Here is a 112,023-nt window from a genome sequence, read left to right as displayed (position 1 = left end):
CGAGCCGGAGGAGCGCTCGCGGAGGGCGGCGGAGAAGGACAGGATCTCGGGCATGGCTTCAGTGTAAGGGCAGCCTAACCTTGGGCGGAAGCCCGAACCGCGCGGGACGACTCAGTCGTGCGGACGCGGTTCGATGCCCAGGCGCGCGCAGGCCGCGTCGTACAGGGCCACGACCTCGCGGCGCACCTCCCGGCGCTCGGTGATCGGACCGCCGGGCCACGGGACACGGAGCTCCGACGTCGAGCCACCGCGGGAGATCTCCCAGACCCCGACCTGCCCGTCGAAGCCGGTCATCACCGCCCCGTCGATCGCCTCCGCGGACGGTTCGGCGAAGGCACGGGCGATGAGGAGGTTGTCGTCCGTGTGGTCGCCGTTCATGTGGCGGAGGACGGCGGCGATCACGTCGGCATCGAAATCATGGGGCACAGGGACACCCTACGACGCCACGCGGGGCCGACTTTCAGCATCCGCGTTCTAGACTCAGGGGACACGTCTTCGGGGGTTCCCACACATGCAGCTTCTCTCGTCGCGCCGGTGGCGCGCCGCAGCGGCCACGGCGGCCGTTCTCGGTCTCGTCCTCACCGGATGCTCCTCCGAGGGCTCCTTCAGCTATACGCCACCCGCGCAGGTCGACGCCACGCTTCCCGACGACACGGTCGCGGCGCTGCAGGGCGCGGTCGACAACGCGCTCGCGGCCTCCGGGGCCAGCGGGGCGATCGTCGGGGTCTGGGTGCCGTGGAGCGGCACCTGGGTCGCCGCCACGGGCACGCAGGACAAGGCGGACGGCGGCGAGCTCTCCACCGACATGTCGTTCCGCATCGCCGACATCACCCGGTTGATGACCTGCGACGTCCTCTACGCGCTCGCCGACGAGGGCACCGTGGAGCTCGACGCGAAGGTGCCGGAGTACGTCTCGGGCGTCGCCGACATGGCCGATGTCACTCTCCTCGATCTGTGCAACGGAACCAGTGGCGCCGGTTCGTCCGAGGCGACGGTCAAGAGCGCGTGGCTGAACACGCCGGAGCGGGTCTGGGCGCCCCTCGAGCTCGCGGGTTACGGTCTCGGCCGCGCGCGCGTCGCTCCGCAGACCACGTTCCGCGACTCCGACGCCGGATACCTTCTCCTCGGCCTCGCGTTGGAGCGCGCCTCGGGGATGAGCGCGCGCGAACTGATCGCCGAGTACGTCACCGAGCCGCTGGAGCTCGCCGACACCTCGCTGCCGTCGCCCGCTGCGGCACCGCCGTCGGAGGGGGCGTCGCTCAGCGGACACTACATGGGAGCCGTCGAGGGCGGTTTCACCTGCGCCGCGCCCGTCGACATCACGACGATGTCCTCCAGCACCGGCTTCACCGATTCGGGTGTGGTGTCGACGATCACCGACCTCGGGCGGTACATGCAGGCCGAGGCCAAGCAGGTGCTGCGCACGAAGGACGAGCCGGACCGCTTCGCGTCGCCGCTCCCCGCGTATGACAAGGCACCATCGTGGTACCAGGCGACCGGTGGCGCCTACATCGTCGGCTCCATGATCGGTCAGCACGGCTGGACTCCCGGCTACGCGACGGCGGCGTACTCCGACCCGACGACCGGCTTCACGGTGGCCGTGGTGCTGAACGACTCCACGGGCGGTGCGCGCTTCGCCCAGCAGCTCTCCTGGGAGCTCGCGGCGATCGCCTCCAAGGCACCCGCGGCGGCCGGGGAGACGGCTCCGGAGTTCGGTCTCCCCTATACGGCCGAGCAGTATCACACGGCCATCGCGAACGCCGCGCTCGCGTGCGTCCCTCCGGCCGGCTGAGCGCGTCTTCGACGAGCAGGAGGTCCGCATGGCGATCGTCGACAACGCCGTCTACGTCGATGGCGTGCGCACCGAGAACCCGCAGAGCCTGAACGACACGTTCGAGCGGATCCGCGAACGACGGGGCATGGGGTGGATCGGTCTGTATCGGCCGAGCCCCGAGGAGATCCGCGCCGTGGCTGACGAGTTCGGCATCCACGAGCTGGTTGTGGAGGACGCGCTCTCCGGGCACCAGCGCGCCAAGCTGGAGCGGTACGGCGACGTGCTGTTCATGGTCCTCCGCCCCGCCCGCTATCTCGACGAGCGCGAGGAGGTCGAGTTCGGCGAGGTGCACGTGCTGGTAGGACCCGACTTCGTCGTGACGATCCGTCATGCGGAGTCGCCGGACCTCGGCCGCGTGCGTCGCCGGCTCGAAGCCGATCCCGCTCTGCTCGCCCACGGCCCTGAGGCGGTGCTCTACGCGATCCTCGACGAGGTCGTCGACGAGTACTCCCCGGTCCTCGCCGGACTCGAGAACGACATCGACGAGATCGAGGGTCAGCTCTTCGAGGAGGACGCGGACGCGACCCAGCGGATCTACGACCTCGGTCGCGAGGTGATCGACTTCCAGCGGGCGACGCAGCCGCTGACCGGCATGCTCGAGGCGCTACTCCGCGGATCGGAGAAGTACCGCGTGAGCGAGGAGCTCCAGCGGTACCTGCGGGACGTCCTCGACCACACCCTGCGCGTGAGCGACAAGGCGACGACCTTCCGCTCCGTCCTCGACAACGCCCTCACGGTCGAGTCGACCATCGTCGCGCGACGCCAGAACGACGAGATGCGACGGATGACGGAACTCAGCATCCGCCAGAACGATGAGGTGAAGAAGATCTCCGGCTGGGCGGCGATCCTCTTCGCTCCGACGCTCGTCGGCACCGTCTACGGCATGAACTTCGACCACATGCCGGAGCTGCACTGGGCACTCGGGTACCCCATGGCGGTGCTGCTCATGGTGGCGATGGGCGTCGGGCTCTACGCGGCGTTCAAGCGCAAGGGCTGGCTGTAGCGCCCGACGACACCGGATCAGTCCTCGCCGTCGGCCTCCGGCATGCCAGGACCGGGGCCCGGGCGCACCTCCGCGTCATCCCGGATGTCGATGCGCGTGTTGCCGTCGTGCTCTGAGACGTCCACGCGCGGCGCGGCGTCGGCCTCCGTGGCATCGGGAGCGGAGGTCAGCTGGTCGTGACGGTTCTCCTCGAACGTCTCGTCAGCGGTGTTGTCAGGCGTGCTCATGGCTCTCCTTCGTGTCGGCGGTCTTCGATCGATTGCGGGTCCATCGGGCGACAGCGTAGAGCACCCCGCCGACGGCGAGGAGGATGGCGCCGAACAGCCACACCTGCGGACGCTGCTGGGTGAGCAGCAGGATGCAGGACGCGATGCCCAGCACCGGGACGAACGTCCACACGCGGAAGTGGTCGTGCTCGACCTTGTCGCGGCGCAGGACCAGCACCGAGATGTTCACGCTCAGGAAGACGACGAGCAGCAGCAGCACGACGGTCTCGGCGAGGGTCGCGAGGTCTCCGACCAGCGTGAGGCCCATCGCCACGAGCGTCGTGGTCAGGATCGCGACCCACGGGGTCTTCCGCTTCGGCAGGACGCGCCCGAGCACCGACGGCAGGAGGTTCTGCTCCGCCATGCCGTAGGTGAGGCGGCTGACCATGATCATCGTGAGCAGCGCACCGTTGGCGACCGCGATGAGGGCGATGAGGCTGAACAGCCAGGACGGGACGCTGACCCCGGTGGCCTCGACGACCGCGAGCAGCGGACCGCTGGACTCCTGCAGCTCGGACGCCGGCAGGGCGACGGCGCTGGCGATGCCGACGAGCACGTACACGACGCCCGCGGTGAGGAGTGCTCCGAACAGCGCGCGGGGATAGGTCCGCCGCGGGTCCTTGACCTCTTCGATCATGTTGGCGGAGGTCTCGAAGCCGACGAAGGAGTAGTACGCGATCACCGCGCCGGAGAGCACCGCCAGCGCGACGTTCGCCCCCTCCGGCACCTGCGTCGCCCGGGACAGGTCGCCGCCCCCGCCGCCGACGAACACCGCCACGACGACGATCACGATGACGAGGCCGCTGAGCTCGATCGCCGTCATCACGAGGTTCGCGCCCATCGACTCGCGGATGCCGCGGGCGTTGAGCAGGCCGACGATCGCGAGGAAGACGATCGCGACCGGGATGGTCGGCAGGTCGATGAAGGTGCTGAGGTAGTCGCCGGCGAAGGCGATGGCGAGACCGGCCGCGCTGGTCACACCCGCCGCGAGCATGCTGAAGCCGACGAGGAAGGAGACCAGCGGGCTGTGGAACGCGCGCTCGGCGAAGACCGCGGCGCCGCCGGCGCGCGGATACTTGGTGACGAGTTCCGCATACGAGCCGGCGGTGAGCATGGCGAGAAGGAGGGCGAGGACGAGCGGTGCCCAGAGCAGACCGCCCACGTCCTCCGACAGCACGCCCATGAGCGCATAGATCCCCGCGCCCAGGACGTCACCGAGGATGAACGCGAACAGGAGGGGGCCGGTGATGGCGCGGCGCAGCCGGGTGGGTGTCTCGGCGCGCGGCTCGGTCTGGGCGGTCATCCTTGCACGGTACGGCCCGGAAGCCGGTGGGGCGACGGGCTTGACAGTCCCGCCGCCAATGAGCCAGCACAGGACGACCGCGCGCTATCCTCAGTGCCGCAAGGCGGGTCGTCGCCCGGACGGTTCCGGGGAGACGGGGGGCCGCCTGCGATCCCACAGAAGGACACTCTCATGATCGGTACACCTCGTAAGGCGCTCGCAGAAGCGATCGCCACGTTCCTCTTCGTCCTCGCCATCATCGCCGCGGTGAACAGCGGAAGCCCGCTCACCCCGCTCGCGATCGGCTTCACGTTGATGGTGCTCGTGTACTCCACGGGCCACATCTCCGGCGCCCACCTCAACCCGGCGGTCTCGCTGGGCGTGTTCCTGCGCGGCGGGCTCAGCGTCGCCGACTTCGTCTCTTACCTCGTCGCGCAGTTCGCCGGCGGGGCGCTCGCCGCTCTCCTGGCTCTCGCCGTCTGGCCGGCGGGGGAGAAGGCGATGGTCATCGAGGTCGGCCCGGCGTTCCTCGTCGAGGCGCTGTTCACCCTGATCCTCGTCTGGGTCGTGCTGAACTCCGCCACCTCGAAGGACACCGCGGGCAACTCGTTCTACGGGCTCGCGATCGGTGCGACCGTCTTCGTCGGTGCGGCGACGGTCGGCTCCATCTCGGGTGGCGGGTTCAACCCGGCGGTGGCGCTCGGCCTCTCGGTCAGCGGGCACTTCGCGTGGAGCTCCCTCTGGCTCTACATCGTGGCTCCTGCGGCCGGTGCGATCATCGCGGCGCTGCTGTTCCGGGTGCTCAACGCCGACGACGCGCGGAAGATCGCTGCGGACGCCGAGTAGACACGATCGACCGGAGCGCCGCATCCTTCCGGGGTGCGGCGCTCCGTCGTCTCGTCACGGGCGGCGCCGACCCCGCCGGCGCAGCGCGGCCGACGCGACGGCGACGATCGTGCCGACGAGGACGCCGATGATCGTCTCCAGGACGCGATCGGTCAAAAGGTCGGCGACCGGTGTGGGTGCGGCCAGGTGCACCATCAGGAGGGCCAGCGGGGTGACGAACACCATCGCGATGCCGTAGTTGCGGCCGATGAACAGCTCGGCCGTCCCCTGCAGGACCACGACGACGGCGATCACGGCGAGAGGCGGCATGTCGAGAGCGAGGATCCCGGCGGCCACCAGCACGCCGAGCAGCGTGCCGACGAGGCGCTGGATGCCGCGGATCACGCGGGCGTTGAGCTGCGCGCCGCTGACCGCCGCCACCGCGCCGACCGCCGCCCAGTACCAGTGAGTGCCGCCGAGGAGCAGGCCCACGACTCCGGCACCGACGATCGCGACGGCGACCGAGGCGGCCATCTCGGCGGCGACCGGGCCCACGGACGGGCGCCGTCGCGGCGGCGCCTCCGCCGTGCTCCGGGTGACCACGGCGACGAGGGCGGTGAGCGCGAGGCCGAAGAGCACGCTCGCCCCGCCGACGAGCAGGACCGCGCCGAAGGAGGCGCCGGTGGCGGGGATGGTCGCGCAGGCCCCGGTCGCGAAGACCGTGAACAGCGGACCGGGCGGGTGCCACTGCAGGACGTAGGCGAGGAGCGTCACGGCCGCCGCGACCAGTGCGACGACGAGGATGCTCAGCACGGCGGGGGCGGCGAGGACCGACAGCGCCGTGCCGATCAGCATCGCGCCGAGCAGCACGCCTCCGGCACTCGCCTGCATGCGGATCCGGTCGCGGAAGACGTCGTGCCGGCCGTAGAGCGCGGCGAAGGCGCCGAAGCTCGCGTAGATGCTGAGGTCGAGCCGGCCGACGGCCCACAGCACGAGCAGCGGGACGGCGACACTGACCGCGGCGCGCAGGGCGACCCGGTGATCCCCGCGGTGCGGGCCGACGCGCAGGACCCCCGTCCACACCCGTCCCTGCGATTCCGTCACCGATCAAGCCTACGTCCGTCGCCCGGCACCGATGTGCGAGGGTGGAGGAGATGACCACTCCGTCTCCGCCGCGCCGCACCCTCCTCGTCGGCTTCGGGAAACTCGGCGCCCGGCTCGCCCCGCTGCTCCTCGGGGACGGAGGCGCCGTCGTGGCACTCCGCCGCAGTGACGGACCCGTGCCGGACGGTGTGCAGGCGCTCACCGCCGACCTCGCCGTCCCGCTCACGGGTCCGCTGCCCGAGGTCGACGCGATGGTGGTGACGCTGCCACCCGGGCCGGACGTGTCGTCGTACCGCACGGCGCTCTCGCACCTCGCGGCGGCGTTGCCGTCCCCGCCCGCGCGGACGCTCTTCGTCTCGTCGACCGGGGTGTTCGACGGCGCCGGTGGCGCCGAGCCGGTGACCGAGCGGGTCGAGCCGGTGCCCACCACGGATCGCGGCCGCGGTCTGCGCGACGGAGAGCGCGCGGCCGTCGAGCTCTTCGACGCCGTGGTCATGCGACCCGCCGGCATCTACGGTCCCGGGCGCGAGTTCCTGCTCCGGAAGGTCCGGGAAGGGGCTCCGTTGGCCCACCGTCGCCGCACGAACCGGATCCACGAGACCGACCTGGTGCGCGCTCTCGACCTGCTGCTGCGGATGCCGGAGCCCCCGGCGCTCGTGCACGCCGTCGACCGGGCGCCCGCTCCTCTGGGAGACGTCATGACCTTCCTCGCCGACCGCCTCGGTCTGCCGGTACCGCCCGACGACGGCAGTGCGCCGAGCGGCTTCGTCTACGACGGCACGCTCTTGCGTTCGGTTCTCGGGGACCTCGCGTACCCGACGTACGAGGACGGGTACGCGGAGATGATCGACCGGAGCTGAGGCATTCCGGGCGTCCGTCGTCCGGCGTACCGTGGGCGCATGACGAATGCGCAGACGGCTGTCGAGGTCGTCGACTGGCGGCGGCGGGTGTTCGCCCTGTACGAAGCGGTGCGGCGGGCCGACTCCCCGGAGGAGGCGCACGAGCTGTGGCGCATCGAACGGGACGAGCTTCTGCTGCGGCACCCGGCGACGCCCCTCCTTCCGGAGGACAGGGCACCGTTCGAGGGACTCCCGATAGCGCCGTACGACTCCGCCTGGCGGTTCGAGCTTCCGATCCTCGACACCGAACCGGCATCCTTCGAGTTCGCGACCGGGACCGACGGCGTCGTGCCGTTCGAGCGCGTCGGCGTCGTGGAGATCACTGACGCCGGATCGCTCGACGTGTGGCGGCTCGCCTCCTACGGCGGCGGGCTGTTCGTGCCGGTGCGCGATGCCTCCGCCGGGCAGAGCGGGGGGACGTACGGCGGCGGGCGCTACCTCATCGACACGATCAAGGGTGCCGACCTCGGGGCCGACCCACGCCGCGGCACGATCGTGCTCGACTTCAATTTCGCGTACAACCCGTCGTGCGCCTACGACCCGGCGTGGGCGTGCCCGCTAGCGCCACCCGGCAACGTGCTGACGGTGCCGATTCCGGTCGGAGAGCTCCGATGAGGCCGCTGCGGTACGCGATCAACGTGACGCTCGACGGCTGCTGCCATCACGAGGCGGGGCTCCCGCCGGATGAGGAGTCGATGCGCTTCTGGACCGCGGAGCTGGAGCGCGCCGACGCTCTGCTCTACGGACGGGTGACGTACGACATGATGCGGGCCGCGTGGCGGCGTCCGGAATCCGGGGTCTGGCCGGACTGGATGGAGGAGTGGGAGACGCCCTTCGCCGAGGTCATCGATGGCATGCCGAAGCACGTGGTCTCGGCGACGCTCGATGCCGTCGACTGGAACGCGGACCTCGTGCGCGGCGATCTCTCGGAGGCGGTGCGGCAGCTGAAGGATGAGCCGGGGGCGGGCCTGTCGGTCGGTGGAGTGACCCTGCCCGCGAAACTCGCGGACCTCGGGTTGATCGACGAGTACGTGTTCGTGGTGCATCCGGTCGTCGCGGGGCACGGCCCTCGGCTGCTCGACGGCGTGCACGAGCGTCTTCGGCTCGAACTCGTGGAGCGGCGGGAGTTCCGCTCCGGTGCCGTCATGCAGCGGTATCGTCCGGTGGCCTGAGCGGGTGCACCGGTCTCTACCGTGATCACCTCGCGTCAGCGACGCGTCCTGAGGTCGGTCGCCCCGGCCACCAGATGCGGTCACCGACGAGCGCGAAGAGCGCCGGGACGATCACGGTCCTGACCACCAGGGTGTCGACGATCACGCCCACGCCGACGATCAGCCCGAGCTGCCCGAGGGTCACCAGCGGCAGGACGCCGAGCGCCGCGAAAACGGCGGCGAGGACGACGCCGGCGCTCGCGATCACGCTGCCGGTGTGTGCGACGGCTTCGACCATGCCCACCCGAGTGCCCCGCAGCGCCGCTTCGGTCCGCGCACGGTGGACGAGGAAGATCGTGTAGTCGATGCCGAGGGCGACCAGGAACAGGAAGGCCAGCAGCGGCACCGGGAGATCGAGCGCGTGCTGTCCGAACAGCACGCGACTGAGCCAGGCCCCGGCACCGATGGCGGCCACGGCGCTCGCCACATTGACGGCGAGGAGCAGCAGCGGGGCGACCAGCGACCGCAGCAGGAACACGAGCACCAGGAAGCTCGCCGCCAGGACCAGGGGCACCACGACGCCGAGATCCGCGAGGTTCCCGGCACGGGCGTCGAGATCCGTCGCCACCGCACCGCCGACGACCGCCCCGGCCCCCGGCACAGCGTGCACGGCATCGCGGAGTCCGGTGATCTGGGCGAGGCTCTCCTCGGTGCTGGGCGCATACTCGCTGGTCACCAGGATCTTCGTGAGCCTCTCATCATCCGTCCTCCCGACAGGAGTGGCGCGGACGACGCCGTCGACCTCCCTCGCCGCCGTGAGCACGGGATCCGCCTCGCCGCTGTCCGTGACGATGAGGATCGGCTGCGCCTCTCCTGCCGGGAAGTGGTTCGAGAGCACCTCGAGACCCGTCGCGGACTCGGACGGGACCCGGAACTTGTCGACCTGGTCGAGCCCGACGGTCGTCCCGACGAGGCCGACCGTCATCACGGCCAGCAGGGCCGCACCCCCGAGGAGGCTCACGACCGGCCGGCTCACGACGCGCGTCGCGATCGTCCGCCACACGCCGCCGCGCCGTGCGGCAGCTCCGGGACGAGGGACGAACGGCCAGAACACGTTCCGTCCGCACACCGCCAGCAGGGGAGGCAGCAGGAAGAGGACGGACGCCAGGGCGACCAGCAGGCCGATCGCGGAGGAGACGCCGAGCCCGTGCGTGCCGGGGATCACCGCGAGGACGAGCGTCAAGAGTGCGAGGACGACGGTGAGGTTCGAGGCGAGGATCGCTGGAGCGGTCCGCCGCCACGCGGTGCTGAGCGCGCGGCGATGGCTCGCGGTGGTGGCGAGCTCTTCCCGGTACCTCGAGATCAGGAGGAGGGCGTAGTTGGTCCCGGCGCCGAAGACGAGCACGCTGATGATCCCGGCGTCGAACTGCAGGTCCCACGCGGAACCGGCAGCCGCGGTCAGGCGGCCGGCGAGTCCGTCGGCCAGGCCGACGGCGGCGAGCGGCAGCAGCCACAGCACCGGTGACCGGTACGTGACGATGAGGAGTACCGCGACGATCAGGATGGTCACGAGCAGCAGGGTGAAGTCGGCCCCTTCGAAGGAGGCGGCGATATCGGCGCCGAACGCCGGGCCCCCGGTCACGAGCAGGTTCATCCCATCCGGGGCGTGCTCGTCGACGTCGGCGCGGAGCGCCGAGATCACGGCGGCGGTGTCGGTGCTCGTCTGACCGACCGCGATCGGCGTCACCAGAACTGCGGCCTTCTCGTCCTCGCTCACGAGAGGCCCGGTCGGATCCGCGTCCGCGTGCGTGCCGAGCACCGGGAGGAGACTGTCGAGGGCGTCGACGTCCTGTGCCGAGAGCGTCGCGCCGTCGTTGCGCGACGCGACCACGATCACGGACTCGCGATCCGCGTTGGGGAACTCGGCCAGCAGGGCGCTCGCTCGCGCCGACTCCGATCCCGCGGGGGCCTGCTCGTTGCCGGCCGGGGCCTTCGCCGACCCGAACAGGCCGAAGAGAGCCGTCATGATCAGGAGGACCACGCCGAGCATGATCCATGCGCCGCCACGGGAGGTCATCCACTCGGGAAAGCGCCGAAGAGCGCGAGAATGTGCCATACCTGTCACTCCACCAGGAGCGTCGTGCGGCGACATCGTCAAGACGATGGAGGGAAGTCTCCCTCTTTCGATGGATGCCGGCCGGTCAGCGAGGGGGACGCCGAACCGGTCGCGTCGAGGCGAGGATCAGAGATGTGGAGGGGCTGACGGGAATCGAACCCGCGCTGTCTGCTTGGGAAGCAGAAGTTCTACCATTGAACTACAGCCCCGTACCCGCCCGAGAGCAGGTGGAGCAAGCCTACCTGTCGCAGGCCGGATGGCCAAAGCGCGGGTCGCTCGTGACTAGGCTTGTGCCGTGCTTCTCAGCGATCGCGATATCAGAGCAGAACTCGCCTCCGGCCGCGTCGGCCTGGAACCGCATGCGCCGGAGATGATCCAGCCGTCGAGCATCGATGTGCGGCTGGACCGCTACTTCCGCCTGTTCGACAACCACAAGTACCCGTTCATCGATCCCTCGGTCGATCAGCCCGAGCTCACACGGCTGATCGAGGTCGACCCGGACGAGCCCTTCATCCTGCACCCCGGCGAGTTCGCGCTGGGGGCCACGTTCGAGCAGGTCACCCTGCCGGACGACATCGCCGCCCGGCTGGAGGGCAAGTCCTCTCTCGGCCGCCTCGGGCTCATCACCCACTCGACCGCCGGTTTCATCGACCCGGGTTTCTCCGGGCATGTGACCCTGGAGCTCGCGAACGTGGCTACGCTGCCGATCAAGCTGTGGCCCGGCATGAAGATCGGCCAGCTCTGCTTCTTCCGGCTCACCTCGCCGGCGGAGAACCCGTACGGCTCCGGCCCCTACGGCAACCGCTACCAGGGCCAGCGAGGACCGACGGCGTCCCGCTCCTTCCAGAACTTCCACCGCACGGACGTGGGTGTGACCGACATCGGAGCCGTCGGAGGCTGACATGAGCGACGCGAGCGGGACCACCCCCGACGAGCCTGGGGCGCCGTACGAGGCAGTGCCGCCGGACGCGGCGGGACCGGAGATCGCTCCCGCCGATGCGGTGATCCCGTCCGCCGATGACGTGATCCCGCCCCCGCCACCGGAGACGCCGATTCCGGAGGGACTGCTGGCGGCGCCGGACGCCGCAGGAGATGTGCTTCCGGCCCCGACCCGTCGCTCGGAACGATCCCGTCCGACGCCCGCGATCCTCCAGGGTGAGCAGCCCGCGGCGGCCGCCGACGACTGGGCGCAGCGATCGATCGCGCCGGAGGTCGCCGACACCGGGAGCTACCGGGTGCTCGCCGTCGCGGTCTTCGTCGTGCTGTTCCTGCTGCTCGCGGCGGCCGTGGTGATGCTCGTGGTGCTGATCACCACTGTCGGGCTGCCGTTCGCGGCGGCCGGCCCGGACGCGGGCTTCCTGCCGATCCGGGTGTAGCGCTGCGGAGGGCGGCGGCCCGGTCTGCCGGTGCGGCGTCGGTGGCTGCCCGTCCCGTCGCGGTGCCGAGCGCATCGACGGCGTCGAGCCCTCCGGTCACGAGGGCGACCACCGCATCGAGGGTCGGGTCCGCCGACAGCACTTTCGTATGGCCGAGACCCACGGTGCGGACGAGGCGGGAGCGGCTGCGGTGGGCGGCGTGCAGCCTGAGGGTGTCCTGGTCGGTCATCCGGCGGTCGCCCCGATCGTGCACGAGGAGCAGCGCGGTGTCGGCGGGCAGAGGATCCGCGGCCGCGTCGTATCGCTCGGCGGCGGAGGCGGAATCGAGGCCGAGTCGGCGGTGGAAGCGGGTGCGGAGCCGTTCCGTGGTGGCGGGGTCGAGGCGGAGGTCGTGCGCGAACTGGGCGAGGAAAGCCTCGGGAGCCGCGGCACCGGCGACGACGGCGACGGCGGGGACCGGGCCGGACGTCCGGGCGACGGTCAGTGCCGCGAGACCCCCGAAGGAGTGGCCGATGAGGGCGGAGAAGGGGCCGTGGGTGTGTTCCAGCTCCTGCGCGGCCTCGACCCAGTCGCGGATGTCGGTCCTCCGCCCGCCGGAGGAGCCGTGGGCCGGAGCGTCGAAGGCGACGACCCGGAGCCCCTCGGCGACGAGCTCCCGCACGAGTGGCGCGAACTGCGAGGCGCGGCCACGCCAGCCGTGCAGAAGCAGCACGGTGCGCGGACCCCCGCCCCACGTGTAGGTCGTGACGGGGATGTCGCGCACGAGGATGCTCCCGCGGCGGGCGGCCTCATGGGTCGCGGCGTCGACGGCACGCACGGCCATCCGCGGGCGGGTGGAGAAGAACAGCCGGTATGCGAGGTCGCCGGCGAGGCGGGGAGTGACACGTCCCACAGCGGGGAGGGTGCGGACGAGGAGGGTGGACGCGGACGGCATGGGGCTCCTTCACCGAACTATACGAACGATCATCCGTATAGTAGGCGAACGATCGTTCGTATACTAGAGGTGTGACGGACACGGTGATGCAGGATGGCCGGCGGGCGCGGGGCGACGCCTCCCGCCGCATCGTGCTGGAGAGTGCGACCGACCTCGCCTCCGTCGAGGGGTTGGACGGCGTGACGATCGGGCGCCTCGCCGCGGCCTCGGGGTCGAGCAAGAGCAGCATCGCGACGCTGTTCCAGAGCAAGGAGGGCCTGCAGCTCGCGACGGTCGCCGCCGCTCGGGACATCTTCGTCGCGCGGATCATCGAGCCTGCCCGCGCCCAGCCGAGAGGAGCGCATCGCCTGGCCGCGCTCCTCCACAACGCCTTGGTCTACTCGAAGGACCGCGTCTTCACGGGCGGCTGCTTCTTCGCGGCGACTGCGGCGGACGTCGACTCCAAGCCCGGCCCCGTGAGCGATGCCGTGCAGGCAGCCCTCGTCGACTGGTACGGGTACCTCGAGGCCCAGCTGCGGTTCGCCGCGGCGGAGGGCGAGGTCGACGCGGCCGACGTCGAGGTCCTGGCCTTCGAGCTCGTCGCCCTCAATGAGCAGGCCAACGCGCGGTCGCTCCTCCTGCGGAGCGACAAGCCGTACGGGCTCGCGGCGGCCGCCATGCGCGCGCGCCTCCGTGACGCCGGTACCCCCGACACCGCCCTCGCTCTCCTCGCCCTCTAGCCCCATCCCGCGGCCGGGGCCCCGTCCCCCTGCGGGATCACGAACGCCCCGCAATCCCGCTTCGAAGGCCCGCTTCTGATCCCGTCCGACGGCCGGGTCTGCCCCCTTCGCGTGCGGGATGAGAATCGGGCCCCGAGATCCGTCGGAAGGGGCGTTTCTGATCCCGCCCGACGGCCGGACCGTCCGCTCTTTGGCTCGCAGGATGGGAATCGGGCCCCGAGATCCACCGGAAGGGGCGCTTCTGATCTCGTTCGGAGAGTGGGTGCTCGCGTCGCCGAGGTGTGGGATCGAGAATGTGCCCCGGAACGGCTTGGGAGGCGCGACTCTGATCCCGTCTCGGCTCAGGGCGCTTCGCCCGCGTCTCCGCCTCGGGGCGCACTGGGGTGCGGGTGGGGGATTGGGAAAGTGCCACGGGGGCGCCCGAAGGTGCGGAAGTGATCCCGGTTACGGTTTCGCGAAGCGCAAAGCGCCTCACCCGGGAGTCGGGTGAGGCGCTTGGAGGGGGACGGTCAGGCGGCGTGGCCGTGGCGGAATCCGGCGTCGAAGCCGCGCTCGAATGCGCGCGCCGCCATCCGCTGCGCCCGATGGCCGTGGCCGTGGCCGTGGCCGTGGCCGCGATGCGCGTGGCCGTGATCACGGTGTGCGTGACCGTCGTGGTGACCGCGTCCGCGGTACCCGCCGTCCTCGTCGCCATCGTGTCCGGCACCGAAGCCGCGCCGGGGCTCGAAGTCCCCGGGGCCGAAGCCGTGTCCGGGTCCGAAGCCGTGCCCGTGCCCGTGCCGGCGGCCGAAGCCGTGCCGGGGGCCGAAGCCGAACCCGGGGCGCCGCTTCCGGGGGAGAGGAGTCTCCTCGTCCCAGTCGAAGGCGCGAGCGATCTTCTCGAGTGCAGCGAGGGTCGTCGCCATCTCCTCGTCGGAGACGGCGCCGGCGACCTTCGCGCGGATGCTGTCGACGGCGGCGCCGAGACGTTCCTTCGCCGCGCGGCCTTCCTCGGTGAGTGTCCACCCGTCGCCGTCCGCTTCGACCCAGCCGCGGTCGACGAGGTCGTGCAGCTTGTGCGGGTTCAGCGGGCGGCGCGAGGGCGCCGAGCCGTCGACGACGTTCAGCAACCGCCAGTCGCGACGGGTCGCGCCCTCCGCGGCGAAGGCGGTGGCGAATTCCTGGGCCATCAGGCGATCCACGGCCTTGAGCCAGTAGCCGAACGGACGGGAGCTGTTGTCAGAGGTGTTGTCTGTCGTGGTGTTCATGGTGATCCTTCATGGTCTGTGGTGCACCGATGACGGATGTCATCCGACATATCAATGTCAGTGTGCATGTGCATGCAGTGTGACATGGATGGGAGACGCATGTCAAGCTGCATGTAAAATCGGGGCATGGCCACCGATCCGATCGATCCCGCGTCCCCCGACGCCGCCGAAGCGATCGCGCAGGCGCTTTCCCGACTGCGCGGACGCCGCCCCGGACCCGGCGGTCGCGAGCACGGCGGGCCGCACGGTGCACACGGTCACGGCCCTCACGGCGACCCGCACGAGCACTTCGCTCACCATCGTGGTCACCCGGGGATGCCGCCCTGGATGGCCGACGGCGGCCGCCTCGGCGGACCGGCCCGTCTCCGCATGCTCGAGGCGCTCGCCGCCGCGCCGGAGCCCCTGAGCGTGAGCGCGCTCGGGCAGGCGATCGGCGTGGATCAGCCGCGGGCGTCCCGGCTCGTGCAGCAGGGCGTGCAGGCCGGGCACGTGCGGCGCGAGGCCGATCCGGACGACGCCCGCCGCACCCGCATCGCGTTGACCGAGGAGGGCCGGCGGCTCGCCCGCGGGATGCGGGGGGAACGCCGCGAGATGCTCGGCCGCGCGCTGGAGTCCTTCACCGAGGAGGAGCGCACCGAGCTCGCGCGGCTGCTCACCAAGCTCGCCGACAACTGGAGCGCCTGACCGGCCTCACACCCGGGCGAAATCCAGCGAGGTCTCGTCGTCCACCGAGAGCGACAGCACGACGGTCTCGACAGCATCGTGGGCCTCGATCCGCCGCTCCACCTCCCGCAGCCGCCGGGCCACGTCGTGCTCGCGCGCATCGCCCGCGAGGTCGACCTCGGCGACGAGGAACAGCCGATTCGGCCCCACGTACTCGATGTGCAGGTAGGTGACCCGCTCGATCTCGTCCATGCCGAGGAGGGCCGTGCCCACCCGCGAGCGCAGTGCGGGGGACACCGACGTGCCCACGAGGAACGCGATGTTCCGCCCGATCAGGATCACGGCGACGACGCCGAGCAGGATCCCGACGAGGATCGACCCGATCGCATCCCACGCGGCGACGCCGGTGAGCTGGTGCAGGAGGATCGATCCGCCCGCCAGCACGAGGCCGATGAGGGCGGCGGAGTCCTCGAAGAACACCGCCCGGAGCGTGGTGTCGCTCGTCTCGAGCACGAAGTCCCACGTGGAGGACCCGCGTTCCTTGGCCAGCCGACGGGAGCGGACCATCGCCTGCGTGAACGACGCCCCCTCCAGCACGAAGGCGATGCCCAGCACGACATAGGCGACGACCGGGCTCTCCACGGGGCCGGTGTCGGACAGCTCCTGGATCCCGTGCATGATCGACACGATCGAGCCGGCGGTGAAGATGCCGAACGCGGCGATGAGAGACCAGACGAACGCGTTGCGGCCGTAGCCGAGCGGATGCCGGGCGTCCTTGGTCTTCGCGCCGCGCCGGTCGGCGATGAGCAGGAAGATCTCGTTCCCCGCGTCGGCCCAGGAGTGCGCGGCCTCCGCGACCATCGACGCGGACGAGGTGATGACGGCGGCGACCGTCTTCGCGATCGCGACGAGGATGTTGGCGAGGAAGGCGAGGACGACGGTCACCGGGTCAGGCTACTCCCGCCGGCCCCGCTCTTTCGCCGGGCACAGCTTCGGAGCCCCGCCGCGACTCGCCGCCGTCAGGGCCCGACGGCCGGCGTGTCGGCTCCGAGATCCGAAGTCGTGCACGGAGCGGACTCAGCGCGGTGCCTTCACGGGCAGCAGGAGGAGGAACCCGATGATGAGGACGATGACGATGCCGAGGATGCCGTAGGCGGTCTGACTCGTGGCGACGATCAGCACGGTCCAGGCGGCCGAGGCCATCCAGCTCGCCGCCCTGCCCGTCGTGGCGTAGAGGCCGAAGATCTCGCCTTCCCGTCCGGCCGGTGTGACGCGGGCGAGGAAGGACCGTGCCGCTGCCTGCGCCGGTCCCACGAAGGCGCAGAGCACGAGGCCGCCGATCCAGAACACGAGGGACCCGGCGTCGCGCAGCAGGAACACCGCGAGTCCGGCGACGATCATCGACCCGATCGAGCCGAGGATGATCCGCTTGGGGCCGAGGCGGTCGTCGAGGCGTCCGGCGATGATGGTCGAGACACCGGCGACGAGGTTCGCGGCGATGCCGAAGACGATGATGTCCTGGGTGCCGAACCGGAACACCGCGGTGCCGATGATGGCGCCGAACGCGAAGACGCCGCCGAGACCGTCGCGGAACACGGCGCTGGCGAGCAGGTACCAGAACGTCGACCGGGTCTGCGGGTCGCGGTAGAGGCCGATCACGTCCTGCACGAGCACGGCGTACGAACGGAAGAACCCGACCTTGCGCTCCGGCCGCCCGAGGGACGGCTCCGGCACGTTGAGGAAGATCGGGATGCTGAAGACGATCGCCCAGACGGCGCATCCCACCGCGATGAGCCGGTACGCGAGGCCGTTGTCGGTGGACATCCCGAACCAGTCGAGGGTGTCCAGCAGGACGACGATGACGAGGGCGATGATGCCGCCGAGGTAGCCGAAGCCCCAGCCGAGTCCGGAGATGCGGCCGACGTTCTTCGGGTTCGCGATGCCGATGAGCATGGCGTTGGAGTTCACCGCGGCGATCTCGCCGAACACGGAGCCGGCGGAGATCAGCGCGACGCCGAGCCAGAACAGGGCCGGCTGCGGCTCCACGAACCACAGCCCCAGCATGCAGAGGATGAGGGCGCCGGTGCCGATGCCCAGCCAGAGCTTCTGTCGTCCGGCCGCATCGGCGCGCTGACCGAGGACGGGGGCGAGCAGGAGGATGCCGAGGGCGGCGATCGTCGAACCCAGTCCGAGACCGGAGGCGAGGTCGGCCTCCGCGGCGACGCGGACCGGGTCGCTCGGGTCGAGGGCGGCGACCTCCGGCGGCAGGAATGAGGCGCTGACGAGGTACAGCGCGGTGAAGACGAACGTGAGGATGACGGTGTTGAACGGCTGCGTCGCCCAATCCCACAGCGCCCAGGAGTACACCTGTTTGCGGGGTGCGGGGGTGTCTCCGCGCAGCTCGAGTCCGACGACGGCAACGGCGCCGCTGTTCGCTGTCGCCACGGGCTCGGGGGCGCCCGCGGCGGGATCGGGTGAGGTCATGCTCGAAGTCTGGCCGCGGACGGTGAACGGCCGGTGACGGCGCGCCGTCACCGGCCCCGAGCGCGAGGCGGGGTCAGAGGGCGGGACCGCGACGGATCCGCACGGGTCCGCGGGCGTCGGCGATCCGGACCGGTTCGCCCTTCTGCGTGACGACCACGACGTCGCGGGAGGCGAGGTCCGCCGCGACACGGCGGACGTCGGGCATCCGGTCGCGCCATGCCTCGCCGCCGACCGCGCGGGCGACGTCGCTCGGGCAGATCGACGAGTCGGTGCGCTTCCTGGTGAGGGCGCGCATCGTCGCGGCGATCCGCTCCTCCGCCTGGGCTGCGGAGGGCTCCTCCCACCACGGCGCCCCCCGCTCGCCGAGCGCGGTCTTCGCATCCCGCACGCGACCGCGGGCGTCGGGCTCCGCGTTCTTGACCGCGCGCCGCGCGGCCATCAGCTCGTCCACGAGCTCCTGTCGCAGGTTCTCGGGGATCGACGGATCGGTGGCGCGCCACCGCCGGCCGTTCACGACGATGTGATGCCCGTCCGCCGTGCGCTCCGGTCCGGCCCCGTCGACGCTTCCGGTCTCCTCATCCGCCATGCCGCCATCCTCCGCCGTGCCCTCCCCCTTCCCCATCCCCTTGACGCCCCACCCCCCACCGCCCCCACCGCCCCCCGCGCCTCGTTCCGGCTCACTAACGCTCCGAAAACCCGCCCCCCAGGTCCGGAATCCATCCCCCGCCGAGGACCTCTCCCGACCGGAGTGCGAAAACGTGCCGCGAGCGCGACGGGGAGGAACGCGTTCGATCCCGGGACGGGCGGGACCGGACGGAGCGAGACGTGTGAGGACGGGGACCGGGACGGGGCGGGATGGAAAGGGACGGGAGGAGCTCAGTCCGTCCGGAGGGGGCGGAGGGTGCGGGCGTAGTCCTCCTTGAGCACCGCGAGGTGCAGCCACGCCTCGATCCGGGTCACGCCGGGGAGGGCGCGCAGCCGCTCGAGACTTGCGTACAGGGCTCCGGCTGAGGGCTCCACGAGGGTCGCGACGGCATCGAACCGCCCGAGGGTCCGCGCCGCGAAGTCGACGCCGCGCCCCCGCCGCAGTTCGTCGATCACGGCCTCGTCGTCGTCTCCGAGCGTCATGCCCACGCCCATCGAGAGCTGTCGATGCGCGAGCCCGCGGGCCTCCACGGCGCTGATCTTGATGACCCCGGCGTCGATGAGGCGCTGCACCCGGGTGGCGACAGCGCTGGGGGAGAGCCGCACCTGCTCGCCGAGCGCGCGGAAGCTCATCCGTCCGTCGGTCTGCAGGAGTTCGATGAGAGCCTCGTCGATCCCGTCGAGCGTCACCCCGCCGTGGTACTCCGAGACGAAGAACCCCTTGATCACGGTCGAGTAGATGATGGTGTTGATGTCGAGCACCCCGGCGCTCCCGCGGATGCGCGCGAGCAGGTCGTGGAGCTCCGACATCGACCCCACCCGCACCTCCGTGACGATGTCGTGCGCGCCGCCGACCGCCGACACCAGGACGGTCTCGGACATGTCGCGCAGGTGCTCGGCGACCACCTCGACGGCGCCGTCGGTCCGGATCGACACGTGTGCGAGGACGTGCTGGCCGAGGAACACCGGGTCGACGGCCGCGACCACTCGCACCGTGCGGTCGCCGAGCAGGGTGCGCAGGCGTGCCGCCACGATGGCGCGGGACTGGCCGACGCGCTCGGCGAGGGAGAGGATGCTGGCGCGGCCGTCTTCCTGCAGTGCCCGGATGAGTTCCGCGTCGAAGTCCATGTCCGATCCGATTCCGTCGATTTCCCCGCAGTGCACGGTGGTCCGTGCAGAACCTCAGCGTAGAGCGCGTTGAGGCAGAGAGGAAGGCCCGCTGTGCGCGGTACTGTCGACAGACCTCCAGTGAATGACGCGTACGGCTGGAGTTCTGCCCTTGCTCACGGTGCTCCACGTCCGTAGCATCCTTCGCTATCCGACACCATCCGCGAAGGAGCGGGTCCATGACCACTACCCCCACCCCCCGAAGCGGCGTACACAGCCGCGCACGCCGCGCCGGCATCGCCGCCTTCGTCGGCACCACCATCGAGTGGTACGACTTCTACGTCTACGCCACGGCCGCCGCCCTCGTCTTCGGCCCGCTGTTCTTCCCGAGCGACGACCCCCTGGCCGAGACCGCCGCGGCCTTCGCGACGTTCGCGGTCGCCTTCCTCGTCCGCCCCCTCGGCGGCATCGTCTTCGGGCACATCGGCGACAAGCTCGGCCGGCGTGTCTCGCTCGTCATCACGCTGCTGCTGATGGGCGCGGCGACCGTCCTCGTCGGCTGCCTCCCGACGTACGAGAACATCGGCATCCTCGCGCCCATCCTCCTCATCCTGCTCCGCGCCATCCAGGGCCTCGCGGTCGGCGGCGAATGGGGCGGCGCGGTGCTCATGAGCGTCGAGCACGCTCCCGAGAAGTCGAAGACCTTCTACGGCGGCTTCACCCAGCTCGGCAACCCGGCCGGTGCCCTCCTCGCCTCCGGCATCTTCGCGATCATGGCCCGCGGCGGCGACACGTTCATCATCGACGGCGGCTGGCGCATCCCGTTCCTGCTGTCCATCGTGCTGATCGCCGTCGGCCTCTGGGTCCGGTATCGCGTCGAGGAGTCGCCGGTCTTCGAGGAGAAGATCGAGGGTCGCAAGCAGTCCATGCCGCTGGCCTTCGCCCTCCGTGTCAACTGGAAGCCGATCCTCCTCGGCATCGGCATCCTGCCCATCTCCACCGGCGGCTACTACCTGGCCACCACCTTCGCCACCGCCTACGCGACCGGCGAGCCCATCGCGATCAGCGAGCAGGTCATCCTCGACGCGATGACCCTGGCCTCGTTCGTGGAGTTCGTGGTGACGCTGCCGGTCGCCTGGCTCGGCGACAAGTGGGGCCGCAAGAACGTCATGTACATCGGTCTCATCACCTCCGTGCTGACCTTCGCCCCCTTCCTGCTGCTGATGCCCGGACGCGTGGAGCCGTTGATTTTCCTCTTCGCCTCGCTGGTGCGCATCGCGATGAGCGCGACCTACGCGCCGATCGCGGCGATCCTCGCGCAGATGTTCCGTCCGCAGGCCCGCTACACGTCGATCGCGCTGGCCTACGGTGTCGGCGCTGCGATCTGGGCCGGGTTCTCGCCCTGGTTCGCCACCCAGCTCATCGCCTGGACCGGGAGCGTCTGGTCGGTCATCGCGATGTTCGTGGGCATGGCGGTCATCGCGGGGATCTGCACGCGCCTCGCGCCGCAGCACTCCGACGAGGCTCCGGTCACGGCCTCGTTCACCGCCCGAACCGACACCACGGCGAACCGCCTGCCCTGACCGGCCCCTTCCCCGTACGACACCACCGCGAACAGGCTCCCCATGAGAAAGCTCACTCCCTTCGACCGCTCGGCCCAGGCCGCTCCCGCCCTCATCACCGCGCGGGCGATCCACACGGCGGACGCCTCCGACACAACGGCGACCGCGATGCTGACCGACCGGGGGCGCATCGTCGCCCTCGGCACGGCGGCGGAGTGCGAGGACGTGGCGGCGCGGGCGGGCCTCACCCCGGAGCGCGTCGACCTGGGGGAGGCGGTCGTCGTGCCCGGCTTCGTGGACGCACACGCGCATCCGCTGATGTTCGGGCAGATGATGACGTGGGTGGACTGCGGCCCCGAGAAGGCGGGGAGCATCCCGGAGATCGTGGCCCTGCTGAAGGCCGCGGCCGCCGACCTCCCCGCCGGACGCCCGGTGCGCGGCTACGGCTACGAGCAGCGCAACCTCGCCGAGAAGCGGCACCCCACCCGCTTCGAGCTCGACGAGGTGGCCGCCGACCGCGAGGTGTACCTCATGAACGCCTCCGGTCACGGCGGCGTGGTGAACTCGTACACGCTCGACCTCAACGGCGTCGACCGGGACACCCCGAACCCGGACGGCGGCGAGTTCTTCCGCGACGCCGATGGTGAGCTGACGGGTGAACTCTCGGATGCGGCGTGCAACATCCTCACCGGCGTGCACGGGGTGAAGATCGGCCATCACGGCCCGAACTTCCACCTCGCGGACGAGCCGGAGGAGCACCTGCGGCAGCTCGACGCGGCGACGCAGCGGTTCCTCGCGGGCGGCGTCACCTCGATCGGCGACTGCCAGGTCACGCGGCGCGAGTTCGACATGTACCTGCGGCTGGCCGAGGCCGGGCGGCTCGAGCTTCGGGTGTCGATGTATCTGCTGTCGCACCTGCTCGACGAGGCGCTGGAGATGGGGCTGGTCGGGCAGTTCGGCAACGCGCACCTGAGCTTCGCCGGCATCAAGTTCTACGCCGACGGCACCCTCGGCGGCTGGACCGCGTACTTCCCGGACGGCTACGTCGGCGACCCCTGCCGCACCGGCCAGCTCTACCACGAGCCCGCCGACTACGCGGAGCTCATCCGCAAGGCGCATGCGGCCGGGCTGCAGACCGCGACGCACGCCCAGTCGCCCACCGCGATCGAGATGGTCGTGTCGGCGGTCGAGGCGGCCCTTGCGGAGCGTCCGGACGCCGACGCCCGGCACCGCATCGAGCACTGCGGCCTGCCCACGCCCGCACAGATCGAGCGGATGGCGGTCGCCGGCATCCGTCCCGTCAACCAGACCCAGCACTACTTCAACTGGGGCGAGGGTGTGGAGGAGGCCATCGGCACCCCCGGCGAGCGCTTCAACCCCCTCGGGGAGTTCGAGCGCGCCGGCGTGCCCATGACGATCTCCTCGGATGCCCCGGTCGCCGAGCCCATCCCCCTGGAGGCGATCCAGACCGCGGTCACCCGGGTCACTCGTCGCGGACACCAGCTCGGCCCGGACGACCTGCGCATCTCCGCGATCGCGGCGCTCCGAGCGCACACGATCGAGGGCGCGGAGTCGATCGGACGGGAGGACGACCTCGGCTCGCTGGAGCCGGGCAAGTACGCCGACTTCGCGGTGCTCTCGGGCGACCCGCTCGCGGTGCCTGCCGAGGAGATCGCGGCGATCGAGGTCCGTGAGACCTGGGTCGACGGCGTCCGTCGTCACGCGATGTGAGGATGACACGATGAGCACCGACATCAGCGGAGACGACCGGTACGCCGACACCGCGGGCCGCGCGGTCCTGGAGACCATCCGCGGCTACGGGGTCACTGCGATCTTCGGCATCCCCGGCACGCACAACCTGGAGTTCTACCGCCCCCTCGCCGACCTCGGCATCCGCGCCGTGACGAACCGCCATGAGCAGGGATCGGGGTACGGCGCCGACGGCTGGTCCCAGCAGACCGGCCTTCCCGGTGTGGTGATCACCACCTCCGGTCCCGGCCTGCAGAACGCGATGAGCGCCATCGGCACCGCGTTCTGCGAGTCGCGACCACTCATCGTCCTGTCCCCGGGCGTGCCGCTCGGGGCGGAGTTCGCCGACGTCGGCACGTTGCACGAGACGAAGGACGCCACGGCCATGGTCGGTGCGATCGCCGAGTGGTCGCGGCGGGTGTCGTCCGCGGCGGAGGCGGTGCAGGCCGTGCACGACGCGTTCCACCTCTTCCGCACCGGCCGCCCCCGACCCGTGCACATCGAGATCCCGCTCGACGTGCTGGAGGGGACCGCCGAGGTGCCCGCGGAGGACCGGAGGCCGCGGTCGATGCCCGACCGCATCTCCGGAGACCCGATCGCGCTCGCGGAGGCCGCCCGACTGCTGTCCGCCGCCCGCACCCCGGTGATCGTCGCCGGAGGGGGCGCGGTGGACGCCGCGCACCAGATCGTCGCGGTGGCCGAGCGGCTCGGCGCCCCCGTGCTCACGACCCTGAACGGCAAGGCCGTGCTCGACGAGCGGCATCCGCTGTCGCTCGGATCGAACCTGCGTCTGGCCGCCGCCCGCGCCGTGGCCGAGGACGCCGACGTGCTCCTCGTGATCGGCTCGAAGCTGGGCGAGGCGGAGCTCTGGGCACCGCGGCTCGAGGCGCGCGGTGCGGTGATCCGCATCGACATCTCCCCGGGGCAGCGCGACAAGAACCTCGCGGCGACCGTCGGCCTCACGGGAGACGCGGCCGCGGTGACCGACGCCCTTCTCCCGTTGCTGCCAGACGCCACGCACCCCGCTCGGGACCTCACGGTCGAGCGGGCCGCGATCGCGGCCGAGTCGCGGGAGACCGCGCCGGACACCGTCGCGCTCGCCGAGGTCATCGCCGACGCCCTCCCCGCCGACGCGATCATCGCGGGCGACTCCTCCCAGATCGTCTATCTGGCGCTCGGCAGCGTGCTGCGGCAGGAGCATCCGCATTCCCTCCTCTACACGCCGACCTACGCCACGCTCGGCTACGGCCTCCCCGCCGCGATCGGTGCGGCGGTCGCGCAGACGGAGCGCCCCGTCGTCACCGTCATCGGCGACGGCGCCCTGATGTTCTGCGTGAACGAGCTCGCCACCGCCGTCGAGCAGCGCCTCGACGTCACGGTGGTCTGTGTGGACAACGGCGGGTACGCCGAGATCCGGCAGAACGAGCTCGACCGCGGCATGACCCCGGTGGGCGTCGACCTCGTGCAGCCGGACTGGGCCGCCCTGGCCACCGCGCTCGGGGCGACCGGGCGACGGGTGGCATCGCGCGCCGACATCGCCCCGAGCATCCGCGCAGCCATCGCCGACGGCGGGGTGCAGCTCGTGCACATCCCGCAGCACGCCCTCTGAGACCCACCTCCCGACGAACAGGAACGAGAAATGACCGACAACATCGGCCCCGTCGACGCCTCCGTGAACCCGCGGTACTCCGGCATCGCCACCTTCGCCCGCCTGCCCCGCATCGAGGACGTGCCGCGCGCCGACATCGCCGTGGTCGGCATCCCGTTCGACTCCGGCGTGAGCTATCGTCCCGGCACCCGTTTCGGCCCGTCCCACGTGCGGGAGTCGTCCCGGCTGCTGCGGCCCTACAACCCCGCGCAGGACGTATCGCCGTTCCAGCTCGCCCAGGTGGTGGATGCGGGGGACATCCCGGTGAATCCCTTCGACCTCACCGAGGCCGTGACCGAGGTCGAGCGCGCGGCGCTGGCGCTCGGCGAGCAGGTGCAGCGCATCGTCACGATCGGCGGCGACCACACCGTGGCCCTCCCCCTGCTGCGCGCGGTGGCCGCGAAGCACGGTCCCGTCGCCGTCCTCCACTTCGACGCCCACCTGGACACGTGGGACACCTACTTCGGCGCCCCCATCACGCACGGCACCCCCTTCCGCCGCGCGAGCGAGGAGGGACTGATCGACCTCACCGCGAGCTGCCACGTCGGCACCCGCGGACCCCTGTACTCGAAGCAGGACCTCGAGGACGACGAGCGCCTCGGCTTCTCCATCGTCTCCAGCGAGTACATCGAGGAACACGGGGTGGAGGCCGCGATCGACCGCATCCTCACCCGCATCGGCGACAAGCCGCTGTACGTCTCGATCGACATCGACGTGCTCGATCCCGCGCACGCGCCCGGCACGGGGACCCCCGAGGCCGGTGGGCTCACGAGCCGCGAGCTGCTGCGCATCCTCCGTGCCCTGCGCGAGCGGGACATCGTCGGCGCGGACGTCGTGGAGGTGTCGCCCGCGTACGATCACGCCCAGATGACCGGGATCGCCGCGAGCCATGTCGTCTACGAGCTGGTGACCCTTCTGGCGGCCCGCCTCGCCTCCTGACCGCAGGGGTCAGAAGAGGGTCCCGAGGAGGTCAGCGAACAGGGCCTCGGCGTCGCACTGCACCCGCCGCCGCGTGAACCAGTCGCACACGTTGACGCAGTCGCGGTGCAGCAGGTCGAGGCCCTGCGGATTCGCGATCACGTCGACGATCTGCGGCAGGTCGATAACCCGCACGCACCCCTCGTGCACGAGGAGGTTGTAGGCGGAGAGGTCGCCGTGCGCGAAGCCCGCGGTGGCGAAGACCCGCATGAGCTCGACCACCTGCGCGAAGTACTCCTGCAGTTCGGCGTTCGACCCGCGCACTTGCGCGAGCCGGGGTGCCGCGATGCCCCGGTCGTCGCCGAGGAACTCCATGAGCACCTCGGTGCCGCTGACCTGCACGGGATAGGGGACCGGGGCGCCGCGCTCCCACATCCGGCACAGGGCCTCGAACTCCGCGAGCGACCACTGGGCTGCGGCGACCTCCCGTCCGTGGGCGGTCTTCTTGGCGAGGGCGCGGGTGTCGCGGGTGTTCCGCGTGCTGCGCCCCTCGGTGTAGACCGCGGAGCGCTGGAAGCTCCGGTTCTCGATGCCGCGGTAGCGCTTGGCAGCGAGGAGCGTGCGCTGCGCGGGGTCGTCGGGCACGGCGCGCTCCAGCAGGAACACGTCGGCCTCCTTGCCGGTCTTCAGGATGCCGAGCTCGGTGTCCAGGGCGCCGGCGGAGGTCACGACCCACGCGGGGCGCGGTTCCGGCCCGCGCTCGGTGGGGGTGGATGACGGCCAGGTCGTCCAGCGCTGGTTGGCGCCGGGCTCGACCTCGGCGAAGGAGAGGGCGGTCTCGAGGGAATCGAAGGAGGTGGCGTCGAAGGACGCGGCTTCCGAGGAAGCGGGGGATTCGGTCACGGTGTGGCTCCGGGAAGGGAGGCCACGCGGCGATCAGGAGCGGGTGGCCTCGAAGGGAAGGTGGTCGGCGAAAGGCGCGACGACGACAGCGTTCATCTCATCGCCTCCTTCGCTCGGGCTTCCCGGGCGCTTCCCGGTGCGTCGTCGAGCCTAGGGGGTCCGATCGGAGGTTGTCCAGGGCCGGACGATCGGTCGGATGCGGCGGACGACCGGTCGGGCGCGGCCCCGTTCCCGTTGCGAGTCTGGAAGCATGACCACGACCGCCCCCGTCCCGACCCTGCCGACGACCCGCGCCGATCGCATCCGCTACGGAGGCCTCATCGCCCTCATGGTGATGGGGTTCCTGCTGGTGACCGCCGAGTTCCTCCCCAACGGGGTGCTCACCGAGATGGCGGACGGCCTCGGGGTGACCCCCGGGCAGGCCGGGCAGACCGTCACCGTCACGGCTCTCGTCGGACTCTTCGTCGCCCCGACCGTCGGCCTCGTGTTCCCCCGTCTGGACCGCCGATCGCTGCTGGTGTGGATGGCGCTCGCCGCGGCCGTGTCGAACCTCATCGTCGCGATCGCGCCGAACCTCGTCGTCGTGCTGCTGGCACGCTTCCTGCTGGGAGCGGCGATCAGCGCCTACTGGACGATGTCGATCACGGTCGCCGCGCGGCTCGCGGGGCCCGAGCATCTCGGTCGCGGGGTGATGTTCACCTCAGCCGGGGTCTCCCTCGCCACGGTCGCCGGTGTGCCGCTGGGGGTCATGCTGAGCGAGGTCGTCGACTGGCGTGCCGTGTTCGCGATCGCGGGAGTGCTGATGGTGGTGCTCGCCGTCGCGTTGCGGTGGGCGCTGCCGACCGTTCCGGCCGAGCGCGCGTCGAGCCTCCGTCTGCTCGTCGACACGGTACGGCGGCCCGGCATCGGCCTCGGCATGGTCGGACACGTCCTCGTCGTGCTCGGCCACTTCCTCGCCTACACCTACGTCCGCCTCGCGCTGGAGCGCATCCCGGACGTGGACGCCTCGACGATCGTCGTGCTGCTGGCGCTGTTCGGTGTCGGAGGCCTTCTCGGTAACCTCTCCATCGGCCTCGTGATCGACCGCTCCTTCGCCTTCTTCGCGGTGTTCGCGCCGCTGGTGATCTCGGCCGCCGTGCTGTCGATGGTGCTCTTCTCCGGATCGATCATCGGGATCGGCGCGGTCGTGCTCCTCTGGGGGTTCTTCTTCTCGTCGTGGCTGATCGTCGTGAACACCTGGGTGGGCCACCGCATGCCGGACCGCCTGGAGGCCGGGGGGAGCCTCGTGGTCGTCGGGTTCCAGGGCGCGATCACGCTCGCGGCCGGCGTCGGTGGGCTCCTCGTCGACACCCTGAGCGTCGAGCTCGTCTACACGATCGGCGCGGTCTCGCTCCTCGCCGGCGCCGTGCTGTTCGGCCTCTCCAACCGCCGCAGCTCCCGCTCCTGACCCCTGCTCCTGACCCCTGGTTGCCCGGGCACAACTTCGGAGCCGGCCGCCGACACGCCGTCGCCTCGGGCTTCGGAGCCGGCGTGTCGCCCCGGGTCTCCGAAGTTGTGCCCGCCCCGAGGCTGGGGCGAGGTCGTGGGATCAGGCAGATCAGGCAGGCACGAGGGAGTGCGAGCCGCGCCAGGAGGACGGGGTCATGCCCGTGCGGCGACGGAACGCGCGGCTGAACCCCTCGTCCGAGGCGTAGCCGAGCTCGCGCGAGACGTTCGACACGGATTGCCCGGCCTGGAGCATCCGCTTCGCGGCGTCGATGCGCACCTCGGTGACGTAGTCGGCGGGGGAGCGGCCGACGGCGAGACGGAACCGCTCCGCGAAGGCCGACCGTGACATGGCGCCGACAGCGGCCAGGCGTTCGACGGTCCAGTCCCGGCCCGGCTGCTCGTGGATGGCGTCCACGACGCGGTCGAGGAAGGGGTCCTTCGACAGCGAGGGCCATCCGGCGGGCGCACAGCCGTTGGCCGCCCAGGCGCGGATCACCGAGAGCAGCACGGTGGTCGCCATCATCCGGCAGATCAGCGGGTCGCCCTGGCGCACGGGGCACGCGGCCGCGTCGACGATCCCCATGTTCTCGGCGAGGGCGGCGGCGGCCGGCTCCAGCGCGTCGAACCCGGTCACCGTGAGGAAGGGCGGCAGGAGTGCCGGGAGGGGAGACGCGGTGTCCGCGAGCTCGATGTCGACGGCGAGGAGTGCAGTCTCGACGGCGGCCTCCAGTGCGAAGGTGTCGCCGCGGAGCAGCAGGAAGGCATCGCCGGTGACGAGGCGGTCTCGGCGGCCGGGCTCCTCGAGTGTGAGCTGCTGCGACGAGCGGTCCACGTCGAGATGGCAGCCCGTTCCGAGCGGCGGATGCCCGTGCACGGCGCCGTCGGCGATGTAGACGAGGGTGATCCGGCCGGGGGTCAGCGGCAGCAGTCCCCCGCGGCCCAGCTGCACCCGACGGGCGATCCCCACGCGCAGGTCCACCGTGCCGAGCACAGAGGACAGCGCATCCGCATCCACCGTCACCATGCCTTCGGCAACGTCGCCTGCTGTCCCCCTATTCCCCTTCGAGTCGCTCACCTTGCTCCATTCCGGCGGCGGATGGGGCAAAGTGGGCGATTCGAAGCGGGATACGCTGGAGGGGTACCCCACCCGAGGAGTTCCGTGTTCCGCACCCCTGGCCGCCTGTACCGTGTCCTCGCGATCGCGGAGGCGATCACCTGGACCATCCTCATCGCCGCGATCATCGCCCGCGCCGTCGGAGCCCCCGGAGTCGTGGTGACGGTCGGCGGCGGCATCCACGGGGTCGTGTTCCTCGCCTATGCCGCGACCGCCGTCCTCGTCGCGCTCAACCAGCGGTGGCACCCGGGGGTCGGGGTGCTCGCGGTCGTCAGCGCCGTCGTCCCGTACGCGACCATCCCGATGGAGATCTGGCTGCACCGCACCGGTCGTCTCCGGGGTGACTGGCGTCTCGACGCGTCCGACGACCCGCGTGACCACCGCTGGTACGACCGCCTGATGCGCTGGTTCCTGCGTCGCCCCTGGGTGCTCGCGGTGCTGCTCGTCGTGGGAATCGTCGCGCTGTACGTGATCCTCCTGCTGGTCGGCCCGCCCGGGGGCAAGTGACCCCGATCCCGAACGGCGCGACGCCCGAAGGATGTGGCGCCCTAAGGGATCGGCGTCGATGCCGTCGCGCCGGGAACGCCGGCGGCGTCGAGAGCGGTGCGCAACGCGGAGACTCCCGTGTAGTGGTGCGTGGTCATGCCGAGCGTCCGTGCGCCGCTGAGCTTCCCCGGCGAATCGTCGAGGAACAAGACCTCCTCCGGCGCGACGGCGAGGTCGGCGACCACGTGTCGGAACGCCTGGACATCCGGCTTGGCGTATCCGATGTCCGCGGAGTTGAACACGCGATCGAAGTGCGCGGCGATGCCGCTGTCGTGAAGCTCCTCGGCTATGGTGTCCGTGCCGTTCGTGAGGATGGCGCACATCATCCCGTGAGAGCGCAGCTCGTCGACGAGCGCGAGCACGTCCGGGTCGGCGGCGAACGGTGTGCGTCCCCATTCCCGCGCGGCGGCTGCGGATCCCGCGGCCTCGCCGACTCGGACCATCCACTCCTCGCGAGTGAGGTTCCCCGTGATGACCGCGTCGATCAACGGTGACGCGAACGCGATGCGGGCGATCATCCCGGCCGGAAGTCCGTGCCGCGCCTCCAGGTCGGGGTCGTGGAGGAAGTGACGGACGACCCCGTCGAGGTCGAAGAGCACGGCACGGATCATGCCCCCATCCTGCCCGCAGGTCGTGCGCCTCGTCAGCGGCGCGCGACGGGCTGCTGGAGTTCCGTGACCCAGTCGGACTGGTCGTCTCCCACGGCGCGGACGTACAGCTCCCGACAGGGCCCGGCATGGATGAGGCCGCGCGCGACGACCTCGGTGTGGATCGCGTGCCAGCTCTCGGCGATCCGCTCCATCGAGCCGAGGTGCACCCCGCAGACCGCGTCCTCCTCAGCGGGGAGCTCGACGATCTCGATCCCGTCGGCGGCCGGACCGGTATACGAGTACCCGGCGATGACCTCCATCCCGTCCGGCAGCGTCCGGTACAGGGCGATCGGGGTGGTGAGAGAGCCGCATTCGTCTCCGATGACCTCTGCCACGGCGTCGAAGGCCGGTCCCACGACCTCCGCGATCGCCGGCTGCTCGGCGACGACGGAGCGGACGGCGGCCAGACGCACGGCGGGGAGGGGCTTCTGGACGATCTCAATCTGCGACATGTGCTTCTCCTTCTCGATGAGGTGGAGGCGCCGTTCCACATCGACGAGTCGCGCGGCCGCGAGCCGGTGCTCCTGCTCCACCTCGGCGCGCCGGACGCGCAGAAGCGCCGCGATCCGGTCGGCGTCGACGCCCTGGGCGAGGATCGCCGAGATGTCGTCGAGACCGAAGCCGAGCTGACGCAGGGCGACGATCCGGTGCAGGCGCTCGAGCTGCGCCGGATCGTACGACCGGTAGCCGGTGAACTCGTCCACGTGGGCGGGGACGAGCAGCCCGGCCGTGTCCCAGTGCCGGAGCATCCGGTGGGTCACCTGGCCGATCTGCGCGAACGCTCCGATGGACAACATGTCTCAGTTCTCCCGTCTGACACCGTGTGAGAGTCAAGCATGGCGGCTCGCGGCCACTGAGGCGGACCGGGCTCGGCGTGATCGCCGTGGCGCGCACTGCATCCCGGCATATCGTTTCTCCACCTGAACTGGGGTTTCAATGTCGGTGGTGCCTGCTTCACTCGGGGTATGAGAGGACTGGCGGACGCGACGATCGAGCAGGTGGAGGCGCTCCGAGCGCTCACCGAGATGCTCGTCAGTGTCGAGCGGTCGATCAATGGACTGCAGGCCGCGCGGGACGGGATCCTGGCGCTGGGGTCGCGCCTGGCCGTGGAGGTCGCGGCGCAGGCCGCCCATCCGGACGGCGCGGATCTGAGCGTGCGCACGGTCGCGGCCGAGTTCGCTGCCGCGCTGCGGGCGAGCGACAGGACGGTGCAGCGGCGGATGGCCGATGCGGTCTGGATCGTCGAGCGCTTTCCGCGGCTGTGGGGTGCATGGGGCGCGGGGCAGGTCACCGCCCAGCAAGCCCGCGTCATCGCGGAGGCGGGTGCGCACCTCGAAGACGAGGCGGATCGCGACGCCTTCTCCGTGCGGATGATCGCCTTCGCCGAGAGCGAGGCGCCGAACCGGGTCGCGCGCATGGCGCGCCGGGCCGCGGAGGAGTTTCAGCCGCATACCCTCGCGGACCGTCACGAGGATGCCCGTGAGCGGCGGCGCGTGTGGGTACGGGATGCCCCTGACGGGATGGCTGAGCTCGGACTTCTGGGGCCGGCGGCGCTGGTGCACGGCGTGTTCGACCGGCTGACCACCATGGCCACGACCACGCAGGCCGGCGACGACCCGACGGACCTGCGAACCATCGCCCAGTCCCGGGCCGACCTCGCGCTCGACCTCCTCCTCACCGGTGCGCCGGCCGGCCATGATGATCCTGACGGCACCCTGGCCGCCATCGTCCCCACGGTCGCGATCACGGTCCCCGTCATGACCCTCCTCGGTCGGAAAACGGCGCCGGCGGAACTCGACGGGCGCACCCCGATCGACCTCGCCACGGCACGGAGGCTGGCAGGGGCTGCCTCCGGATGGGATCGCATCCTCACGCACCCCGTGACGGGCACGGTCCTCGCCGTCGACCGGTATCGCCCGAACGCGGAACTGCGACGCCACCTGCGGGCCCGAGATCAGCGATGCCGCTTCCCCGGTTGCGGATATCCGCCCGCGGAGTGCGACATCGATCACCACCGTGACGCCGCGATGGGCGGGGAGACGTCCGCCTCGAATCTCGGCCATCTGTGCCGTCGACATCATGTCTTGAAACATCAGTCCGCCTGGCATGTCGAGGCGCGTGGCGACGGCCTCTATGCCTGGACGAGTCCGACGGGGAGGGTCTACATCGACCGCCCGCCGCCGTCGAACACCGTCACCTTCGCCGAAGGATCGACGGACGCGCCGTTCTGACCGCCCGGCGGGAAAACTTGAGCCTGTTCATATCAAGTTCATTTGACAGCCGTTCGGCCCCCGCGTACACTTGAGCCATCGCGACTCAGGTTTCCCTGATCGCCGCAGGTTTTCGGACCACTACAGACTTCCCAACAAAGGAGAGAACACATGGCACGTGCTGTCGGTATCGACCTCGGAACTACCAACTCCGTCGTCAGCGTCCTCGAGGGTGGCGAGCCCAAGGTCATCGCCAACGCCGAGGGCTTCCGCACGACCCCTTCGGTCGTCGCCTTCACCAAGGACGGGGAGGTGCTCGTCGGCGAGACCGCGAAGCGCCAGGCCGTCACCAACGTCGACCGGACGATCGCCTCGGTCAAGCGCCACATGGGCACCGACTGGAGCTTCGGCGTCGACGGCAAGAAGTGGACGCCCCAGGAGATCTCCGCGCGCATCCTCCAGAAGCTGAAGCGCGATGCCGAGTCCTACCTCGGCGACACCGTGACCGACGCGGTCATCACGGTCCCCGCGTACTTCAACGACGCCGAGCGTCAGGCCACCAAGGAGGCCGGTGAGATCGCGGGCCTCAACGTGCTCCGCATCATCAACGAGCCGACCGCCGCGGCCCTCGCCTACGGCCTCGACAAGGGCAAGGAGGACGAGCTCATCCTCGTCTTCGACCTCGGTGGTGGAACGTTCGACGTCTCCCTCCTCGAGGTGGGCAAGGACGACGACTTCTCCACGATCCAGGTGCGCGCCACCGCCGGTGACAACCGCCTCGGCGGTGACGACTGGGACCAGCGCCTCGTCGACTACCTGATCAAGCAGTTCAAGGAGACCACGGGCGTCGACGTCTCGGGTGACAAGATCGCGCTGCAGCGCCTCAAGGAGGCTGCGGAGCAGGCGAAGAAGGAGCTCTCCAGCTCCACGTCCACGAGCATCAACCTCCCGTACCTGTCGCTGACCGACTCGGGCCCCGTCTCGCTCTCCGAGACCGTGACCCGCGCGAAGTTCGAGGACCTCACGAAGGACCTGCTCGACCGCACCAAGAAGCCGTTCGAGGACGTCATCCGCGAAGCCGGCATCAAGGTGTCCGACATCGACCACATCGTCCTCGTGGGTGGTTCGACCCGTATGCCGGCCGTCGCCGAGCTCGTCAAGCGCGAGACCGGCAAGGAGGCCAACAAGGGCGTGAACCCGGACGAGGTCGTCGCCGTCGGCGCCGCGCTGCAGGCCGGTGTCCTCAAGGGCGAGCGCAAGGACGTCCTCCTCATCGACGTCACCCCGCTCTCCCTCGGCATCGAGACCAAGGGCGGCATGATGACCAAGCTCATCGAGCGCAACACGGCCATCCCGACCAAGCGGAGCGAGACCTTCACCACGGCCGACGACAACCAGCCGTCCGTCGCGATCCAGGTCTTCCAGGGCGAGCGCGACTTCACCCGCGACAACAAGCCGCTCGGCACGTTCGAGCTGACGGGCATCGCCCCGGCTCCCCGCGGCATCCCGCAGATCGAGGTCACCTTCGACATCGACGCCAACGGCATCGTGCACGTGTCCGCGAAGGACAAGGGCACCGGTACCGAGAAGTCGATCGTCATCTCCGGCGGCTCGTCGCTGTCGAAGGAGGACATCGAGCGCATGGTGCGCGAGGCCGAGGAGCACGCCGCCGAGGACAAGGCGCGTCGCGAGGCTGCGGAGACCCGCAACCAGGCCGAGACCCTCGCCTACTCCATCGAGAAGCTCATCTCGGAGAACGAGGACAAGCTCCCCGAGGACGTGAAGACCGAGGTCAAGGCCGACGTCGACGCGCTCAAGACGGCGCTGGCCGGCGACGACGACGAGGCCGTGAAGACCGCGTTCGAGAAGCTCAACCAGTCCCAGTCGAAGCTCGGCGAGGCGATCTACGCCTCCTCGCAGGCGGACGCCGCCGGCGCTTCGGCCGAGGGCGAGGCCCCGACCGGTGACGCCCCCTCCTCCGAGGAGGACGTCATCGACGCCGAGGTCGTCGACGACGAGGACGAGAAGAAGTAATCATGACGGACAAGAACTTCGACGAGAACGAGGTTCCGGAGGGGTCGGATGCTCAGGCATCCGGCCCCGTGCCGCAGAACCAGGACTCCCGCGAGGCGAAGGCCGCCGAGGGCTCCGACGAGACCCCGGTCGACGCCGCTGCCGAGACGGAGGAAGGGCTCACGGTCGAGGACATCCTCGGCGCCGCCCAGACCGCGGATGCCGCCGCGGGCGACGCCGCGATCGCCGACGCCGAGAACGCCCTGCTGACCGACCTCAAGCGCCTGCAGGCCGAGTACGCGAACTACCGCCGCCGCACCGAGGAGCAGCGCCAGATCGAGATCGAGCGCGCGAAGGGCGAGGCCGCCAAGGGTCTCATCCCCGTGCTCGACGACCTGGCCCGCGCCGAGCAGCACGGCGATCTGGTCGAGGGCAGCCCCTTCGCCGTGATCGCCGAGAAGGTGCGCGCGGTCGTGGAGCGCCTTGGCGTGGTCGCTTACGGCGAGAAGGGCGAGGAGTTCGACCCCCAGCGTCACGAGGCGATCTTCCAGCAGCCGACCCCCGGCACCTCGAAGACCACGGTGCTCGAGGTCGTCGAGGTGGGGTACCGCCTCGGCGAGGTCGAGCTGCGTCCTGCGAAGGTCGTCGTCGCCGTCCCTGCGGAGTAGGTGATCGATGGCCAGCCAGGATTGGTTCGACAAGGACTTCTACAAGACCCTCGGGGTCTCGAAGGACGTCAGCGACGCTGACCTGAAGAAGACGTACCGCAAGCTCGCGCGCAAGTATCACCCCGATTCCAATCAGGGCGATGCGAAGGCCGAGGCCAAGTTCAAGGAGATCAGCGAGGCCTACTCGGTGCTCTCCGACGCCGAGCAGCGCAAGGAGTACGACGAGATCCGCGCCATGGGTTCGGGCGCTCGCTTCACGGCGAGCGGCTCGGGCGCCGGCGGGTTCGAAGACGTCTTCAGCCGGTTCGGACAGCAGGGGCGCGGCCAGACCGCCGACTTCGAGGACATCTTCGCGATGTTCAACCAGGGCCAGGGCAGCTCGTTCGGCGGTGGCCGATTCGGGCAGCCGAGCGGCGGCTTCCGTGGCTTCGGCGGTCCGCAGCGCGGCGCCGACGTCACGGCCCGCACCACGCTGGACTTCAGCACCGCTGTGCAGGGCGAGACGATCACCCTGCAGGGCGAGGACGGCAAGCCGTTCAAGGTGAAGATCCCCGCGGGTGTCGCCGATGGGCAGAAGATCCGGCTGCGCGGCCGTGGTCGCCCCTCGCCCGATGGCGGGGAGAACGGGGACATCGTGGTGCAGATCACGGTGCGCCCGCACCCGGTCTTCACGCGGGACGGCCTCAACCTCCGCGTCGTGGTCCCGGTGACGTTCACCGAGGCGACGCTGGGCGCGACCATCGAGGTCCCGACGCTCGGCGGCGACGTGGTGAAGCTGCGTGTGGCCCCCGGGACCCCGTCGGGCCGCGTGCTCCGCGTCAAGGGCCGGGGTGTCGCGACCGCGAAGGGGACCGGTGACCTGCTCGCCGAGCTCCAGGTCGCGGTTCCGACGCACCTCGACGACGCCGCGCGCGAGGCCCTCGAGAGGTTCCAGGAGCTGGAACCTCAGGAGAACCCGCGGGCCGAGCTCATGGCGAAAGCCCGCCGTTGACGAGAACAGGCTTTCGCGCCGGGTCAGGCGGTTCCGGGAAGGAGCTGCCTGACCAGGCGCGACGGCCTGACGTGAAACCAGGAAGGAAGGCGTGATGGACGCGGACACTCCGGTCTTCGCGATCGCCGCAGCCGCCAAGTTCTCCGGCCTGCACCCCCAGACCCTCCGTCAGTACGACCGGATCGGCCTCGTGGTGCCGGGTCGGACGCCCGGCGGATCCCGTCGATACTCGCACCGCAACATCGAGCAGCTGCGCGAGGTGGCCCAGCTCTCCTCCGAAGGGGTCAGTCTCCCGGCGATCGCCCGTCTCCTCGACCTGGAGGACGAGAACCGGATGCTGCGCGATCGCGTGCTCGCGCTGGAGGGCGCCCTCCGTGCCGAGCGGGAGAACCGCCCCGGCGTGCGGGTGTTCGCCGCCGGCTCCGCGGGCGTCGTGCCCATGCCGAGCGGCCGCCGCATCCGGCGCTCGACGGAGCTCGTGCTCTGGAGTCCGCGCTCCGGAGCCTGACCGCGCACCCCGGTGTGTATCCTGTCAACTGTTAACAGGAGGTCACCATGACGCAGACCGTCACGCGCGGGGAGTCGCTCGGAGCGCAGGTCGCACGCGTGCTGCGCCAGCGCATCGTGCGAGGGGAGCTCGCCCCGGGGGCCCGCCTCACCGAGGAGGCCCTCGCCGAGGAGTTCGCCGTCAGCCGCGGCCCCGTGCGCGATGCCCTGACCCAGCTCAGCTTCGAGAAGCTCGTCGAGGTGCAGCGTCCCCGCGGCGTCTACATCGTGGGCCTCACGAGCGACGACGTCGACCAGCTCTACAGCCTCCGGGGCGCGCTGGAGCAGCTCGCCCTCTCGCGCGCGATGCGGGTCGACGACGACGAGCGGTGGCAGCCGATGGCCGACGCCGTCCAACGCATGGCCGAGGCCGCGGACGCCGGCGACCATGCGGCCTTCGTCACGGCCGACCTCGACTTCCACTCCCAGATCTACGCCCTCGCCGATCACCCCCGGCTGGAGGGTGCCTGGAACCAGTACCTCCCGACCTTCACGGCCCTCCTCGAGGTCACGATCAACCACGACGAGGACCTGCACGAGTCGTCGGACGATCACGTGACGCTGCTCGACGTCATGCGCACGGGAGCCCCGGAGGACGCCGCCGCGGTCCTCTCGGCTCACCTCGACGGCGCCCGGGAGCGGATGCTCCACGAGGTCGGCTCCCGCTGAGCCTGCGTCCGCCGGCGCCGAGGCGTTCAGCGGACGGAAAAGAACGGTTCCTACCGTGGGGGCCAGGGCAAGAGCCCTGGTCCGCGCCCGCGCGGGTGTCCTGCCACGAAGGAAGAACCTCCTCATGACGAACACCACAGCCTCCGCCACCTCCGCCTCGTCGCTCGGACTCCTCGTCCTGCGCATCGTCGTCGGCGCGATCTTCGCCGCCCACGGCGCTCAGAAGATCTTCGAGTTCACGATCCCCGGCACCATCGGCAGCTTCGCCGGCATGGGGGTCCCGCTCGCCGAGATCGCCGCACCCGTCGTCGCCTTCCTCGAGCTCATCGGCGGGATCCTGCTGATCCTCGGCCTGCTGACGCGCCCGGTCGGCATCCTCCTCGCCGTCGACATGCTGGTGGCACTCGTGCTCGTGCACCTGCCCGCCGGCCTGTGGGTGACGGCCGGCGGCTACGAGTTCGTCGCCGTGCTCGGCGCCGCGGCTCTCGCGCTCGCGCTCACCGGCGCCGGGCGCTACTCCATCGACGCCGCGGCCCTCCGCGGGCGCGCGCCGGCCTGGCTCGCCTGACCGGTCAGTCGCCCGCCTCGCGCGCGGGATCCACGCGCCGGACGAGGACCCAGGTGTTGCCGAGATCGGTGACCGTGTGGGTGAACTCGTCGAGCGCGGCCTGCGACAGCGCGAGCCCGCGTCCGCTCTCCGCCTCCTCGCCCGGCATCGACACGGCGTCCCAGTCGATCGGTGCCGGCGGTGCGGTGTCGCGGATGTAGGCGCGCAGCTCCTCCGCCGTCACGCGGACGTCGATGCTCAGCACGACGTCCGCGTGCTCATTGTGCTGGGCGACGTTGGTCGTGACCTCGCTCAGCGCCAGGGTGAACAGCACCTGATCCTGGGCAGGTACCTCCGGAGCCAGCGGCCACAGCCGGTCGAGCTCGTCGAGGGCGCGGTCGACGAGGGCGAGCCCGGCGGGCCCGTCGATGTGGAAGGCCCGGGTGTCAGCGTCCATCGAACGCCGATTCCGGCGTCGGGTAGTCGCGGAGCACGCGATCCAGGTTGGTGAGGTGGAGGACGGTGCGCACGGCCTCGGGAACGGCGGCGATGCGCAGATCGCCGCCGGCCACGCGGGCGCTCTTGAGGCCGCCGACGAGGGCGCCGAGACCGGAGGAGTCGACGAACTCGGTGCCGCTCAGATCGATCGCGATGCGCGGCTGCCCCGCGGCGACGAGGTCGCTCACCGCGTTGCGCAGCAACGGCGCTCCTGAGGCGGTCAGGCGGCCCGTGATCGTGACGACGGCATAGCCGTCCCTGGTGTCAGTGCTGACGTTCATTCGACTCCTTCTCGAGGACCTTCGCGGCCGGACCGCGGTAGCGTGCCGCCTGGATGATGACGCTGAGGACGACCAGGTCGTACAGGACCCAGGCGGTGTTGACGAGGGTGCCGGTGCCGTCGCCGGTGCCGACGATGACCCGGGCGACCCCGATGATGAGGGCGATCACGAGGACGACCATGGCGGTGAGCTGCGGCCAGATCTCGCGCCACGGGATGCCCCGAGGATCGCGGCCGTCCTTCCTGGTCACGGCGAAGGAGAGCGGTCGGCCGAGCACCACGTTGGCGAAGGCCGTCCAGCACGCGCGGATCCACACGGGGAACAGCGCAAGCGAGTACTGCTGACCTCGCCAGGTCTTCACCCCCTTCGCGACCACGAGGAACAGCGCCTGATTGACGAGGAAGTACGGCAGGAAGCGCGCGAAGAAGTCGACCGACCAGGCGGTGACGGGGAGCACGCCGAACACGAGATAGATCACCGGGGCGGCGAGGTAGACGATCGCGGCGAAGCCCGAGAGGTAGCTCCACATCGTCGCGAAGTACATGAGGCGCTGCCCCACCGAGAGTCCTCGCTTGGCCAGGGGGTTGTCGCGCAGCATGACCTGCAGCGTCCCCTGGGCCCACCGCAGCCGCTGCGTGAGCATCGTCCGGAGGTCTTCCGGGGCGAGCCCGTGAGCCAGGATCTCGTGGTGGTAGACGCTCTTCCAGCCGAGGGCGTGCAGCTGCATCGCCGTCGCCATGTCCTCGGTCACCGAGATCGTGGCGAGGGGGAGGATCGGCTGCGCCTCATCCGCACGGTCGAGGCGGAGCGCATCGAGCAGTCCGCGGACGGCCTCGACGGCGGTGAGGGGGGAGAGGTCGGACGCGGCGAGCGCGTCGAGTCCGGCCTCGTCCACGATCACCTGCCGGAGCTCCGCGTCCTGCTGCACCGGCAGGGACTCGATCACCGCGAGGTCGGCACGGATGCCTTCCAGGTCGTGGGCGACGAGGATGCGGGAGGCGCTGTCGACGGCTTCCCCCACGCGGGCGGCCACCTCGGCGACCGATTCGCCCGCGGTGAGCTCCTTGCGTCCGCGCGCGATCGCGATGCGGAGCGCGCCGAGCTCGGTGGCGAGCGCCGGGTCGGTCGCCGCCTCGGCCTCGCGGGCGATGAGGGCCTCGGACGTCTTGAGGGCCCGCGCGGCGGAGTCGGTCACGTTCCGCACGTAGCCGACGATGCCGAGCTGCATCAGTGCTTCGCGGCGGAGCACGGCGTTCGAGCCGCAGAAGAAGGCGGCGTTCCAGCCGTCCTTCCCCTGCTGGATCGGCCCGTAGAAGAGCGGCGCCTGGCTGCCGAGCGGGTCGGCCTCGTCGACGTTCACGAACCATTGCGGCGTCTGCACGAGGGCGACGTCGGGATCATCGGCGAAGTAGCCGAGCGTGCGGTGCAGGATCAGCGGGTCCGGCACCTGGTCGGCGTCGAGGATGAGGAGGAACTCGCCGTCGGTCTGGAAGAGCGCACTGTTGAGATTGCCCGCCTTGGCGTGCCGGGGCTTGCCCGTCCAGTCCTCGGAACGCGTGAGATAGCCGACGCCGGCGGCCCGGGCTTCGGCTTCGAGCTCGGGGCGGGAGCCGTCGTCGAGGATCCAGGTCGAGTGCGGGTAGGCGATCCGCTTCGCCGCCTTCGCGGTGGTCATGACGAGCTCGATCGGCTCGTCGTAGGTGGTGATGAACACGTCGACGGTGCCCTGCGGAGGCGACACCGGCGCCGGACGCTCCTTCGCGCGCCACATCGTCAGGCAGAAGAGGAACGTGTCGATGAGGCTGTAGGTCTCGGCGATCACGAGCGGCACCGCGATCCACCAGGCCGACCAGTTCACCGACTCCAGCCAGCGCCAGGCGACGTAGTTCACGCCGAGTAGGACCGACAGCAGCGCGAGGACGCGGATGGTCGCGAACCGGGCGGTCACGCGTCCCTCCGCACGACCACGACGGTGATGTCGTCGGTGGCGCGCTCATCGTTCGCGAGTCGCAGGGCCTCGCGCACGGCGCCGTCCGGTCCCATCGCGGTGAGCACCCGCTCCACGTGGCCGAACGGGTCGTCGGCGTCGAGGACGTCGAGGAGACCGTCGCTGCAGCAGATGAAGGCGTCCCCCACCTCGAGCCGCGTCGTCACCGGGACCCGGGGGTCGGCGAGGCCCATCCCCATGCCCAAGGGCAGGTTCGTGGAGCGCAGGGGCGTCCACGACCCGTCTGCGCGGACGACGAACGCGAGGCTGTGGCCGGCGTCGATGACCTCGAGCTCTCCCGTCTCCGGCCGCAGCTCGGCGACGACCGCCGTGACGAACATCGACGTGTCCGCGAGATCGTCCTCGAGCAGGCGGTCCACCTCGATCACGGCGTCGGACAGCGAGCGCTCCGGCGCCGTGCGCAGGGACGCCCGAACCGTGGCCGCGACCAACGCCGGCCCCGTGCCCTTGCCCATGGCATCGGCCAGGGTCACCCGCAGGGCCTCGCCGTGGCGCGAGAAGTCGTAGTAGTCCCCGGCGAGCGTTCCCCGCGGGGCGGCACCGGCGGCGATCGTGTATCCGGCGATCTCCGGGTGCGCCCGGGGGCGCAGCGCTCGCTGCACCACGGCGGCGTGGTCGACGTCGGCGTCCTGTGCCAGCTCCGTCTGCACCCAGAACGCGAGGTCGCGCAGGAGGTCCTGCTGGGCGTCGGTGAACGTGTGCGGCTCGGTGTCGAGCACGCACAGCGTCCCGACCGGCTCCCCTCCCGGCGCGTGCAGCGGATGGGCCGCGTAGAAGCGCAGGTGCGGGTCGCCGGTCACGAACGGATTCTCGGCGAAGAGGTCGGTCGTGCTCGCATCCTCCACCACCACCGTCCGGTCCTGCGACACGGTGTAGTCGCAGAACGAATCCTGTCGCGGTGCCTCCTTCCCCCCGAGGCCGATCTGCGATTTGCGCCACTGCCGGTCGCGATCGATCAGCGAGACGCTGACCATCGGCACGCCGAACATCTCCTTCGCCAGTCGTGCCACCCGATCCACCCGCTCATCGGGTGGCGTGTCAAGGATCCCCAGTTCCTCGAGCGCTGCCTGTCGCCGTCGCTCGTCGAACATTCCCCCGGCCCTCTTCCGTGTTTATTCCCCTCATCCTAGGGAGGAACCGCACCCGGGGCGCCAGGCCGTCCGGCGGCATTCAGGTGAACCACAGGAAACGGTTCTGCGCAAGCCCCGCGGAGAACCGCTTCTCCGGATCTACCATCGCGCCAGGACCAGAGCGCCGTGTCTGCGCGTCCTTGGAAAGGAGGCAGGTGGATGCCGCTCAAGACCCGCCAGCGGGACCGGTACAACCGCCGAGAAGCCCTCGCCGGCTATCTCTTCATCTCGCCATGGCTCATCGGATTCCTCATCTTCACGGCCGGCGCGATGGTCTACAGCCTGTACATCTCGTTCAGCAGCTACAACCTCGCCACGAACAGCGCGCGCCCGGTCGGCATCGACAACTACGCCAACCTCTTCGAGGATCCGCGGGTGGGCGTCTCGCTCGCCAACACGCTGTTCTACGTGGTGATGGCGGTGCCGCTGGAGATCGTGTTCGCGCTCGTCCTCGCGCTGCTGCTCAACCGGGTCGGGCGAGGCGCGGGATTCTTCCGCGTGCTCTACTACCTGCCGAAGATGACCCCGGCCGTCGCCACGGCCGCCGTGTTCTTCCTCCTCCTGAACGGCAACTCCGGAGCGATCAACCAGTTCCTCCGGCTGTTCGGCATCCAGGGGCCCCAGTGGCTCGTCGACCCCGCGTGGGTCAAGCCGAGCATCGTGATCATGACGCTGTGGACCGTCGCGGGAACCATGGTGATCTTCCTGGCCGCCCTCAAGAACGTGCCGGTCGAGCTGTACGAGGTGGCCTCGCTCGACGGGGCGGGACCGATCAGGAAGTTCTTCTCGATCACCCTGCCGATGATCTCGGGGGCCATGTTCTTCAACGTCATCGTGCTCTCGATCGCCGCCTTCCAGATCTTCGATCAGGCGTATCTGCTGTTCTGGCGGGATCAGAGCAACTCGTCTCCTGAGGCGTCGCTCTTCTACGCGATCTACCTGTTCCAACAGGCCTTCCGGCAGTTCAACTTCGGCTTCGCGGCGGCGATGGCGTGGCTGCTCTTCGTCATCATCATGATCATCACGCTCATCCAGGTGAAGGTCGGCAACCGCTTCGTCTACTACGAGGGAGACCGCTGATGTCCCAGACCCTGCGTCAGGTCCCCGTCGAGGCCACCGGGGACGACCTCCCGGAGGCCGTCGCGGCTCCCGCCCCGGCCCGGTCGCGCTGGCGACGGCGCCTGCGACAGCCGAAGAGCCTCGTCGCCCGGATCGTGCTGAACATCATCCTCGTGCTGTTCGCGCTGCTGTTCCTGTACCCCTTCGCGTGGCTCATCGCTGCCAGCTTCAAGCCGCGGGGGGAGGTGTTCGACAACGCCCTCATCCCGAAGACGTTCGTGCCGGAGAACTACGTCGAGGTGTGGAATCAGCTCCCGCTGCTGAACTGGATGGGCAACAGCATCGCCATCGCGCTGCTCGCCGCCGGTGCCGTGGCGATCTCCAGCTCGATCGTGGCGTTCGGCTTCGCCTACTTCCGCTTCCCGGGGCGCGGGCTGCTGTTCGGCCTCGTGCTCGCGACGATGATGCTCCCCGGCGCGGTGACGATGATCCCGATCTACCTCATCTGGAAGGAGACCGGACTCCTCGGCACCTGGGTGCCGCTGTGGGGCATGAACCTGTTCGGCTCGGCCTTCTACATCTTCCTGCAGCGGCAGTTCTTCCTCGGCCTTCCTCGGGAGCTGTTCGAGGCGGCGCGGCTCGACGGGGCCAGCGCCTGGGGCCTCTTCTGGCGGATCGCGATGCCGCTGTCGATACCGTCGTTCGTCATCGTGTTCCTGTTCGAGTTCCAGGCGAGCTGGAACAACCTGCAGGCCGCCCTCATCTACCTCAACGCCGGGTCGGTGGACGAGTTCACCGCGCCGCTCGGCATCGCCTACGCGATGACCAAGTACAGCCCCACGGCGGGCGGTCACGGTGATTACCAGTACGTCATGGTCGCCTCCCTCCTGGTGACCCTCCCCATGCTCATCCTCTTCGCCTTCGGGCAGCGTGCCTTCATCGAGGGCGTCGCCACCCAGGGGCGCAAGGGATGACGAACCACAGATCGAAAGGAGCAGTCATGCGCACACGCATGCTGGGAATCACCGCGGTCGCCGCGGCATCCGTCCTCGTCCTCGCCGGGTGCGGCGGGGGAGGGGGAGACGACCAGGCGGCCGACGCCGACTTCGGCGCGGAGCCGAGCGGCACGCTCAAGGCGTGGGGCTTCGAGAACGCCGACGACGTCGGCACCTCGCGCATGGACTACGCCGCCGAGCAGTTGAAGGACGTCGAGGTCGACCTCGACGCGACGGCCTTCGACGCGCAGAAGTTCACCACGCGGATCGCGAGCGGCGACGTGCCCGACGTCGTGCAGATGGACCGCCGGTACGTGACCACGTATGCCGCGCAGGACCTCATCATGCCGCTCGACGAGTGCTTCGCCGCCCAGGACGTCTCGCCGCGGGACCACTGGTACCCCTTCGTCGTCGACGACGTCACCTACGACGATGCCGTGTGGGCGGTGCCGCAGTTCTACCAGCCGCCGGCGATCCTGGTGAACAAGGCCGTGCTCGACGAGGCGGGGGTGACGGCGGACGAGATCGACACCTCGCAGCCCGACGTGCTGCTCGGCGCGATCGAGAAGATGTACCAGGAGTCCGGCGGCGTGCCGACGCGGCTCGGGTTCGACCCCGTGGCGACCGGTCAGGCCGGGCTGTGGATCCTCGGCATGGGCGGCCAGCTCAACGATGAGAAGGGGGCGCCGACCCTGGACGACCCCAGCAACGTGGCCGGCATCGAGATGCTCAAGCAGATCACCGACGCGCAGGGCGGCTTCGCGGCCGTCAAGAGCTTCACCGACTCGTTCGACGCCTTCGGCGACCAGAACCAGTTCGTCGCCCAGCAGGTTGGCGCGCAGGTGAACGCGCAGTGGTATCCGAACGTGCTCAGCCCCTACGCCGACCAGATCGACCTCGAGGCTGTGCCGTTCCGGAATGCCGACGGGGAGCCGTTCTCGGTCGCGTCCGGCACCGCGTTCGTGATCCCGGCCGGCGCGGAGAACCCCGCGGCGGCGTGCGCCTGGATGGTGAACCTCACCTCGGACGACGCCTGGAACGCGGCGGGCGAGGCCCGTACCGAGACGCTGAAGACCGACGGCGGTATCAACACCGGGCTCTTCACCGGATCGCCGTCCGCCGATCAGTCGATCCGTGAGACCTTCGTGACGGACAGCGGCAACGCCGGCTTCGACCAGGTCATCTCGACCTACTACGACGTGGTGGACTACGGACAGTCCTTCGGTTCCTCGCCCGCGGGCCAGGAGATCCAGAACGAACTCAACAACGCCATCACCGCAGCGCTCCTCGGGGACAAGTCTCCCGAGGACGCGCTGAAGGAGGCGCAGGAGGCGGCGATGCGGGCGTACGAGAACGCCACGGCCGGCTAGACCCCGGAGGGGCAGAGCGCCAGGCGGCCATGTCCGCCTGGCGCTCGTCGACGGATCGGGTCGGCGTGGATGATGGAGGCCTACCGATCGGAGGTCGACCATGGACCAGCGTGAGCTCGATGAGCGGATCCGCGACTACTACGAGGACCAGTTCGACGAATCGGCGCGGTTGACGACCCGCTCGGCGCAAGGACCTCTGGAGCACCAGCGCATCCAGGAGCTGATCGCCGCGCACCTCCCCGAGGGTCGCGTCATCGATGTCGGAGGCGGGGCGGGCGTCCATGCGCGGTCGCTCCTGGACCGTGGCCATCAGGTCATCCTCGTCGACCCGGTGCGCGGGCACGTCCACAGCGCGGCGCAGCGGGGCGTGGATGCTCGTGTAGGGGACGCGCGCTCGTTGCCGTTCACCGCGGACAGCTTCGATGCCGCTCTTCTCCTCGGTCCGCTGTACCACCTGGCGGATCGCGCGGACCGCCCCAGGCGCTCGGCGAGGCCGCACGGGTGGTGCGATCCGGCGGCTGGGTGTTCGCGGCAGGCCTCTCGCGATTCGTCGGATTCGGTCAGCTCGCGCTGGGCGTGACCGACCTCCACCTCGACGGTGAACACCGCGCACTGCTGGAGCACGGGGCGCCCTCCTCGCGAGGTCGCTTCCCTGCCGGGCACTTCCACACGGCGGATTCGCTCGCCGAGGAGGCCGCCGCCGCCGGACTCGACGTTGTGGAGGTCCATGGCGTCGAAGGGCCCGGCGGGCTGCTGCTGGAGGAGATGCCTGCGGAGGAGACGGCGCTCACACAGGCGGCTCTCCTGCTGGCGCGAGCCGGGAGCACCGTTCCCGGAATCCGGGAGCTCAGCCCGCACCTCCTGGCCGTGAGCCGGGTGCGGTGACGCCTACCAGTGTTGACTGTTAACAGTCAACACTGGTAACCTCGCGGTGTCGACAACACGGTCGACCCACGTAGAGGAGCAAAGATGCCCCGCATGCGCATCACTCGGGCGGCCGCTGCCTTCGCCGCCCTCGCCGCCACCGCTCTGGTGCTGTCGGCCTGCACGAAGGTCGACGAGAGCGAGGGGGCCGCCTCGACCTATCCCGAGGACGACATCCGGCTGATCATCCAGGCCAATCCCGGCGGCGGCTCCGACCTGTCGTCCCGCGCGCTCGCCACCGAGCTCGAGAAGATCCTCGGTGTCAGCGTGATCCCGGAGAACATGCCCGGTGCCGCGGGAGCGCTCGCGATGGAGTACGTCGGCTCGCAGGATCCGGACGGCTACGTCATCGGCTTCGCGCCCGTCGAGATCGCGATGCTCAACACGACCCAGAGCGCCGACGTGCTGCCCGACGACTTCGACCTGCTCGGCCAGATCATGCTCGCTCCCGGCGTCATCACGGTGGGCGCCAACAGCGGCATCGAGACCCTCGACGACCTCGTGACGCAGGCGAAGTCCGGCGCGGTCACGGTCGCGAACTCCGGTGCCGGCTCGATCTGGGAGGCCGCCACCCTCGGCCTCGGCCAGGCGACCGACGCCGACTTCACCCCCGTCCCCTACGACGGCGGCGCCACGGCGGTCGCGGCCGCCGCGTCCGGTGAGACCGTCGCCGCCGTCTCCGGACTCGGCGAGGCGCTCGCGCAGGGCGAGGCCGTCCGCATCCTCGCGGTCATGAACGACGAGCGTCACCCCGACGCGGAGGATGTCGAGACGGTCGAGGAGGCCATCGGCGAAGAGGTCGTCTTCGGCGGCTGGGGCGGCATCTACGCACCGGCCGGACTGCCGGACGACGTGCACGACGCCCTCGAAGCCGCCGTCAAGGAGGCCGTGGAGTCCGAGAGCTACCAGAAGTTCCAGGCCGACGCCGGCAACCTCGTGGTCTACCGCGACTCCGAGGAGTGGACCGGGTTCGTCGACGACCAGTTCGCCCTGTTCCAGGACCTCCTGGGCTGAACACCTCCGGTGGGGTCGGCACGCGCCGACCCCACCGGGTCCTCCGACGAAGGAGCACCATGACCAGCCCCGACACCGCGGCCGAGCCGGTCGCGCCGGGCGGCTACGAGGGAGCGACCGCCTCCCGTCCCCTCGAGATCGCGTTCGCCGCCGTCGCCCTCGCGATCACCGCCGGCTACCTCTTCCTCGCCACGCAGATCCCGCTGCGCCGCGAGGCCGCCCCCGGACAGATCGACGCCCGCTTCTGGCCGCTCGTCATCGGCGTGACCGGCGTCGTGATCGCGATCGCCCTGCTCGCCGTGGCGATCACGCGACCGGCACCCACGCGTGAGGATCTCGAGCGCATCCAGCCGGGCGGCGTCCTCCGGGTGATCGCGACGATCGCGATCGCCGGCGCCTTCATCGCGCTGTGGTCCCTCGGCTCGGTCATCCTCTTCGGCTACCGGATCGAGGTCTTCCCGATCGCCTGTGCCCTGCTCATGGCCGCACTGATGCTCCTCTACGGCCACCGCCGCTGGCTGAGCCTCGTCATCTACTCCGCCGCCGTCACGGCATTCGTCTACGTCGTCTTCGGCATGCTCCTGAGGATCCCCCTGTGAACGCGCTCCTGGAGGGGCTGAACTCGCTCCTCGACATCTCGATCCTGCTGTACATGGCAGTCGGCCTCGTGCTCGGCTTCATGGTCGGCGCCTTCCCCGGCATCACCGCGACCATGGCCGTCGCACTCGCCGCCGGCTTCACCATGACCCTGGAGCCCGTGCAGGGCCTCGCGGTGCTCCTGACGATCTACGTCGCGGCGAACTTCGGCGACCGGGTGCCGTCCATCCTCATCAACACCCCGGGGACACCCGCCTCCATCGCCACCACCCTCGACGGCTATCCCATGGCGAAGCAGGGCAGGGCCGGTCTGGCGCTGACGATCTCCGCGATCGTGTCGGCCGTCGGCATCCTCGCCTCGCTCGTGCTCTTCTCGGTCGCCGCCGTGCCGATCGCCAGCTTCGCCCGGGACTACTTCAAGTCGCCCGAGCTGTTCGCGCTCGTCGTCTTCGGCATCGCGATCATGATCGGCATCTCGTCGAAGTCGATGCTCAAGGGCATCCTGGCCGGTCTCTTCGGGCTGATGCTCGGCAGCGTCGGCACCTACGCGGCCACCGCCGACCAGCGCTTCACGTTCGGCGTGCTGGAACTCGTCGAGGGCGTGAACTTCATCGCCGTCATCATCGGTCTCTTCGGCATCGCCGAGCTGTTCGATCAGCTCCTCACGCACCGGAAGTCGCACGTCCGACCGATCTCGAGCCTCGGCCGGTGGTGGCCGAACCGCGCCGAGCTGAAGCAGAGCGGACGGGCCACCGCGGTCGGCGGGGCGGTCGGCCTCGGCGTCGGCCTCATCCCCGCGGCCGGCGGCGACATCGCCGGGCTCATCGGCTGGGAGCGGGCGCGGAAGGCGTCGAAGCACCCGGAGATGTTCGGAAAGGGGTCGATCGAGGGCGTCGCCGCGTCCGACACCGCCTCCAGCGCCACGCTCGGCGGCTCGCTCACCACCACGATGGCGCTCGGCATCCCCGGCGACTCCGTGATGGCGGTCATGATCGGGTCGATGATCATCTGGGGCATCACCCCCGGGCCCACGCTGTTCACCAACCGCCCCGACCTCGTCGTCTCGATCGTCGGCATCATGCTCGTCGCGACCCTCCTGTCGCTCGCGCTGAGCCTCGTGCGGATGAAGGGCATGGTCAAGCTGCTCGACGTGCCGCAGCCGTATCTGTGGAGCGGCATCCTCATCTTCTGCATCATCGGCACCTACGCCACCTCGAACAGCCTGTCGACGGTCGTCACGATGCTCGTCTTCGGGGTGATCGGCGTGCTGCTCAAGCGCATGCAGGTCCCGGCAGGACCCGTGGTGCTCGGCCTGCTGCTCGGTCCGCTCGCCGAGGAGAACCTCGCCCGCACGCTGGCGATCCTGCCGACGCGGCCGTTCTTCGAGGTCGTCAGCCCGATCGCCCTCGTGCTGCTCGCGCTCGCGGTGCTGTCGATCGTGATGCCCGCGATCCGCGCCGCCCGCACGCCCCGCGCCGAGCGGGCCTCGTTGGAGGACTCGATCCTCCACACCGACAGCATCGTGCAGATCGAGAAGGCGCACGACGAGCTCGCCGCGCAGCCCGACCTGCTCACCTCCACCGTCCGCAACGTCGACGCGGGTACGCGCCGGGGACGCGCTGACCGCAAGAACCGCAAGAGCACGACCTCCGAGGAGACCGAGAAGTGACCCGCTACGACATCCTGACCGCCGTCCCGACCGCGTTCGACCGTGACGGGACCCTCGATCTCGAGGGGTCGCGCGCGATCTTCCGATTCGTGGCCGACTCGGGCAACGAGGGCGCCTTCGTCCTCGGCACCACGGGCGAGTTCCCCGCGGTGGACGCGGACGAGTTCCGGGCGCTCGTGGCCGCGGCGCTCGAGGAGCTGGCCGACCGGATGCGCGTCATCGTGCACGTCGGGCAGCCGAGCACGTTCGAGGCCGTGCGTCTGGTCGGCATCGCGAAGGAGCTCGGGGCCACCGAGTTCGCCGCGCTCACGCCGTACTACCTGCGCGCCACGGACGACGCGATCCTCGACTACTACCGCGCCGTCTCCGCGGCGGTGGGCGACGGGCGCCTGTACGTCTACATCTACCCCGCGCGTAGCGGGAACCCGGTCTCGCCGGAGCTGCTCGTGCGCATCGCCGCGCTTCCGAACGTGGTGGGAGCGAAGGTGAGCGAGCTGTCGCTCGACGACATCGCGGCCTATCGTGCGGCCGTGCCGACGGGCTTCGAGCTCTACACCGGCGCCGACCGCGACCTCATCGCGGCCGTCGAGGCGGGGGCGCAGGGTGTCGTCTCGGGCGTCTCCTCCGTGACGCCGAAGCCCTTCCGCGCCCTCGCCGATGCCGGGCGCTCCGGAGATGCCGAGGCCATCGCGGCGGCACAGGCAGCCGTCGACGACGTCGTCGCGCTCATCGGCGGCGACATGGCGCGCATGAAGGAGGCGTACCGCGTGCTCGACGTCGTGGACACGCATTGCCGCATGGCGATCGCCGAACCCTCCGCCGACGAGCGGGCCGCCGTCGCACAGGTGGTGGCCACGCACCGCTGACACGACTCCGGGACATACACGGGCGGGATGCCGCGGCCTTCGGGTCGCGGCATTTCTGCATGGGCTCGCCTTTACTTGTCCGACAAGTGAGCGCAGTCAGGAGCCTACTTGACGACACGCAGGGAGAGTGTCTAGGCTCAGGAACGGAAATTCCGCCGATGTCGCGAAGGAGCGAACGGGACATGTCAGACAAGATCGAGATCACCGGTTCCGACTTGTCAGACGCGCTCGCTCGACGTCTGGCTCAGCACCTGCAGCGTTCCGGGCTGGAGATCGGCGACCCGCTGCCCACCGAGGCCGAACTCGGCGCCGTGCTGGAGGTGGGACGGCAGCGCATCCGCGAGGCCCTCAGCGTGCTCGAAGCGTTCGGCATCGTGGCCTCTCGGCAGGGCGCGCGCCGCGTGTGGCGCGGGTTCCGTGCCGCCGATCTCGCCACCCGCTGGATCGGCTTCGTCGACGACCCGGAGGCCGCCACCCGCGAGCTCCTGGAAGTCCGTCACGCGCTGGAGACTTCGCTGCTTCCCCTGGTCATCCCGCGCCTGCAACCGAGCGACCTGACCCGCCTGCGTCTGCTCTCGGAGGAGATGGTGGAGCGAGCCCTGCGCAACGAGAGCTTCGCGGAGCTCGACCAACAGTTCCACCGCGGGCTGCTCGCGCCGATGCGCAATGCGTTCGTGGACCAGTTCCTGCAGTCCTTCTGGGTCGTCTTCGCGGCCGCGCGACGGGAGGAGCCCGTGGAGGAGGACCCCGCCATCGCCGCGATGCACGGTCGCATCGTCGACGCGATCGAGGCCGGCGACACCCGCCGAGCCGTCCACGAGCTCGACGCCCACTTCTACGGCGTCCGCAACCGCTACCCGGACATCGACTTCGGCACCACGGCCGCGCTGCCGGTCTGACCCCTCCCCGCACCGGCGCGTTCTGCCGCACCCGTTTTGAAATCGATTTCGCACCACCCTCATCTGATCGACGAAGGAGTACGCATCATGAGATCCACCCGATTCCTCCCCGGATTGGCCGTCCTCGGCGTGGTCGCCCTCACCGCCGGCTGCGCCGGAGGCGCCCCGACGGGCGAGGGCGACGGTCCCGTCGAGATCACCTACTGGCTCTGGCAGGACGACGCGACCGACCCCACCTGGACGGAGCTCGCGGACGAGTTCAACGACGCGCAGGACGAGGTGGAGGTCGTGCTGGAGACGATCCCCCTCGACCAGTACCAGAACCAGCTCGTGTCCTCTGCGATGAACGGCACCGGACCGGATGCCGCCCGCAGCAAGGACTGGTGGCTCGGGCAGTTCGCGCCGCAGGGCGCCATCGCCGACCTCACCCCGTACGTCGATGGCTGGGACGCCTCGGACGACGTCGTCGACTCGCTCTGGGCGACGGGGCAGCTGCCCGGCGAGGACGCCGTCTACATGCTGCCGCACCAGTACACGACGCTCTACCTCTACTACCGCGTGGACTACTTCGAGGAGCTCGGGCTCGAGGCGCCGCGCACCCAGCAGGACCTCCTCGACGCGGCGGCGGCCCTCACCGGCGACGGCCGGTACGGCATCGACGTCCGCGGCGGTGCGGGCGGACAGGACCAGTGGCTCGCATGGATGTACGCCGGCGGCGCGTCGGTCGTCGACGACTCCGGCGAGGTCGTCCTGGACGACGCGAAGGGCGTCGCGGTGAACGAGGACTACCTCAGCATCGTCACCGACCTGCAGGCCGCGCCCCCCGGATCGATCACGGCCGCCTTCGCCGACGTCAAGACGAACTTCGTCGAGGGTCTCACCGGCATGATGATCCACCACCCGGGTTCCCTGAAGGAGCTGCAGGGCGTCTTCGGCGACAAGCTCGGCGTCGTCCCGATCCCCACGGAGGACGGGAAGCCGGGCGCGACACTCGGCAGCATGAGCGGCAACGTCATCCTCGAGGGCTCCGACAAGAAGGACGCCGCGTGGACCTGGATCTCCTGGCTGAGCGAGGACGCGCAGATGGAGAAGATCTCCGCCTCGCCGCAGGGCCAGCTGCCCGTGCTCGGGTCGGTGATCGACACCGAGGCGTACTCGTCCGACCCGCAGCTCGCGGTCGCGGTCGACGCGATCCCCACCGCCAAGACCTGGCCGGCGCTGGAGGGGGTGGCGGAGCTCGCCGCCAAGGAGTGGAACCCGCTCATCCAGCAGGCGTTCCAGGGTGAGATCAGCAGCCAGGACGTGCTGACGAAGATGTCCGACGTGCTGCGCTGAGGACCGACATGGCAAGATCCACTCTCACGGAAGCGGTCGTCACCGGCCGGCCGGCCCCGCGCCGGCCGGTGACCCGGCCCCGGCGACGCGCTCGCCGCGGGTCGGTCGCCCCGCTCGTCCTGCTCGCGCCGGCGATCGCGCTGGTCGCGGTCTTCGCCGGGTATCCGCTCATCCGCTCGATCTGGTTCTCGTTCAACGACGTGAGCGTCTTCACCGGCGTGCTCGAGTTCGTCGGGTTCCAGAACTTCGCCAGTGTCATCGGCACGGCGGAGTTCCTGCCCACGCTCGGCCGCACGGCCATCTGGACGTTCGGCGCCGTCTCCCTCCAGCTGATCGGCGGGCTGTCGCTCGCGCTCATGCTGAACAACCGCTTCCCGCTGCGGGGCGTGTACCGCGGGCTGATCATGATCCCGTGGGCGACGCCCAGCGTCCTGGTCGCGCTGATGTGGAAGTGGATCCTCGATCCGAACAACGGCGTCCTCAATCAGTGGCTGCTGAACGCCGGGGTCATCGACGCCCCGATCGAGTTCCTGTCGCAGAACAGCACCGCGCTGCCGACCCTCGTGATGATCGACGTCTGGCAGGGCATCCCGCTCTTCGCGATCATGATCCTCGCGGCGCTGCAGAGCGTGTCCGGCGAGCTCAAGGAGTCCGCGCAGATCGACGGATGCGGGCCGGTCGGCGTGTTCCGTCACGTCGTGCTGCCCGCCATCCTCCCGACGATCCTCATCACGACGCTCCTGCGCCTGATCTGGACCTCGAACTACGTCGACCTCATCTTCATCCTCACCGGCGGCGGGCCGGGCACGTCCTCGACGACGCTGGCGCTCGAGTCGTATCTGACGACCTACAAGGCCAGCGACTTCGGTGCCGGCGCGGCGTACGCCGTCATCCAGGCCCTGTTCCTCGCCGTCTTCATCGCGCTCTACGTGCGCCTCACCCGGAAGGACACCACGCGATGAGTACGACGACCGCCCCCGTCCGCTTCGGCCGCTTCGCGGGAAGGACCGGCTTCGCGATCGCCCTCCTCGGCGTCCTCGCGATGGTGCTCGGGCCGTACATCGTCATGCTGCTGACGTCGCTCACGCCCCGGGATCAGCTCGCCGGCGCCGGAGCGAACCTCATCCCCTCGGAGTTCACGACCGCCTCCTACGCCGAGCTGCTGTCGACCACGCCGTTCCTGACCTATCTGCGGAACAGCCTCACCGTCGCCGCGATCGCCGTCCCGGTGACCCTCGTCGTCTCCACCGGCGCCGCGATCGCGATGTCGCGGTTCGACTTCCGCGGCCGCGGGGCCGTCATGATCGGGCTGCTGCTCGCACAGATGTTCCCCGCCGTGCTGCTCGTGATCTCGCTGCAGGGGCAGCTCCGTGGGATGGGGCTGATGGACACGACGCTGGGCCTCGCACTGGTCCACGCCGCGTTCGCCACGCCGTTCGCCACCTGGCTGCTCAAGGGCTTCGCGGACTCGATCCCGCGCGAGATCGAGGAGGCCGGCCAGATCGACGGGGCCTCGTCCTGGCAGATCATCCGCATCCTGCTGCTGCCCCTGCTGCGGCCGGGGATGGTGGCGGCGGGAACCTACGCGTTCATCCTCACCTGGAACGAGTTCCTCTACGCCCTCACGTTCACCTCGCAGACGGCGACCCGCACCCTGCCGGTCGGCCTGCACCTGTTCATCGGCGAGTACCAGATCCGGTGGGATCTGCTCACCGCGGGCGGCGTGCTCTCGGTGCTCCCCGTCGTCGTCGGCTTCCTCCTCGTGCAGAAGCGCCTCGTCGCCGGACTCGCCGCCGGCGCCGTCAAGGGCTGACGCCCCCTCCGACCCCTCCTCGTCGTCCCGGAAGGACCACGCATGAAAATCGAATCGATCGACCTCCAGCTCTCCCGCATCCCCCTCCCCAAGGGGCCGTGGGGGGACCAGATCCATCGGGTGACCCACATCGAGATCATCCTCGCCGACATCACCACCGACACCGGCCTGGTCGGCACCGGGTTCAGCCACACCTCCGGCGTCGGCGGCCAGATGATGATGGCGGCGCTGCGCGAGCTCATCCCCACGCTCATCGGCCATGAGGTCAATCCGCGAGCCGTCTGGCAGCACTCCTGGCAGCATCTCCGCGACAACGGCCCCGGCGGGACCACCACGCTCGCGCTCGCCGCGATCGACGTGGCGCTGTGGGATCTGCTGGGGCTGCACTACCAGCAGCCTCTCGCGAAGCTCCTCGGGCAGGTGCGCGACCGGGTCGCGCTGTACGGCAGCGGCATCAACCTCAACCTGTCCGCCGAGGAGGTCGTCGAGCAGGTCAAGGAGTGGAAGGCCGACGGGTACGCCGCCGGGAAGGTCAAGGTCGGCAAGCCGGACCTCGAGGAGGACGTCTACCGGCTCACCAAGATCCGCGAGGCCGTCGGCGAGTACCCGCTCATGGTCGACGCCAACCAGGGATGGACCTACGGAGAGGCGGTCCGGGCGGTCACCCGGTTCCGCGACCTCAACCTGTACTGGGTCGAGGAGCCGCTGCGCGTGGACGACGTCGCCTCGCACGCCCGCCTCCGGGCGCGCTCTCCGATCCCGATCGGCCTGGGCGAGAACGTCTACACGCTCCAGCAGTTCAACCAGTACCTCCTCGCCGACGCGTGCGACTTCATCCAGGCCGACGTCGGTCGTGTCGGCGGCATCACGCCCTACATGGACATCGCCGCCCTGGGCCGGGCGTACAACGCCCCCATGACGCCGCACTTCGTGATGGAGCTCACGGCCAACGTGCTCTGCGCGGTGCCCAATGCCCTGTTCGGCGAGATGACGGACGGCGGCACGCTCACCGACCTGGGCGTCATCGTGCCGCAGCGGCCGCAGAACGGGTTCTTCGTCCCGACCGGAGCGCCGGGGAACGGCCTGGAGTACGACCGCGAGAACCTCGCGCGGCACGCGGTGAGCTGAGGGACACGAACGACATGGCGGACATCTTCGACCTCACCGACCGCATCATCCTCGTCACCGGCGGCCTCGGCCAGATCGGCTCGGCCTTCGTCCGCGAGCTGCACGGGCGCGGTGCCCGGGTGGCCGTGGCATCGCGCACCGTCGACGCCGCGCGCCTGCAGGAGACGTTCCCCGAGATCGCCGACAGCCCGCGCCTCCTCGGCGTCTCCGTGGACATCGTCTCGAAGGACAGCGTCGAGGCCGGCCTCGATGCGATCGTCGAGGCGTGGGGTGCGGCGCCGGACGGCGTGATCAACAACGCGGGACTGGACACCCAGCCGAGCGCGCCGCCCGAGGTCTCCGGCCCGTTCGAGGACTTCCCCCTCGACGTGTTCCGGGAGGTGGTCGACGTGAACCTCGTCGGCACCTTCCTCGTGACGCAGGCGGCCGGTGCCCGGATGCGCGCCGTCGGGAAGCCGGGCTCGATCATCAACGTCGGCTCGATCTACGGAATGGTGTCCCCGGTGCAGGACATCTACGCCTACAAGGAGGAGCAGACCGGGGTGCCGTTCGTGAAGCCGGTGGCGTACTCGGCGGCGAAGTCGGGGCTCTACAACCTCACGCGCTACTGCGCGACGTACTGGGGGCGGCAGGGGATCCGGGTCAACACCCTCACTCCGTCCGGCGTCGGCCGAGACACGCAGGACGCGACCTTCCGGCAGAACTACACGGCGCGCATCCCGATCGGGCGGATGGCGGAGGCGACCGACTTCAACGGTGCCGCGGTCTTCCTGCTCTCCGATGCCTCGCGCTACATGACCGGAGCGAACCTCGTCGTGGACGGGGGGTGGACGGCATGGTGACCACCGCGGCGGACCTCGGGGTGTTGATGGCGGCGATCGCCACGCCCTACGACGCGGAGGGGGCGGTCGACACCGGGCTGCTCTCGACGCTCATCGGGGACTACGTGGCGCGCGGGGTCGAGGGGATCTACTGCTGCGGGTCGTCGGGGGAGGGCCTCCTCCTGTCGGCGGACGAGCGGACCGCGGTGGTGGAGACCGCGGTGAGCGCCGCGGAAGGGCGGATACCCGTCGTCGCCCACGTCGGCGCGCTGTCCACGAGGGAGGCCATCGAGCTCGCGCGACGGGCGCAGCAGGCCGGCGCATCCGCGCTCTCGATGATCCCGCCGATCTACTACTCGTTCGGCATCGAGGCCGTCCTCGACCATTACCGCGCGGTGCTGGACGCCGTGGATCTCCCGCTCATCGTCTACAACATCCCGCAGTTCACCGGGACGGAGTTCACGGTCGAGACGGCCGGCGAGCTCCTGGACGACGATCGGGTGATCGGACTCAAGCAGACCGCGCACAACATGTACGCCCTGGAGCGCATGAAGACGGCTTTCCCCGACAAGGCCTACATCAACGGCTTCGACGAGGTGTTCGTGCCGGCGCTCGCCGCCGGCGCCCGCGGGACCATCGGCACGACCGTCGGGCTGCAGGTCGAGCTCTTCCAGGCGGCGCGTCGCCTCCTCGACGTCGGCGACCTGGCCGGAGCGCAGCGGGTGCAGAGCCGGATCAACCATGTCATCGCCGAGCTGGTCGCGATCGACGTCTTCCCTGCGGCGAAGTACCTCTCCGGTCGCAGCGCGGGTGGCGCCGGAGCACTGGGCGACTGCCGTCGTCCGTTCCGACCGCTCTCGGACGCGGCTCGGGCCCGGCTGGATGCTCTCGGGGTGACTCTCGATCGATTCCTCGCGGAGGTCTGAGGGCTGAAACCGGTTACAGTGGGTGCCCATGGCCACGATCTACGACGTCGCGCGGCGGGCCGGCGTCTCGCCGGCCACGGTCTCACGCGTCTTCAACGGCACGAGCGTGTCGGAGGAGAAGGCGGCGGCCGTGCGGGCGGCGGCGGAGGAGCTCCGATTCACGCCGAACCGGACGGCGCGCACGTTGCGGACCCAGAGCTCCGAGGTCATCGCCCTGGTGATCCCGGACATCGAGAACCCGTACTTCACCGAGATGGCGCGTGGGGTGGAGGACGCGGCGTCCGAAGCGGGGTACTCCGTCGTACTCTGCAACTCCGACGCCCAGGTCGAGAAGGAGGCGACGTACCTCCGGATCGCGATCGCCGAGAACATGTCGGGGGTGATCATCGCGACGGCGGATGAGCACTCGGATCTCGCGCCGGTGCGGGCGACGGGGCGGCCCGTGGTCGCCGTGGACCGTCGCACGGCCGCCGACATCGACGGCGTGGTGATGGCCAACCGGGAGGCGGGAGCCGCAGCGACGCAGAGCCTGCTCGACGCCGGGTATCGCCGCATCGCGTACATCGGGGGGCCCGCGCACATCGACACCGCGGCCGAGCGGGCGGAAGGTTGGCGGGGAGCCCTCTCGGCGATGGATCCCCATCACGAGCTGTCCTCGCTGCAGCGCTTCGCGACGTTCCGCGTCGACGGCGGGCGTGCGGCCATGGAGGAACTCCTCGCGCTGCCGGAGCCGCCGGACGCGGTCGTCGCCGGGAACAACCTCATCGGCGTCGGCGCGATCCAGGTCCTCACGGAGCGCGGCCTCACCCCTCCGGAACTCGGTGTCGCGGTGATCGGATCGCTGCCCTTCACGACGCTGTCTCCCTCCGCTGTGACCGTCGTGCGGTTGCCGGCGCGGCACATGGGCGTGACGGCGGCGCGGATGCTGCTCGAACGGATCAGGGGAGACGTGCAGCCGGCTCGGACGGTCGTCCTCTCCGGCGAGGTGCAGCGCGCGACCGCACGCGCCTGACCGCAGGTCGCTACTGGGAGCGCCAGAACCGCGCTGCGAGGTTCGTCATCTCCTTGTCGAGATCGTCGACCTTCACCTCCAATCGGTCGAGGCGGTGATCGAGGCCGTCGAGTCGTGCGGTCATCTCGCCGCGGAGCCCGATCATCTCGCCCCGCAGCCCTATCATCGCTCCCTGCAGCGCACCCATCGCCGCGCGCAGCGCTCCGATCTCGCTCATCATCACTCCGTGCAGCGCTGCCAGCGCCGCGTGCAGCCCACCGGTTTCGTTCGTCATCTCGATGCGGAGGGTGGCGATCTCGGTGGTCATGTCGGTGCGGAGGCCGTTGATCTCGCCGGTCATTTCGGTGCGGAGGGTGCCGATCTCGCCGGTCATGTCGGTGCGGAGGGTGCCGATCTCGCCGGTCATGTCGGTGCGGAGGGTGCCGATCTCGGTGGTCATGTCGGTGCGGAGGGTGCCGATCTCGGTGGTCATTTCGGTGCGGAGGCTGCCGATCTCACTGCGTAGTCGTGTGGTCTCGGTGGTCATCTCGGTGCGGAGGCCGGCGATCTCGGTGGTCATGTCTGTGCGGAGGCCGGCGATCTCGGTGGTCATGTCGGTGCGGAGCCTGCCGATCTCGCCGGTCATCTCTCCCCGCAGTCCGCCGATCTCCGCACGGAGCACGCGACCGAACTGCGTCGTCATGAGGGTCATGCCGCCGAGCATCGTCGTCACGAAGATGCCGATCAGCGTCCATACCTGCGGGTCGTCCAAGGGCATGCCTCCAGTCTCGATCGGAGGGGTCAGGATGTCACGGTATTCCGGTGCTGAACCGGTGTTTTACCGGTTAGGAGCGGGGATGGTGGAATCTTCGGAGATCGGCCATCGCGGTGCAGGAGCGGTCACCTCCTTGCGCCCTGAAATCGATTTCGCGTAGCCTGGGTCCAGGTCGGCACGGCCCGTCGGTATCGAAGGAGAGACCATGCGCTGCACCCTCGGGGTGGACATCGGCACGTCCAGCAGCAAGGGCGTCCTCGTCGACCCCGCCGGCACGATCCTCGCGACTGCGACCCGCGCGCACGACGTCTCCCGTCCGCAGTCCGGATGGGTCGAGATGGACGGCCGGATCTGGTGGGACGAGTTCGTCGAGCTGGCCACGGACCTTCTCTCCGCGGTCCCCGACGCGGACGTCGTGGGGGTCGGAGTGAGCGGCATGGGCCCGTGCATCCTGCTCGCCGACGAGGACGACGAGCCCGTGCGCCCCGCGATCCTCTACGGCGTGGACACCCGTTCCACCGCGCAGATCGAGCGCATGACGGCGGAGCTCGGCGTCGAGGAGATCACCCGCGTGGGCGGCTCGACCCTCACGTCGCAGGCCGGCGGGCCCAAGATCGCCTGGGTCGCCGAGGAGGAACCGGAGGCCTGGCAGCGCGCGCGGCGGCTCTACATGCCCGCCTCCTGGTTGGCTCGTAAGCTCACCGGTGCCTACGTCCTCGACCACCAGTCCGCCAGCCAGGTCTCGCCGCTGTACGACATCGAGGGCGCGCAGTGGCACGAACCGTGGTGGCAGCGGTTCGCCGGGACGATCGAGCAGCCGCCGCTGCGCTGGGCGGGGGAGATCGCGGGCACCGTGACCGCCGCTGCGGCGGCCCTGACCGGCCTGCCCGAGGGAACGCCGGTCATCACCGGCACGATCGACGCCTGGACCGAGGCGGTGAGTGTCGGCGCCCATGAGGTCGGCGACCTCATGCTGATGTACGGTACGACGATGTTCCTCGTCGCGACCGGGGAGCAGACCCTCCGCACGCCCTCGATGTGGACGACGGCCGGCGCCTTCGCGGGCACGCGCAACCTCGCCGGCGGGCTGTCCACATCCGGAGCGCTCACCGCGTGGCTGAAGGACCTCTCCGGTACCGACTACCCGGCGCTGCTGGCCGAGGCGGAGGAGTCGGGGCCCGGCGCGAACGGCCTGCTGATGCTGCCGTACTTCGCCGGTGAGCGCACCCCGATCCAGGATCCGGATGCCCGCGGGGTCATCGCCGGGCTCACCCTCCGGCACACCCGAGGAGACCTCTACCGCGCCGCGCTCGAAGCCACAGCGCTGGGCGTGCGGCACAACGTCGAGACGATGCGCGCCGCCGGCGCCGACATCCGCCGGATCGTGGCAGTCGGCGGGGGCACGCAAGGGCGGCTCTGGCTGCAGATCGTCTCCGACATCACCGGGCTCGTCCAGGAGGTGCCGCGGACGACGATCGGCGCGAGCTACGGGGCCGCCTTCCTCGCGGCGACGGCCACGGCCGCCGAGGATGCCGCGCCCGCCATCGCCGACTGGAACCCCATCGCCGACACCGTCCGTCCGGACGAGGCGCTGCGCCCCTTCGCCGACGCCCTCTTCGACCGTTACGTGCGGCTGTACGACGGCTCGAAGGACGTCGTCCATGAACTCGCCGCCGCCCAGCGCGACGGCTCCCCGACCACCTCGACCCCGGAGAACTCATGACCGCTTACACCCTGCCCACCCCGGCGCCCCGTCCTGCCACGGCGCCGAAGACCGCCTACCTGATCGCATCCGGCGATCTCCGTGAGTCGGCCAACACGGCCGGCTGGCCCACCCAGGTCGAGCTCGAGGCCGGGGTCACCGGCGTGCTGAACGACCTCGGCTGGACGGTCATCCGCGCCAACGAAGTCGACCCGGAGACCGGCCACGGATTCATCTCCAGCCAGCGCATGGGTCTCGAGGTCTTCAAGAACATCCCCGTCGACGCACCGCTCATCGTCGCCGAGGCCGTCTGGCAGTACTCGCACCACGTGCTCGCGGGCCTCCGCACGCACGAGGGTCCGATCCTCACGGTGGCGAACTTCGCGGGCGACTGGCCCGGCCTCGTCGGCCTCCTCGGCCTCAACGCGGGCCTGACGAAGATGGACAAGCCGTACGCGACGATCTGGTCGGTCGACTTCACCGACGACTGGTTCCGCGACGGCATCCGGGAGTGGACCGAGACCGGCGCCATCACCCACGATGCCTCCCACGTGCGTCCGCTCCCCGCGCTGCCCGACAGCCCGGAGAAGCAGCTCGGCGAGGCCCTGGCCGCGGAACTGCGCGCCGAGAAGGCCATCATCGGCGTCTTCGACGAGGGCTGCATGGGAATGTACAACGCCATCTTCGACGACGAGCTCCTCAACCAGACCGGCATCTACAAGGAGCGCCTGTCGCAGTCGGCGCTCTACGCGGAGATGCTGAACGTGACCGACGAGGAGGCCGACGCCGCGTACGACTGGCTGATCGAGCGGGGGATGACGTTCCGCTACGGCGAGGACGCCGCGACCGAGCTCACCCGTGAGCAGGTGCAGTGGCAGCTGAAGATGTACATCGCCGCGCTCCGCATCGCGGACGACTTCGGGCTCGACGCGGTCGGCATCCAGTACCAGCAGGGGTTGAAGGACCTCGTTCCGGCCTCGGACCTGGCGGAGGGCATCCTCAACTCCACCGAGCGCCCGCCGGTGACCTCGCGCGACGGCTCCCGCGTGCTGCACGAGGGGCGCGCGTTCCCGCACTTCAACGAGGCCGACGAGGGCGTCGCCGTCGATGCCCTCGTGACCGACCGCGTCTGGAGCGCGATGGGTCTCGTGCCCGACAACACCCTCCACGACGTCCGCTGGGGCGAGGACCACGACGGGCAGTTCGTGTGGGTGTACGAGATCTCCGGCTCGGTGCCGGCCTCCCACCTCGGCGGCTGGCAGAACGCGGAGGGCTGGCGCCAGGGGCACGTGTTCTTCCCTGCGGGCGGCGCCACGATCAACGGCGTCTCGAAGCCCGGCGAGGTCGTGCTCTCGCGGGTGTTCATCGCCGAGGGGGTCCTGCAGGCGGACATCTTCCGGGCGTCGGTCGTCGAGCTGCCGGCGGAGGAGACGCAGCGCCGGAAGGACGCCACGAACCCGGAGTGGCCGATCGCCCACGTGGTGCTGCACGGCATCTCGCGCGACCAGTTCATGGCACGGCACAAGGCGAACCACGCGCAGCTCGTCTACGCCCCCGACGCCGAGACCGCGGACAAGGCGCTGATCGCGAAGGCCGCGATGTTCGACGGCATGGGCATCAAGGTCAACCTCGTCGGCGACGTGTCGATCTGAGGCCGCGGCTCGTCACTGCGAGCGCCAGAACCGCGTCGCGAGGTTCGTGAGCTCCCTGTCGAGATCGTCGACCTTCGTCTCGATGCGTCCGAGCCGGGCGTCGAGGCCGTCGATCCGTGCGGAGAGGGTGCCGTCGATGCGATCGATCCGTGCGGAGAGCGTGCCGTCGATGCGGCCCACCTCCGCACGGATCACGCGGCTGAGCTGCGACGTCATGAGTGTCATGCCGCCGAGCATCACGGCGGCGAAGACGCCGATCAGTGTCCATACCTGCGGGTCGTCCAAGGTCATGCCTCCAGTCTGAGTCCGGGGTCTCAGGCTGTCACGGTATTCCGCAGGGGCAGGGCCGCGAACACGGGACCTGTGGACGGGAGAAGCGGTACCGGGGTCGGTGCAGGAGCAGCCCTCAGGGGGAGGGGCGGAGGTCGCTCGGCGGGCCGCTCAGCGCGCGCAGGGCGTAGAGGATCGTCGCGAGGTCGACGAGCTCCTGCACCAGTGCGCCGACGACCGCGGGGATGACGCCGGTCATTGCCACGACCATCAGTCCCACGCTCAGACCGATCCCGATCCAGATCGCGGTGAGGGCCACGCGGAGGGTGTGCCGTCCGATCGCGACGGCGTCGACGACCTTGGCGAGCGAATCCACGAGGATGACGACGTCGGCGGCGTCGCCGGCGGCCGTCGCCCCCTTCGCGCCCATCGCGATGCCGATGTCGGCCGCCGCCAGCACTGGCGCGTCGTTGACACCGTCGCCGACCATCAGCACGGGCCGTGGCTGCATCTCGGCGGCCAGACGCACCTTCTCGGGAGGCAGCAGCTCGGCGTGGATCTCGTCGATCCCGACCTGCCGTCCGATCGACTCCGCCGTGGTGGCCACATCCCCGGTCAACATCGCGAGCCTGTCGACCTCGTGCGTCCGCATCCAGGAGACCACGGCGGGCGCCTCCGGGCGGGCGGCGTCGGCGAGCACGAGGACCCCTGCGAACCGACCGTCCACGGCGACGTACGCGGCGGCCTGTCCCGGTGCGAGCTCCACCCGCACGGTGTCGGGGGCGAGGGAGGCCACGTAGGCCGGCTTGCCGACGACGACCGAACGGCCGCCGATCGTCGCGGACACCCCGTTCGTCGCGGTCTCGCTCGCCTCCGTCGCCGCGTGCAGGGCCAGGCCCCGTGCGGCGGCGGCGCGACGGATGCCGTCGGCGAGCACGTGCGACGAGTACTGCTCGGCGGAGGCGGCGAGTCGCAGGATCTCATCCGCATCGAAACCGCGGGACGGTCGCACGTCGACCAGCTCCGGCCTCCCCTGGGTGAGCGTCCCGGTCTTGTCGAACGCCGCAGAGCGCACGCGCGCGATCTGCTCGATCACCGCACCGCTCTTCATGATGACGCCCGACTTCGCCGCCCGGGAGAGTCCGCCGAGGAAGGCGACGGGAGCGGCGATCAGCAGGGGACAGGGCGTCGCCAGCACGAGCACTTCGGCGAACCGCGTGGCGTCGCCGGAGAGCGCCCAGGCCGTCCCCGCGAGCACGAGCGCGACGGCGGTGAACGGGATCGCGAACCGGTCGGCGAGACGCACGATGGGCGCGTGGGAGGACTCGGCCTGGGCGACCAGGGCGACGATCTGCTGGTACTGGCTGTCGGCGCCGGTGCGGAGGGCACGGAGGCGGATGGCCCGGCTGCCGTTGATCGCGCCGGACAGCACCTCGTCGCCTGCACCGCGCGTCACGGGCAGGCTCTCGCCGGTGAGCGAGGATTCGTCGAACGACGCGCTGTCCGTGAGCAGTTCACCGTCCACGGGGATGATCTCCGCCGGGCGCACGAGGAGGACGTCGCCCACGGCCACATCGTCGACGGGCACCTCCCTCGCCGCGTCCGAGTCCGCATCCTCGGGATGTGTCAGCACATGGGCGCTGCGCGGCGAACGATCCAGCAGAGCGGAGAGGTCGCGCTTGGCCCGGCGGCCCGCGAAGTCCTCCAGCGCCTCGCCCCCGGAGAGCATGAGGACGATGATGAGCGCCGCGATGTACTCGCCCACCGCGAGTGTCGCCACCATGGCGACGACGGCGAGGATGTCGAGTCCGACGTGGCCGCGGAGCACGTCGCGGACCATGCCGATGAGCGTCCACACGACCACCGCAGCTACGAAGATCGTCGCGACCCATCGGCCGATGGTCTCCTCCCCGGCGGCGTGCAGCCCTCCGACCACGGCGAAGACGATGACCGTCAGGGTGATGACGGGGTACCGCCAGAGGAGTCGGAGGGCGCGCATGCGTCCAGCATCGTCGGAATCGGTGCGCACCGCCAGCATCCCCTTCCGACACCTGTGCTTAAGCGATATAGTCGGCCGCGAGTCGCGACGTCGCGGCCCGATCTCGACAACGACGCCGAAGGAGAAGACACCGTCATGAGTTCCTCACCCGCACGATCGTCCCGCCTGAGAAGAGGTGTCGCGGCAGCAGTGGCGATCGCTGCCGCCGGAGCCGCCGCCCTCGCCGCCTCGACGGCGGCCATCGCCGATACCGGTGCCGCCGACCCGCAGCTCGCCGTCTACGTCGAGGTCAACTCGAACGATTTAGCGAATGTCGCGGACTACACGCTCGCCGAGTCGGGCCGCCCCGCCGTCGATCTGGCCATGATCTTCGCCGCGAACATCAACTACGACGGGGAGCAGGCGGTCCTCCACCTCAACGAGCGGGTCACCGAGACGCTGCAGGACGCGCAGAACCAGATCCGCCCGCTGCAGGCCCAGGGCACCAAGGTCCTCCTGTCGGTGCTCGGAAACCACCAGGGCGCCGGCTTCGCGAACTTCACCTCGTACGCGGAAGCCGACGCCTTCGCCGCGCAGCTCGCCGACACCGTCACCACCTACGGCCTGGACGGCATCGATTTCGACGACGAGTGGAGCAACTACGGGGCGAACGGCACGCCGCAGCCGAACCCGCAGTCCTTCGGCTGGCTCGCCTCCGCGCTGCGCGATCGCCTGGGACCGGACAAGCTCATCACGCTGTACGCGATCGGCCCGTCCTACACGACCACGGACTTCGGCCTCTTCGACGCCGGCAGCGTGCTCGATCACGCCTGGAACCCGTACTACCCGACCTACGACGCTCCCACCGTGCCGGGCCTGGACGACCGCGGCCGGCTCGGCGCCGCGGCGATCGACCTCGCGAACACCAGCGCCACGACGGCCGCCGACTTCGCCCAGCGCACGGTGGCGGACGGGTACGGCGTCTACGTCGCGTACAACCTCACCGCGACGGATCAGTCGGCCTACCTCTCCGGCATCACCCAGGCGCTGAAGGGGGAGGCGACTCTGTACCGCGCAGCGTCGCGGTGAGTCAGCTCAGGTCGAAGAGCTCGATCTGACGGAGCGTGACCTCGACCGTCGCCCGCACGCGGACGGCCGAGGTCACGACCCGCATCTCCAGAGTGAACGGCGTCGTCCGGTCGGGAGCCAGGTCTTCGCGGTGTCTGGTGGCGAGGGGATGCCAGGCTCCATCGGCACCCTCCATCTCCCAGCGCAGCGCATCGGCCGCCGTGGGCCCGAGGCTCGTGACGGTGATGTCGGTGAGGCCGCGGGGTGAGGGGAATCGCCAGCCCACCCACGAGCCTTCCGGCAGCCGGACGCCCGCGTCGCCCTGCGGATCGCCGTCGTCGAACAGCCGTGGCGCATCGAGGACATCCGCGGAGGCGACGATCTCTCCCGCGTCGGCGGTGAGGTCGCACCGCCACGGCTCGGCGTCGAGTGCGTCCTCACCGCTCTCGAGCGCCCGCGCCGGGTCCGTGCCGAACACCAGGTCGAGCACCGCGTCCCCCCGAAGCGCGTCGATCGGCAGATCGGCGGTGGGGAGAGGGCGTCCGTCCAGCCGGGCGCCCTCCAACACGTGCGCGGCGGGGGAGCTCCGTCGCGAGCGGATACGCAGCGACGAGCCGTCCCCGCGTGCGACCCGGATGTCGTCGGACAGCGGGGACCCGATCCGCAGAGTCCCCGCCGCGAGTTCCAGGGGATAGAGGCCGAGCGCGGCCCAGAGCCACCAGGCGCTCATCTCTCCGTTGTCCTCGTCGCCGGGGAACCCCTGGCCGATGTGGGCACCGGCGAAGAGGCGGCGCGCGAGGCCGTGCACGAGGCCCGCGCTGTGCCACGGCCGGTCCGTGAAGGCGTACATGAAGGGTATGTGGTGCGCCGGCTGATTCGACAGCGCGCACATGCCCGACCGCTGGGCGCGGGCTTCGCGCTGCTCGTGGATGACGGTGCCGTACGCACCGCCGAAGCGCTCGTCGGCGGTCTCGGGCTCGGCGAAGAGGGCGTCGAGGTGCCGACCGAGTCCCGCAGGGACGCCGTGGAGCGCCGCGAGGCCCGGCCCGTCGTGCACCGTGCCCACGGACATCCCCCACGCGTTCGTCTCGACGTTGTCGCCGCCCCAGACGCGAGGATCGAAATCCGGTGCGAAGGACCCGTCCGCCGTGCGACCGCGGAAGAATCCGGAGGCAGGATCGAACAGGGCGCGCGCCGCGCGGGAGCGGTTCGCGAAGTACCGTGCAAAGGCCCGGTAGCGCGCGGCGTCGTCCGCCGCCGTCGACGCCGCGAGCTGGGCGGCGAACCGGCCGAGGGCGGCATCGCTCACGGCGTTCTCGATGCTCCAGCTCATCCCCTCCGGCACGTCGGACGGGATGAAGCCGAGGAAGCGACCGCGGCCGATGCCCTTGCGACCCCGTCGCGGATCGGGTCCCGGCTCGCACGCGTCGCGCCACCCGCTCTCGAACGCCGCCTCCCGGTCGAAGGGCACCTCCCAACGCGCGGCGTCGGCGAAGATCTGGTCGCTGGAGGTCCCGACCATGCTGTCCACATACCCGGGGGCGCTCCACCGCGCCATCCAGCCGCCGCGGCGATACTGCATGAGCTGTCCGTCCAGCAGGCGTCCGGCCAGCGCGGGGTCGAGGAGCGCGAGCGCGGGCCACTCGGTGCGGTACGTGTCCCAATAGCCGTTGTTGACGACGAGCTCGCCTTCCGCGACCGGCGCCCCCGTGGCCGACTCGCCGAAGGCGGTCCGCGGGGCGAACACGTCGGCGAAACGCCACGCCGGTGCCTCCGCGGTGCCCGTGTTCTCCGTCGCCGTGTTCGGATACAGATGCATACGGTGGAGCGCGGCGGCGATCCGGGCGCGCTGCTCCTCGTCGGCCAGGCCGCGGAACGGGCGCTCGGCCTCGGGGAGCGGGGGGATCGTCACGCGCCCGAGCAGCCGGTTCCACGCGGCGGCCGCGCGGGCGCGGAGCTCGTCGAACGGGACGGCGGGAGGTGCCTCGAGGGCGAGGCTGTGCCGGGCCTGCGCGACGGAGAGGAACGAGACCCCGACCCGCACCTCGACGGCGCCCACGGCGCGGACGAAGCCCGCGACCCGGGCACGCCCGTCGTCGTCGAGGGCGCCGTGCGCGGCGTTCGACGCGCTATGCACGGTCCCGGCGAAGTAGCAGCGTGGCGCGTTCCCCCAGTCCTCTGGACCCTCGGGGATCCACCCCTCGAAGCCGATGTCGGTGAAGGTGAGCAGCCCCTCGTTCGTGAGCTGATCGATCTCGACGATCCAGCGGCGTCGATCCTCCCTGGCCGACCGTGCTGTGCCGAAGAACGGCATGAGCTGAAGAACCGCGCGATCGCCGATCCACGGGCTGGGCTGGTGCGAGAACTGCAGGGCTTCGAGACGCCGTCCCTGCGGATCGTCATGCACGAACGGGCGGTAGGGCCAGCGTGCGTCCGCGGCGTCGGTCGCCGGCGTGACGAAGGTGAACCCGTGCGGCACGGCGACCGCCGGGACCGTGTTCCCGCGGGAGAAGCGGGGGCCGGAATGGGAGCCGCGCCGGGTGTCGACCCGCTCGACGGGTGGGAGGTCGCCGGGGCCAGGGCGCTCCTCGACGAGGACCTGCACGAAACCGGTGACCTCCGCGGGCACATCCGGCGTGGTCGCCAGCTCGGCCGTGCCGAAGACGAGCTCGACCGTGCCCGTCCCGGTGCCGAGGGGTGCGGGGGGCGCGAGGGCGACGCTGTCGGCGTTCCACTGCTCGGGCATGCTCCACCGGGCGGCGAACTGCCCCTCGGCCGTGAGCGGGAAGTCGTAGCGGTCGCGGACGGCGGCGATGTCGCTCAGCCGGCTGCCGTCGGGGGTCCGCACGTCGACGGCGACCGCGAGCCCGGCCCACGGCGCGAGGGTCGCCGCAGGGCCGTCGGCGTAGAACGCCCAGTGCAGCACGGTGTGCGGGGTGAGGACGATGCCGTCGAGGCCGGGGACGTCGATCCGCTGCGCCCCGCGGGAGGGGTCGAACGTGTACGCGAAGACCGGGCAGGGGAGCACTCCGGCGTTCGCGCGCGACGACGGAGGATCCGCGGGACCGGAGTCCGGGCGGAGCAGCGGCGCGCTCACCCCTTCAGCGCACCTTCCTGCACGCCCTTGAAGAAGAAGCGCTGCGTGAACGAGAACATGATGACGATGGGCACGAGCGCGATCATGGTGCCGGCGGCGATGAGTCGCGGATCGACCGAGAAGCTGCTGTTGAGGTAGGCCATGCCCACGGTCAGGGTGTACTTCGCCGGGTCGGACAGCACGATGAGCGGCCAGAGGTAGTCATCCCACGCGCCGATGAAGGCGAAGATCGCCACCACCGAGACCATGCCGCGGATGTTCGGCCACACGATGTGCCGGATGCGCTGCCACGTGGTCGCACCGTCGACGGTCGCCGCGTCGAGCACGTCCTTCGGGATCATGCGGCACGCGGTGGCGACGAGCAGCACGTTCATGGCGCTGATCGCTCCCGGGAGGAACACGCCCCACAGGGTATCGGCGAGCCCGAGCGCGCGGATGGTGAGGAAGTTGCTGGTGACCGTGACCTCGCCGGGGAACAGCAGCGTGGACAGCAGGATGCCCATGACGATCCACTTCCCGCGGAAGCGCATGCAGCCCAGGGCGTAGCCGGCGAACGTGGCCAGGATCACGTTGCTGAGCACGGTGCCGAGCGAGACGAGCAGCGAGTGCCAGGCGTAGAGGTAGACGGGGACGATGTCGGCGACCCTCGTGTAGTTCTGCAGCGTCGGATCGCGGGGGATGAGCTCGGGTGGGAAGGAGTAGATGTTCTCCTGCGGTCCCTTGAACGACGTGGAGAGCTGCCAGACGAAGGGGCCGATGACGAGGAAGAGGACGAACAGCAGCAGCGCGTACCGGCCGATGAGTCCGCCGAGCGTGGGCTTGCTGAAGTCTCCGGAGCCGCGGCGGCGGAAGATGCGTTCGCGGCCGGGCCGCGGTGCCTCCTCCGCAGGCGGGGTGCTCTCCACCGGGGGCGTCGTCAGAGTCGTCATGCGGAGACCTTCGCCTTCTTCTCGCGGTTCATGAACGCGATCGCCGCGAGCGGCACGAGCGTGAGGAGGAACAGCGCCACGCTGATCGCGGATGCGTAGCCGATGTTGCCGTTCAGGCCCGAGCCCACCTGGCGGATGAGCATCACGAGCGACATGTCGTAGCCGCCGGGGCCGCCCGTGCTCTTGGACAGCACGTCCAGCTCGGCGAACACCCGCATGGCGGACACCGCGATGAGCACGGCGATGAGGAGCATCGCCCCGCGCACGGACGGGATCGTGACGGAGAGGAAGCGGCGGAAGGAGCTCGCACCGTCGAGCATCGCGGCCTCGTGCAGCTCTTTGCCGACGTTCCCCAGGGCGGCGAGGTACACCACCATGTAGTACCCGAGTCCTTTCCACACCGTGAGCAGGATCGCGCAGCCGAGCAGCAGCCAGCGGTCGACGAGGAAGGCCATCGGCTGATCGATGAGGCCGAGGAACTCCAGTGTCTGGTTGATGATGCCCCGGCTGTCGAACAGCCAGGTCCAGATGAGGGCGACGACGACGACCGAGGCGATGACGGGGAAGTAGAACGTGGTGCGGAAGAACGAGATGCCGGGGAGCTTCTTCTGCACGAGGAGGGCGAGGAGCAGCGGGAGGATCGTGAGCAGCGGCACGCACACGACCACGTAGATGAGGCAGGTGGTCAGCGCGTTCCAGAACATCTCGTCGCCGAACATGCGCTCGTAGTTCGCGCCGCCGACGAACTCCGGGGTCCGCAGGGGGCGGGCGTCCGTGAAGCTGAGGACGACGGTGTTCAGGAACGGCCAGAGCGCGAACACCAGCACCCAGATCACGGCGGGGGCGAGGAGCAGCCACGGGGTGAACCACTTGTGGGATCTCATCGTCGACCTCCGCTTCCGGGTGCCGGTGTCCGCGCGCATGCTCACTGGTCCACGCGGTTCGCGTTGGCGTACTCGACGATCTTGTCGAGCTGCGTCTTGGCGTCGGCCTCGCCGTTCACGGCGAGAGCGATCTGCTGGGTCATGTAGGTGGCCATGTCCGAGGTCCACTGGAACGGCAGCGCCTTGGCGTCCTTCATCGCGCCGAAAACGGTGTCGATCGCGGCGAGCTGCTTCTCGTCCGTGACCGAGGAGGCGATGTTCTCGACGACCTGGTCGCCGCCGTCGGCCGTGCCCGGGGCGGTGCCGACCGCGAGGGAGGAGAACGCGACCTGGTTCTCCTCGTTCGTCGCGAACTCGGCGAACGCGAGGGCCGCTTCCTTGTTGTCGGAGTCGGCGGAGACGTTGAGGCCCTGCACGTAGAGCGGGGCGACACCGAGGCGCGGGGTGGCGACGGTGTTCTCCAGCAGTGCCGGGGCGTCCTTCTGCAGATCGGTCGTGAAGCCGGTGCCGCCGGTCGTGAAGGCGACCTTCTCCTGGATGTACGCCTCCGCGTTCCCGCCGTAGTCACCGGTCAGTGCCTCCGCGGGCATCGCGCCCGCCGCGTAGGCGTCGGCGTACTGCTCGATGATCGCGGCGGCCTCGTCGGTGTTGAAGTCGAACTCGCCCTCGTCGTTGATGACTTCCATGCCGGCGGCGGTGAAGGTGTCCAGCGCCGGGATCGAGGAGAGGAGCTGGACCTTGCCGCCGGACTCCGTGGCGACGTCCTTCGCGAGCGTGAGCAGCTCGTCGACCGTCGTCGGGAGGTTCTCCTCGGTGACACCGTACGGGGCGAGCTGGGCGAGGTTCCACCAGGACGCGTCGCTGGAGAGGTACCAGGGGAGGCCGTAGGTGCCCTCGACGCCGGGGTACTGACTGTAGGCGTCCCAGGCGCCGGCGTTGTACGCCGCCTTCAGGTCCGGATCCGCGGTGTCCAGATCGACGAGCTTCCCGGCGGCGACGAGCGGGTAGGCGATGTCCGGCGGCAGGTTCAGCACGTCGGGGAGCGTGTCGGCGTTCGCCTGGCTCAGGATCTTCTCCTGGTAGCCGTCGCCGGGCTGGTCGAGCCACTCGACGGTCACGTCCGGATGCTCCTCCTCGAAGGCGGCGATGAGGTCTTCGAAGTAGGGGGTGAACTTCTCGTTCTTCAGTGACCAGGTCTGGAACTGGATGGTTCCGCTGAGCTCGCCGGAGGTGTCGATGGGGCCGGCGCCTTCGGAGGCGGCACCGCCTCCGGTGCAGCTCACGAGCGCCAGGGCGCCGATCGTGAAGGTTGCCAGAGCGACAATGCGTGCGGGAACTTTCATCGTGCTTCTTCCTCGAGGCGGGCGATTCGGCGTGGTCCGACGAAGGGACTACAGCGCTTTAGCAGATGAAACCATCGGATCCGGTCGGTGTCAAGGTGGGCGCTATCGACGCTGTTGCTCAAGCGTTATAGTGGTGCGACATGTCCTCGTGGGAGGGCACGGTCCGAAAGGTGCACACATGACGCAGCGCGGCGCTCTCGACGCTCCTCTCCGTTTCGGGGCGAACTACACGCCGTCGAAGGACTGGATGCACTCCTGGCTCGACTTCACGCCGGACGACGTGCGTCGCGACTTCGCGGCCCTCGCCGCGCTCGGCCTCGACCATGTGCGGGTGTTCCCGCTCTGGACCGTCCTGCAGCCCAACCGCACCCTCATCCGCTCGAAGGCGATCGACGACGTGCGCACCATGGTCGACATCGCCGCCGAGTTCGGGATGGACGTGAGCGTCGACGTCATCCAGGGGCACCTGTCGAGCTTCGACTTCGTCCCTTCGTGGCTGTACACCTGGCACGACCGGAACATGTTCACCGATCCGACGGCCCTCGACGGTCAGGTGCAGCTCGTGGAGCGGCTCGCTGGCGCGCTGCGGGACGCACCGAACTTCCTCGGCCTCACTCTCGGGAACGAGACGAACCAGTTCTCCGCGCACACCCACCCCTCGCCGTGGCCCGTCACGACCGACGAGGCCGGCGGCTGGATCGAGGCGCTGCTCGCCGCGGCGGAACGGGGTGCCCCCGGGCTGCCGCACGTGCACAGCGAATACGACGCGGTCTGGTACATGGACGACCACGGGTTCACGCCGGCGCATGCCTCCCGCCTCGGCGCGATGACGACGGTCCACTCCTGGATCTTCAACGGCACGGCGCAGCGCTACGGAGGTCGCTCGATCGCCGCCGACCGCCACGCGGAGTACCTCATCGAGCTCTCCCGCGCGTTCGCGACCGATCCCGCCCGTCCGATCTGGCTACAGGAGGTCGGCGCCCCCTCGAACTGCCTCGACGAGAGCGAGATGCCCGGCTTCCTCGAGGCCACCGTGCGTTCGGCCCTCCGCACCGAGAACCTCTGGGGCGTGACGTGGTGGTGCTCGCACGACGTGAGTCGGGAGCTGGCCGACTTCCCGGAGCTCGAGTACTCCCTGGGGCTCATCGATCAGGAGGGGGCGGCGAAGCCCCTCGGCCGCCGGTTCGCGGACCTCATCCCCGAGCTGCGCACCCGCACCGCGGCTCCGGCCCGCCCGACGGCGATCGTGGTGGACGTCGACGAGCAGGAGGTGCCGGTGAGCCGGGCGGCCCTGAGCCCCGGCGGTGCGGTCTTCCAGGCCTGGGTCGACGCCTGCGCCGCGGGCGAAGACCCCGCCCTGGTGACCTCCCGCACCGCGCAGGACCCCGCGGCGCTGGAGTCGCGCGGCATCCGCCGTCTCATCCACCCCGCCCCGTCCGCGTCCGACGTCACCCGCTACGCCTCCGTCAACACCGTCGTCTGACGCCGAGACCCCGGGTTGTCGTCGAGACCCCGGGGTGCGCGCGGCGATAGCCCGGGGTATGGGCGGGGAGGCGGGGTCTCAGCGGGGCGGTGGCGCGGTGCTCTCGCGGGCGGTGAGCACGGGGGTCGGGCCCTGGACGCTCGGCAGCGTGGTGCCGGCCTCGATCTGCTGCAGCAGGAGCGTGGCCGCCTGCTCGCCGAGCTCGAACGTGTCGCGGGTCATGGCGGTGATCGAGGGGTTGATGAGACCCGCGATGACGGAGTCGTCGAACGACGCGAGTGAGACGTCGCGCGGAACCGCCCGGCCCATCTCCTGCGCCACCCGGAGGCCGGCGACGGCCATCACATCGTTGTCGTAGACGATCGCGGTCGGGCGCTGCCGGCCGGAGAGCTGCGCGCGGGTGACCGCGGAGGCGCGGGCGGGGGAGAAGTCGGTCGTGATGACCTCGCCGGAGACGCCGTCCGCCGCCATCCGCTCCAGCACCTCGGCGCGCAGGCGGGTGTGCTCCAGCTCCGCCGGGCCCGCGACGTAGGCGATACGGGTGTGGCCCAGGGCGGCGAGGTAGGAGAAGAGCGTCTCCGCGACGGCGTCGTCGCCGATCCAGACGCTGGGCACCGCGCCGTCCGGGGACGGCTTCGAGCCGATCATCACAGCGCGGGCGTCCAGGGCCATGATGCGCTCGCCGCGGGGGTCGTCGTCGCGCGGGTCGATGAGGATGATGCCGTCGACCTGATTCGACGACCGCCACTGCCGATGCACCTCCATCTCCTCGTCGATGTCGGCGACGAGGCGGAGCTGCAGCCCGACCTTGCTCTCGGAGAGCCGGGACTCGATGCCGGCGATGAGGTCGGTGAAGAAGGCCTCCGAGCCGAGGGAGCGTGCCGGGCGGGCGAGGGCGAACCCGACCGCGTTGGCCCGGGCGCCGACGAGGGCGCGGGCAGCGGAGCTCGGCTGCCAGTGGTGCTCTTCGATGATGGAGAGGATGCGCTGCCGCGTCTCCTCGCTCACACCGGGACGACCGTTGAGGGCGAACGAGACAGCGCCGGGGGAGACACCGGCCATGCGCGCGATGTCCGCGATCGTCACGCGTTTCCCCGGGGCCATAGGCATCACCCTACTTGATCGGTTTAGCCTCTCGTAAGCACGGGAGACGGTACCGTAGACTCCCGTGCTAGATCGTTTTAGTAACGGCGAGCATCGAACGCCTTCCCTCACCGTCGAGCCCGGAGAACCCCCACATGCATGACGACACCTCGCTCACCGTCGGCCGCGTCAAGCGGGTCCTCGAAGAGCGCATCCGCCCCGCCATCCACTCGGCCGCGGTTCCCCTCACGGTCGAGGCGCACCAGCTTCCCGGAGAGCCCATCGCCCCGACGGAGGGCCTGGCGCTCTCCTTCGCCCCTGCCGCGGTCGGCGAGCTGTGGGGTCCGGCCTGGGGCACCACGTGGTTCAAGCTCACCGGTCGGGTGCCCGCGGACTGGGCCGGCCGCCGGGTCGAGGCGCTCATCGACCTGGGCTTCGACGTGAACATGACGGGGTTCCAGTGCGAGGCCCTCGCCTACCGCCCCGACGGCACACCGATCAAGAGCATCAACCCGCGCAACCAGTGGGTCCCGATCGCCGAGAGCGCCGCGGGTGACGAGGCCGTCGAGCTCTACCTGGAGGGCGCGTCCAACCCCGTGCTCCTCGACTACCACCCCTTCCTGCCGACGCAGGAGGGCGACATCCTCACCTCCTCGAAGGAACCGCTGTACCGGCTGCGGCGCCTCGACCTCGCGGTGTTCGAGCCCGAGGTGTTCGACCTGTCCCTCGACCTCGAGGTGCTGTTCGAGCTGCAGGCCGAGCTCCTCGCGACGTCGCCGCGCCGCATGCGCATCCTGCAGGCCCTGGACGACGCGCTCGACGTGCTCGACCTGCAGCGCATCGTGGAGACCGCCGGTGACGCGCGGGCCCGGCTCGCCGACGTCCTCGCCGCTCCGGCCGAAGCGAGTGCGCACCGGATCTCGGCCGTCGGCCACGCGCATATCGACTCCGCCTGGCTGTGGCCGGTGCGCGAGACGATCCGCAAGGTCGCCCGCACGACCTCGTCCATGACCACGCTCATCGAGGAGCAGCCCGAGTTCCAGTACGGCATGTCGAGCGCGCAGCAGTACGCCTGGATCAAGGAGCACCGCCCCGAGGTGTGGGAGCGGGTCAAGGCCGCCGTCGCCGCCGGGCGCTTCCTGCCCCTCGGCGGCATGTGGGTCGAGTCCGACACCGTCATGCCGACGGGCGAGTCGCTCGTGCGGCAGTTCTCGCACGGGCAGCGGTTCTTCGAGCGGGAGTTCGGCATCCGGTCGAAGGGCGTGTGGCTGCCGGACAGCTTCGGCTATTCGCCGGCCCTCCCGCAGCTCATGCGCCGTGCCGGTTTCGAGTGGTTCTTCACGCAGAAGATCTCCTGGAATCAGCAGAACGTGTTCCCGCACCACTCCTTCCTCTGGGAGGGCATCGACGGCTCGCAGGTGTTCACGCACTTCCCGTCGATGGACACCTACAACTCGCAGCTCAGCGGCATGGAGGTCGCGAAGGCCTCTCGTCAGTTCAAGGAGAACCGTCTCAGCTCGCGGTCGATCGCCCCGGTCGGCTGGGGTGATGGCGGCGGCGGCACGACCCGCGAGATGACGGGCAAGGCCGAGCGGCTGCGCGACCTCGAGGGCAGCGCGCAGGTCGTGTGGGAGCACCCCGACGTGTTCTTCGACGCCGCCAAGGCCGAGCTGCCGAACCCGGCGGTGTGGGTCGGCGAGCTCTACCTCGAACTGCACCGCGGCACGCTCACGAGCCAGCACGCCACGAAGGCTCTGCACCGCTGGGCAGAGCACGCGCTGGTGGAGGCCGAGCTGTGGGCCGCGACCGACGCCGTGCGCACCGGCGCCGCGTACCCGCAGGCCGAGCTCGACCGGCTCTGGCAGGCCGTGCTGCTGCACGAGTTCCACGACATCCTGCCCGGCACGTCGATCGCGTGGGTGCACCGCGAGGCCGTCGCCGTGCTGTCGGACGTGCTGTCGGATGCGCGCGACATCGCCGATGCCGCGCGCCGGTCGCTCGCCGGCGAGGGCGACCGCGAGCTGCTGTTCGAGCCGACCTCGGTCGGTCGGGGGCGCGCGCTCGGCGCCTCGTGGGTCCCTGAGCCCGTCGAAGGGGCGGTCTCGCTCGTCGAGGACGCTTCGGCAGGCTCAGCGGTCCACCCGGGCTGGCGCCTGGAGAACGAGCTCGTGTCCGTGCTCGTCTCGGGCGAGGGCCTGATCGTCTCCGCCGTCGACAAGGCCACAGGGCGAGAGACGGTCGCACCAGGCACGGCAGCGAACCTGTTCCAGCTGCACCAGGACTTCCCGAACATGTGGGACGCGTGGGACATCGACCGGTACTACCGCAACAGCGTCGACGACCTCACCGCGGTCTCGTCGATCGAGGCATCGCTCGTGAACGGTGTCGCGCAGATCGTCGTCGTGCGTCCGTTCTCGGAGTCGACGATCACGCAGACGATCACACTCGCCCCGGGCTCGAGGACCGTGCACCTCCGCAACGAGGTCGACTGGCACGAGACCGAGAAGCTGCTCAAGCTCGCCTTCCCGCTCGACATCCAGGCGTCGCACACCGAAGCCGAGACGCAGTTCGGCTACCAGGCGCGCGTCACCCACACGAACACCACCTGGGAGGCCGCGAAGTTCGAGACCTCGATGCATCGGTTCGTGCTGGTGCGCGAGCAGGACTTCGGCGCGGCCCTCGTGAACGACTCGATCTACGGGTACGACACGACGCGCGAGGTGGGCGAGGACGGGGTCACCACGACCGTGCGACTCTCCCTGCTGCGGGCGCCGCGCTTCCCCGACCCGGACACGGATCACGGGCTCCACGAGATCGAGGTCGGCTTCGTGATCGGCGCCGACGCCGCGATCGCCACGGCCGAGGGCATCCGCCTCAACAGCGTGCCCACGGTGATCCGCGGCACGCGCGAGGTCGAGCCGCTGGTGGAGGTGTCGGGTGAGGGGATCGTCGTCTCGGCCGTGAAGCTCGCCGACGACGGCTCCGGCGACGTCATCGTGCGGGTGTACGAGGCGCTCGGGCGTCGTGCGGTCGGCGAGCTCTCGGTCGGCTTCGACCACCGCGAGGTGCGCGAGGTGAGCCTGATCGAGGACGAGATCGAGACGCCCCGTCTCGGGGGCGGGCTCCACCTCCGCCCCTTCGAGGTCCGCACCCTCCGCATCGCCCGCTGAGCCCCGGCCTCCTCGCGCCCGGCGCTCCGTGCCGGATCAGAAACGCGCCTCCCCGCCCTTCGGGAGGCGCGTTTCTCATCCCGCCGGGCGGGATCGGTGCGCGTCCTCGACGGTGCGCATCGCCGCGACGCCGTCGACCAGCGCAGGCCGCTGATCGGGGGCGTCGCGGAAGAAGGAGACGACGGAGGCCACGGCTGCCGGGTCAGACCCTAGGTGATGCGCATCGAGGATCACGGGGGCGCGTCCGGCGATCGAGATCGCCAGCTTCGGCCCGTGTGGGCCGACAGGCGTGGTGGTGCCGATCTCCTCCCAGGAGGCATCGACCCGGGCAGATCTGCGGACTCCGTGCAGGCCCCTCTCGTCGAGTACGAGACCCAGCGGCTGGCCCTGCGCGAGGACTTCCCGGCCGAGGCCGACGAGCGAGACGACGGCGAGCACGTACGGGCCCCATTCGAGAAGCCGACCGCCCATCGTCGGAAGGTCCAGGGCCTGAACGAGGAAGGCCGCCGCTGCGGGAAGCAAACCCGTCAGGGGAACGAGCCATGAGGAGATGCGGACGCCCGTGGACGGCGTGAATCGCAGCGGGCCGCTTGCCTCGATTCGGATCAGGCGTTCGCGCAAGGACCGCACCCAGAACCAGAGTGCCACCGCGAGCATCCCGGCGTAGAGAGCGAGTGCGATCAGGATGAGGCGGAAGCCTGGACGGGTATCCATGATCGCCAGCAGCAGGGGCAGCAGAGGAAGGATGCCGACGAGCCCGAGCGCCGCAGACGGGAAGCGGCCGTTCGGGTGGACCGATCGTGAGCCGTCGACGATGCGCGGGGACCGCGCGACAGTGTTCATCGGCATCCGATCAGCCTGCCAACTGGGGTGGCTGCCAGAAACGGGTGCCGTCCTCAAGCCATGCGTCGATCGACTCGCGCGCGTCGATCGGCACCCATGCCTCCCACGCCCAGGTCGCTGCAGACCCGACCGCCACGGATGCAACGACCGCGCCGCCGATCACCCATCCAACCGGCCCCCCGGCCGCCGCGATGGCTCCGCCGGTCACCGCGCCGCCAGCTGCTCCACCGACTGCCCCGGCGATTTGCGAGGATCCGGAGTCCCCGTCCGCGATCGCCGCGCCGATGGTCACGATGTCGATCGCCGGTCCGACGAGCGGGATGATCTTGCCGACGCGGCTCACCTGCTCGACATGTTCCAGTAGCTCTACCGCACCCTCGCGAAGCGCGCGAGGATTGGCCGCCTCTGCCGCCGCTTGCGTTGCAGGGTTACCGGAACGGAGCTGATCAGTGAAAGTGTCGGCGTCATCCTGCATCTGTTGAGCGAGCGAGCGCCAGTCCGCCAAGTCGCGCTCGGTGCGTACATCGGCCGTCTCGAGCGCCGCATCGACCACCGTCTTATTCGCGTCGGTGGACGTCAACTCATCGACAAGTCCATCAAGTGGTGAAAGATCTTCCAGACGGGCAATGAGTGGAGCGAAGTTCTCAGCTCGCCATGTCTCGAGCTCGCCCCACCACGTGCCCACGCGGGCCGCCAGGTCGTTGTACGTCGCGACGCGCGAAAGAAAGGCATCCCACTCCGCCGTTGCCGCGGGGTCGGCGTCGGGGGCGGGACACACCTTTAGATGTGTTGTCGGTTCCAATACGACTTTGCCGTGTACCGTGAGGCCGCGTTGAGCCGCCTGTTCCAGATAGGAGTCAAAGTCCTCGCGCCCGCGATCAAGTCGGTTCGCGTATGCATTTACGACAGGAGCCGCGTCGCCGAGGTACGTCATCGCTGGACTGGATCGGTTCCTCACCGAAGTGGCGGTGCGCTGAAACGCGCTGCCTGCCTCCCCGCGGAGGTAGTTCTCGCTTTGGCTCGCGACGTAGGCGAGTTCCAGATCGACTTCGACGAGTGACGACTTCATGCGAGACATCCAGTCGCCCAGCGTGCGAATGGATGGCGGGTCGCCGGGGATGTGCAGATCAATGCTCATGACGGGTCCAGCTCCTCTTCGATATCCCGGATCTCGTCCGCCATCTCCTCGTTGGAAAGGGTCATGTCATTGAGGACGTCGTGTGTGATGGCTGACAGTGCGCGCGTCGCATCATTGGCGACTCCAGCCGCTTCCGCCCCGGCAGACGCGATCAAGGCGATGATCGACGTCGCAATACCAGCGTCCGGAGCAGGCGGAAACTCGCCGAGTGCGCTGTCGGACTCATCGACGCGGGCGACGACTTCCTTCAGTCGGAGTTCCATGCCGTCGCGGTCCATGTAGATGTCGGTCATCCGATTCGACCGTCCGGTCGCAGCGAGGCGGGGACGGGGGCATCGAACGCCACCACGTCGAACGGTTGCACACGCTTCACGCGGCCGAGATCCGGCGTCGCGAGCATCACCCACTGTTGCCGTTCTCCGCAGCACTCTGCCAGCCGATCGAGCGCCGTGTATGCCAGTAGTCCCACCCGGCCGTCCGTAAGTGGGTGCACAGCGAATCTCTGCCCCTGGCCATCGGGAAGATCGGTCACCGGCAGGTACAGCACTGGCGGGACGATCGTGCCTGCGACCGGTTCCCTCTGTCCACTCATCCACATCTTGGTCCCCCCTGGGTCGCGGATTCGCTCCGATCATATTCGGACGTCAGATAATCCGGTGGCCGATCGGTATCCGCTGTCAGGCGGGCGGGAGGCGGAGGACCTCGGGCGACTCGCCGCCGGTGAGGTCGTCGGCGATGCGGAGGCTGCGGGCCAGCTCGTCGAGCGCGCCGATGAGGGTCCCGAAGCGTTCGCGGTCGCTGCAGACGGCCGTCAGGGTCACCAGGTGCGTGCCGGTGTCCCAGGTGTAGGTCGCGAAGGGCGGCGCCGAGGGGGAGGGCGGCGTCGGGACCACGAGCTTCTCGCCCACGCCGAGCCGGGTCGGGAAGGAGGTCGTGTCGTCGTACTCCATCGGCATCGACGCGCGGGCGATCCGGATGTCCGGGGTCAGCGCCTGCACCGTCGCCATCGCCACGACGAGGTCCGGCTCCGTCTTCCACGTCCACGCGAGGACCCGGCCGTCGGCCTTCTTCATGAGCATCGGGGCGGCCTGGCTCATCGCCCAGGCTCCGAACCGCGAGCCGGGGCGCTCCGTCGCGCCGACCGCGGCGTTCACCTGACCGAGCAGCATCCGGATCGCGGCCTTGCGATGCCGGCGCCCCTTCCACCCGAGCGAGTCCGTCACGGGGATCCACAGCTGGGGGTCGGCGTCGGCGTGCAGTCGCATGGCTTCACGGTATCGGCCGAGGCTGAAGGATGCCGGTATGGCTCGGCGTCGCGGGCAGGGCCCTCGGGTAGAGTTGCCACCGCCCGACCAGGGCTTCTCCTTGGCCGCCACCCCGTTAGGCATCTCTGTGACTTCCTCCGACGATCCGATCGATGCGTCGCGCGACGCCACCGCCGCACAGCCCCGTCCGCTGAAGATCCTCCTCGGCTGTGACACGTTCGCTCCCGACATCAACGGTGCCGCCCGCTTCGCCGAGCGTCTCGCCGCCGGGCTCGTGCAGCGCGGGCACGAGGTGCACGTCGTCGCCCCCAACCAGGCCTACCGCCGCACCGCGCCCCGCACCGAGGTGATCGAGGGGGAGCCGATGACGCTCCACCGCCTGCCCTCCGTGCGCTGGGCGCCGCACGACTGGCTGCGCTTCGTGTGGCCGTGGCGCTCCAAGCACTACGCACGGAAGGTGCTCGATGCCGTGCAGCCCGACGTCGTGCATATCCAGTCGCACATCGTCATCGGGCGCGGACTCGCGCGCATCGCGAAGCAGCGCGGTATCCCGGTCATCGCGACGAACCACGTCATGGCCGAGAACATCCTCGACCACACGACCATGCCGAAGTTCGTCGACGACATGGTGCTCAAGTTCGCCTGGGCCGACGCGAAGCGCACCTTCGACCTGACGCGGGCGATCACCACGCCCACGCGTCGGGCCGCCGACTTCCTGGAGAAGACGGTCGAGGTGCGCGGCGTCATCCCGGTCAGCTGCGGCATCGACCGCTCCCAGTACACCCCGGTCATCGCCCCGCGCGAGGAGAACCGGCTCGTGTTCGTGGGCCGGCTGACGGCGGAGAAGCAGGTCGAGGTCATCCTCAAGGCGATGACGAAGCTCGACCCGGCGCTGAACACGACGTTCGACATCGTCGGCGGCGGAGACCAGCGCAAGCAGCTCGAGAGCCTGACGGCACAGCTCGGCCTGTCCGATCGAGTGACCTTCCACGGCCGGACCACCGACGAGGAGCTGCGGGCGCTGCTGTCCCGGGCGAGTCTTTTCGTCATCGCGTCGATCGCCGAGCTGCAGTCCATCGCGACGATGGAGGCCATGGCATCGGCGCTGCCGATCGTCGCCGCCGACGCCGTCGCCCTGCCCCATCTCGTGCACGACGGCGAGAACGGCCACCTCTTCACGCCGGGAGACGTCGACGAGCTCGCCGCGAAGCTCACCGCTGTTTTGACCGCCTCCCCCGGCGAGTACGAGCGGATGCAGAAGGCGTCCCTCGACGGCGTGGCCATCCACGACATCAACCGCACGCTCGACACCTTCGAGGCGCTGTACCGCGACGAGCCGCTGCCCGAGTGACGCGGATGCACGTCGTCTTCTTCGCCGATCAGCACCTCGACTCCCTCGGCGGGGCGCAGGTGTCGATGCGGCTGCAGCGGACGTTCCTGGAGCGCGCCGGCCATACCGTGACGGTCGTCGCGCCCCGTATGCACGCACGGCGTGACGACGCTGCACCGTCCCCCGGGAACGTCGACCTCCCGTCGCTGCCGATCACCCTGGACCGGGAGTACGCGATGACCTGGCCGGGTCGGGCGACCGATCGGGCCCTTGACCGGGCGATGGCGCATCGGCCTCCGGTCGACCTCGTGCACGTGCAGGCCGACTTCTGGGGCGCCTTCATCGGTCACCGGTTCGCCGCCCGCCATGGAATCCCGGTCGTGCACACGATGCACAACCGGGTCGACGTGGGGCTCGCCGCGGTCACGCCGCTGCACCGGCCCGTGCTCGCTGTGCTCAACCTCTGGCGCCGCACCGCCCTCCGAGGCATCGGTGTGCCGGTCGGCGGCAGCGACGGGTGGTCGTACCTCCGCGGGCTCGCGGCGGACGCCGCCGCCGTGACGGCGCCTTCCGGGCATTTCGCGCGGCGACTGGAGCAGAACGGCGTCGCCCGCACCGTCGACGTGGTGTGGAACGGCATCGACGACGACGTCCGCGCGCAGACGCTCGCGGCGGCTCCCGTCGAGCGGATGCCGGGGCGTCCTCGGTTCGTCTGGCTCGGGCGGATGAGTCCGGAGAAGCGCCTGCTCCCGTTCCTCCGCGCCTGGGTGGACGCGGACATCGACGCCGACCTCGAGGTGATCGGCGGCGGCGGAGAGCGGGCGGCGGCCGAACGGATCGTCGCGGGGCGTGCGGGCGTGCGGTTCGCCGGTCGCCTCTCCTATGCGCAGACCCTGGAGCGGATCGCCGCCGCCGATGCGCTCGTGCAGACGTCCATCGGATTCGAGACCCAGGGGATGACGCCGTTCGAGGCGGCCACCCTCGGCACGCCCTCCGTCGTGTGCGACCCCGACATCGCCGCTGAGCTTCAGGGCGGGCTCTGGGCTGTGCCGACGGCGGAGCCGCACGCCCGCGGACGCGCCCTCGAGGCGCAACGGATCGAGGCCCTCGCCGCGACGCTTCGGCAGGCGGCCGCGGACATCGCGCACGGGACCGCGCCGCAGCCGGTACCGGCCGTCGCGGAGGCCTTCCGCCAGTCCTCGCGGACGGCCGCCATGATCGAGGTCTACGAGCGGGTGCTCTCCGGAGCCTGAGCGCTCACAGGAAGCCGTAGAAGTTCGACGAGAGCCAGCTCAGCACGACCGTCAGCAGACCGGCGCCGGAGACACCGATGGCGATCCCCGCGAGCAGCCGCGGTCCCGGCCGCCGTGCCGCGATGAGGCCGAGCACGAGCGCCGCCCCGTAGCCGATGAAGGTGAGGATGCCCGATCCCCCCTCGATCAGTCCGATCATGCTGTAGGTCCGGTCCGACATGTAGACGAACGGCCGCGCGAGGATGAGGAACACGTCGATCGCCAGCGTCACCAGCGCGACGATGAAGGCGGCGCGCCCGAGGGAGTCGCCGGGAGTGCGCGGCACCGGCGGACCGTAGAGCGGGACGCCCTGCGCCGATCCGGGGGCGGATCCCGGCGCGGTCGGGTACGGCTGAGGGGTGGCGGTGGGGAAGGCCTGAGGGACAGCAGCGGTGGGGAACACGTGCCCGCCGCCCGGCGTCGGCGCGTAGGGGGCCCCGGGGGCGGGGGCCTGGGCACCGGGGTACTGCGGCTCGGCCGGAAGCGGAGGAGGGGTCGGGACTGCGGCCGGGTCGCCGGCACCGTCGCGCGAGGGGTGTGCGGGCTGCTGGGGGTCGCTCATGCCCCGAGCGTAGCCCCCCTCGCGGACGGCCGGGAGGTCAGCGGTAGACGTGGCCGGGGTCGGCCTGCGACAGGGCGTCCTGTCCGGTGACGCGGCTCCAGTCCGTGGGGGTGCGACGGTAGCCGTCGCGCCGCAGTTCGACGAACGTGGCGATGATCGCCCAGATGCTGAGGGCGAGGAGGAGGATGAGGAGTAGCATGGCAGAAAAGCTACGCTCGGTGTTATGCTGCCACGAGTGGCGGATCGGGCACTGTTCGTAGGAAAACTGCCATTCCGGGAGATGTGATGAAGACCGTCGCGTGCGTGGTGCAGGACGGCTTCGCGCCGTTCGAGTTCGGGGTCGCCTGCGAGGCGTTCGGTCTGGACCGGTCGTCCGACGGGGTGCCGAACTTCGACTTCCGCATCGTCGCCCCACGGCCCGGGGTCGTGCGCTCCAAGATCGGCTTCTCCATCAACGTGGAGCATGATCTGTCCTTCGCCGCGGAGGCCGACCTCGTCGTGTTCTGCCCGGTGCCCCGGGAGACTTGGGGCGACATCGATCCGCTCCTCGTCGAGGTCGCCCGCGAAGCGGTGGCGCGCGGAGCCTGGGTGATGAGCGTGTGCAGCGGCTCGTTCATCCTCGCGGCGGCCGGAGTGCTGGACGGGCGGCGCGCCACGACGCACTGGATGTACGCGCACACGATGGCGGACATGTACCCCGACATCGACATCGATCCTGACGTGCTCTTCGTCCAGGACGGCCGCATCATCACCAGCGCGGGCACTGCCGCGGGCATCGACGCCTGCCTGCACCTGCTGCGACAGGAGCTCGGGGCGGAGATCACCAACCGGATCGCGCGTCGGATGGTCGTGCCGCCGCAGCGCGACGGGGGTCAGGCGCAGTTCATCGATCGGCCCATCCCGGTCGCACCCACGGACTCGCTCGCCGCGGTGGCCGACTGGGCGGTGGAGAACCTCCGTGACGAGTTGACGGTCGACCAGCTCGCGGCGCGGGCGCTCATGTCGCCGCGGACCTTCGCGCGCCGCTTCAAAGCCGAGTACGGGGCGACCCCCGCCGCGTGGCTCGGCCGACAGCGGATCATCCAGGCTCAGCGTCTCCTCGAGCGCACCGACCTTCCGCTCGAGCACATCGCGACGGACTGCGGCTTCGGTTCCGCGGCCGTCCTTCGGCAGAACTTCGCCCGCGTGCTGGGCGTGACCCCCACCGCCTACCGCGCCCGCTTCTCCTGCGCCGACGCCGTCCCTGCCGCCTGACCGCCTCCCCCTCCCGCTGCGCCCGCGCCGGACCCGTCCCGCGGGCCCGCACCGGCCCCGCCAACGTGCGGGATCGATAGCGCCCGCTAGCGGACCGTGTCCGGGACCTTTTCCGTCCCCACATCCGTCCCCGCGTCCGTCCCCGGTGCCTGCGGGATCAAGAACGCGCGGGCGTGGACCGTGCCCGGGGCCTTTTCCGTCCCGCTACCAGCCGCGTCCGTTCTCCGCTGCCGTTCGGGATCAAGAACGAGCTGGAGTGAGCCGCGTCCGGAGCGGTTTCCGTTCCGCTTCCGCGTCTGTCGAGCGGGATCAAGACTGCGCGCGCGGGGGTCGCATCCGGAGCTCTTTCCGTCCCGCTCCGTTGCGCCCCACTCCGGCCCGAGCCGCCGGGGGTGGGCATTGTGCGCTCCGCAGTGGATCTCGTCGGACCGGCCGACAAGCTAGCTGCATCGACGCGGGATCAGAATAACTCCGCGGAATGGCAGATCGGGTGCGTTGTTGATCCCGCGCGAGAAGTGACGCGGCGGGCGGGATCAGAATGGCTCCGCAGAAGGGGCTGGGAGGTGCGTTTTTGATCCCGCGCGGGATCGCGGGGCGGGGTGGGACGGGATCGGGAAGCGAGGAGGGGTCAGTGCCAGTGGGCGGGGGAGGGGAGGGTGACGTCGCGGACGTCGACCTCGGTGGGCGTGACCGTGGCGACCGCGTAGAGGAGGGACTGCGTCGGGTAGCCGTGCGGGCGGTTGTCGCGAATGATGGCGCGGTCGTCTTCCGGGGGCAGGGCGGCCGAAGCTCCGAGGAGCGCGGTCCACTCGGTCGCCCAGTCGGCGCTCGCGGCCGCGGGACCCAGAGCGCGGAACTCCGGGAGCCAGGCGGCGATGCGCGGGGTTTCCTCGTCGTCGAGGTCGTCGTGGGCGATCATGTGCGTCCCGGGCTCGATGGGTGTCTCCCGCAGCTCGGCACCGTCCCAGGAGAGCACCCGGGCGCCGTCCGGCCCCACTTCGAGCAGATTGAAGCCGTGCATCGGTGGCGCACCCTGCGGGGAGCGACCGGTGACCGCGGCGAGCGGAAGGGTGCCGCGGGAGACCGCCGCGGTCGCGGAGAGGTCCTGCACATCGGCACGGTTGAGGAGCACGGCGAGGCGTCGGTCGGCGGGGTTCACGGCGAGCCAGGCGCCGCCGGCCCGCCGATCGCGGATGCCGATCACCCCGGGATACTCCTCGGGCCACCACTCGCCCAGGGCATCCCACTCCCGAGCCGGGTCCTCGTCGCGGACGGCCAGCAGCCGCGCGGATCCCGCGGCCTCGACATCGATCACCACCGTGCACACGCTTCCGAGTCTAGGTCGGTCGAGGCGGGCGGGACCCGCGACGAATCCGTGCGCGATGACCCGGGCGTCCGGACCCTGGGGCAGAATCGAGGCGTGAACATCGTCGTCGGAGTCACGGGCGGCATCGCCGCGTACAAGACGGTGCACCTCGTGCGCCTGCTCACGAAGGCCGGTCATGAGGTGACCGTGGTGCCCACCGAGGACGCGCTGCGCTTCGTGGGCCTGCCGACCTGGGAGGCCCTGAGTCGGCGCCCGGTGACGACGAGCGTGCATGAGGACGTCGCCCGCGTGCGGCACGTCGCCCTGGGCCAGGGAGCGGACCTCATCGTGATCGCCCCGGCGACGGCGAACTCGCTCGCGAAGATGGCCGCGGGGCTGGCCGACGACCTCCTCGGCACGACGCTGCTCGCGACCGAGGCGCCCGTGCTCGTCGCGCCCGCGATGCACGCGGAGATGTGGCGGAACGCGGCCACGCAGGCGAACATGGCGACGCTCCGGGAACGCGGCGTGCACGTGGTCGGACCGGCCGACGGCGAGCTGGCCGGCGGTGACCGCGGCCCCGGTCGCATGGTCGAGCCGGAGGAGATCCTGGCGGCGGCCCAGGCGCTGCTGACACCGGGCGACCTGGCAGGCGTGCGGGTCGTCGTCTCGGCCGGCGGGACGCGGGAGCCCATCGATCCGGTGCGCTTCCTCGGCAACCGGAGCAGCGGGCGCCAGGGGGTCGCGCTCGCGGCGGAGGCGGCGGCGCGCGGCGCGGAGGTGGCGCTCGTCGCGGCGAACGTCTCCGGGGACGTGCTCGCGGACGCCCGCCACCCGCACGTCCGGATCGTCCGGGTCGGCACGGCCGCGGAGCTGTCCGCGGCGATGAAGGAGGAGTCCGCGGCGGCCGACGTCGTGCTGATGGCGGCGGCCGTGGCCGACTATCGACCGGTGGAGGTCTCCGCGCGCAAGCTCACCAAGGACCGCGGCGGGGTCGGCGCCATCGAGCTCGTCGAGAACGAGGACATCGTCGCCGCGCTCGTCGAGAAGCGAGGCGCGGGACAGCTCATCGTCGCGTTCGCGGCGGAGACCCCCGAAGACGAAGCGGAGCTGCTCGCCCGCGCCCGCGGCAAGCAGGAGCGCAAGGGGGTCGACCTGCTGGTGGTGAACGAGGTCGGCTGGGAGCAGGGGTTCGAGCGTGGCGAGAACGCCGTGCACATCCTCGGGCCCGGCGGGGTCGTGGCGCGGACCGCGGCGGGGAGCAAGCGCGAGGTGGCGGCGGCCGTCTGGGACGAGGTCGCCCGCGAGAGGTGAGGGGCGGTGGAGTCGCGCACCGCCGAATGCTAAACTTGAGTCAACCAAACTCAACTTTCAGAAGGAGCATCTCCAGGAGGAGCGCATGACCACCCCGCAGACCGGATCCCCGAACCAGGAACAGCAGTCCGCCCTCGAGCAGTTCGGCATCAACCTGACCGACCGCGCCCGCGAGGGCAAGCTCGACCCCGTCATCGGACGGGACAGTGAGATCCGGCGCGTCAGCCAGGTGCTCACTCGTCGCACCAAGAACAACCCGGTGCTGATCGGCGAGCCCGGCGTCGGCAAGACGGCGGTGGTCGAAGGGCTCGCGCAGCGCATCGTCGCGGGCGACGTCGCGGAGTCCCTCAAGGACAAGGAGCTCGTCTCGCTCGACATCTCCGCCCTCGTCGCGGGCGCCATGTACCGCGGCCAGTTCGAGGAGCGCCTGAAGCAGGTCCTCAAGGAGATCACCGAGTCGGACGGCCAGGTCATCACGTTCATCGACGAGCTGCACGTGCTCATGGGTGCGGGCGGCGGCGAGGGCTCGGTCGCGGCGTCGAACATGCTCAAGCCGATGCTGGCCCGCGGCGAGCTGCGGCTCATCGGCGCCACCACGCTCAACGAGTACCGCGAGTTCATCGAGAAGGACGCCGCCCTCGAGCGCCGCTTCCAGCAGGTGTACGTCGGCGAACCGACCGTCGAGGACACGATCGCGATCCTCCGCGGGCTCAAGGGCCGCTACGAGGCGCACCACGGGGTGACCATCTCCGACAGCGCCCTCGTGGCCGCGGCGTCGCTGTCCAACCGCTACCTGCCCGCGCGGCAGCTTCCGGACAAGGCCATCGACCTGATCGACGAGTCGATGTCGCGCCTGAAGATGGAGATCGACTCCTCTCCGGTCGAGATCGACCAGCTCAAGCGCCAGGTCGACCGGCTGAAGCTGGAGGAGCTCGCGCTCAAGCGGGAGAAGGACGCCGCGTCCAAGGAGCGTCTCGGCACCCTCCGGGAGAACCTCGTCGAGCTCGAGAAGGAGCTCGCCGGACTCGAAGCCCGGTGGGCGCGGGAACGGCAGGGTCTCAACCGCGTCGGTGAGCTGAAGAAGCAGCTCGACGACGCGATCACCCAGCGCGACCTCGCCATGCGCAACGCCGACTACACGAAGGCGTCGAAGCTCGAGTACGAGACGATCAAGCGCCTGGAGCGCGACATCGCGGAGGCGGAGCAGGCCGAGGCCACCGCCTCGAGCGAGCCGCGCATGGTGAACGAGCAGGTCACCGAGGAGGACATCGCGGCCGTGATCGCGGCCTGGACGGGCATCCCGGTCGGGCGGCTGCTGCAGGGGGAGAGCGAGAAGCTGCTGCACCTGGAGAACGAGCTCGGCAAGCGCCTCATCGGCCAGAAGGATGCCGTCAAGGCGGTGTCCGACGCCGTGCGCCGCTCGCGCGCGGGCATCAGCGATCCCGGTCGTCCCACGGGCTCGTTCCTCTTCCTCGGACCGACCGGTGTCGGCAAGACCGAGCTGGCCAAGGCACTCGCGCAGTTCCTCTTCGACGACGAGCACGCCATGGTGCGCATCGACATGTCGGAATACGGCGAGAAGCACTCGGTCTCCCGGCTCGTCGGCGCCCCTCCCGGGTATGTCGGCTACGAGCAGGGCGGTCAGCTCACCGAGGCCGTGCGGCGTCGTCCCTACAGCGTGATCCTGCTCGACGAGGTCGAGAAGGCGCACCCCGAGGTGTTCGACGTGCTGCTGCAGGTGCTCGACGACGGGCGGCTGACCGACGGGCAGGGGCGCACGGTCGACTTCTCGAACGTGATCCTCATCCTGACCTCCAACCTGGGCTCGCCGATCCTCATCGACCCCGTGCTCTCCGTGGAGGAGAAGCGGGAGCAGGTGATGGCGCTCGTGCGCCAGGCGTTCCGGCCCGAGTTCCTGAACCGTCTCGATGACATCGTGATGTTCCAGGCGCTCACCGAGGACGACCTCGCGCAGATCGTGGAGCTGTCGGTCGACCAGCTGCACGACCGGCTGCGCGACCGTCGCCTCACGCTGGCGGTCACTCCTGGGGCGCGGTCGTGGCTGGCCGAGCGCGGTTACGACCCGGTGTTCGGCGCCCGCCCGCTGCGTCGCCTCATCCAGACCGAGGTGCAGAACAAGCTCGCGACCGCCCTCCTCTCGGGTGGCGTGCACGACGGCGACACCGTCCGCGTGGACGTGGCGGCCGACGGTACGGGCCTCGTGCTCACGGCGACGACCCCCGAGCCGGAGGTCGAGGACGACGACGTGATCGAGGCGGAGCTGCTCGACGACTGATCCCGACCGGCACATAGCGAGAAGGCCCGGTATGCGCGACGCATACCGGGCCTTTCGTGTGTCGATGCTCAGGCGCTGAGGACGACCGTCTCCGCGATCGGACGACGCACGCGCGGGGCGACCTCGCGCTCCTGCAGCACCTCCGGCAGGGCCTCGATGTCGCCGAACTCGCCGACGGCGATGACGGTGGCGGGGGTGAAGCGCGCCTCCAGGTCGGCGAACTCGCGGACGACCTCGGGGTCGAAGCCGCTCATCTGGTGCACGACGAGGCCGTCGTGGTGGGCCTGCACGGAGAAGTGCGCCACGGCCTGGCCGAGGTCGTAGAACGCGTGGCTGATCGGCGTGCCGTCGGCGGTCGCGGTCTCGGCGATCGCGACGACGAGCACGGCCGCGTTGCCGGCCCAGGCCTGGTTGAAGCCCATGAGCGCGTCGACGATCTGGGCGTGCAGGGCGGTGCCGCGGCGGGCGACGATGAAGCGCCACGGCTGGATGTTGTTGGCGGAGGGGCTCCAGCGGGCGGCCTCGAGCGCGGTGGCGAGCTTGGCCTCGTCGATCGGATGCTGCGCGTCGTACGCGCGGGGGCTCCAGCGGCCGGCGAGGACGTCGAGGACGGGGTGCTCGGTCGGGGCGGTGCGGTCGATGACGGGAGTGCTCACGGAAGTGCCTTTCGGACGGAGGGGATCGGACACCGTCGTCCGCGTACACGGGGGATGAACCGATGCATGTGCATGCATATTCCCGGAGGTCGGTTCGCGTCAGTCCAGGAGGTTGCGGGAGGCGGCGTCGGCGAGCGCGGCGCGGACGGCGCGGATCGAGGGGGCGTCCGCGGACACCCGCCGCGCGGAGGAGAAGATCTCCCGGCGCGGTTCCTGCGGGAGCGGGGCGAGGTCGACCGTCGGGGTGTCGCCCGCCCACACGAGCTCGGGGAGGAGCCCCACCGCGAGCCCGGCGTGGATGAGCCGGACGTGCGCGGTGAGGTCGGCGAGCTCGAAACGCACGTCCGGCTCGAACCCGGCGGTGCGACAGAGCTGCTCGGCCCACGCGCGGGACGCCGTGCCGGCAGGCTCGAGCACCCACGGCTCCGCGCGGGTGGCCCACAGGGCGGCGACGGGGTCGGCGGCTCCCGCAGCTCCGGGGCGCCGGGCGAGGGCGATGGCGTCGTGGGCGAGCACGACACGGTCGAGGTCGGCGTGGATGGGGCGTGTGCGCCCCGGATACTGCTCGGCGAGGATGAGGTCGTAGTCGCGGCTGGAGACGCCCACGAGGCCGGATTCCGGGTCGCGCTCGGTCACCTCGACGCGCAGGGCGGGGTGGCGCTCGCCGAGGGCCGCGAGGGCGCGGGGCAGCAAGGAGTGCGCGGTGGACTGGAACACCGCGAGGCGCACGGTGCCGGTCACCTCGGTGAGCGACTCGGCGACGGCGACCTGGGCGTGCTCGAGCTGATCGAGGATGCCGATGGCCTCGGCGACCAGCACGTTCCCCTGCGGCGTGAACTGCACCCCGCGACCGACCCGACGCAGCAGTGGCACTCCGACATCGCGCTCCAACGCGGCGAGCTGCTGGGACACGGAGGCCTTGCTGTAGGACAGCGCGTCGGCCACCGCGGAGAGCGTGCCGCGGCGCGACAGTTCCACGAGCAGACGCAGGCGGTGGACGTCGAGCACGACGGTTCCGATCGTTCGGGATGAGTGAACAGAATCCACTCGAATCGGTTGATAGACGGAGCCTACCGAGCGGCTGGACAATGATCCAGCCGCACACGACACCCGGGTGTGCGAGGCCGAGGAAGGTACCCCCGCCCCATGACCGTCATCGACGACACCACCCCCCGCACCGAAGAGGTCGCCGCGCTCGTGCAGCGCTGGCTCGCCGAGAGCGAGACCCACCCGGTCGAGCCGGCCGCCCAGCGCCTCTCCGAGGTGCTCAAGGACCCGAACGGACTGGACTTCACCGTCGGCTTCGTCGACGGCGTCATGCGTCCGGAGGACCTGCGGGTCGCCGGCCGCAAGCTCGCCGAGCTGTCGGACATCACGCCCACGCTGCTGCCCGGCTACCTCCGGGCCGCCATCAAGGCCGGCGGGTTCTGGGCGCCGAAGCTCCCGAACGTCGTCGTCCCGATCTCGCGGCGCGTGCTGCGGGCCATGGTCGGCCACCTCGTGCTCGACGCGACGCCGTCCAAGCTCGGCCCGGCCATCGCCAAGCTCCGCAAGACCGGCAACCGTCTGAACCTCAACCTCCTCGGCGAGGCCGTGCTCGGCGAGCGCGAGGCGGGCCGCCGACTGCAGGGCACGTACGACTTCCTCGCCCGCCCGGACGTCGACTACGTCTCGATCAAGGTCTCGAGCGTCGTCAGTCAGCTCTCCATGTGGTCGTTCGACGAGGCCGTCGCCGATGTCGTGGAGAAGCTCACCCCGCTGTACCGGCTCGCGGCGAAGGCCGAGGCGAAGGGGGCCCGCACCGGGACGCAGAAGTTCATCAACCTCGACATGGAGGAGTACCGCGACCTCGACCTGACGATCGCGGCCTTCACGAGCATCCTCGACCAGCCGGGCCTGGAGTACCTCGAGGCCGGCATCGTGCTGCAGGCGTATCTCCCCGATGCGCTCGGCGCCATGCAGCGGCTCCAGGAGTGGGCGGCCGCGCGCCGCGCCAAGGGCGGAGCGCCGATCAAGGTGCGCGTGGTCAAGGGCGCGAACCTCGCGATGGAGGAGGTCGACGCGAAGGTGCACGGCTGGCCGCTCGCGACCTACGGCACCAAGCAGGACTCCGACACGAACTACAAGCGCGTGCTCGACTGGGCGATGACGCCCGAGCGGCTCGACGCCGTGCGCATCGGCGTCGCCGGTCACAACCTCTTCGACATCGCGTACACGTGGTTGCTGGCGAAGGCCCGTGGTGTGACCGGCCCTTCGACAGGCTCAGGGACCCAGGGGCAGAAGGGCGCCCTCGTGGAGTACGAGATGCTGCTCGGCATGGCGACCGGGCAGGCCGAGGCCGTCCGCAAGGACGTCGGCCGTCTCCTGCTCTACACGCCGGTCGTGAACCCGGCGGAGTTCGACGTCGCCATCGCCTACCTCGTGCGGCGCCTCGAGGAGAACGCGAGCCCCGAGAACTTCATGTCGGCCGTGTTCGAGCTGGCCTCGAACCCGACCCTGCTCACCCGCGAGCGGGAGCGCTTCGAGCGCTCGCTCGCCGCGCTCGTCGCCGACCCGTCGGTGTCGGGCCCGAACCGCACGCAGGACCGCACGGCTCCGCGCCCCGAGAACACGACGGACGGCTTCGCGAACGAGCCCGACACCGATCCCGCGCTCGCCGCGAACCGCGCGTGGGGCCGGGAGATCCTGCAGCGCTCGGTCTCCTCGACGCTCGGCCGGGACGCGATCGCCGCGGCCCGCATCGAGACCGACGCCGAGCTGGACGCCGTGTTCGCCGCCGCCACGTCCGCCGCCGAGACCTGGGCGGCGCTCCCCGCCGCCGAGCGCGCCGCCGTCCTGCACCGTGCGGGCGACGAGCTCGCCGCCCGTCGTGGCGAGCTGCTGGAGATCATGGCGCACGAAGCCGGCAAGACCATCGCCGAGGCCGACCCCGAGGTCAGCGAGGCGATCGACTTCGCGCACTACTACGCCGAGCGGGCGAAGGATCTCGAGGCCATCCCCGGCGCCGAGTTCGTGCCGTCGAAGGTGACCGTGGTCACGCCGCCGTGGAACTTCCCCGTGGCTATCCCCGCCGGCGGGGTGCTGGCCGGCCTCGCCTCCGGATCCGGCGTGATCATCAAGCCCGCCAAGCTCACCCAGCGGTGCGGCGCCGTGATGGTCGAGGCGCTGTGGGCCGCGGGCGTCCCGCGCGATCTGCTCGCCCTCGTCGACCTCGCCTCCCGCGACCTGGGCACCCGCCTGGTGGCGAGCCCCCAGGTCGATCGGGTCATCCTCACCGGGGCTTACGAGACCGCACAGCTCTTCCGCTCCTTCCGGGCCGACCTGCCGCTGCTCGCCGAGACCAGCGGCAAGAACGCGATCATCGTGACGCCGTCGGCCGACCTCGACCTCGCCGCCGCCGACGTCGCCCGCAGCGCGTTCGGCCACGCGGGGCAGAAGTGCTCGGCCGCGTCGCTGGCGATCCTCGTCGGGTCGGTGGCGGACTCGAAGCGCTTCGAGCGGCAGCTCGTGGACGCGGTCACCTCGATGCGCGTCGGGCTTCCCGACGACCCCGCCACGCAGATGGGGCCGATCATCGAGCCCGCGAACGGCAAGCTCCTCACCGCGCTCACCACTCTCGACAAGGGCGAGCGCTGGCTGGTGGAGCCCCGGAAGCTCGATGACGAGGGGAAGCAGTGGACACCGGGGGTGAAGACCGGCGTGCGCGAGGGCTCGTACTTCCACCTCACCGAGTTCTTCGGACCCGTGCTCGGCATCATGCACGCGAAGGACCTCGACGAGGCCATCCGGCTGCAGAACGCGGTCGACTACGGCCTCACCGCGGGGCTGCACTCGCTGGACTCCGCCGAGGTCGCGACCTGGCTGGACCGCGTCGAAGCGGGCAACCTGTACGTGAACCGAGGCATCACCGGCGCCATCGTGCAGCGCCAGCCCTTCGGCGGCTGGAAGCGCTCGGCCGTGGGCGCCGGGGCCAAGGCCGGCGGTCCGAACTACCTCTTCGGTCTGGGCGAGTGGCGTGCGGGCGAGCTGCCCGCCGCGGCTCCGGGGGCGGCGGTGACCCCCGCGGTGACGGGGCTGCTGGAGGCCGCCGCACCCGAGCTCGACCCCGCGGGCATCGAGTGGCTGCATCGTGCCGCGGCCGCCGACGAGCGCGCGTGGATCGACGAGTTCGGCGCCGTGAGCGACAAGTCCGGACTCGGCGTCGAGCGCAACGTGTTCCGGTACCGTCCGGTGGCCGTCGACGTGCGCATCGCCGAGGACGCGCCGCTCGCCGAGGGGGTCCGGGTGCTCGCCGCTGCCCTGCGCAGCGGCAGCCCGTTCACCGTGTCGGCCGCGTCGCTGCCGTCCCGGGTGGAGAAGGCGCTCAAGGCGCAGGGCGTGACCGTGAAGACCGAGTCGGACGCCGCGTGGACCAAGCGCTACGCGAAGGGGGCCCGGTCGTGGCAGCGGGTGCGGCTCGTGGGCGGCGACGCCGGCGCGCTGCACACGGCCCTCGACGGCAGCCCCGACGTCGCGGTCTGGTCGCACGCCGTGACCGGAGCGGGCCGGGTCGAGGTGCTGCCGTTCCTGCACGAGCAGGCCGTGTCGATCACCAACCACCGCTTCGGCAACCCCACCACGCTCTCCGAGGGCATCCTCTGACGCCGAGACCCCGGCTACACGTCGAGACCCCCTGCTGCACGCGCGTGCAGCAGGGGGTCTCGACGCGAAAGCGTGGTCTCGGGAGTCAGCCGCGCAGAGCCTCGGCGAGCTTCACCCGCGAGCCCATCCGGAGCAGGGAGTTCTCGTAGATCTTCGCGCCGACGACGATCGCCGCGACGCAGCTCGCCAGGAGGATCGCGAGGCTCAGCAGCGGCTCCCACCACTGCGCCTCACCGACGAAGAGACGCATCGGCATTCCGACCGGAGCCGAGAACGGCACGTACGACATGATCGTCAGCACCAACGGGTTGTCGTTGAACACGATCACCAGCACGTACGGCGCCATGATGAGCATCGTGATGGGGGTCGTCGTCGAGCCGATGTCCTCCTGGCGGGAGACCATGGAGGCGGCCGCCGCGAACATCGCCGCGAGCAGGATGAACCCGAACAGGAAGAACACCGCGAACCAGATGATGGGGGCGCCGAGGGTGGTCAGAACCTCGCGTTGACCCGTCACGATGAGGCCGATGGTGGCGACGGCCGCGAGGGCGAGGATCTGCCCCATCGCGAGCACCGTGTTGCCGATGACCTTGCCGGCGAGCAGGGTGCGCGCGGGGATCGCCGACAGCAGCACCTCGACCACCCTGGTCTGCTTCTCCTCGACCACGCTCTGGGCGATGGTGCCGCCGAACGTGGCCGCGGCCATCATGAAGACGAGCCCGAACGCGATCGCGATGAAGTAGCGCAGCAGCGGGTTGGTGGTCACCGGCTCGAGGATGACGACCTCGGGCGAGAGCGACAGCCCGGACACGAGCGACCCGGGGGCATCCTCCAGGGCGACGATCGTGTAGCCCGCGGCGTTGTCGCCCGCGAGCACCGCCGCATCGACGTCGCCCTCGCGGACCAGCTCCTCGGCCTCGGCGCGGGAGGCGACCTCGGTCACCTCGACGTCGGGCAGGGCGGACACGGCGCCCGCGGTCTCCGAGGTCACGGCCACCGGCATGGCGTCGCTGTTCTGACTCGCGAAGCCGCCGAACAGCACGCCGGCGAGGGCGATGAGCAGCAGGATGCCGGTCGAGATCAGGAACGCCTTGCTGCGGAGCTTGGAGCCGATCTCCCGCTCGGCGACCAGCCAGATCCCGTTCCGCGCGGGAGTCGAGGTGTTCACTGGATGACCTCCTTGAAGATCTGGGCGAGGGAGGGGTGCTTGGGTGCGAAGCTCGCGACGTCGCCGCGCGCGACCGCCGACTGCAGCACACGCTGCGCGGTGTCGGGGCCGTCCGCGTCGAAGAGCGCGTAGCCGCCCTCGAAGTCGACGACCGTGACCCCGGGCTCGGTGCGCAGCCACCCGGCGTCCCCCGCGGAGACCAGCTCGTACCGATCGCGGGCGTGCTCGGCGCGGAGTCCGTCCCGGGATCCGGCCGCCCGGATGGTGCCTCCGGCGAGGATGACGAGATCGTCGCAGAGACGCTCGACCACGTCGAGCTGGTGCGAGGAGAAGAGGATCGAGGCGCCGCGGGCCGCGCTGGCCTGCAGGACCCCGGCGACGACGTCAACCGCGAGGGGGTCCAGGCCGGAGAAGGGCTCGTCGAGGATCAGCACCTCGGGGTCGTGCACGAGCGACGCGGCGATCTGCGCGCGCTGCTGGTTGCCCAGTGACAGCGACTCGATCGTGTCGTCGAGGCGCTCGCCGAGCCCGAGCTCCGTGAGCAGCGCGGTCGCCCGCTCCGTCGCCTCCGGCTTGCTGAATCCGTGCAGGCGCGCGAGGTAGACGATCTGCTCCAGGACCTTCATCTTCGGATACAGGCCGCGCTCCTCGGGCATGTAGCCGAAGCGGCGGCGGTCGCTGGTGGTGAGGGGCGCCCCGTCGAGGTCGACCCGTCCGCCGTCCGACGACAGCAGGCCGAGGATGATGCGCATGGTCGTGGTCTTGCCGGCGCCGTTGCCGCCGACGAAGCCGGTGAGGCGGCCCGGCGCGACCGTGAACGACACGTCGTCCAGCACCCGGCGGCTGCCGTAGCTCTTGGTGATGCCGGAGAGTTCCAGCAGTCCGGTTGTCATGTCGTGGTGCTCCGTCCGAAGGTGATCCGCATGATCTTCACGCTATTGAGCACGGGCGGGGCGGGGCATCCCCCACAGGGGGGACTGCGACGGATCAGCCGCGGGGCGGACGGCCGGCGTGCAGCACCGTGCGCACGAGCAGGCCGGCGACCAACGCCCAGAACGCCGCACTCACCCCGAGCACGGCGATGCCGGAGGCGGCGACGAGAAACGTGACGACCGCGGGGAGCCGCTCACCGGGGTCGTCGATCGCCTGCTGGACGGCCGCGCCGAAGGCGCCGAACAGCGCCAGCCCCGCGACCGCCGGGATCACCGCCGTCGGGGCGAGCACGACGAGCGTGGCGAAGGCGGCGGAGAACGCGCCCAGCACGAGGTAGGACGCTCCGGTCGAGACACCGGCGAGCCAGCGCCGGGCGGGGTCGGGGTCGGCGTCGGGGGACGCGGCGAGGGCCGCGCTGATGGCGGCGAGGTTGATCGCATGACCGCCCGCCGGAGCGCCGAGCGCCGTGCCGAGACCGGTCACGAGCATCGCCGGACGCCACGGGACCTCGTAGCCGAAGCTGCGCATGATCGCGATACCCGGCACGTTCTGCGACGCCATGGTCACGATGAACAGCGGCAGCGCGATGCCGACCAGGGCCCCGACCGTGAAAGCCGGCATCGTCAGCTCGAACCGCGGCAGGAGGACGGCCGGGTCGACCGGTGTGCCCGCAGTGACCAGCGTGACGGCGACCACCGCAGCCGCGGCGACGAACGCGAGCGGCACAGCCCACCGGGGAGCCAGACGGGCGAAGACCAGCCAGGTCAGCACGACCGGGAGCACACCCCACGGGTTCGCGACGATCCCGGTGATCGGCGCGAGGCAGAGCGGCAGCAGCACCCCTGCCAGCATGGCCTGGGCGATCGACGGCGGGATCCGGGCGATCAGAGCGCCAAGCGCGGGCCAGAGCGCCGTGAGGAGGATGAGGGACGCCGTCACGAGGAAGGCTCCGACGGCGGCGGGCCAGCCGCCCTCGACGCTGCCGGTCGCCACGAGCAGGGCAGCACCGGGGGTGGACCACGCGGCCGTGATCGGCATCCGATAGCGCCAGGCCAGCACGATGCAGGCGAGCCCCATCGCGAGGCTCACGGCGAGGAGTCCGCTGGCCGCCTGCGCCGCCGACGCGCCCACGGCGTCGAGCCCCGTGAGCACCACCGCGAAGGAGCTCGTGAACCCGACCAGTGCCGTGACGATCCCGGCGACGATCGGACGTGAGACGGGGGCGGTGGGCATGGCTCCGAGAGTATCGCGGGGGAGCAGACAGCTCCGGTCAGGCCAGCCCCATCCGATGCGCGAGCACGACGGCCTGCACGCGGTCCCTGGCGCCGAGCTTCTGGAGGATGCGGGAGACATGGGTCTTCACGGTGGCCTCGCCGATGAACAGAGCCCGGGCGATCTCGGCATTGCTGCGGGCGTCGGCGAGCAGGGTCAGCACCTCGGCCTCCCGCTCGGTCAGCGGCTCCGCGAGCACGGGTATCGCGGGCGCCTTCGCCACCGCGCGGGCGGGAGCGGCGCCGGCTTCCGGGGTCGCTCCGGCGAAGCGGGTGAGGACGCGGCGGGTCACCTCGGGTGCCAGCATGCCGTCCCCGGCCGCGAGAGCGCGCACCGCGGAGATGAGATCCTCGGCGCCCGCGTTCTTGAGGAGGAATCCGCTCGCGCCGGCTTCGAGCGCCTGATAGAGATAGTCGTCGCGGTCGAACGTCGTCACGATCGCGATCGCGGCGCCCACCGACGGGTCGGCGACGAGGCGGCGCGTCGCCTCGATCCCGTCCATGTCGGGCATCTGCACGTCCATCGTGATGACGTCGGGGCGCAGCGCGGCGGCCTGCGCGACGGCCTCGGCTCCCGTCGAGGCCTCGCCCACGACGGCGATGTCGGGCTGGGTGTCGAGGATCGTGCGGAATCCCGCGCGGAGGAGGGCGTGGTCGTCGACGAGGAGCACTCGGATCGGCGCGGTCATCGTGCGCCCTCCGGCACGGCCGTGCCGAGCGGCACCCGCGCCCGGACCCGCAGACCCCCGGCGACGCGCGGAGTGACCTCGACGGTGCCGCCGGAGGCTGCCGCGCGCTCGCGCATCCCGAGCTGTCCGAGACCGGGTCGCAGCTGGGCGATGGCGCGGCCGGTGTTCACGACCTCGACCTCCACGCCGTCGTCGTCGTAGCGCACGCGCACGTCCGCGGTCGCCCCCGGTCCGGCGTGCCGACGGGCGTTGGTCAGCGATTCCTGTGCGATCCGGTACAGGTTCACGGCGACGAGCGAGGGAACGGGCACCGGATCGCCGATCACGGTGTACGCGGTGGGGAGACCCGCCTCGGTCGATGCCTGCGCGAGCGCCGCGATGTCGTCGAGGGAGACGGTCGACGCCGACTCGGTCGTGTCGCCGCCGGGAGTGCGCAGCGTCTCCAGCAGCTGGCGCAGCTCCTGGATCGCGTCCCGCGCGGAGGACTCGATCCCGGAGAGGATGCGCGCCGACTGGGCAGGATCGCTCTCGAGCACGAGGCGCGCGGCGCCCGCCTGCACGCCCATCACCGACACGTGGTGGGCGACGACGTCGTGCAGCTCCCTGGCGATCCGCACCCGGTCGAGGGCCACCGCCTGCGCCGCGGTGACCTCGCGCTCGCGCTCCAGTTCGCGGGTGCGCTCTTCCAGCACGGTGCGCTGCTCGGCTGCCGCCCAGGAGCGCTCGCCGAAGTAATAGGCACCGCCGAAGTACAGGGCGTTGAGGAGGATCTGGATGAGCATGAACGCCACGTAGGGCGACATGGCTCCGGCGACGACGTCCGCCTTGTCCGCCTCGCTGATGGCGTCGCGGTACATGGTGATGAGGAGCCACACGAACATGCCGACGATGATGGCGACGCGGACGACGAGGGCCTTCCGGCGATCGTTCATCCAGGCGCCGACCGTGTAGAGCGCGATGAACATCGCGATATTGCCGACGTAGATCTCCGGTACCCGGATCGTCACAGCCGTGAAGTAGGCCAGCGACACCACGACGGCCACGGTGCCGGGCCAGCGCCGTCGGAACCCGAGCGGCGCCGCCACGACGACGGCGTAGACGAGCGCGGTCCACAGCGGAGCCTGCTCGTCGCCGTAGACCTGGGCGATGGAGGAGAGCGCCGCGCTGAGGATCGCGCCGACGAAGAGGACGAGCGCGAGGAGGAGGTCGCCGCGCTGGTCGCGCAGGGTCGGCGTCCGGGTGAAGGCCATCCCTCCACCGTAGGGCGGGGGCTGTCGCGCGGCATCCCCCGTGCGACGGATGCGGGCGGTACGTCTGCCAGGATCAGGTGTGACCTCCTCGACGCGCCCGCGCCTGGCACCGCTCTACCTCGCCGGCTTCACCACCGCGTTCGGCGCGCACGGCATCGCCGCGGCTCTCGGCGCCGAGACCGAGGACATCGGCTGGACGCTGCTGGCGTTCGGTTTCACGCTCGCGCTGTACGACCTCGCCGAGGTGTTGCTGAAACCGCTCTTCGGCGCCCTCAGCGACCGGGTCGGCGTGCGGCCGGTGATCGTCGGCGGGCTGCTGGCCTTCGCCGCGTTCTCGGTCGTCGGTGCCCTCGCTCCGGGCATGTTCGGTCTCGTGATCGCGCGCTTCGGGCAGGGAGCCGCGGCCTCCGCGTTCTCGCCGGCCTCGTCCGCTGCGGTGGCCCGGTTGACGGACGACGCGTCCCGTGGCCGCTACTTCGGGCGCTACGGCTCCTGGAAGAGTCTCGGATACGCGCTCGGCCCGCTGCTCGGCGCGGTGCTCGTGGTGGTGGGAGGGATCCCTGCCCTGTTCTGGGCCCTCGCCGTGCTCGGACTCGCGGCAGCCGGATGGGTGCTCCTCGCCGTCCCCGCCGTGCCCGTGCTGCCGCGGAAGCGGGTGACGCTCGTCGACCTCGGCCGGGAGCTCCTCGCCCCGGGGTTCCTCGTCCCCACGCTCGTGCTGGCGGCCACGACCGGTGCGCTCGCCGTGGCCGTGGGATTCCTCCCGCTGCTCGGGCGACAGGCCGGGCTCGGCACGGTGGGCAGCATGGCGATCGTCACGGTGCTGGCGATCGTGTCGAGCATCGTGCAGCCGTTCGTGGGCGCGGCGCACGACCGCGGTCGGCTCTCCGTCCGTCTCGGGGCGGTCGGCGGGCTGCTCCTGATCGGCGTCGGCATCGGGCTCTCCGCGTTGTGGGTGACGCCGGTCGTGCTGTGCGTCACGGGCGTGCTGGTCGGCGCCGGGGTGGGCCTGGCGACGCCGGTGGCGTTCTCGCACTTGGCGGCATCGACGCCCGCGGAACGCATGGGACGCACGATGGGCAGTGCGGAACTGGGCCGGGAGCTGGGCGACGCGGGTGGCCCGTTGGTCGCCGGGGCCGTGGCGACGGCGACGGTGCCGGCCGTCGGAATCGGCGTCATCGCGGTGCTCACGGCGGGAGCCGGCGCCCTGGCGCTCCTCGGTCTCCGACCGCCGCGCGTCGACGCGCGTCCGGACCAGACCCGGGCGAACGGACACGACGGCGAAGGTCGGAACTATGAAGCGACATGAAGAGCGCCGAGTGCAATACGATCCAGTACTCAGTACTACAACTTCATTCTGAAGCACTGTGGAGAGATCGCGTGCAAGTGAATAAAACCGTGCTGTGGGGAGTAGTGGGGGCGGGGGTGGCCATCTTCCTCGTGGTGATATGCGCGGTCTTGGTCATTCCTGCTCTCACGAAGACACCGGGGCCCGGCGATCAGTTCGAGTTCCCGATCAGCTGGCAGCGATCGAAGGACCCAGACGTCCCGGATGCCGCCAACACAACCATCGAGCTCTACGAGGACGGAACTGCCCAGCTGTCTGAAATCTCATTGGGGCACATCGAGACGTCTGCTGACGCCCGGCTTTGTGTCGCTGACGCCAGCGAGGGAGATGCTGGCGATGCGCGTTGGGAGGTGGACGACGACGGTGTACTTCACGTTCGTAGCGTCGACGGAGAAGCGGTCTTCCTGCCTGGGGCAGGACGGTTCTCGGGCTCCGACTGGTCCGAGCTTCGCGAACCGTTCTGTGACGAGACCTTCGTTGACTTCAGTCCATCGCGGGATGAAGCGGAGGATGCTGCCGCACGGCGTGTGCGGGGTAGCAGTTCTCCGATGGCACCACCTATGAGCTTCGCTCCCGGGACTGCACGTGTCTGCTGAGTCAGTGATCGGACCGATACTGATCGTGATCGGGCTTGCCCTGATGCTCTTCCGCAGGTCTGTTTCCCAGATCTTCCATCACGGCGTGGAGAGGATGTACGGGGAGCCGTTAGCTGATGACGCGATGCCGCCCGGGAGGACGCCGATGAGGATGCTCATCGTCGGGATACTCTTCATCGGCTTCGGCATCTTCACTCTCGTCGGCGCACTTCTGCAGTAGCGGTGGCACAACGCTGACATGGTGATGTCGGGTGAATCGATTTGTCAGGTATTCGCCCGAGAGGCGATAGCCCGATAGCCGAGCAGGCGCTCGATCACGCGGGCCACGCCGTCCTCGTCGTTGGTCGCGGTGGTCTCGTCCGCGGCCTCCTGCACGACGGGTTCCGCGTGCGCCATCGCCACGCCGTGACCGGCCCAGCGGAGCATCTCGACATCGTTGAGGGCGTCTCCGAACGCCACGACGTCGGAGCGATCGATGCCGAGGTGGGTGCAGAGGCGCGCGAGTCCCGTGGCCTTCGTGACGCCCTGCGCCATGACCTCGACGAACGGGGCGCCGGACAGCGTAGCCTCGAAGCCGGTGAGCCCGAGGGACCGCAGGGTCTCGAAGAGTGCGGCGGGCGCGAGCTCGGGGTGCCGGATCACGAGTTTGAGCGTCGGCGCGGCCAGCACCTCGTCCAGCGGGACGCCGCCCATCGTCGCGGGGTCGCGCTTGTGGTCGGACAGCTGCGCGATCGCCGCGTAGCCGTGCTGTGCGATGAACGTCTCGCCGCCCTCCCGTACGCTCGCGAAGAGCAGGCCGGGAACGCTGGCGCGCAGCGCGTCGGCGAGAGTGCGAAGGGTCGCGGGCGGCAGCTCCTCGGCGAACAGCATGCGGCCCTCGGCGAGATGCGTCGCGTACGCGCCATTGCCGCACAGCGCCCACCCGTCGAATCCGGCGTCGGCGGCGATCACGCGAAGGCCGATGGGCTGGCGGGCGGTGACCGGCACCACCGCGACACCGGCGTCCCGCGCGGCATCGATCGCCGCACGGGTGCGCGGCGACACCGCGGATGCGCTGTCGAGCAGCGTGCCGTCGAGGTCGGTCGCGATCAGCCGCATGGGATGGGTCCCTGAGCCTGTCGAAGGGTCAGGAGAAGATCATCGGCAGGTCGTCGTCGGCGTCGTTGCCGCCGAAGTCCACATCGACCACCACGGGCACGTGGTCGCTGGGCTGCTCGCCCTTGCGCTCGTTGCGGTGGATCGACGCGCCGGTGACGGCATCGGCGAACGTCTTCGAGCCGAGGATGAAGTCGATGCGGATGCCCTCGTTGCGCGGGAACTTCAGCCGCTGGTAGTCCCAGTAGGTGTAGCCCTCGGGGAGCAGCGGACGCACCACATCGGTCACCCCCGCGTCGGTCAGGGCGAAGAACGCGTCGCGCTCGGCGGGGGACACGTGGGTGGACCGGCCGACCACGATGTCGGGATCGCCGTTGTCATGGTCGAACGGGATGATGTTGAAGTCGCCGACGAGGGCGAGCGGGAGGTCGGGGTTCGCCGACAGCTCGGCCGCCGTGGACCGCTTGAGCTGCTCGAGCCAATGCAGTTTGTAGACATAGTGCGGGTCATCGAGCGAGCGGCCGTTGGGCACGTACAGGCTCCAGACGCGCACGCCGTCGACCATGACGCCCAGAGCGCGCGCCTCCTGCGGGGCATCCGGGCCCTCGTGGCCCTTCGCGAACCCGGGCATGCCGTCGAAGGCGGTGCGCACGTCGGTCACGGGCAGCCGGCTCGCGATCGCGACGCCGTTCCACTGATTCAGGCCGTGCACCTCGACGTGGTAGCCGGCCTCCTCGAACGGTGCATACGGGAACTGCTCCGGCTTGCACTTCACCTCCTGCATCGCGAGCACGTCGATGTCTTCACGGACGGCGAACTCGACGGTGCGGGTGACGCGGGTGCGGATGGAGTTGACGTTCCAGGTGGCCAAGCGCATGCGTCCAGCCTAGGGTGTGCCTCCTACACTGGATGCCGTGACCGCACTCGACGCAGACCGCCGGACCCTCCTCGCCCTCATCACGGACGAGGCGGTGTTCCACGGCGATTTCACCCTCTCCAGCGGCAAGAAGGCGACGTACTACGTCGACATGCGCAAGCTCACCCTCGACCACCGCGCCGCCCCGGCGATCGGCCGCATCATGCTCGACCTGATCGCCGATCTCGACGTCGTCGCCGTCGGCGGTCTGACGCTCGGCGCCGACCCGATCGCGAACGCCGTCCTGCATGCCTCGGTCGGCACAGACCGTCCGCTCGACGCGTTCGTCGTGCGGAAGGAGCCGAAGGACCACGGCCGCGGTCGCCAGATCGAGGGCGCCGACGTGAAGGGCAAGCGCGTGGTCGTGCTGGAGGACACCTCGACCACCGGGCAGTCCGCGCTCAAGGCGGTCGAGGCGCTCCGCAAGGAAGGCGCGGAGGTCGTCGCCGTCGCGGTGATCGTCGACCGCAAGACCGGCGCGCAGGCCGCCATCGAGGCCGAGGGTCTGGAGTGGCGCGCGGCGTTCGACCTCGACGACCTCGGGCTCGACCCGCAGTGACCCGCTACGCGCTGGCCGTCGATGTGGGCGGCACGAAGATGGAGGCCGCCCTCGTCGCCGACGACGGCGCGCTCGTCCCCGGCAGCCGCAGCCGGCAGCCCACCGGCCGTGAGGCGACGTCGGCGTCGTTGACGGCGGCGGTCGACGCGATCGTGCGGCATGCGCTCGCGGCCCTTCCCGCCGACGCGGAGCTCGTCGGCGCCGGGATCGGCAGCGCGGGTCCCGTGGATCGGACCCGCGGTGAGATCCTGCCGGTGAACATGCCCCTCGCGCGGGGTTTCGGCCTCGTCGACGCGGTCGCCCGTGCGGCCTCGACCGCACTCGGCCGGGAGGTCCCGGCGGTCCTGGGCCACGACGGCGGCGCGCTCGCGCTCGCGGAGTCGTGGCTGGGGGCGACGCAGCAGGCGGGAGCCTCGTTGTCGATCGTCGTGTCCACCGGCGTCGGCGGCGGTTTCGTCGTGGGCGGTGCGTATGTGCCCGGGGCGAGCGGCAACGCCGGGCACCTCGGCCAGGTGCGCCGCGAGGGCGGGCTCACTCTCGAGGAGATCGCCTCCGGACCTGCCAGTGCCGCCTGGGCACGGGAGCAGGGCTGGTCCGGGGCGACCGGGGAGGACCTGGCTCGGGATGCCGCGGCCGGTGTCGCCGTCGCCCGTGCGGCGATCGAGCGCTCGGCCCGCGCCGTCGGGGAGGCGCTGGCCGATGCCGCCACCCTCGTCGACCTCGATGTCGTCGCCATCGGCGGGGGCTTCTCGCAGGTGTCGGCGGACTACATCGACCTCGTCCAGCAGGCTCTCACCGCCAGCGCCGTGCACGAATACTCGCGTCGCACCCGCGTCGTCCGCTCGGGCCTGGGCGACGAGGGGCCGTTGATCGGCGCCGCCGCCCTCGTCCTGCGCTGACGGGAGGCTCAGCTTCCGGACACGAGCAGGCGTCGCGGGGGCCCTTCGAGCCGGGCGACGGCGATCTTCAGGTCCGTGACGTCCGCCGCCACCGCATCGATGCGGGCGCCGAGCTTCTCCTCGACGGTGTCGATGCGGGCGCCGAGCTTCTCCTCGACGGTGTCGATGCGGGCGCCGAGCTTCTCTTCGACGGTGTCGATGCGGGCGCCGAGCTTCTCTTCGACGGTGTCGATGCGCGCGGAGAGCCGGTGGTCGACGGTGCCGAGACGCTCGTCGATGCGACGGATCATCCACGCCCCTGCCGCGAACAGGCTCGCGCCGAGGGTGAGCACGATGCCGATCGCGCTGACGATGATCGTGAGGGTGTCCGCGGACACGGTGCTCCCTTCCTCGGTGCGGCTGTGGCTTCGACGATACGTGGTCGCCGTGCGGGCGCCGGTCGGAATTCCGGCATCTGTGAAGAGGTCGCGTGCAGGCTCGATAGGGGAGGAAGAGTCGGTCACCGCAACGCCGGGACGGCGCGCCCGGAGTGCGACGCCACGAGCATCAGCACGGGGATGATCGCGCACAACACGGCGGACACGAGGAACGTGACGCTCGATGCCGGGTCGCGCCCGATCAGCAGGACCAGCGTGGGCACGAACGTGCCGCCGACCGCGCCGCAGGCCACGAGCGCCCCGGTGACCGCGGCGCTGCGGACCGGATCGAGACGGTCGAGCGCGAGTCCGAGGATGAGTCCGTAGCTCGGGGCCAGCAGGACCACCACGACGGCGAGGATGATCAGCGCTGCGACCGGCTCATCGCCGAGGAGCACGCCGGCGAGCACCAGGAGGACGGCGGCAGCCCCCGTCGCGGTCGCCAGCAGCGCGAGCGGCGGAACCGCCGCGCGCCGGAGCGCGGCGGCGCCGAAGCGGCCGACGGCCATCAGCGCCCAGAAGGCGGAGGTGCCGAGGGCGGCGGCGGCGGGCTCGATAGCGAGCACCCGCTCCGGGATCACGGCCGACCAGCCGGACAGCACGGTCTCCACGCCGACGTAGAGCGGCAGAGCCAGCGCGAAGGGGAGGAGGACGAGCAGGGAGCGGGCGTCCCGTCGCGCCGGGGGCTCGGTCGAACGGGCGAGAGTGGTGGCACCGGCGAGCACCGCCACAGTCGCCAGGGGTACGGTCGCGAGCAGCGCCAGAGCCGGACGGGAACCGGCCCCGAGCGCCACCACGAGCGGTGTGACGGCGGCGCACACGGCGACCGTGCCCATCAGGGCGCTCAGCACCCCGGTCGCGCTTTCGGTGCTGGCGGCCTTGGCGGCCACGGAGCCCGCGGCCTCGACGAGACCGAACCCGAGCCCCGCGAGCGCGGCGGAGGCGATGAAGACGCCCGGATCCGTCGCGAGGGCGACACCGACGATGGCGGCCGCCTGCAGGCTGCTGCCCAGCACGAGCGTCGTCCGCGGCGCGCGTCGCACGAGGAGCGGACCCGACAGCAGCACCCCCACGAGGAGTCCCGCGAAGAGGACGGGCACGGCGGCACTCAGGTCGGCGTCCGTCGTGCGCTCCGCGGAGGGGAGGACGGCAGGGACGAACGCCGCGGTCACGCCGAGGCCGCCGAACGCCGTGAACAGCCCGACGCGGAGTCGGCTCGCGCTCATCTCAGGCACCGCCCGCGCGCACGTGATGCACGGCGGCGAAGGTGTCGCGGAGGGCCTCCATCGAGCGGTCGTAGTTGGACTGCGCGACCCCGATGAAGATGCAGTCGACGACCATGAGCTGGGCGATCCGGCTGCCCAGGGCCCCGGAGCGGAAGCCCGTCTCGCGCGCCGCGGTGGTCAGCACGATGTCGGCCTGACCGGCGAGCGGGGAGCCGGCGTGGTTGGTGATGGCGATGGTCGTCGCGCCCGCCTGCCGGGCGAGCAGGAGGAACTCGATGGTGTCGGTCGTGGCGCCCGTGTGCGAGACGGCGATCGCGACGTTCCCCGGCCCGAGGGTGGCGGCCGAGGTCCACGCGGCGTGCGGGTCAGACCACTCCAACGCCGTCCGCCCGATCCGGGTGAGCTTGCGCTGGAGGTCGAGCCCGACGATGGAGCTCGCGCCCACGCCGAAGATGTCCACCCGGGTCGAGGAGGTGATCGCCTCGACCGTGGCGCGGAGCGCCTCGGTGTCGAGCACCTTGGCGGTGTCGGCGAGGGAGAGCGTCTCGGCGAGCGACACCTTCGCGACGATGTCGGCGAGGGTGTCGTTGCGGTCGATGTCGCCGGACACGGCGGGGAGTGCGGCGGTGTCGAACGTCTCGCGCTCGACCTCCCGCAGCACGTGGTTGCGCAACTCGCGCACATGCTCGTACCCGAGTCGTTTGCAGAACCGCACGACGGACGTGGTCGAGGTGTCGCAGCGGTGCGCGAGCTCCGCGACGGAGAGCCCGGCGGTTCCGGCGGGGTCGGCGAGGAACAGGTCGGCGATGCGCTGTTCGCTCGGACGGAGTTCGGGGCGGAGGGCGCGCATCCGCACGAGCACGAGGTGGGTGCCGGCATCGTCGCGGGCGGCATCGTGGGGCATGGGGTCTCCGATCGGTGTTCATAACACTAGAGGAACTTCTGTTACACGCGTAGGTACTTTCGTGTACTTTTGGTACTTACCCAGACCGACGATGTTCGCGGGGTATCAGGCAGCACCGCCTGATCCGAGCCAGGGCGACGCGGTCCCAGCCAGGAGGAAACAGCATGAGCACAGCACGGTGGGCGTCCCTCGGCGCCCTCACCGCCACGGGCCTCGCCGCGGCGCTCGTCATCACCGGGTGTTCCGCGCCCGCATCCAACCCGTCCGACGGTGGATCGGGCGCCGCCGGCGGCGACCTCGTCATCGGCGTCACGAGCGATCCCGACACGCTCTTCCCGTGGAAGGCCACCCAGTTCCAGGCGGTCAACGTCCTGCAGAACCTGTACGGCACGCTGACCGAGTTCGACGAGGAGCTCAACGTCGTCCCCGGTCTCGCCGAGTCGTGGGACGTCTCCGAGGACGGCCTGACGGTCACCCTCCACCTCCGCGAGGGCGTCACGTTCGCGGACGGCAGCGCGTTCGACTCCGCTGACGTGAAGTACTCGCTCGACGCCATCGCCGACGAGGCGACCGCCGCGGTGGCCGCGAGCTCGCTCGCCTCGGTGGCCGCGGTCGAGGCCACCGACGAGAGCACCGTCACCCTCACCCTCAGCGCCCCCGACGCCGCGCTGCCGGCGAACCTCGCCGTGATCAACATGGCGATGCTCTCGTCGGACGACACCGAGGAGGCGCTCAACACCACTCCGAACGGCACCGGCCCGTTCGTGCTGGAGGACAGGAAGGCGAGCCAGTCGCTCACCCTGGCCAAGAACGACGACTACTGGGGCGACACCGCGCTGCTCGACACCGTCGAGTTCCGCGTGATCCCCGACGAGTCGTCCATCGTGTCGGCGATGCAGTCCGGCAACGTGCAGCTGGCCGTGTTCGACGACCCGCTCGTCGCGCAGACGGCCGAGGGTGCGAACGTCGAGGTCGCCACCACCCCGCAGCTCAGCTACCACGCCCTGCAGCTGAACGCACAGCGCGGCGACCTCGCCGACGTGAACGTGCGCCTCGCGATGCAGTGCGCGATCGACCGCCAGGAGGTGCTCGACACCGCCGCGCTCGGGGAGGGCGAGGTCACCGGTCCGATCACCTCTCCCGCCTTCAAGTCCGACCCCGACGCGCGCCCGTGCCCGGAGCGCGACCTCGACAAGGCGGCCGAGTACCTGAAGAAGGCCGGCAAGGAGGACGGCGTCACCGTCAAGACGATCGTGTCGCAGGGCGAGTACGCCACCTCCGTCAACGAGGCGCAGAACCTCAAGGCCCAGCTCGCCGATGCGAACATCACGCTCGACCTGGAGGTGCTGGAGTCCGGCGCGTTCGTGGACCGCTGGATCGCGGCCGACTTCGACGCCGCGGTCGCCCTCAACGGCGGACGCCCGGACCCGGACGGCATGTACGGCCGTTACTTCACCAGCACCGGCAACCTGAACCAGGTCGCAGGGTACTCCTCGCCTGAGCTCGACGCCCTGTTCGCCGAGGGACGCGAGACGGCCGACCCGGAGAAGCGCAAGGACATCTACGCGCAGGTCTCCGAGAACCTCGAGGACAACGCCGCCTGGATCTGGCTGTTCACCAGCTACACCTACACCGCGACGGCCTCGACCGTCGACGGCTTCACCCCGATGGCGAACGGTTCGCTGCAGTACCTGCGGACCACCTCCATCCAGTAGTGGAACGAGGGGGCGCGGACACCCGCGCCCCCTCGCCTCCCCGACGACAGGCACCCCACCCACGCGCATGTTCAGACAGCTCCTCCGCAACAGCGTGCTGCGACGCATCCTCGCAGCCCTCGGCACCCTCTTCGGCGTCGCCGTCTTCGTCTTCCTGATGCTGCGCGCCATCCCCGGCGACCAGATCAGCTCCGGCCTCGGCACCGAGGCGGCGGCCCTCACCCCGGCGCAGCGTGCCGCGCTCGAGGCGTACTACGGGCTCGACCAGCCGCTCATCGTGCAGTTCTTCTCCTGGCTCGGCAACATCTTCACCGGCAACCTCGGCTTCTCCTCCCGGGCCCAGACCAGCGTGCTCGAGCTCACCGCCGCCGCGCTGCCGGTCACCTTCGAGCTCGCGATCTTCTCGATCGTCATCGCGCTCGCCATCGGCATCCCGCTCGGCATGCTGTCCGCCTCGAAGCCCGACTCGCTGCGTGACGGCGTCGGCCAGGTCGTCGGTCTCGCCGGCCTCTCCATCCCCGCCTTCCTGCTCGGCACGGCGCTGCTCGCGATCCTCGCGCAGTCGCTCGGCTTCAACCCGAACGGCCAGGGCTACGCGCGGCTCTTCGACGATCCGGCCCTGAACCTCCAGCAGATGCTCCTGCCGTCGATCGTGCTCGGCTTCGGCATCGCCGCGCCCATCATGCGCACCACCCGCACCGCGGTCCTGGAGATCCGCGCCAACGACTTCATCCGCACCGCCAGGGCGAAGGGCGTGCCCCCGCGTCGGCTGCAGGTGCGTCACGTGCTCGGCAACGCCCTGGTCCCGATCGTCACGATGACCGGTCTGCAGTTCGGCTACCTGCTGGGCGGGGCGGTCGTGGTGGAGCAGATCTTCTCGCTCCCCGGCATCGGGCGCCAGGTGCTGCTCGGCATCCAGCAGAAGGAGTACGCGCTCGTGCAGAGCACCGTCCTGGTGATCGCGCTCGCCTTCGTCATCGTCAACCTGCTCACCGACCTGCTCTACCGGGTCATCGATCCCCGGGTGCGTGCCGCATGACCGACATCTCTCAGACCCCGGCCCTCGCTCCCGGCGGCGGGCGCACGATGGAGCGCGTGCGTCTCCTGCTGCGCAGCCGCAGCGGTCTCGCCGGCCTCATCATCGTCGTGCTGCTCGCGGTGCTGAGCCTCGTCTCGGCGTTCGGCCTGCTGCCGTTCGACCCGCTCGCGCAGGACCCGCCGTCCCGGCTGCAGCCGCCGTCCGCGGTGCACTGGTTCGGGACCGACCAGTTCGGCCGCGACGTGTTCTCCCGGGTGGCTGCCGGCGTCGCCAACTCGGCCCTCATCTCCGTGGTCGCCGTGGCGTTCGCGACCGTGGTCGGCACGGTGTGCGGACTCATCGCCGGCTTCTACCGCGGCTTCTCCGACGGGGCGATCACCGCGGTCACCAATGTGCTGTTCGCGTTCCCGCCGCTGCTGCTCGCCCTGTCGCTCGCGTCGGTGTTCGACCGCAACTGGTTCACGATC

Annotated in this window: 107 protein-coding genes and 1 tRNA gene (2 of these 108 cut by a window edge); 59 read left to right on the top strand and 49 right to left on the bottom strand. The window is 70.4% G+C overall.

Going from position 1 to position 112,023, the window contains the following annotated elements; all coding sequences use genetic code 11:
- Together ACIGJI_RS14570 and ACIGJI_RS14565 are read right to left on the bottom strand one after the other, a co-directional pair.
- A protein-coding gene (locus ACIGJI_RS14570; protein WP_060922936.1) for a heme oxygenase (biliverdin-producing) crosses the window boundary here: on the bottom strand, positions 1–54 show its beginning. It extends 594 nt beyond the left edge of the window; only the first 54 of its 648 coding nucleotides appear in the window; its start codon is at positions 52–54; its stop codon lies beyond the left edge, outside the window.
- 57 nt (positions 55–111) lie between these two features.
- The gene (locus ACIGJI_RS14565; protein WP_232089122.1) at positions 112–426 is read right to left on the bottom strand and encodes a DUF2470 domain-containing protein; all 315 of its coding nucleotides are present in this window, start codon (positions 424–426) and stop codon (positions 112–114) included.
- Between the two features lie 85 nt (positions 427–511).
- Between ACIGJI_RS14565 and ACIGJI_RS14560 the strand changes: the two genes are divergently transcribed.
- The gene (locus ACIGJI_RS14560; protein ID WP_363446172.1) at positions 512–1,792 is read left to right on the top strand and encodes a serine hydrolase domain-containing protein; all 1,281 of its coding nucleotides are present in this window, start codon (positions 512–514) and stop codon (positions 1,790–1,792) included.
- A gap of 28 nt (positions 1,793–1,820) precedes the next feature.
- Positions 1,821–2,837: a magnesium/cobalt transporter CorA gene (corA, locus tag ACIGJI_RS14555; protein WP_187662680.1), complete on the top strand. Its 1,017-nt coding sequence runs from the start codon at positions 1,821–1,823 to the stop codon at positions 2,835–2,837.
- 17 nt (positions 2,838–2,854) lie between these two features.
- Here the strand turns inward: corA and ACIGJI_RS14550 are convergent, their stop codons facing one another.
- Positions 2,855–3,064 (bottom strand): multidrug transporter, encoded by a 210-nt coding sequence (locus tag ACIGJI_RS14550; RefSeq protein ID WP_187662679.1) that lies wholly within the window; start codon positions 3,062–3,064, stop codon positions 2,855–2,857.
- Positions 3,051–4,406 (bottom strand): APC family permease, encoded by a 1,356-nt coding sequence (locus ACIGJI_RS14545; RefSeq protein WP_187662678.1) that lies wholly within the window; start codon positions 4,404–4,406, stop codon positions 3,051–3,053. Before ACIGJI_RS14545 ends, ACIGJI_RS14550 begins: the two co-directional genes overlap by 14 nt.
- Before the next feature lie 171 nt (positions 4,407–4,577).
- On the opposite strand from ACIGJI_RS14545, the gene ACIGJI_RS14540 reads away from it, so the two are divergent.
- Complete coding sequence (locus ACIGJI_RS14540) at positions 4,578–5,231, top strand: aquaporin (RefSeq protein WP_363446174.1); 654 nt, start codon at positions 4,578–4,580, stop codon at positions 5,229–5,231.
- 54 nt (positions 5,232–5,285) lie between these two features.
- Here the strand turns inward: ACIGJI_RS14540 and ACIGJI_RS14535 are convergent, their stop codons facing one another.
- On the bottom strand, positions 5,286–6,314 hold the full coding sequence (locus ACIGJI_RS14535) for an FUSC family protein (protein ID WP_363446176.1): 1,029 nt from the start codon (positions 6,312–6,314) through the stop codon (positions 5,286–5,288).
- Positions 6,315–6,364: 50 nt separating this feature from the next.
- Here ACIGJI_RS14535 and ACIGJI_RS14530 point away from each other — a divergent pair, with 50 nt between their 5' ends.
- The 3 genes from ACIGJI_RS14530 to ACIGJI_RS14520 are packed head-to-tail and all read left to right on the top strand — an operon-like array spanning position 6,365 to position 8,385.
- Positions 6,365–7,174 (top strand): hypothetical protein, encoded by an 810-nt coding sequence (locus tag ACIGJI_RS14530; protein ID WP_363446178.1) that lies wholly within the window; start codon positions 6,365–6,367, stop codon positions 7,172–7,174.
- Between the two features lie 39 nt (positions 7,175–7,213).
- Positions 7,214–7,828: a DUF1684 domain-containing protein gene (locus ACIGJI_RS14525; RefSeq protein WP_363446180.1), complete on the top strand. Its 615-nt coding sequence runs from the start codon at positions 7,214–7,216 to the stop codon at positions 7,826–7,828.
- Positions 7,825–8,385 carry a dihydrofolate reductase family protein gene (locus tag ACIGJI_RS14520; RefSeq protein ID WP_363446182.1) on the top strand — a complete coding sequence of 187 codons (561 nt, stop codon included), beginning with the start codon at positions 7,825–7,827 and terminating at the stop codon, positions 8,383–8,385. The genes ACIGJI_RS14525 and ACIGJI_RS14520 overlap by 4 nt, the downstream gene beginning before the upstream one ends.
- A 25-nt stretch (positions 8,386–8,410) precedes the next feature.
- Here ACIGJI_RS14520 and ACIGJI_RS14515 read toward each other — a convergent pair whose 3' ends face one another.
- Positions 8,411–10,441 carry an MMPL family transporter gene (locus ACIGJI_RS14515; protein ID WP_363446184.1) on the bottom strand — a complete coding sequence of 677 codons (2,031 nt, stop codon included), beginning with the start codon at positions 10,439–10,441 and terminating at the stop codon, positions 8,411–8,413.
- 174 nt (positions 10,442–10,615) lie between these two features.
- Positions 10,616–10,689: transfer RNA gene (locus ACIGJI_RS14510), tRNA-Gly, on the bottom strand.
- Between the two features lie 86 nt (positions 10,690–10,775).
- Here ACIGJI_RS14510 and dcd point away from each other — a divergent pair.
- On the top strand, positions 10,776–11,381 hold the full coding sequence (gene dcd, locus ACIGJI_RS14505; protein WP_025102697.1) for a dCTP deaminase: 606 nt from the start codon (positions 10,776–10,778) through the stop codon (positions 11,379–11,381).
- Between the two features lies 1 nt (position 11,382).
- Positions 11,383–11,856 (top strand): hypothetical protein, encoded by a 474-nt coding sequence (locus tag ACIGJI_RS14500; RefSeq protein ID WP_363446186.1) that lies wholly within the window; start codon positions 11,383–11,385, stop codon positions 11,854–11,856.
- On the opposite strand, the gene ACIGJI_RS14495 is transcribed toward ACIGJI_RS14500, so the two are convergent.
- On the bottom strand, positions 11,789–12,790 hold the full coding sequence (locus ACIGJI_RS14495) for an alpha/beta hydrolase (RefSeq protein ID WP_363446188.1): 1,002 nt from the start codon (positions 12,788–12,790) through the stop codon (positions 11,789–11,791). The two genes, ACIGJI_RS14500 and ACIGJI_RS14495, sit on opposite strands and share 68 nt — an antisense overlap.
- Before the next feature lie 71 nt (positions 12,791–12,861).
- Here ACIGJI_RS14495 and ACIGJI_RS14490 point away from each other — a divergent pair, with 71 nt between their 5' ends.
- Positions 12,862–13,509: a TetR family transcriptional regulator C-terminal domain-containing protein gene (locus ACIGJI_RS14490; RefSeq protein ID WP_280564479.1), complete on the top strand. Its 648-nt coding sequence runs from the start codon at positions 12,862–12,864 to the stop codon at positions 13,507–13,509.
- Positions 13,510–14,018: 509 nt separating this feature from the next.
- On the opposite strand, the gene ACIGJI_RS14485 is transcribed toward ACIGJI_RS14490, so the two are convergent.
- Entirely contained in the window at positions 14,019–14,756 is a 738-nt protein-coding gene (locus ACIGJI_RS14485; RefSeq protein ID WP_363446190.1) for a hypothetical protein, read from the bottom strand.
- Between the two features lie 126 nt (positions 14,757–14,882).
- On the opposite strand from ACIGJI_RS14485, the gene ACIGJI_RS14480 reads away from it, so the two are divergent.
- Positions 14,883–15,440: a MarR family transcriptional regulator gene (locus tag ACIGJI_RS14480; RefSeq protein ID WP_363446192.1), complete on the top strand. Its 558-nt coding sequence runs from the start codon at positions 14,883–14,885 to the stop codon at positions 15,438–15,440.
- 6 nt (positions 15,441–15,446) lie between these two features.
- Here ACIGJI_RS14480 and ACIGJI_RS14475 read toward each other — a convergent pair whose 3' ends face one another.
- From ACIGJI_RS14475 to ACIGJI_RS14460, 4 genes are all read right to left on the bottom strand, one after another.
- Positions 15,447–16,364: a cation diffusion facilitator family transporter gene (locus ACIGJI_RS14475; protein WP_187662667.1), complete on the bottom strand. Its 918-nt coding sequence runs from the start codon at positions 16,362–16,364 to the stop codon at positions 15,447–15,449.
- Between the two features lie 132 nt (positions 16,365–16,496).
- Positions 16,497–17,903, bottom strand: coding sequence for an MFS transporter (locus tag ACIGJI_RS14470; RefSeq protein ID WP_363446194.1), 1,407 nt, complete (start codon positions 17,901–17,903; stop codon positions 16,497–16,499).
- Positions 17,904–17,976: 73 nt separating this feature from the next.
- Entirely contained in the window at positions 17,977–18,489 is a 513-nt protein-coding gene (locus ACIGJI_RS14465) for a DUF3253 domain-containing protein (RefSeq protein WP_363446196.1), read from the bottom strand.
- A 290-nt stretch (positions 18,490–18,779) separates the two neighbouring features.
- Positions 18,780–19,676 carry an Lrp/AsnC family transcriptional regulator gene (locus tag ACIGJI_RS14460; RefSeq protein WP_187662664.1) on the bottom strand — a complete coding sequence of 299 codons (897 nt, stop codon included), beginning with the start codon at positions 19,674–19,676 and terminating at the stop codon, positions 18,780–18,782.
- A 218-nt stretch (positions 19,677–19,894) separates the two neighbouring features.
- On the opposite strand from ACIGJI_RS14460, the gene ACIGJI_RS14455 reads away from it, so the two are divergent.
- Genes ACIGJI_RS14455 through speB form a run of 4 tightly spaced genes read left to right on the top strand, consistent with a single transcriptional unit; the run spans position 19,895 to position 25,553 of the window.
- Positions 19,895–21,238, top strand: a complete 1,344-nt coding sequence (locus ACIGJI_RS14455; protein WP_187662663.1) for an MFS transporter — start codon at positions 19,895–19,897, stop codon at positions 21,236–21,238.
- A 42-nt stretch (positions 21,239–21,280) separates the two neighbouring features.
- A complete protein-coding gene (locus ACIGJI_RS14450) occupies positions 21,281–22,948 on the top strand; it encodes an amidohydrolase (protein WP_363446198.1) in 1,668 nt (555 codons plus the stop codon).
- A gap of 10 nt (positions 22,949–22,958) precedes the next feature.
- Positions 22,959–24,575 carry a thiamine pyrophosphate-dependent enzyme gene (locus tag ACIGJI_RS14445; RefSeq protein WP_363446200.1) on the top strand — a complete coding sequence of 539 codons (1,617 nt, stop codon included), beginning with the start codon at positions 22,959–22,961 and terminating at the stop codon, positions 24,573–24,575.
- A 30-nt stretch (positions 24,576–24,605) separates the two neighbouring features.
- Complete coding sequence (speB, locus tag ACIGJI_RS14440; protein WP_292794712.1) at positions 24,606–25,553, top strand: agmatinase; 948 nt, start codon at positions 24,606–24,608, stop codon at positions 25,551–25,553.
- A 9-nt stretch (positions 25,554–25,562) separates the two neighbouring features.
- Here the strand turns inward: speB and ACIGJI_RS14435 are convergent, their stop codons facing one another.
- Positions 25,563–26,435 carry a serine protein kinase RIO gene (locus tag ACIGJI_RS14435; RefSeq protein ID WP_292794710.1) on the bottom strand — a complete coding sequence of 291 codons (873 nt, stop codon included), beginning with the start codon at positions 26,433–26,435 and terminating at the stop codon, positions 25,563–25,565.
- A 250-nt stretch (positions 26,436–26,685) separates the two neighbouring features.
- On the opposite strand from ACIGJI_RS14435, the gene ACIGJI_RS14430 reads away from it, so the two are divergent.
- The gene (locus ACIGJI_RS14430; RefSeq protein ID WP_187662658.1) at positions 26,686–27,882 is read left to right on the top strand and encodes an MFS transporter; all 1,197 of its coding nucleotides are present in this window, start codon (positions 26,686–26,688) and stop codon (positions 27,880–27,882) included.
- Positions 27,883–28,032: 150 nt separating this feature from the next.
- Here ACIGJI_RS14430 and ACIGJI_RS14425 read toward each other — a convergent pair whose 3' ends face one another.
- A complete protein-coding gene (locus tag ACIGJI_RS14425; RefSeq protein ID WP_363446202.1) occupies positions 28,033–28,947 on the bottom strand; it encodes an AraC family transcriptional regulator in 915 nt (304 codons plus the stop codon).
- Between the two features lie 135 nt (positions 28,948–29,082).
- Here ACIGJI_RS14425 and ACIGJI_RS14420 point away from each other — a divergent pair, with 135 nt between their 5' ends.
- On the top strand, positions 29,083–29,544 hold the full coding sequence (locus tag ACIGJI_RS14420; RefSeq protein ID WP_366244334.1) for a DUF3817 domain-containing protein: 462 nt from the start codon (positions 29,083–29,085) through the stop codon (positions 29,542–29,544).
- A 41-nt stretch (positions 29,545–29,585) separates the two neighbouring features.
- Here the strand turns inward: ACIGJI_RS14420 and ACIGJI_RS14415 are convergent, their stop codons facing one another.
- Positions 29,586–30,194 (bottom strand): HAD-IA family hydrolase, encoded by a 609-nt coding sequence (locus ACIGJI_RS14415; RefSeq protein ID WP_363446204.1) that lies wholly within the window; start codon positions 30,192–30,194, stop codon positions 29,586–29,588.
- Positions 30,195–30,226: 32 nt separating this feature from the next.
- The gene (locus tag ACIGJI_RS14410) at positions 30,227–31,030 is read right to left on the bottom strand and encodes a MerR family transcriptional regulator (RefSeq protein WP_366244335.1); all 804 of its coding nucleotides are present in this window, start codon (positions 31,028–31,030) and stop codon (positions 30,227–30,229) included.
- Positions 31,031–31,198: 168 nt separating this feature from the next.
- Between ACIGJI_RS14410 and ACIGJI_RS14405 the strand changes: the two genes are divergently transcribed.
- The 7 genes from ACIGJI_RS14405 (at position 31,199) to ACIGJI_RS14375 (ending at position 37,898) form a co-directional block, all read left to right on the top strand.
- Positions 31,199–32,464, top strand: a complete 1,266-nt coding sequence (locus ACIGJI_RS14405) for a DUF222 domain-containing protein (RefSeq protein ID WP_363446208.1) — start codon at positions 31,199–31,201, stop codon at positions 32,462–32,464.
- 150 nt (positions 32,465–32,614) lie between these two features.
- On the top strand, positions 32,615–34,477 hold the full coding sequence (gene dnaK / locus ACIGJI_RS14400; RefSeq protein WP_363446210.1) for a molecular chaperone DnaK: 1,863 nt from the start codon (positions 32,615–32,617) through the stop codon (positions 34,475–34,477).
- A gap of 2 nt (positions 34,478–34,479) precedes the next feature.
- Positions 34,480–35,124 carry a nucleotide exchange factor GrpE gene (locus ACIGJI_RS14395; RefSeq protein WP_071329295.1) on the top strand — a complete coding sequence of 215 codons (645 nt, stop codon included), beginning with the start codon at positions 34,480–34,482 and terminating at the stop codon, positions 35,122–35,124.
- Between the two features lie 7 nt (positions 35,125–35,131).
- Entirely contained in the window at positions 35,132–36,115 is a 984-nt protein-coding gene (locus ACIGJI_RS14390) for a DnaJ C-terminal domain-containing protein (protein WP_187662653.1), read from the top strand.
- 94 nt (positions 36,116–36,209) lie between these two features.
- Positions 36,210–36,623 carry a heat shock protein transcriptional repressor HspR gene (locus tag ACIGJI_RS14385; protein WP_363446212.1) on the top strand — a complete coding sequence of 138 codons (414 nt, stop codon included), beginning with the start codon at positions 36,210–36,212 and terminating at the stop codon, positions 36,621–36,623.
- Between the two features lie 47 nt (positions 36,624–36,670).
- Complete coding sequence (locus ACIGJI_RS14380) at positions 36,671–37,330, top strand: GntR family transcriptional regulator (RefSeq protein ID WP_187662651.1); 660 nt, start codon at positions 36,671–36,673, stop codon at positions 37,328–37,330.
- 124 nt (positions 37,331–37,454) lie between these two features.
- Positions 37,455–37,898 carry a DoxX family protein gene (locus ACIGJI_RS14375; RefSeq protein ID WP_187662650.1) on the top strand — a complete coding sequence of 148 codons (444 nt, stop codon included), beginning with the start codon at positions 37,455–37,457 and terminating at the stop codon, positions 37,896–37,898.
- Positions 37,899–37,902: 4 nt separating this feature from the next.
- On the opposite strand, the gene ACIGJI_RS14370 is transcribed toward ACIGJI_RS14375, so the two are convergent.
- From ACIGJI_RS14370 to ACIGJI_RS14355, 4 genes are read right to left on the bottom strand one after another with little or no spacing between them, the layout of a single operon-like run.
- Positions 37,903–38,334 (bottom strand): ATP-binding protein, encoded by a 432-nt coding sequence (locus tag ACIGJI_RS14370; RefSeq protein WP_363446214.1) that lies wholly within the window; start codon positions 38,332–38,334, stop codon positions 37,903–37,905.
- Positions 38,324–38,656, bottom strand: coding sequence for an STAS domain-containing protein (locus ACIGJI_RS14365; RefSeq protein ID WP_187662648.1), 333 nt, complete (start codon positions 38,654–38,656; stop codon positions 38,324–38,326). Before ACIGJI_RS14365 ends, ACIGJI_RS14370 begins: the two co-directional genes overlap by 11 nt.
- Positions 38,640–40,604, bottom strand: coding sequence for a glycosyltransferase family 2 protein (locus tag ACIGJI_RS14360; protein WP_363446216.1), 1,965 nt, complete (start codon positions 40,602–40,604; stop codon positions 38,640–38,642). Before ACIGJI_RS14360 ends, ACIGJI_RS14365 begins: the two co-directional genes overlap by 17 nt.
- Positions 40,601–41,755: a GAF domain-containing SpoIIE family protein phosphatase gene (locus ACIGJI_RS14355; RefSeq protein WP_363446218.1), complete on the bottom strand. Its 1,155-nt coding sequence runs from the start codon at positions 41,753–41,755 to the stop codon at positions 40,601–40,603. The genes ACIGJI_RS14360 and ACIGJI_RS14355 overlap by 4 nt, the downstream gene beginning before the upstream one ends.
- 198 nt (positions 41,756–41,953) lie before the next feature.
- Here ACIGJI_RS14355 and ACIGJI_RS14350 point away from each other — a divergent pair, with 198 nt between their 5' ends.
- The 17 genes from ACIGJI_RS14350 to ACIGJI_RS14270 all read left to right on the top strand — a co-directional run bounded on the left by ACIGJI_RS14350 (position 41,954) and on the right by ACIGJI_RS14270 (position 58,222).
- Entirely contained in the window at positions 41,954–42,874 is a 921-nt protein-coding gene (locus ACIGJI_RS14350) for a carbohydrate ABC transporter permease (RefSeq protein ID WP_187662645.1), read from the top strand.
- Positions 42,874–43,827, top strand: coding sequence for a carbohydrate ABC transporter permease (locus tag ACIGJI_RS14345; RefSeq protein ID WP_187662644.1), 954 nt, complete (start codon positions 42,874–42,876; stop codon positions 43,825–43,827). The genes ACIGJI_RS14350 and ACIGJI_RS14345 overlap by 1 nt, the downstream gene beginning before the upstream one ends.
- Positions 43,828–43,853: 26 nt before the next feature.
- Positions 43,854–45,218, top strand: coding sequence for an extracellular solute-binding protein (locus tag ACIGJI_RS14340; RefSeq protein ID WP_363446220.1), 1,365 nt, complete (start codon positions 43,854–43,856; stop codon positions 45,216–45,218).
- A gap of 100 nt (positions 45,219–45,318) precedes the next feature.
- Positions 45,319–45,798, top strand: coding sequence for a class I SAM-dependent methyltransferase (locus ACIGJI_RS14335; protein ID WP_363446222.1), 480 nt, complete (start codon positions 45,319–45,321; stop codon positions 45,796–45,798).
- Positions 45,795–46,103: a hypothetical protein gene (locus ACIGJI_RS14330; RefSeq protein ID WP_363446224.1), complete on the top strand. Its 309-nt coding sequence runs from the start codon at positions 45,795–45,797 to the stop codon at positions 46,101–46,103. Before ACIGJI_RS14335 ends, ACIGJI_RS14330 begins: the two co-directional genes overlap by 4 nt.
- Positions 46,104–46,196: 93 nt before the next feature.
- Positions 46,197–47,156, top strand: coding sequence for a tripartite tricarboxylate transporter substrate binding protein (locus ACIGJI_RS14325; RefSeq protein WP_292797988.1), 960 nt, complete (start codon positions 46,197–46,199; stop codon positions 47,154–47,156).
- 59 nt (positions 47,157–47,215) lie between these two features.
- Positions 47,216–47,755, top strand: a complete 540-nt coding sequence (locus tag ACIGJI_RS14320) for a tripartite tricarboxylate transporter TctB family protein (protein WP_259953788.1) — start codon at positions 47,216–47,218, stop codon at positions 47,753–47,755.
- Positions 47,752–49,422, top strand: coding sequence for a tripartite tricarboxylate transporter permease (locus ACIGJI_RS14315; RefSeq protein ID WP_315636571.1), 1,671 nt, complete (start codon positions 47,752–47,754; stop codon positions 49,420–49,422). The genes ACIGJI_RS14320 and ACIGJI_RS14315 overlap by 4 nt, the downstream gene beginning before the upstream one ends.
- Positions 49,419–50,288 (top strand): dihydrodipicolinate synthase family protein, encoded by an 870-nt coding sequence (locus ACIGJI_RS14310; RefSeq protein WP_259953790.1) that lies wholly within the window; start codon positions 49,419–49,421, stop codon positions 50,286–50,288. Before ACIGJI_RS14315 ends, ACIGJI_RS14310 begins: the two co-directional genes overlap by 4 nt.
- 182 nt (positions 50,289–50,470) lie before the next feature.
- Positions 50,471–51,187, top strand: coding sequence for an FCD domain-containing protein (locus ACIGJI_RS14305; protein ID WP_363446229.1), 717 nt, complete (start codon positions 50,471–50,473; stop codon positions 51,185–51,187).
- An 87-nt stretch (positions 51,188–51,274) separates the two neighbouring features.
- Entirely contained in the window at positions 51,275–52,522 is a 1,248-nt protein-coding gene (locus ACIGJI_RS14300; RefSeq protein WP_363446231.1) for a sugar ABC transporter substrate-binding protein, read from the top strand.
- 8 nt (positions 52,523–52,530) lie between these two features.
- The gene (locus ACIGJI_RS14295; RefSeq protein WP_363446233.1) at positions 52,531–53,484 is read left to right on the top strand and encodes a sugar ABC transporter permease; all 954 of its coding nucleotides are present in this window, start codon (positions 52,531–52,533) and stop codon (positions 53,482–53,484) included.
- Positions 53,481–54,335, top strand: a complete 855-nt coding sequence (locus ACIGJI_RS14290) for a carbohydrate ABC transporter permease (RefSeq protein WP_363446235.1) — start codon at positions 53,481–53,483, stop codon at positions 54,333–54,335. Before ACIGJI_RS14295 ends, ACIGJI_RS14290 begins: the two co-directional genes overlap by 4 nt.
- Positions 54,336–54,377: 42 nt before the next feature.
- Positions 54,378–55,463: a mandelate racemase/muconate lactonizing enzyme family protein gene (locus ACIGJI_RS14285; protein ID WP_363446237.1), complete on the top strand. Its 1,086-nt coding sequence runs from the start codon at positions 54,378–54,380 to the stop codon at positions 55,461–55,463.
- 14 nt (positions 55,464–55,477) lie between these two features.
- Complete coding sequence (locus ACIGJI_RS14280) at positions 55,478–56,305, top strand: SDR family oxidoreductase (protein ID WP_363446239.1); 828 nt, start codon at positions 55,478–55,480, stop codon at positions 56,303–56,305.
- Positions 56,299–57,210, top strand: a complete 912-nt coding sequence (locus tag ACIGJI_RS14275) for a dihydrodipicolinate synthase family protein (RefSeq protein ID WP_259953796.1) — start codon at positions 56,299–56,301, stop codon at positions 57,208–57,210. Before ACIGJI_RS14280 ends, ACIGJI_RS14275 begins: the two co-directional genes overlap by 7 nt.
- Positions 57,211–57,238: 28 nt before the next feature.
- On the top strand, positions 57,239–58,222 hold the full coding sequence (locus ACIGJI_RS14270) for a LacI family DNA-binding transcriptional regulator (protein WP_187662631.1): 984 nt from the start codon (positions 57,239–57,241) through the stop codon (positions 58,220–58,222).
- Between the two features lie 10 nt (positions 58,223–58,232).
- Here the strand turns inward: ACIGJI_RS14270 and ACIGJI_RS14265 are convergent, their stop codons facing one another.
- A complete protein-coding gene (locus tag ACIGJI_RS14265) occupies positions 58,233–58,979 on the bottom strand; it encodes a hypothetical protein (RefSeq protein ID WP_363446241.1) in 747 nt (248 codons plus the stop codon).
- A gap of 202 nt (positions 58,980–59,181) precedes the next feature.
- On the opposite strand from ACIGJI_RS14265, the gene ACIGJI_RS14260 reads away from it, so the two are divergent.
- A complete protein-coding gene (locus ACIGJI_RS14260) occupies positions 59,182–60,699 on the top strand; it encodes an FGGY family carbohydrate kinase (RefSeq protein WP_363446243.1) in 1,518 nt (505 codons plus the stop codon).
- Positions 60,696–62,330 (top strand): fucose isomerase, encoded by a 1,635-nt coding sequence (locus ACIGJI_RS14255; protein WP_363446245.1) that lies wholly within the window; start codon positions 60,696–60,698, stop codon positions 62,328–62,330. The genes ACIGJI_RS14260 and ACIGJI_RS14255 overlap by 4 nt, the downstream gene beginning before the upstream one ends.
- Positions 62,331–62,342: 12 nt before the next feature.
- On the opposite strand, the gene ACIGJI_RS14250 is transcribed toward ACIGJI_RS14255, so the two are convergent.
- Together ACIGJI_RS14250 and ACIGJI_RS14245 are read right to left on the bottom strand one after the other, a co-directional pair.
- A complete protein-coding gene (locus ACIGJI_RS14250) occupies positions 62,343–62,621 on the bottom strand; it encodes a hypothetical protein (protein WP_363446247.1) in 279 nt (92 codons plus the stop codon).
- Positions 62,622–62,736: 115 nt separating this feature from the next.
- Positions 62,737–64,599, bottom strand: coding sequence for a heavy metal translocating P-type ATPase (locus tag ACIGJI_RS14245; protein ID WP_363446249.1), 1,863 nt, complete (start codon positions 64,597–64,599; stop codon positions 62,737–62,739).
- A gap of 189 nt (positions 64,600–64,788) precedes the next feature.
- Between ACIGJI_RS14245 and ACIGJI_RS14240 the strand changes: the two genes are divergently transcribed.
- Entirely contained in the window at positions 64,789–65,667 is an 879-nt protein-coding gene (locus tag ACIGJI_RS14240) for an endo-beta-N-acetylglucosaminidase H (RefSeq protein WP_363446251.1), read from the top strand.
- A gap of 1 nt (position 65,668) precedes the next feature.
- Here ACIGJI_RS14240 and ACIGJI_RS14235 read toward each other — a convergent pair whose 3' ends face one another.
- The 4 genes from ACIGJI_RS14235 to ACIGJI_RS14220 are packed head-to-tail and all read right to left on the bottom strand — an operon-like array spanning position 65,669 to position 71,899.
- Entirely contained in the window at positions 65,669–68,743 is a 3,075-nt protein-coding gene (locus ACIGJI_RS14235) for a glycoside hydrolase domain-containing protein (protein ID WP_366244349.1), read from the bottom strand.
- Positions 68,740–69,672: a carbohydrate ABC transporter permease gene (locus ACIGJI_RS14230; protein WP_085605062.1), complete on the bottom strand. Its 933-nt coding sequence runs from the start codon at positions 69,670–69,672 to the stop codon at positions 68,740–68,742. Before ACIGJI_RS14230 ends, ACIGJI_RS14235 begins: the two co-directional genes overlap by 4 nt.
- Complete coding sequence (locus ACIGJI_RS14225) at positions 69,669–70,556, bottom strand: carbohydrate ABC transporter permease (RefSeq protein WP_025102636.1); 888 nt, start codon at positions 70,554–70,556, stop codon at positions 69,669–69,671. Before ACIGJI_RS14225 ends, ACIGJI_RS14230 begins: the two co-directional genes overlap by 4 nt.
- 41 nt (positions 70,557–70,597) lie before the next feature.
- Complete coding sequence (locus tag ACIGJI_RS14220; RefSeq protein WP_363446255.1) at positions 70,598–71,899, bottom strand: extracellular solute-binding protein; 1,302 nt, start codon at positions 71,897–71,899, stop codon at positions 70,598–70,600.
- Positions 71,900–72,077: 178 nt separating this feature from the next.
- Between ACIGJI_RS14220 and ACIGJI_RS14215 the strand changes: the two genes are divergently transcribed.
- Positions 72,078–73,382: a glycosyl hydrolase gene (locus ACIGJI_RS14215; RefSeq protein ID WP_363446257.1), complete on the top strand. Its 1,305-nt coding sequence runs from the start codon at positions 72,078–72,080 to the stop codon at positions 73,380–73,382.
- A gap of 78 nt (positions 73,383–73,460) precedes the next feature.
- Here the strand turns inward: ACIGJI_RS14215 and ACIGJI_RS14210 are convergent, their stop codons facing one another.
- Positions 73,461–74,486 carry a LacI family DNA-binding transcriptional regulator gene (locus ACIGJI_RS14210; RefSeq protein ID WP_187662622.1) on the bottom strand — a complete coding sequence of 342 codons (1,026 nt, stop codon included), beginning with the start codon at positions 74,484–74,486 and terminating at the stop codon, positions 73,461–73,463.
- 134 nt (positions 74,487–74,620) lie between these two features.
- Between ACIGJI_RS14210 and ACIGJI_RS14205 the strand changes: the two genes are divergently transcribed.
- Positions 74,621–77,635, top strand: coding sequence for a glycoside hydrolase family 38 C-terminal domain-containing protein (locus tag ACIGJI_RS14205; protein WP_363446261.1), 3,015 nt, complete (start codon positions 74,621–74,623; stop codon positions 77,633–77,635).
- Between the two features lie 75 nt (positions 77,636–77,710).
- On the opposite strand, the gene ACIGJI_RS14200 is transcribed toward ACIGJI_RS14205, so the two are convergent.
- The 5 genes from ACIGJI_RS14200 to ACIGJI_RS14180 form a co-directional block, all read right to left on the bottom strand.
- Positions 77,711–78,484, bottom strand: coding sequence for a hypothetical protein (locus tag ACIGJI_RS14200; RefSeq protein WP_363446263.1), 774 nt, complete (start codon positions 78,482–78,484; stop codon positions 77,711–77,713).
- A 4-nt stretch (positions 78,485–78,488) separates the two neighbouring features.
- Entirely contained in the window at positions 78,489–79,616 is a 1,128-nt protein-coding gene (locus tag ACIGJI_RS14195) for a hypothetical protein (protein ID WP_363446265.1), read from the bottom strand.
- On the bottom strand, positions 79,613–79,909 hold the full coding sequence (locus ACIGJI_RS14190; protein ID WP_363446267.1) for a hypothetical protein: 297 nt from the start codon (positions 79,907–79,909) through the stop codon (positions 79,613–79,615). The genes ACIGJI_RS14195 and ACIGJI_RS14190 overlap by 4 nt, the downstream gene beginning before the upstream one ends.
- The gene (locus ACIGJI_RS14185) at positions 79,906–80,163 is read right to left on the bottom strand and encodes an SAV_915 family protein (protein ID WP_363446269.1); all 258 of its coding nucleotides are present in this window, start codon (positions 80,161–80,163) and stop codon (positions 79,906–79,908) included. Before ACIGJI_RS14185 ends, ACIGJI_RS14190 begins: the two co-directional genes overlap by 4 nt.
- 130 nt (positions 80,164–80,293) lie before the next feature.
- Positions 80,294–80,881, bottom strand: a complete 588-nt coding sequence (locus ACIGJI_RS14180) for a hypothetical protein (RefSeq protein ID WP_363446271.1) — start codon at positions 80,879–80,881, stop codon at positions 80,294–80,296.
- A gap of 121 nt (positions 80,882–81,002) precedes the next feature.
- Between ACIGJI_RS14180 and ACIGJI_RS14175 the strand changes: the two genes are divergently transcribed.
- Together ACIGJI_RS14175 and ACIGJI_RS14170 are read left to right on the top strand one after the other, a co-directional pair.
- Positions 81,003–82,232, top strand: coding sequence for a glycosyltransferase (locus ACIGJI_RS14175; protein WP_232089256.1), 1,230 nt, complete (start codon positions 81,003–81,005; stop codon positions 82,230–82,232).
- A gap of 5 nt (positions 82,233–82,237) precedes the next feature.
- Positions 82,238–83,464: a glycosyltransferase gene (locus ACIGJI_RS14170; RefSeq protein WP_363446536.1), complete on the top strand. Its 1,227-nt coding sequence runs from the start codon at positions 82,238–82,240 to the stop codon at positions 83,462–83,464.
- A 4-nt stretch (positions 83,465–83,468) separates the two neighbouring features.
- Here ACIGJI_RS14170 and ACIGJI_RS14165 read toward each other — a convergent pair whose 3' ends face one another.
- Entirely contained in the window at positions 83,469–84,065 is a 597-nt protein-coding gene (locus ACIGJI_RS14165; RefSeq protein WP_259953813.1) for a hypothetical protein, read from the bottom strand.
- A 37-nt stretch (positions 84,066–84,102) separates the two neighbouring features.
- Positions 84,103–84,264 (bottom strand): hypothetical protein, encoded by a 162-nt coding sequence (locus ACIGJI_RS14160; RefSeq protein WP_259953815.1) that lies wholly within the window; start codon positions 84,262–84,264, stop codon positions 84,103–84,105.
- 86 nt (positions 84,265–84,350) lie between these two features.
- Between ACIGJI_RS14160 and ACIGJI_RS14155 the strand changes: the two genes are divergently transcribed.
- A complete protein-coding gene (locus ACIGJI_RS14155) occupies positions 84,351–85,319 on the top strand; it encodes a GlxA family transcriptional regulator (RefSeq protein ID WP_259953816.1) in 969 nt (322 codons plus the stop codon).
- A 628-nt stretch (positions 85,320–85,947) separates the two neighbouring features.
- Here ACIGJI_RS14155 and ACIGJI_RS14150 read toward each other — a convergent pair.
- Positions 85,948–86,646, bottom strand: coding sequence for an NRDE family protein (locus tag ACIGJI_RS14150; protein ID WP_363446273.1), 699 nt, complete (start codon positions 86,644–86,646; stop codon positions 85,948–85,950).
- Positions 86,647–86,739: 93 nt separating this feature from the next.
- On the opposite strand from ACIGJI_RS14150, the gene coaBC reads away from it, so the two are divergent.
- Together coaBC and ACIGJI_RS14140 are read left to right on the top strand one after the other, a co-directional pair.
- The gene (gene coaBC, locus ACIGJI_RS14145) at positions 86,740–87,939 is read left to right on the top strand and encodes a bifunctional phosphopantothenoylcysteine decarboxylase/phosphopantothenate--cysteine ligase CoaBC (protein ID WP_363446275.1); all 1,200 of its coding nucleotides are present in this window, start codon (positions 86,740–86,742) and stop codon (positions 87,937–87,939) included.
- 85 nt (positions 87,940–88,024) lie between these two features.
- Entirely contained in the window at positions 88,025–90,235 is a 2,211-nt protein-coding gene (locus tag ACIGJI_RS14140; protein WP_187662612.1) for an ATP-dependent Clp protease ATP-binding subunit, read from the top strand.
- Positions 90,236–90,303: 68 nt separating this feature from the next.
- Here ACIGJI_RS14140 and ACIGJI_RS14135 read toward each other — a convergent pair whose 3' ends face one another.
- Together ACIGJI_RS14135 and ACIGJI_RS14130 are read right to left on the bottom strand one after the other, a co-directional pair.
- Complete coding sequence (locus ACIGJI_RS14135) at positions 90,304–90,891, bottom strand: nitroreductase family protein (protein WP_187662611.1); 588 nt, start codon at positions 90,889–90,891, stop codon at positions 90,304–90,306.
- Between the two features lie 99 nt (positions 90,892–90,990).
- The gene (locus tag ACIGJI_RS14130; RefSeq protein WP_315636519.1) at positions 90,991–91,899 is read right to left on the bottom strand and encodes a LysR family transcriptional regulator; all 909 of its coding nucleotides are present in this window, start codon (positions 91,897–91,899) and stop codon (positions 90,991–90,993) included.
- 138 nt (positions 91,900–92,037) lie between these two features.
- Between ACIGJI_RS14130 and ACIGJI_RS14125 the strand changes: the two genes are divergently transcribed.
- Positions 92,038–95,532 carry a bifunctional proline dehydrogenase/L-glutamate gamma-semialdehyde dehydrogenase gene (locus ACIGJI_RS14125; RefSeq protein ID WP_363446278.1) on the top strand — a complete coding sequence of 1,165 codons (3,495 nt, stop codon included), beginning with the start codon at positions 92,038–92,040 and terminating at the stop codon, positions 95,530–95,532.
- 85 nt (positions 95,533–95,617) lie between these two features.
- On the opposite strand, the gene ACIGJI_RS14120 is transcribed toward ACIGJI_RS14125, so the two are convergent.
- From ACIGJI_RS14120 to ACIGJI_RS14100, 5 genes are all read right to left on the bottom strand, one after another.
- The gene (locus ACIGJI_RS14120; RefSeq protein WP_363446280.1) at positions 95,618–96,700 is read right to left on the bottom strand and encodes an ABC transporter permease; all 1,083 of its coding nucleotides are present in this window, start codon (positions 96,698–96,700) and stop codon (positions 95,618–95,620) included.
- Complete coding sequence (locus ACIGJI_RS14115; RefSeq protein WP_187664243.1) at positions 96,697–97,581, bottom strand: ABC transporter ATP-binding protein; 885 nt, start codon at positions 97,579–97,581, stop codon at positions 96,697–96,699. The genes ACIGJI_RS14120 and ACIGJI_RS14115 overlap by 4 nt, the downstream gene beginning before the upstream one ends.
- Before the next feature lie 106 nt (positions 97,582–97,687).
- Entirely contained in the window at positions 97,688–98,866 is a 1,179-nt protein-coding gene (locus ACIGJI_RS14110; RefSeq protein ID WP_363446282.1) for a benzoate/H(+) symporter BenE family transporter, read from the bottom strand.
- A gap of 37 nt (positions 98,867–98,903) precedes the next feature.
- On the bottom strand, positions 98,904–99,593 hold the full coding sequence (locus ACIGJI_RS14105) for a response regulator transcription factor (RefSeq protein ID WP_363446284.1): 690 nt from the start codon (positions 99,591–99,593) through the stop codon (positions 98,904–98,906).
- Positions 99,590–100,843, bottom strand: a complete 1,254-nt coding sequence (locus ACIGJI_RS14100) for a sensor histidine kinase (RefSeq protein WP_259953838.1) — start codon at positions 100,841–100,843, stop codon at positions 99,590–99,592. Before ACIGJI_RS14100 ends, ACIGJI_RS14105 begins: the two co-directional genes overlap by 4 nt.
- Before the next feature lie 49 nt (positions 100,844–100,892).
- Here ACIGJI_RS14100 and ACIGJI_RS14095 point away from each other — a divergent pair, with 49 nt between their 5' ends.
- From ACIGJI_RS14095 to ACIGJI_RS14085, 3 genes are read left to right on the top strand one after another with little or no spacing between them, the layout of a single operon-like run.
- The gene (locus tag ACIGJI_RS14095) at positions 100,893–102,152 is read left to right on the top strand and encodes an MFS transporter (protein WP_396667036.1); all 1,260 of its coding nucleotides are present in this window, start codon (positions 100,893–100,895) and stop codon (positions 102,150–102,152) included.
- On the top strand, positions 102,149–102,787 hold the full coding sequence (locus tag ACIGJI_RS14090) for a hypothetical protein (RefSeq protein ID WP_363446288.1): 639 nt from the start codon (positions 102,149–102,151) through the stop codon (positions 102,785–102,787). The genes ACIGJI_RS14095 and ACIGJI_RS14090 overlap by 4 nt, the downstream gene beginning before the upstream one ends.
- A 4-nt stretch (positions 102,788–102,791) precedes the next feature.
- On the top strand, positions 102,792–103,007 hold the full coding sequence (locus ACIGJI_RS14085; protein ID WP_396667035.1) for a hypothetical protein: 216 nt from the start codon (positions 102,792–102,794) through the stop codon (positions 103,005–103,007).
- Between the two features lie 44 nt (positions 103,008–103,051).
- Here ACIGJI_RS14085 and ACIGJI_RS14080 read toward each other — a convergent pair whose 3' ends face one another.
- Positions 103,052–103,885 carry a Cof-type HAD-IIB family hydrolase gene (locus tag ACIGJI_RS14080; RefSeq protein WP_363446292.1) on the bottom strand — a complete coding sequence of 278 codons (834 nt, stop codon included), beginning with the start codon at positions 103,883–103,885 and terminating at the stop codon, positions 103,052–103,054.
- 28 nt (positions 103,886–103,913) lie between these two features.
- Positions 103,914–104,759, bottom strand: coding sequence for an exodeoxyribonuclease III (locus ACIGJI_RS14075; RefSeq protein WP_363446294.1), 846 nt, complete (start codon positions 104,757–104,759; stop codon positions 103,914–103,916).
- 37 nt (positions 104,760–104,796) lie between these two features.
- Between ACIGJI_RS14075 and pyrE the strand changes: the two genes are divergently transcribed.
- Both pyrE and ACIGJI_RS14065 read left to right on the top strand, forming a co-directional pair.
- Positions 104,797–105,357, top strand: a complete 561-nt coding sequence (gene pyrE, locus ACIGJI_RS14070; RefSeq protein ID WP_187662600.1) for an orotate phosphoribosyltransferase — start codon at positions 104,797–104,799, stop codon at positions 105,355–105,357.
- On the top strand, positions 105,354–106,256 hold the full coding sequence (locus ACIGJI_RS14065; RefSeq protein WP_363446296.1) for an ROK family protein: 903 nt from the start codon (positions 105,354–105,356) through the stop codon (positions 106,254–106,256). Before pyrE ends, ACIGJI_RS14065 begins: the two co-directional genes overlap by 4 nt.
- 8 nt (positions 106,257–106,264) lie before the next feature.
- Here the strand turns inward: ACIGJI_RS14065 and ACIGJI_RS14060 are convergent, their stop codons facing one another.
- The 3 genes from ACIGJI_RS14060 to ACIGJI_RS14050 form a co-directional block, all read right to left on the bottom strand.
- Entirely contained in the window at positions 106,265–106,633 is a 369-nt protein-coding gene (locus ACIGJI_RS14060) for a hypothetical protein (RefSeq protein WP_363446298.1), read from the bottom strand.
- A gap of 122 nt (positions 106,634–106,755) precedes the next feature.
- Entirely contained in the window at positions 106,756–107,898 is a 1,143-nt protein-coding gene (locus ACIGJI_RS14055) for a sugar MFS transporter (RefSeq protein ID WP_259953850.1), read from the bottom strand.
- A gap of 1 nt (position 107,899) precedes the next feature.
- Positions 107,900–108,802, bottom strand: a complete 903-nt coding sequence (locus ACIGJI_RS14050; RefSeq protein ID WP_187662596.1) for a MurR/RpiR family transcriptional regulator — start codon at positions 108,800–108,802, stop codon at positions 107,900–107,902.
- A 164-nt stretch (positions 108,803–108,966) separates the two neighbouring features.
- Between ACIGJI_RS14050 and ACIGJI_RS14045 the strand changes: the two genes are divergently transcribed.
- The 3 genes from ACIGJI_RS14045 to ACIGJI_RS14035 form a co-directional block, all read left to right on the top strand.
- Entirely contained in the window at positions 108,967–110,517 is a 1,551-nt protein-coding gene (locus ACIGJI_RS14045; RefSeq protein WP_187662595.1) for an ABC transporter substrate-binding protein, read from the top strand.
- 67 nt (positions 110,518–110,584) lie between these two features.
- Positions 110,585–111,556: an ABC transporter permease gene (locus ACIGJI_RS14040; RefSeq protein WP_187662594.1), complete on the top strand. Its 972-nt coding sequence runs from the start codon at positions 110,585–110,587 to the stop codon at positions 111,554–111,556.
- Positions 111,553–112,023: the 5' portion of an ABC transporter permease gene (locus tag ACIGJI_RS14035; protein ID WP_187662593.1), read on the top strand. 417 nt of this gene lie beyond the right edge of the window; only the first 471 of its 888 coding nucleotides appear in the window; the start codon lies at positions 111,553–111,555; its stop codon lies beyond the right edge, outside the window. Before ACIGJI_RS14040 ends, ACIGJI_RS14035 begins: the two co-directional genes overlap by 4 nt.

Source organism: Microbacterium sp. NPDC064978 (assembly GCF_044543605.1).
GTDB classification, from domain to species: domain Bacteria; phylum Actinomycetota; class Actinomycetes; order Actinomycetales; family Microbacteriaceae; genus Microbacterium; species Microbacterium meiriae.
This window is presented reverse-complemented; position numbering and strand designations above follow the sequence as displayed.

Bases quoted from the DNA above. Each gene is read 5' to 3' on its own strand.
- ACIGJI_RS14560 (WP_363446172.1), top strand. From the start codon at position 512: ATGCAGCTTCTCTCGTCGCGCCGGTGGCGCGCCGCAGCGGCCACGGCG.
- corA (WP_187662680.1), top strand. From the start codon at position 1,821: ATGGCGATCGTCGACAACGCCGTCTACGTCGATGGCGTGCGCACCGAG.
- ACIGJI_RS14550 (WP_187662679.1), bottom strand. From the start codon at position 3,064: ATGAGCACGCCTGACAACACCGCTGACGAGACGTTCGAGGAGAACCGT.
- ACIGJI_RS14545 (WP_187662678.1), bottom strand. From the start codon at position 4,406: ATGACCGCCCAGACCGAGCCGCGCGCCGAGACACCCACCCGGCTGCGC.
- ACIGJI_RS14540 (WP_363446174.1), top strand. From the start codon at position 4,578: ATGATCGGTACACCTCGTAAGGCGCTCGCAGAAGCGATCGCCACGTTC.
- ACIGJI_RS14530 (WP_363446178.1), top strand. From the start codon at position 6,365: ATGACCACTCCGTCTCCGCCGCGCCGCACCCTCCTCGTCGGCTTCGGG.
- ACIGJI_RS14525 (WP_363446180.1), top strand. From the start codon at position 7,214: ATGACGAATGCGCAGACGGCTGTCGAGGTCGTCGACTGGCGGCGGCGG.
- ACIGJI_RS14520 (WP_363446182.1), top strand. From the start codon at position 7,825: ATGAGGCCGCTGCGGTACGCGATCAACGTGACGCTCGACGGCTGCTGC.
- ACIGJI_RS14515 (WP_363446184.1), bottom strand. From the start codon at position 10,441: ATGACCTCCCGTGGCGGCGCATGGATCATGCTCGGCGTGGTCCTCCTG.
- ACIGJI_RS14500 (WP_363446186.1), top strand. From the start codon at position 11,383: ATGAGCGACGCGAGCGGGACCACCCCCGACGAGCCTGGGGCGCCGTAC.
- ACIGJI_RS14495 (WP_363446188.1), bottom strand. From the start codon at position 12,790: ATGCCGTCCGCGTCCACCCTCCTCGTCCGCACCCTCCCCGCTGTGGGA.
- ACIGJI_RS14485 (WP_363446190.1), bottom strand. From the start codon at position 14,756: ATGAACACCACGACAGACAACACCTCTGACAACAGCTCCCGTCCGTTC.
- ACIGJI_RS14480 (WP_363446192.1), top strand. From the start codon at position 14,883: ATGGCCACCGATCCGATCGATCCCGCGTCCCCCGACGCCGCCGAAGCG.
- ACIGJI_RS14470 (WP_363446194.1), bottom strand. From the start codon at position 17,903: ATGACCTCACCCGATCCCGCCGCGGGCGCCCCCGAGCCCGTGGCGACA.
- ACIGJI_RS14465 (WP_363446196.1), bottom strand. From the start codon at position 18,489: ATGGCGGATGAGGAGACCGGAAGCGTCGACGGGGCCGGACCGGAGCGC.
- ACIGJI_RS14460 (WP_187662664.1), bottom strand. From the start codon at position 19,676: ATGGACTTCGACGCGGAACTCATCCGGGCACTGCAGGAAGACGGCCGC.
- ACIGJI_RS14455 (WP_187662663.1), top strand. From the start codon at position 19,895: ATGACCACTACCCCCACCCCCCGAAGCGGCGTACACAGCCGCGCACGC.
- ACIGJI_RS14450 (WP_363446198.1), top strand. From the start codon at position 21,281: ATGAGAAAGCTCACTCCCTTCGACCGCTCGGCCCAGGCCGCTCCCGCC.
- ACIGJI_RS14445 (WP_363446200.1), top strand. From the start codon at position 22,959: ATGAGCACCGACATCAGCGGAGACGACCGGTACGCCGACACCGCGGGC.
- speB (WP_292794712.1), top strand. From the start codon at position 24,606: ATGACCGACAACATCGGCCCCGTCGACGCCTCCGTGAACCCGCGGTAC.
- ACIGJI_RS14430 (WP_187662658.1), top strand. From the start codon at position 26,686: ATGACCACGACCGCCCCCGTCCCGACCCTGCCGACGACCCGCGCCGAT.
- ACIGJI_RS14425 (WP_363446202.1), bottom strand. From the start codon at position 28,947: ATGGTGACGGTGGATGCGGATGCGCTGTCCTCTGTGCTCGGCACGGTG.
- ACIGJI_RS14415 (WP_363446204.1), bottom strand. From the start codon at position 30,194: ATGATCCGTGCCGTGCTCTTCGACCTCGACGGGGTCGTCCGTCACTTC.
- ACIGJI_RS14410 (WP_366244335.1), bottom strand. From the start codon at position 31,030: ATGTTGTCCATCGGAGCGTTCGCGCAGATCGGCCAGGTGACCCACCGG.
- ACIGJI_RS14405 (WP_363446208.1), top strand. From the start codon at position 31,199: ATGAGAGGACTGGCGGACGCGACGATCGAGCAGGTGGAGGCGCTCCGA.
- dnaK (WP_363446210.1), top strand. From the start codon at position 32,615: ATGGCACGTGCTGTCGGTATCGACCTCGGAACTACCAACTCCGTCGTC.
- ACIGJI_RS14395 (WP_071329295.1), top strand. From the start codon at position 34,480: ATGACGGACAAGAACTTCGACGAGAACGAGGTTCCGGAGGGGTCGGAT.
- ACIGJI_RS14390 (WP_187662653.1), top strand. From the start codon at position 35,132: ATGGCCAGCCAGGATTGGTTCGACAAGGACTTCTACAAGACCCTCGGG.
- ACIGJI_RS14385 (WP_363446212.1), top strand. From the start codon at position 36,210: ATGGACGCGGACACTCCGGTCTTCGCGATCGCCGCAGCCGCCAAGTTC.
- ACIGJI_RS14380 (WP_187662651.1), top strand. From the start codon at position 36,671: ATGACGCAGACCGTCACGCGCGGGGAGTCGCTCGGAGCGCAGGTCGCA.
- ACIGJI_RS14375 (WP_187662650.1), top strand. From the start codon at position 37,455: ATGACGAACACCACAGCCTCCGCCACCTCCGCCTCGTCGCTCGGACTC.
- ACIGJI_RS14370 (WP_363446214.1), bottom strand. From the start codon at position 38,334: ATGGACGCTGACACCCGGGCCTTCCACATCGACGGGCCCGCCGGGCTC.
- ACIGJI_RS14365 (WP_187662648.1), bottom strand. From the start codon at position 38,656: ATGAACGTCAGCACTGACACCAGGGACGGCTATGCCGTCGTCACGATC.
- ACIGJI_RS14355 (WP_363446218.1), bottom strand. From the start codon at position 41,755: ATGTTCGACGAGCGACGGCGACAGGCAGCGCTCGAGGAACTGGGGATC.
- ACIGJI_RS14350 (WP_187662645.1), top strand. From the start codon at position 41,954: ATGCCGCTCAAGACCCGCCAGCGGGACCGGTACAACCGCCGAGAAGCC.
- ACIGJI_RS14345 (WP_187662644.1), top strand. From the start codon at position 42,874: ATGTCCCAGACCCTGCGTCAGGTCCCCGTCGAGGCCACCGGGGACGAC.
- ACIGJI_RS14340 (WP_363446220.1), top strand. From the start codon at position 43,854: ATGCGCACACGCATGCTGGGAATCACCGCGGTCGCCGCGGCATCCGTC.
- ACIGJI_RS14335 (WP_363446222.1), top strand. From the start codon at position 45,319: ATGGACCAGCGTGAGCTCGATGAGCGGATCCGCGACTACTACGAGGAC.
- ACIGJI_RS14325 (WP_292797988.1), top strand. From the start codon at position 46,197: ATGCGCATCACTCGGGCGGCCGCTGCCTTCGCCGCCCTCGCCGCCACC.
- ACIGJI_RS14320 (WP_259953788.1), top strand. From the start codon at position 47,216: ATGACCAGCCCCGACACCGCGGCCGAGCCGGTCGCGCCGGGCGGCTAC.
- ACIGJI_RS14305 (WP_363446229.1), top strand. From the start codon at position 50,471: ATGTCAGACAAGATCGAGATCACCGGTTCCGACTTGTCAGACGCGCTC.
- ACIGJI_RS14300 (WP_363446231.1), top strand. From the start codon at position 51,275: ATGAGATCCACCCGATTCCTCCCCGGATTGGCCGTCCTCGGCGTGGTC.
- ACIGJI_RS14295 (WP_363446233.1), top strand. From the start codon at position 52,531: ATGGCAAGATCCACTCTCACGGAAGCGGTCGTCACCGGCCGGCCGGCC.
- ACIGJI_RS14290 (WP_363446235.1), top strand. From the start codon at position 53,481: ATGAGTACGACGACCGCCCCCGTCCGCTTCGGCCGCTTCGCGGGAAGG.
- ACIGJI_RS14285 (WP_363446237.1), top strand. From the start codon at position 54,378: ATGAAAATCGAATCGATCGACCTCCAGCTCTCCCGCATCCCCCTCCCC.
- ACIGJI_RS14280 (WP_363446239.1), top strand. From the start codon at position 55,478: ATGGCGGACATCTTCGACCTCACCGACCGCATCATCCTCGTCACCGGC.
- ACIGJI_RS14275 (WP_259953796.1), top strand. From the start codon at position 56,299: ATGGTGACCACCGCGGCGGACCTCGGGGTGTTGATGGCGGCGATCGCC.
- ACIGJI_RS14270 (WP_187662631.1), top strand. From the start codon at position 57,239: ATGGCCACGATCTACGACGTCGCGCGGCGGGCCGGCGTCTCGCCGGCC.
- ACIGJI_RS14265 (WP_363446241.1), bottom strand. From the start codon at position 58,979: ATGCCCTTGGACGACCCGCAGGTATGGACGCTGATCGGCATCTTCGTG.
- ACIGJI_RS14260 (WP_363446243.1), top strand. From the start codon at position 59,182: ATGCGCTGCACCCTCGGGGTGGACATCGGCACGTCCAGCAGCAAGGGC.
- ACIGJI_RS14255 (WP_363446245.1), top strand. From the start codon at position 60,696: ATGACCGCTTACACCCTGCCCACCCCGGCGCCCCGTCCTGCCACGGCG.
- ACIGJI_RS14250 (WP_363446247.1), bottom strand. From the start codon at position 62,621: ATGACCTTGGACGACCCGCAGGTATGGACACTGATCGGCGTCTTCGCC.
- ACIGJI_RS14245 (WP_363446249.1), bottom strand. From the start codon at position 64,599: ATGCGCGCCCTCCGACTCCTCTGGCGGTACCCCGTCATCACCCTGACG.
- ACIGJI_RS14230 (WP_085605062.1), bottom strand. From the start codon at position 69,672: ATGACGACTCTGACGACGCCCCCGGTGGAGAGCACCCCGCCTGCGGAG.
- ACIGJI_RS14225 (WP_025102636.1), bottom strand. From the start codon at position 70,556: ATGAGATCCCACAAGTGGTTCACCCCGTGGCTGCTCCTCGCCCCCGCC.
- ACIGJI_RS14220 (WP_363446255.1), bottom strand. From the start codon at position 71,899: ATGAAAGTTCCCGCACGCATTGTCGCTCTGGCAACCTTCACGATCGGC.
- ACIGJI_RS14215 (WP_363446257.1), top strand. From the start codon at position 72,078: ATGACGCAGCGCGGCGCTCTCGACGCTCCTCTCCGTTTCGGGGCGAAC.
- ACIGJI_RS14210 (WP_187662622.1), bottom strand. From the start codon at position 74,486: ATGGCCCCGGGGAAACGCGTGACGATCGCGGACATCGCGCGCATGGCC.
- ACIGJI_RS14205 (WP_363446261.1), top strand. From the start codon at position 74,621: ATGCATGACGACACCTCGCTCACCGTCGGCCGCGTCAAGCGGGTCCTC.
- ACIGJI_RS14200 (WP_363446263.1), bottom strand. From the start codon at position 78,484: ATGCCGATGAACACTGTCGCGCGGTCCCCGCGCATCGTCGACGGCTCA.
- ACIGJI_RS14195 (WP_363446265.1), bottom strand. From the start codon at position 79,616: ATGAGCATTGATCTGCACATCCCCGGCGACCCGCCATCCATTCGCACG.
- ACIGJI_RS14190 (WP_363446267.1), bottom strand. From the start codon at position 79,909: ATGACCGACATCTACATGGACCGCGACGGCATGGAACTCCGACTGAAG.
- ACIGJI_RS14180 (WP_363446271.1), bottom strand. From the start codon at position 80,881: ATGCGACTGCACGCCGACGCCGACCCCCAGCTGTGGATCCCCGTGACG.
- ACIGJI_RS14170 (WP_363446536.1), top strand. From the start codon at position 82,238: ATGCACGTCGTCTTCTTCGCCGATCAGCACCTCGACTCCCTCGGCGGG.
- ACIGJI_RS14165 (WP_259953813.1), bottom strand. From the start codon at position 84,065: ATGAGCGACCCCCAGCAGCCCGCACACCCCTCGCGCGACGGTGCCGGC.
- ACIGJI_RS14160 (WP_259953815.1), bottom strand. From the start codon at position 84,264: ATGCTACTCCTCATCCTCCTCCTCGCCCTCAGCATCTGGGCGATCATC.
- ACIGJI_RS14155 (WP_259953816.1), top strand. From the start codon at position 84,351: ATGAAGACCGTCGCGTGCGTGGTGCAGGACGGCTTCGCGCCGTTCGAG.
- ACIGJI_RS14140 (WP_187662612.1), top strand. From the start codon at position 88,025: ATGACCACCCCGCAGACCGGATCCCCGAACCAGGAACAGCAGTCCGCC.
- ACIGJI_RS14125 (WP_363446278.1), top strand. From the start codon at position 92,038: ATGACCGTCATCGACGACACCACCCCCCGCACCGAAGAGGTCGCCGCG.
- ACIGJI_RS14110 (WP_363446282.1), bottom strand. From the start codon at position 98,866: ATGCCCACCGCCCCCGTCTCACGTCCGATCGTCGCCGGGATCGTCACG.
- ACIGJI_RS14105 (WP_363446284.1), bottom strand. From the start codon at position 99,593: ATGACCGCGCCGATCCGAGTGCTCCTCGTCGACGACCACGCCCTCCTC.
- ACIGJI_RS14100 (WP_259953838.1), bottom strand. From the start codon at position 100,843: ATGGCCTTCACCCGGACGCCGACCCTGCGCGACCAGCGCGGCGACCTC.
- ACIGJI_RS14095 (WP_396667036.1), top strand. From the start codon at position 100,893: ATGCGGGCGGTACGTCTGCCAGGATCAGGTGTGACCTCCTCGACGCGC.
- ACIGJI_RS14090 (WP_363446288.1), top strand. From the start codon at position 102,149: ATGAAGAGCGCCGAGTGCAATACGATCCAGTACTCAGTACTACAACTT.
- ACIGJI_RS14080 (WP_363446292.1), bottom strand. From the start codon at position 103,885: ATGCGGCTGATCGCGACCGACCTCGACGGCACGCTGCTCGACAGCGCA.
- ACIGJI_RS14075 (WP_363446294.1), bottom strand. From the start codon at position 104,759: ATGCGCTTGGCCACCTGGAACGTCAACTCCATCCGCACCCGCGTCACC.
- ACIGJI_RS14055 (WP_259953850.1), bottom strand. From the start codon at position 107,898: ATGAGCGCGAGCCGACTCCGCGTCGGGCTGTTCACGGCGTTCGGCGGC.
- ACIGJI_RS14050 (WP_187662596.1), bottom strand. From the start codon at position 108,802: ATGCCCCACGATGCCGCCCGCGACGATGCCGGCACCCACCTCGTGCTC.
- ACIGJI_RS14045 (WP_187662595.1), top strand. From the start codon at position 108,967: ATGAGCACAGCACGGTGGGCGTCCCTCGGCGCCCTCACCGCCACGGGC.
- ACIGJI_RS14040 (WP_187662594.1), top strand. From the start codon at position 110,585: ATGTTCAGACAGCTCCTCCGCAACAGCGTGCTGCGACGCATCCTCGCA.